We start from the raw sequence: 115343 nt of genomic DNA, 5'->3' as shown, positions 1-115343 counted from the left end.
GAAATGCCCTACGGCGTTCGAGCAACCGGCTTTCACGCAGCAAGCCACCGGTGCCCTTGCGGAACCCCGGGAAGAAAAAGAACTTCTGCACAGTCTTGTACTTCACCGATGGCAAGCCATGGCAGCCGACCACCCAATCCTCGGCACTCAGGTAATCGAGGTTCATCCACAGTGGCGTTTGTTCCCGATCAGCCATGGCGTCCATGTAGGCACTCGGCAGTTGACAGGCGAACGCGGCGATCACTACATCAACAGCTTCGGCAGGCTGCCAGTCCGCGGGCCACTGCCGGACTTCAACACCCTGTTGCCATTGCTGCGATGCGTGAGGATCGATTTCCGGGCAGAGGCGCTCGAAAGCGCGCAGATCATCGACCCACAAACGCACCGCCAGCGAATGCTCGGCAACCAGTTGTCGGGCCAGACGCCAGGTCACGCCAATGTCGCCAAAGTTGTCGACCACGGTGCAAAAAATATCCCAGCGGGTTTTCGTTTCAGACATTCCAGGCTCCCGTTGGCAAAGGCACCGATTGTCCGCATAAATTACTCCGTGCAGAAGAGCCGACGACGATTAATCTTCGTGCGACAATCGCCAAACGCCCGCGACCCACCGCCAGGAGGCAGCCATGCCCTATCGCCCTACTCCGCGTCGCTCTATGTCCATCCAGCTCAATGCCCTGCAACTGACCGGCAGCATCGCCCTCGGTCTGTGGCTGGGGTTCCTCGCGATCGCGCTGACCTGCTGGCTCGCTTCACGCTTTCTGTTCAACGAACAAATGGCTCCCGTGGCCCAGGCGATCGAGCAACTGGCCAAACCGCCTGTGGTGGCGCAACCGGTGCCGGATATCCCGCCACAGAGTCCTCTCTTCGAACAGTACGAAGAAAACCTGCGCAAGAACGAGCAGGCGCAACGACTCGATCAGGCGCGTAGCAGCAACCGCAATCTGTCGAACCCCAAATGCCAGTTCTGGCTGCAACAGGACCAGACGGCACCAAGCGAAAAAAGTCGCGCCAACGTCCAGCAATTCTGCGATTGATCATGAATAAACAAAGCGTCCACCAACTGATTCTCGACAAGCTGCGGATTGATCTCGATATTGCCGAGCGCGCTGCGCAAACCGCCTACGAGACCGCGACCCACGAAGAAAACATCGCCGAGAACAAGTACGACACATTGGGTCTGGAGGCATCTTATCTGGCCGCCGGGCAGGCCAAACGTGTCGAAGAGATTCGTCAGTCACTGGCGCTTTGCCAGAACCTGCTGCTGCGTCCTTACGACGAACAGCGTGGCATCGAAGTCGGCGCGCTGCTTGGCCTGGAAGACGAGAAGGGTCGCGAGCAGTGGCTGTTTCTGGCCCCAGATGCGGCAGGGCTGAAGGTCGATCTGGTGGGGCAGTTGATTACCGTCATCACCCCGCGCTCACCGCTGGGCAAAAGCCTGCTGGGCAAGTTCGAAGGTGATGAGGTGGAGATTCTGGTGGCGGGCACTCGGCAACAGTTTGCTGTCAGCGAGGTCGTCTAATCAGGCTTAGTGGACCGGCAGTTCGACGCCGTCGAACAGTTCTTCCAGTTCCTGCTTGTTGTGGCACTGGATGGCCTTGGCCATGACTTCGCGGGTCAGGTGCGGGGCGAACTTCTCGATGAAGTCGCACATGAAGCCACGCAGGAAGGTGCCGCGACGGAAACCGATCTTGGTGATGCTGGATTCGAACAACTCGCTGGCATCGAGTACCACCAGGTCGCTGTCGAGTTTGGTGTCGACCGCCATTTTCGCCACGATGCCCACGCCCAGCCCCAGGCGAACATAGGTCTTGATCACGTCGGCGTCGGCCGCGGTGAACACCACTTTCGGCGTCAGGCCGCGATGACTGAAGGCTTCGTCGAGTTTCGAACGGCCGGTGAAACCGAAAACGTAAGTCACGATCGGGTATTCGGCCAAGGCTTCGAGGGTCAGCTTCGACAGCTTGGTCAGCGGGTGCCCCTGAGGCACGACCACGCAACGGTTCCAGCGATAGCACGGCATCATCACCAGATCGCCGAACAGTTCCAGCGCTTCGGTGGCAATGGCGAAATCCACGGTGCCGTCAGCGGCCATTTCGGCGATCTGCATCGGCGAACCCTGGTGCATGTGCAGGGCAACGTCCGGATATTGCTTGATGAAATTGCTGATCACCGGTGGCAACGCGTAACGCGCCTGGGTGTGGGTGGTGGCGATCGACAGGGTGCCTTTCTTCTCGTTGGAGAATTCCTGGGCGATCTGCTTGATGCTTTCAACCTTGCGCAGGATTTCGCCAGCGGTGGTGATAATGCGCTCGCCGGCCGGGGTGACGCGGGTCAGGTGCTTGCCGCTGCGGGCGAAGACCTCGACACCCAACTCGTCTTCCAACAGACGGATCTGCTTGCTGATGCCTGGCTGCGACGTATAGAGGCTTTGGGCTGTAGCGGAAACGTTGAGGTCGTGGTGCGCCACTTCCCAGATGTAGCGCAGTTGTTGAAGCTTCATATGAATCCCTCAAAGCAGATAGACGCCACGGGCATCAGCGACGGTATATATAACTATATTAATGGTTTGAAGAATAAATCTAGAACTTTTTATCAGATTGCCACTATTCGTGCTCTAGCGATCCCCTTGGCGACGACGTTGCACCAGCGGCACCAGGTAAACCGGCACCTTGGACAGCTGCAACACCCGCGCGGCGGTCCGGCCCAACGGTGTTTCCGCCCCGGCGCCATGGCTGTGGCTACCTAGGATCAGCAAATCCACAGAGAGTTTCTGCGCCTGGTCGAGAATCACCTGCGACGGATCGCCCTGCAGCACCCGCACCGCCTGAATCCGCTTCAGGTCCTGCGCACCCTCCTCACCCAGTTCCTCGCGAAAACTGTCGAGCACCCGCTGCTCGATATTGGCGATCACCGTGTTCAGACCCTGACTATGAAATTCGTTCAGCGCCTGCTCGTCCAGATAGCTCTGTAGCACCGATTCGGCAAACAATCCCATGGGTTCAACCGCATGCACCACGTACAGGTCGGCATTGAATGTCCGGGCCAGTTCCAGGGCGTGCTGCATCACCACGGGTGCGTACAGGCCGAGGTCAGTCGCATACAGCATCGAGTGAATCATATGACCTCCTTGTGCCGACATGACGGAGATTTGATTCAGCTTAGCAGTGCCTTGGCGAGTACGACGGCCCGCGTAACGCGTTGAACCGTGGGCTTAAACCTTTAGCTCGTTGCTTATGCCATGGGGCACATGGCCGGTGGCGACCACTTCACGGGCCAACTCGCAATGACCGGCCTGATCATCGAAAAACACGTCGGCGGCGAACGCTTCGAGAAACGCCGATTTGGTCAGGCCGCCGAGAAACAGCGACTCATCCAGACGAATGTCCCATTCGCGCAAAGTGCGGATTACCCGTTCGTGGGCCGGCGCCGAACGCGCCGTCACCAGCGCAGTGCGGATCGGACAGGCGTCATCGGGGAACTCGCGCTGCAACAGATTGAGCGCGGCGAGGAAGCCCTTGAACGGTCCGCCGCGCAATGGCTCGCGCGCCGCTTCCCGCTCACTGGCCTGGAACGCTTCCAGACCACCGGCCTGATAGACGCGCTCCGATTCGTCGGAAAAAAGCACGGCATCACCGTCGAAGGCAATGCGCAATTCATCGCTGGCGGCGCGGCTGGCGCCACCCGAGAGAATGGTCGCGGCAGCAAACCCGGCGTCGAGTGCACTGCGCACGTCTTCGGCATGGGTCGACAGAAACAGGTCGCAACCGAAGGCCTTGAGGTACGGATAAGGACTGCGCCCACCGACAAACGCCGCACGGGAAATCGCCAGCCCATAGTGATGGATCGAGTTGAACACGCGCAGCCCGGTGTCGGCACTGTTGCGCGACACCAGGACCACTTCGACCCGGGCGCGGCCGAGGCTGGCATTGAGGTTGAGGAGTTTCTGCACCAACGGAAAGGCATCGCCGGGCTCAAGGATTTCGTCCTCGTGTTCGATCTGATATTGCCGGTAGGCTTCGACGCCGCTCGACAGGTAGACCTTGTGGCTTTCGCTCAAGTCGAACAGTGCGCGCGAAGAAATCGCCAGCACCAGCTTGTCATCGATGGTCTTTGCCATGCCCTTCCCCCTCAGGTAAATCGACCTGGCGGTTGCGTCGATCGATAAAACTCAAACTGCGATACAAGGCCTCGATGCGCGGCATCTCACAGCCTGCCGCTTTGGCAGCCGCCAGTGGACGAGCGTAAATGGCCGCCAGTTCCAGCGGACGCTTGTGCAGGAAGTCGTGGTACATGCTCGGCCAGTAATCGGGCATTTTCTCGGTCATCATGAACAGGTGCTCGGCATAACCCGTTGGCACGTCGTGGCCGCAAGCGATTGCGCCCTGCACCACTTCGGCCATCAGCGCCTTGACCATTTCCCGGCTATCCGTATCGGCCATCAACGGCGTGGTGCCCGCCCCAAGCAACACCGACAGACCGTTATAGGGAATATTCCAGACCAGTTTTTGCCAGCGCGCCTGATGCAGGTTCGCCATGCCTTGTGAGTCGATGCCCGCGGCACGGAACAGCCCAACGCCCTCCTCGACAATCGCTGCACGCGTTGCTTCGTCGGTGGCAGGACCGCTGTGGTAGCCGACATGCACCGCGCCGAGTGCCTGATGGGTAATCACGCCAGGCCCTTCACGATGCACGCAGATATAGCAGAGCCCGCCCAGAACATGCAGCGAATCGGGAAGCAACTCGCGCAGGCTGTCTTCGACATCCAGCCCATTTTGCAACAACAGCACGTTGGCATTCGGCGCAGCGGCCTGAAGAATGGCGGGAGCCAGGTCCGCATTGCTGGTGGTTTTCGCCCCGACCAGCAGCCAGTCGCACGGCGGCATGTCCTCGGCCGTTGAATAGGCCTGAACCGGATTCAAGGTCATGGCGCCAAAGGGCGCACTGTCTACATGCAGCCCGCGTTCAGCGACGGCGGAAAATTCACTGCGCAACAGAAAGTGCACATCGAAACCGGCACGCGCCAGCATCACGCCGTAGAAACCACCGATCGCACCGGTCCCGATAATACCGATAGTCGGTTTGGCAACTGCCCCCATCATGGCAACTCCTCTGCTGTTCGACTCAACGCCTGACGGACCGCCCGATTGAGTTCGGTGGCCGTCAGGCGCGAATGCAATGCCCCGAAGAACTCGCCGTCGCGCACCACAAACAGCGCCGGCAAATGAAAGACCTGATACCGCTCGACCACCCCGCCGTTGTTTCCGGCATCGATCCAGCACAATCGATCGACGTCCAGACCGAGTGCCGGCAACTGCTCATGGGCAAAACGGCAACTGGAGCAACCCACGCTGGTGAAAATCACCAGCGATACACCGCTCATCGTCAGCAGCCGTTGGTCGGCGTCGAAATCGGTCAGTTCCAATTCGACCACTATACTGCGGGAAAGAATGTCAGATGGCCGACACAGGGAGTCCGTGTTCATGGGACGTTTTATTCCTCATCCTGACGATGTGCCCGTCGAATTAACGTTGCTGACACCTGAGTGTATTTCACGGCAACAGCTGCACACTACCAGCCTCGGGGGCATGGCTTGCAACTATCACCGCGCCTGGCGCCACGGCACGGCGCTCGAAGTGCGCATGCCGACCTTGAATCCGGGTTTACGCATCCTGGGCTATGTCGCGTGGTGTCTGCGACGCAAGCATGGCTATCTGGTGGGCATCGCGTTCGTCGATGAGCAGACGCTGTTCAGCGCCCGGATGGGCGAGCAGGTTTGCCAGATCGAACGCTACTGCCGCCAACACGATGCGCACAACGACCTGCAGGAGATTCAGGCCCTGGCCCTTGAATGGGTCCAGGAACATGCCGACGAGTTCTCCCAAGACACGGTCCACAGGCAATTTGCGCAGTCAATGCTGGATTAAAGCGCTGCCTGCCCATTGTCGAGCCACGGTGTAACGCGCTAAGGTTCGGCTCCCCGACGCGCTTAATTTGCTGTGCTCCGCCGCGCGGGTTCGCTGGCGGCCGGCACCCGTGACCTGACGAGTAAACGATGGCTGATTTACCGATCAACGACCTAAACGTCGCCTCCAACGAGACGCTGATCACTCCCGACCAGCTCAAGCGCGATATCCCGCTGAGCGACGCTGCCCTGCGCACCGTCACCAAGGGCCGCGAAGTCATTCGCAACATTCTTGATGGCACCGACCACCGCCTGTTCGTGGTGATCGGGCCGTGCTCGATCCACGACATCAAGGCCGCGCACGAATACGCCGAGCGCCTGAAGGTTCTCGCCGCGGAAGTGTCCGATACCTTGTATCTGGTCATGCGCGTGTACTTCGAGAAGCCGCGCACCACGGTCGGCTGGAAAGGCTTGATCAACGACCCGTACCTGGACGACTCGTTCAAGATCCAGGACGGTCTGCACATCGGTCGTCAGTTGCTGCTGGACCTGGCCGAAATGGGCCTGCCCACCGCCACCGAAGCCCTCGACCCGATCTCCCCGCAATATCTGCAGGACCTGATCAGCTGGTCGGCCATCGGCGCGCGCACCACCGAATCCCAGACTCACCGTGAAATGGCGTCCGGCCTGTCCTCGGCGGTCGGCTTCAAGAACGGCACCGACGGCGGCCTGACCGTCGCGATCAACGCCCTGCAATCGGTTTCCAGCCCGCACCGCTTCCTCGGCATCAACCAGGAAGGTGGCGTGTCGATCGTCACCACCAAGGGCAATGCGTACGGTCACGTCGTGCTGCGCGGTGGCAACGGCAAACCGAACTACGATTCGGTCAGCGTTGCCCTGTGCGAGCAGGCGCTGAACAAAGCCAAGATCAAGCCCAACATCATGGTCGATTGCAGCCACGCCAACTCCAACAAGGATCCGGCCCTGCAACCGCTGGTGATGGAGAACGTCGCCAACCAGATCCTCGAAGGCAACCAGTCGATCATCGGCCTGATGGTTGAAAGTCACCTGAACTGGGGCTGCCAGGCGATCCCGAAAGACCTCGCCGACCTGCAATACGGCGTGTCGATCACCGATGCCTGCATCGACTGGACTGCCACTGAGAACACCTTGCGCAGCATGCATGCCAAGCTCAAGGAAGTGCTGCCGAAACGCGCTCGCACCTGATCGCGCTTTTCGCCAGACAAAAAAAACGCCGGGCTAAACCCGGCGTTTTTTTATGCGTTCGTTTTATTGCAGGTCACTGGCTCAGCTTGGCGGCGTGCCGCTGGTGACGCTCCATGTAGCGCTCGACGTAGGAGCACGATGGAATGACGGTGTAACCCATTTCCTCGGCGTACTGCAGCGCCTGCTCGGTCAGTGCCGCCGCAATGCCACGACCACGCAGTGCGTTGGGTACAAACGTGCGATAGATATCCAGGGTCTGTTTTCCCAGATCCATATACGTCAGGTAGGCACGATGACCGTCCACATTGGTCTCGAACTGATGACCAGCCTGGTCATGGTGGATGGACAACGCCTCGCTCATCACTACTCCTCGCGGGTCTTGGATTCCGACCCCTACCTTACCGATGTTTTTCCGGCGAAGGAACATCTACGCCACCCCGTGCCTGAATCGACACCGAGAAGAGCTGCACCAATCTCGCGCAACCGAGCACGTACAAATAGTAGGCACCATTGGCAAAAATGCTCAAGGTACGCTCGTCATCACGCAGGTTGGCGGGTGCTGCTCCGGGGCACGCAGGAACGGCGTCGACCGAAGATTCCCCGAGGTCGATAGCCTGAACATTGCCGGATGTTGAGACTTAAGACGAGCGCTCTATCTTAAAGTCACCAGAACATGGAGAAAGATATGAGAGGCATCGCGCAAAATCCGAACAAAAGTGTAGACGAATCCATCTAGGCGGACTTAGCCAAGGCTGGAAAAAAGAGCTTCTAGCGTGGGGAACTTTTCCTTGGCGGCTCGCTCAGATCGGGCCTTGTAGCTGGATATTTTTTAAACAACGCAGTTAAAAGTTGCTCGAAAAAGAATCAACGCCTACAATTTTTTTTGCTTCTTGCTTTACGTCAGTTTACTTACGACAAGTAATGGGTAGTATGTACGCCGGCTAATTCCTCACTCTGAGGAGATAGCTAATTAATGGAAAGTCCTTGAAGGGGAACACGATGAACAACGTTCTGAAATTCTCTGCTCTGGCTCTGGCCGCAGTTCTGGCTACCGGTTGCAGCAGCGCATCGAAAGAAACCGAAGCACGTCTGACCGCTACTGAAGACGCAGCTGCTCGCTCCCAGGCTCGTGCAGACGAAGCTTACCGTAAAGCTGATGAAGCTCTGGCTGCTGCTCAAAAAGCACAACAGACTGCTGACGAAGCTAACGAGCGTGCTCTGCGCATGCTGGACAAAGCTAGCCGCAAGTAATAATCCTTCGGGATTGTTATCAAGCCGACCCATTTTTTGGGTCGGCTTTTTTATTGCCTGGGGTTTTGTCCTGGCCATAAAAAACCCGCCGAAGCGGTCAGCTTCGGCGGGTTCTTTTCAAGCATTACTGCAGCGGATCGATCGGTGCACTCGTGACCATCGACGTCGAAGTATTCGGCACGGCGATTTCCACCGGCAAACCATCTTCGGCAGCGACAACGTCACGCACCACATCCCAGTTCATGCGCAGGTTGTTAGTGATGTCTTCACGCTTGAGCATCGCATTGATCACGGCGGTGTGCTTGTCGACCACCGACGGGTTGCCGTTATCGTCCAGCGGCGTATGCGCCTCCAGATAGACCTTGCCGCCACTCACGCCGAACTTGTACGGGTCGTTGATGATCCGCACCGACGTACCGACCGGCACCATGCTCGCCATTTCCAGCACGTTGTTGTTGAACATCCGGAAGCAGCCGTGGCTGGTACGCATGCCGATGCCGAACTTCTTGTTCGAGCCGTGGATCAGGTAGCCAGGCGTGCCCAGATTGAATTTGAACGGCCCCAGCGGGTTATCCGGGCCGGCCGGCACCACATTCGGCAACGGGTCACCGTCGGCGGCGTGCTCTGCCTTGATCGACGCTGGAGGGGTCCAGGTCGGGTTAGGCGTTTTTGCAGTGATGGTGGTGTGGGCGATTGGCGAGCCCCAACCCTCACGACCGATACCCAGCGGGAATGTGTAGACCACATTCTTGCCTTTCGGGTAGTAGTAGAGACGGTATTCAGCCAGGTTGATCACGATGCCTTCACGCGGGCCCGGCGGCAGGATGAAACGCGTCGGCAGAATGATTTCGGTACCGGCACCCGGCAACCAGGCGTCGATGCCAGGGTTGGCCGCGACCATCTCCGTATAGCCCAGGTCGTAGGCAGTACCAAGGTCAGCGAAGGTATCTTCGTACTTGGCCTTGATGACTTGCACCTGGCCGACGATGTCTTCACCGGGCGGTGGCAGGGGCAGCTCCAATGCTGCGGCGGGACCTGCTACACAGAGGGCGGCAAGTGTCAGGCAGCGGGTGACGGCAGGAAAGCGCGGCAACATCCGGAAAATCCTTCGCATGATCAACAGAGGGTATAGGCGCGGGATTGTACACCGCCGCCTGGAATTTCGGGGAGTTGGCCGATAGCTTGCTATCTTTGGCCCTTAAAGCTCGAAACGCAGTTCCGGCCAGATCGGCGATGTGCCGCGTTTTTGCGACTCGAGAATGGCCCGGCACAGGGAGCACAGGCGCTGGTCCTGGAACACCCGGCGATCGACGCTCGACCAGCGAGGCTGTGCCGGCAACAGGCTGCCGCACAAGGTCCGGTCGGCCGAGCCACCCAGTTCCAGCTGACGCGTCACCAGATGCACCCGCACTTCCTGGCAGGCGAACAGATCCAGCTGTTCGTCAGGCTCGATCAGTTGATAGGCAAATAGTGACCAGGCGGGACGCGGCATCGGGGGCTCCAAATCGGGGGCGCCACCTTAGCCGAAAGCCCGCGCCTAGAAAAGAGTCATAACAGCGGTTTTAAGGTAGGCCAGACATTATCCAGCAACTTGTCCTGAGCCCCGGCCGCCGGGTGTATGCCATCGGCCTGCATCAAGTCCGGATGACCGCCCACGCCTTCGAGAAAAAACGGCACCAGCGGGATTTTCCTGTCGCTCGCCAGATTGCTGTAAACGTCAGCGAAGGCCTTGGTGTATCGCACGCCATAATTAGGCGGTAACTGCATGCCGAGTAGCAGCACCTTGGCGCCACTGGCCTGAGCGTTGTCGATCATCGAAGCAAGATTTTGTTGCAATTGCGTTGGCAGCAGTCCGCGCAGTCCATCGTTGCCACCCAACTCAAGGATGACCAGCTCCGGCTTATGCTCTGCAAGCAGCGCCGGCAGCCGCGCCTGGCCTCCGGCACTGGTGTCGCCGCTGATGGACGCATTGACCACCTTATCGTCGAAACCTTCGTGCTTGAGCCGTTGTTCAAGCAACGACACCCACCCCAAGCGGGTATCCAGGCCGAAACCGGCGCTGATACTATCGCCAACGATCAGGACTGTACCCGCCGCTGCGTTCTGGGCCATGCACATCAAGGCCAGGCCAGCACTCAAAAACCACACACGCATCGGATTCTCCATGGGCGCAAGCATTCTCACCGCGAAGAACCTCAGCAAAGTGGTCCCCAGCGCGGAAGGTGAACTGACTATCCTGCACGAACTCAGCCTGGAACTGAACAAGGGCGACAGCCTGGCCATCGTCGGCGCTTCCGGTTCCGGCAAATCCACCCTCCTCGGCCTGCTGGCCGGCCTCGACCTGCCGAGCAGCGGCGAAGTCACCCTCGCCGGGCAAGGCCTGAGCAACCTCGATGAAGACCAGCGCGCGCGCATTCGTGCCGAGCATGTGGGTTTCGTCTTTCAGTCTTTTCAGCTGCTCGACAGTCTCAACGCCCTTGAAAACGTCATGCTGCCGCTGGAACTCGATGGCCGCAAAGATGCCCGAGGACGCGCCACCGAGTTGCTTCAACGGGTCGGCCTGGGCCAACGCCTGACTCATTCGCCACGCCAACTCTCCGGCGGCGAACAGCAGCGTGTGGCGATTGCCCGCGCGTTTGCCGCCGAGCCCGACGTGCTGTTCGCCGACGAACCCACCGGCAACCTCGATAGCCACACCGGCGAGCGCATCAGTGACCTGCTGTTCGAACTCAACAAGGAACGCGGCACGACTTTGGTGCTGGTGACCCACGATGAACGCCTGGCACATCGCTGCCGGCGCCTGATCCGCCTTGAAGCCGGCCTGCTGGTCGCCCCTCTGGAGCCTTGATGGCACGCCTGCCGCTGTTGCGCCTGTTCAGCCTCGCCATCCGCCAACTGCTGCGCGACGCCCGCGCCGGTGAGTTGCGCGTGTTGTTTTTCGCCTTGTTGGTCGCCGTGGCCGCGAGTACCGCCATTGGCTACTTCGGCGCCCGCCTGAACGGCGCCATGATGCTGCGCGCCACCGAGTTTCTCGGCGCCGACCTGCTGCTCGAAGGCAGTTCACCGGCACGACCCGAACAGATCAAAAGTGGCACCGAGCTGGGACTCGAACACGCGCAAGTGGTGGAGTTCTCCAGTGTCATCGCCACGGACAACGGCATCCAGCTGTCCAGCATCAAGGCGGCCGATAGTGTCTACCCGTTGCGCGGCGAACTGAAAAGCGCCCCAGCCCCATTCGCCACGGAAGTGCCCGGAGGCGGACCGAAACCCGGTGAAGCCTGGGTCGAAGCACGCTTGCTGACGGCGCTGAATCTGAAGATCGGCGACAACATCGATGTCGGCATGAAAACCCTGACACTGGCGCGGGTGCTGACCTACGAACCCGACCGTGCCGGCAACTTCTACAGCCTCACGCCCCGGGTGCTGATCAACCTCGACGACCTCGCGGCGACCGGCGTGGTGCAACCCGGCAGCCGCGTCAGTTACCGCGAGCTATGGCGCGGCAAGGCCGAGGCGCTGGAAACCTATCGCCAACTGATCAAACCCGGTCTGGCCGCCAACCAGCGCATCCAGGACGCCCGCGACGGCAACCGGCAGATTGGCGGCGCGCTGGGCAAGGCCGAGCGTTACTTGAACATGGCCAGTCTGGTCGCGGTGTTACTGGCCGGTGTCGCGGTGGCGCTGTCGGCGACGCGTTTCGCCACTCGCCGCTTCGATGCCAGTGCGCTGTTGCGTTGCCTGGGTCTGTCGCGCCGGGAAACCATGGTGCTGTTCAGTTTGCAGCTGACCGTGCTCGGCCTGCTCGCCAGCCTCAGCGGCGCGGTCATCGGCTGGTTGGCGCAGCTTGGGCTGTTTGCCTTGCTTCACGATTTGCTGCCGACCGATGTGCCACCGGGCGGACTGTTTCCAGCCATCGCCGGGATCGGCACCGGGCTGGTGGCATTGGCCGGCTTTGCCTTGCCACCACTGGCAGCGCTGGGTCGGGTTCCGCCGTTGCGCGTTTTACGCCGGGACATGCTGCCTATCCCTTCCAGTACATGGATGGTCTACGGCGCAGCGTTGGGCGCCCTCGGGCTGATCATGTGGCGCCTGAGCCTGGACCTGCTGCTGACCTTCGCCCTGCTCGGCGGCGGCGTGATCGCGGCGCTGGTGCTCGGCGGTTTGCTCTTGCTGCTGCTGAAAAGCCTGCGGCGCATGCTCGCCCGCGCCTCCCTGCCGTGGCGCCTGGGGTTGGGTCAACTGCTGCGCCATCCATTGGCCGCCGCGGGACAGTCCCTGGCGTTCGGTCTGATCCTGTTGTCGATGGCATTGATCGCCTTGCTTCGCGGTGAGTTGCTGGACACCTGGCAGAACCAGTTACCGAAGAACGCGCCGAACTATTTCGCGCTGAACATCCTTCCGGCGGACAAACAGGCCTTTGCAGATCGCCTGATGGAACTGTCGGCGCAATCAGCTCCGCTGTACCCGGTGGTGCCGGGACGGTTGATCAGCATCAACGGCGAACCGGTGCAGCAAATCGTCAGCAAAGAGTCGGCGGGTGATCGGGCGATCCAGCGCGATTTGAGCCTGACCTGGGCAGCGGACCTGCCAGCGGGCAACAAGATCACAGAGGGCAACTGGTGGCCGGAGCAGCCACCGGATGAAATCCCCGGTGTGTCGGTGGAAGGCAAAGTCGCTGAAAGCCTGAAGCTCAAGCTCGGCGACCATATGGTGTTTACCGTCGGCGGGGTCAATCGCGAGGCGAAAGTCTCCAGTCTGCGGGAGATCAACTGGGACAACTTTCAGCCGAATTTCTTCATGATTTTCCAGCCCGGCACGCTGAAGGATCTGCCGGCGACTTACCTCACCAGCTTCTATCTGGCGGCGGGTCATGATCAGCAGATCGTCGATCTGTCCCGGTCGTTTCCGGCGGTGACAATTCTGCAAGTCGAGGCCTTGCTGGAGCAGCTGCGCAGCATCCTCGCCCAGGTCACACTGGCAGTGGAGTACGTGTTGTTGTTTGTGTTGGCGGCGGGAATGGCGGTGCTGTTCTCCGGCCTGCAAGCGACGCTCGATGAACGCATCCGCCAGGGTGCGCTGCTGCGGGCGTTGGGAGCGGAACGGCAATTGCTGGTCAAGGCGCGGCGGATCGAGTTCGGCCTGCTGGGCGCGGTCAGTGGATTGTTGGCGGCACTGGGCTCGGAATTGGTGAGCCTGGTGCTTTACCGCTACGCCTTTGACCTGCCCTGGCATCCGCATCCGTGGCTGTTGGTGCTGCCACTGATCGGCGCGGTGCTGATCGGCGGTGCGGGTGTGTTCGGCACCCGTCGAGCCTTGAACGCCAGCCCGCTGACAGTGTTGCGCGAGGGTTGATAGACTCAACCCTTCTCAATCCCAAGAAGTCGCCATGAGCCGTTATCGCCCTCCCCGCACCGCCGGCACCGCGTTGATCACCCCCGAAGGTGAAGCGCGGATGCGCGCCGAATTTCACGAGCTCTGGCATGTGCGCCGACCGCAAGTGACGCAGTCGGTCAGCGAGGCGGCGGCCCAGGGTGATCGCTCGGAAAACGCCGAGTACACCTACGGCAAAAAGATGCTGCGCGAAATCGACAGTCGCGTGCGTTTTCTCACCAAACGCCTGGAAGCCCTCAAGGTGGTCAGCGAAAAACCCAGCGACCCGAACAAAGTGTATTTCGGCGCCTGGGTCACCATCGAGGATGAGGACGGCAAAGAGTCGCGCTATCGCATCGTCGGGCCGGATGAACTGGATTTGAAACAGGGCCTGATCAGCATCGATTCGCCGCTGGCGCGCGCCTTGATCGGCAAGGCTCTGGACGCCGAAGTTCGGGTCCAGACGCCAACCGGCGAACAATGTGTGTATATCGTGGCGATCGACTACCCCTAGGCCTTAACGGCGGGTGATCAGCCCTTGTCGGGCAACGCGGGTCAGTTGCTTGATCATTTCCGGGGCATCTTCGAAGCTGGGCGATTGAATCACCGCCAGGTCGAAACTGTCGCTGGCAAAGCGCGCCAGGGACTCACCGTCTTCGACAAACTGGATCAGGAACGCTGCCGGCCCACCGGTACGACGTGGCCAGCCATCGAGGTAGCGCAGGAGCGTCGGCTGGTGTTTACCGCCAAGCAGGATTTTGGGATTGCGCTGGGTGAGATGTGCCGTGATCGGCGCGGGGCGTACAACGGGGCTTAGTGCATTCATCGTGTCGTGTCTCTGCCTCAAAAGTCTGCATGGCAGGTGAGAGGCAACACCGAACCAGCGCTTTAGCGGTATTTCAAAGCCTGTTTCCAAGCTTCTATCGGCAACTGGATGAGTCACCTGGCGCCCCGCAAGTAGCTGTTTAAATCGGCGCATGAGCAGCATCCTAGAGAAGCTGACCGGACAGTGTCAAGAATGACGCGCAACAAAAAAGGCCCGCGTAATGCGGGCCTTTTCGTTGAGCCAGAGCGGTCAGCCAGCGATGGCGCGGTCGGCCGACAGCTTGCCGGCGCCTTCGATCAGTACCGCGATGCTGCCACCCAGCAGAGCCAGGGCGAACTCATAACCGTTGTTGGCCATGAACAAACCGTTGCTGATATGCACCGAGAAGATCGCCACCAGCGACAGGAAGGTCAGGCCCAATGCCGCCGGACGAACCAGCAAGCCAATGATCAATGCCAGGCCGGCGAAGAATTCGGTGCCGCCCGCCAGCGTCGCCATCAGGTAGCCCGGCGCCAGGCCGATGCTTTCCATGTACTGCGCGGTGCCAGCCAGACCATAGCCACCGAACGCCCCGAATAGTTTCTGCGAACCGTGGGCAGCGAAAATGACACCGACGAAAACTCGCAGAACGGTCAGGCCGTAGCCAGCGCGGGTAAACAGAACCTTGTTGATCAGTGAGCTCATGCTGTGTCATCCATTGTGAGAGTGTGTTGGGATTGGTCGCCATATTAATCAGTAAACATAATATTTAAAGCGCAAAAAACCGCTATAACACATCTGTTTATTCGATCACTTCCGCAGAGCAACCTTTTGCCCCTGGGGCTCCAACGACTCTCGCTCCCGATCGAACGCCAAATAGTACTTGTTCACGCTATTAACATAGCTGACAGGTCCCATTCCCACCTGCTCCATGGCAATGCGCTCGACCTGAAAAAACCACTGATTGGGATTCAAGCCCCGCCGCCGTGCCTCGGCACGCATTCCTTGAACCCGCTCCGGCCCAATGTTGTAGGCCGCCAGCACGAACGCCATGCGCTCGCGCTCGTTGAGTTTCGGACTGGCGAAGAATTTGCGGCGAATCATCGCCAGGTACTTGGCCCCGGCCTGCACGTTCGCATCCAGCTCCTGAATGTTGTTGACCCCTACTCGCTGCGCCGCTGACGGGGTGATCTGCATCAGGCCGGTCGGCCCGCCATTACCTCGGGCGGTGGATTGCAGCCCGGACTCCTTGAACGCCAGCGCTGCCAGGTTCAGCCAGTCCATGCCTTGGGCATCGGCGTGTTTCTGCAGAACCGGCCGAAGCTTTTCCAGACGCTGTCGATCGGCTTTTGCCAATGGATAGTGCACTTGATAGAGACGCCGATAGATCCGCAGGAACGCGACGTCCTGATCCGACGGTTTTTTATAGGTGGTAAGAAAGCGGTCGATACTGGCGCGTAACATCGATGCATCGCGACGCACGAACCAGAATTCCTCGCCCGGCTCACTGATCAGCACCTGTCGATCGATACGCAACTTGGGCAGGATCTTGCCCCAGCGCTCGGCGATCGGTTGCTCGACGATGGTCAGGTGGAAAATCCCGCCCTGGACCATCTCCAACACGTCCTCGACCGCCAGGCTTGGGTCGACCCACTCCACCGTCACGGGCGGCAGTTTGTGCAGGGCAAGTTTTTGATTGATCTGGCTGACGGCATCCCCGGCGGCGCTGCCGGTGGGTAGCGCCAGGGTTTTTCCCGACAGCTGTTCGAGGCGGGTATAACGACGCTCGCCTTTGATGCCCACCAGGACCAACGGAATGTCGCTGGCAATCGGTTCACTGGTGCTGACGGCATAGCCCGCTCGCAGATCCAGCAATTCTCCTGGCGCCACCAGATCACCCTCGCCGCGTTGCAACGCGCCGAGCAATTGATCCTTGGCTTTGGGAATGATCTTGAGGGAAATTTCCTGACCGTCACGGGCGTGGCCGTTGAGGTATTGCTCGAAGGCGCGCAAGCGGTGGTACTCGACACCGATGGCCTGGCCCTGGACTTCGCCAGAACTGTTACGGCTCTGGTTGACCAACACCCGCAGCACGCGGCTGCTGCGAATTTCCGTCAGGTCGCGCACCTTGCTCGCCGGCACGGCTTGCAGCGGCCCGGGCAGACGCGCGACCGCCGACATCGGCAGCAGCAGCGAACAACACAGCAGTAGCAAAACCGAGGGACGAATCATCCACTCTCCGGAAAGAATTCGGGTCGATCACATGATTGCGTTCATGAAATCAATCGACAGAAACAGAGCGCTTGAAGCGCCTGCAAAGTGCGAAAGACTGGCACAGTGATGGCACATTAACCACCCTGCCCTGCCCCGCGGCCTCAAGAGACAGCCATAACTCGTTGTAGTTCTTGGCTTTTCTTATAAATCTACAGCTCTGATATGCTTTCCGGCCTTTGGTCCGAGGTAGCACCATGCAACTCATCGATATCGGCGTCAACCTGACCAACCCCAGTTTTGCCGACAAGCACCAGGCGATACTCGACCGTGCCTACGCCGCCGGGGTCTGCCAATTAGTGCTCACCGGCACCCATGTCGAGAGCAGCGAACAGGCGCTGGAGTTGTGCCAGCAACTGGATGAAAGCGCTCAACGGCTGTTCTCCACCGCCGGCATTCACCCCCACGCGGCCAGCGACTGGAACGCCGACAGCGCACGACGTCTGCGCAGTTTGCTCAAGGAGCCGAACGTGGTGGCCGTGGGTGAATGCGGGCTGGATTTCAATCGCGATTTCTCGCCGCGCCCGCAGCAGGAAAAAGTCCTCGAAGAACATTTGGCACTGGCGGTCGAGTTGCAAATGCCGGTGTTCCTGCATGAGCGCGATGCCAGTCAGCGCTTGCTGGACATCCTTCGCGACTACCGAGACCAGTTGCCCGCAGCGGTGGTGCACTGTTTCACCGGTGAACAGAAAGCACTGTTCAGTTACCTCGACATGGATTTGCACATCGGCATTACTGGCTGGATCTGCGACGAGCGCCGGGGCACCCATTTGCATCCGCTGGTCAAGGAAATCAAACGCGGCCGCCTGATGCTGGAAAGCGATGCGCCGTACTTGCTGCCGCGCAGCCTGCGGCCCAAGCCGAAGAATGGTCGTAATGAGCCGGCGTTTTTGACCGAAGTATTGCGCGAAGTGGCGCTGCATCGCGGGGAGAGCGAGGAAGATCTGGCGGCGCACACCACCGCGTGTGCACGGGCGTTTTATGGGTTGCCCATAATTCCTCAGTAACCATGAATCCCTGTGGGAGCGGGCTTGCCCGCGATGGCGTAGTGTCAGCCAACATCGTCAGCGCCTGATACATCGCTATCGCGGGCAAGCCCGCTCCCACAGGTTGATGGGTTGCCTGTTGATCCATATCAAGATTTGGCTTTCTGGATAGCGGCAAGATGCTGGCACCTTGCCAATGCTGTTTCCGCTATCAGAGAAGACCTCCATGGGTGCCTGGCTTAGCAATATCTCGCTTAAGTACAAATTCTGGGCGGTGAATGCCGTCGCCTTCGTGACCACACTGCTTTTGGTGCTGTTCGCCGTACAGCTCGAACAACAGGCCCGCAGCCATGCCGCCCAGCTATCCGCCCAGGCCCAGGCTAAATTGCTCAGCGCCTGGCCTGCCGGGCAGCCGCTGCCCCAAGTCGATAACGTGCTGACATTCAGTCGCGGGCACGCACCGTCGCTGAATGGGCAGTCGATCCTGGAACTCAGCGATGCAAAGGGCTGGGTCGATATCAATCCAATGCCGTTATTCGGTGACAACCTGCTGCTCGGCGCCGAGGTGTTCACTCGCGCGGACGGCCAGCAGGTCGCGGTCATTGCCCATGGCCCAAGCCTCAGCCAAGTGTTCGGCGAACGTTTTACCCATTACGCGGTGGCAGTGTTCATTCTGATGCTGGCGATGCTTGGCGCTTCACAATTGCTGATCCGCTTCCTGCTCAGTCAGCTCAACACCTTGAAAGACGTGATGCTCCACGTCGAGCGAAGCGGCGACCTGTCAGCCCGGGTGCCGCTGACATGCAGCGATGAGGTCGGGCAGATGGCGAACGCCTTCAACGCCATGCAGGCCGGTTATCAGCGCGTGGTCAACACCGTCGCCAGCACCGCCCGGCAGCTGGATGATGGTGCCGCACGGCTGGCATCGAGCATGAATGAAGTGCGCCACGGCATGCTCGGCCAACAGAGCGAAACCGATCAGGCCGCCACCGCGATCAACGAAATGACCGCCACCGTCCATCACATCGCCCAGCACGCTGGCGCCACCCGCGACCTCTCGCAATCCGCCGACACTCTGGCCGGCAGCGGGCAGGCAGTGGTGATGCGGGTGCAGAAGTCGATTGCCGGTTTGTCCACCGGGGTGCAGCAGACGGCCGAGATGATTCAGCGTCTGGCCGAAGACAGCCAGAAGATCAACGGCGTGGTCAGTGTGATTCACAGCATTGCCGAACAGACCAATCTGTTGGCGCTGAACGCCGCGATTGAAGCGGCCCGGGCCGGTGAAATGGGGCGCGGCTTTGCCGTGGTCGCCGATGAAGTGCGTAACCTGGCCAAGCGCGTACAGACGTCCACTGACGAAATCACCGTGATGGTCGCCGCATTGCAGGCCGGTACGCGGGACGCCGTGGATTTCATGCAGGAGAGTTCATTTAAGGCCGACGACTGCGTGCAGCAGGCGCAAGAGGCTGGCGTGGCGCTCACGGAAATCACCGGCGCGGTGGCGCAGATGCGTGAAAGCAACACGCAGATTGCGGTGGCGGCCGAGCAGCAGAGCCAAGTGGCGGAAGAGATGAACCGGGCGGTGGTGAGCATTCGTGATGTGACCGAAAACACCGTGCGGCAGACCGTGAGTTCGGCGACGACCAGTAATGAATTGGCGGCATTGGCTGGCGAGTTGAGCAAGGCCATCGGGCAATTGAAGCTTTAGCGTCAAAAGATCGCAGCCTGCGGCAGCTACAGGGATCGCGTTGCTGCCGTGCGATCTTTTCTGCCCATCAGATCTATTGCGCTGATAGCCAACCTTGATTCGCCGCCCGCCTCGGCCGGGCCTATTCTTCAATCAATGTGTTCAACATGGATCGAGGATTAGCATCATGGGTAAACGTCACCCCAACCTTCCCGCCTGGCAATGGCGTGCCTACCCGAACAATCACCAACACCCGACCAATCTGGTGTTGCACCTGATTGCCGTGCCGCTGTTCATCGTCGCGTTTCTGTTGATTGTTACCGGCGTGTTCGGCCTGAAGTTCGCCAGTATCGCTATCGGTGTGATCGGCGTGCTGGCCGCGTTGGGCTTGCAACGTCATGGCCACAGCCTGGAGGTGCAGGCCTCGGAGCCGTTCACCGATCGTAAAGATGCGGTGTCACGCCTGTTGGTCGAACAGTTCCTGACTTTTCCACGGTTCTTTCTCAGCGGTGGCTGGTGGCGCGCCTGGCGTGAGCGCCACCGTCGTCACTGATCAGGCGAACACCGTCACCGTCTGCCGACTCATGGCAATCAAGCGACCTTGCGCATCCCACAACTTCGCCGCCGCATGGCCATAGCCGTCGGCGGCGTGCTCGGTTTCGACGAGGTATTTGCACCAGTCCAGCGTGCTCAGTTCGAGCAACGGCTGGACGAATTCGATGGTCCAGGTCAGCGTGCTGCCCATCGCCGGTTTCTTCAGAAACGGCATCAGCGCCGGCGGCCAGGCGTCTACCAGCGCCAGGATGTGCGACTCGCTGAGCGCTTCTTCCTTCACATCACCGCGCAAACGTACCCAGCCGCCCATCTGCCGTGATGTGTTGCCGGTGAACGGCAGACCACCGACGCTCCAGCGCATCGCCAGATGCCGCATGAATTCCGGCGTCACACCCTTGATGTACGGCAATTCCTGGCAGTCGTCCCAGTGCTTCATTTCGGGGGCTGGCTCAGCCGACACGGCCACTTCCGAAGGACGCGAGGCGCCGAAGCTGCCCTGGATCAACGTCACCACCTGGCCCTTCTGCATCGCCCGACCCAGCACCTGGCTGACAGCCTTGCCTTCGCGCAACACATCGACTTCAAAACTGACCGGTACTTCTGGCTCGACCGGCCCCACGAATGTGACCGCCAGCGAACGCACCAGACGATCCGCCGGCACCTTCGCGCGCATGGCTTCGTACTGCAAGGCGGCCACCAGGCCACCGAAACTGGCGCGCCCCTGCGCCCATCCGGCCGGGATAGACAATTCCAAGGGCTGGCGGCGGACGGCGTCGAGCAGATCGGAAAAGCGCATGAAAACCTCAAGGGCAGAAATATGAATGAAAGGATCTTAACCAGCCCGCGAGGTTGGCACAGTGATTATTCCGGCCAAATTGACTGACAGATGAGCCGTGTAGGAGCTGCCGATGGCTGCGGCGAAGATCAAAAGATCGCAGCCTTCGGCAGCTCCTACAGGGATCGCGGTGGGTTCAGGACTTGAAGCAAGCCTTGATGAGTTTGTCGAGGACACGGTCGGCGCGTTGTTCGGCTTCGGCCATGGTGGTTTTCCAGGCGGCGATGCAGGGCTGCAGATCCGCTTCGTGTTCGGCGATGGCCAGCCATTGCCAGCAGTCGTGCCAATCGCCCAAGGCGCCTTGCGCCGCTTTGAGCCTTGGCAGCGCCGGTTTCGGCAGGCGATCGAGCTCGGGGTAGGCCTCGATGCCATAGCGCACACGCTTGATCAGCAAGCGCAAACGATGACGGTCGTGGGCCGGGTCGTGCAGGGCTTCATCAAGTTTCTTCCATTGCTTGCCCAGGCGCTTTTCGATTTGCTTGCGCAGCCCCTTGAGCAGTCCCTGACGCTGGGCGGCCCGCAGGAACCGCGGGAACGCGTCGCAGATCAACAACAATTGCGCAAGCTCGGTGCTCGCCGCCACCGCCGGATAAGCTTCGGCCATCTGCGCCATGCGCCGCTGTGCCGCTTCGGGTTGATCGTGCTCGAGCAAGTACGCCGCCAGCACTTCGCGATCGCGCAACGGCGTGGTCAGATCACCGACATGAGACGCCGCCGCTTCCAGCTGTTCAACACCGGGCAAGCCGCGCAATGGCCGCAGCAGGCTGCGCATGCGGCGAACCGTAGTGCGCAGGTCGTGCAACGCTTCAGGGTCGGTACGGGCGTTCAAACGCGCCTGACAGGCCAACAGACGAACTTCCAGGCCCAGGACGTGAGCTACCAAGCGGTCGATCATGGCGTTTACTCCGTAAACAACACTTCCAACCCTGTAGGAGCTGGCTTGCCAGCGATAGCGATCTCAGGGTCGCGGGATATTCGAGGGCCAATCGCCGGCAGGCCGGCGCCTACAGTTCAGTTAGCGCCCTGCGCGAGACTCACGAATATAGAAACGTGCCTTCTCGGCTTTCTTGGTGCAGCCTTCGAATCCTTCAAACTGCTGCTGGGTCTTGGCCGCGGTCAGCAGCGACAGGGCCTTGGAGTAGCTGACGGTCCCGGCAAAACCTTCCGCCTTGGCCAGGTCCAGTTCATGCCACGCGGCGTCCAGGTTGCTGCCGCAACTGTCACGGTAAGCGGTTTTACCGGCACAACCGGCAAGTGCCAGGGCAATCAATGGCACACAGATCCAGGCTTTCATCACTCACACCTCAAAGATAGGTCAAACATTCGTGCAGGTAGGACGGTCTGGCACGGGAAAAGTGCCGTCCATCGCCAGCGCAACTATAGCGCCCGCGAGAATATTCTTCTGCCACCATGGAGTATCGAAAAAACGACGCAACCCAATCGCCGAACGACCTTAACGATTGAAGCACGCCCCTCGATGGGTGCATTGTTGAACCATTCAAACGAGGGCGATTCATGAAGAAGCGTGTCGCACTGGTGCTGGGCTCAGGTGGAGCCCGTGGTTATGCCCATATTGGAGTGATTGAGGAGATCGAACGGCGCGGCTACGACATTGCCTGCATCGCCGGTTGCTCGATGGGTGCAGTGGTCGGCGGGATCTATGCCGCCGGCAAACTCAACGATTATCGCGACTGGATCGAGAGCCTGGATTATCTCGACGTGTTGCGCCTGGTGGACGTCAGTTTTCGCCTCGGGGCGATTCGCGGGGAAAAAGTCTTCGGGCAGATCCGCAAGATTGTCGGCGAAATCAATATCGAAGACCTGCGCATTCCCTACACGGCGGTGGCCACCGACCTGACCAACCAGCAGGAAATCTGGTTCCAGGAAGGTTGCCTGCATCAGGCAATGCGCGCCTCGGCGGCAATTCCCAGCCTGTTTACCCCGGTGATGCAGGGCAATCGAATGCTGGTGGACGGTGGCATTCTCAACCCGCTGCCGATCGTGCCGGTGGTGTCGAGCCATTGCGATTTGATCATCGCGGTCAACCTCAACTCCACCAACCAGCGTCACTACCAGTTACCGGTGATCCAGCGCCCCGCCGCGTTCAAGAGTCGTTTCAACAGCCTGATCAACTCCCTCGGCTCGAAAATGCCATTCCGGCGCACTCAGGCCGAGCAGTTGCTGCGGCTGGAACAGGAAGCGTTGTTGGCAGACGCGGCCGAGATCAACCCCTGGATCGAATCCGCCGAACCCGAAGCGCAACAACCGGCAGCCGCTCCTGAACGCGAGGGCGCGCCGAAGTCAGCCACCGGTTCGTTCATTATCGATAACGTCGGGCCGGCGTCATTACTGGACTTGATCAACCAGAGTTTCGAGGTGATGCAGACCTCGTTGGCGCAGTACAAGATTGCCGGGTATCCGCCAGATATTCTGATCAACGTGCCGAAGCGGGTGTGCCGGTTTTTCGAGTTTTACAAGGCGCCGGAATTGATCGCGCTGGGACGGGAAATTGCGCGGGATACGCTGGATCGGTACGAGAGCGAGCGGGATTCCTGAGATTCTCGGGTGCAAGAGAGGGCCTCATCGCTGGCAAGCCAGCTCCCACAGATTTTGAGGTGAGCCCAACATTTGTGCACACCTCAGATCCTGTGGGAGCTGGCTTGCCAGCGATGGCGTCCGCCCGGACAACACAAACCTAAAGCCCGGCCTCGCTCAACAACCGATACCCAACCCCCGCCTCGGTCACGATAAACCGCGGCGCGGTCGGGTCATCCGCCAGTTTCTGCCGCAAATGCCCGACCACAATTCGCAGGTAATGACTGTCCTCGGTGTGGGTCGGCCCCCAAATATCCTTGAGTAATTGTTGCTGGGTGATGACACGCCCCGGATGCCGCGCCAGTTGCGCCAGCACCGCGTATTCCTTGCGGGTCAACGCGACTTCGGTGCCATCGAGCAACACCCGGCGATAGGCCAGGTCCACCGTCAGCGGGCCGAAAGTCAGCGCCGCTTGTTGTGCCTCACCCACCGGCGCCTGGCGCAACAACGCACGAATCCGCGCCAGGAATTCCTGAATGCCGAACGGCTTGGTCACGTAGTCGTTTGCGCCGCCGTCCAGGGCTTCGACCTTCTGCCCTTCCGAGGCCCGAACCGAAAGTACCAGCACCGGCACCGTCGACCACTCGCGAAACTCGCTGAGCACTTGTTGGCCGTCCATGTCCGGCAAACCGAGGTCGAGTACCAGCAGATCCGGCTTGTTCAGCGCGGCCTGGGCCAGCCCTTCGGTGCCGGTGCCAGCCTCCAGCACTTTGTAGCCTTGGGAAACGAGGCTGATGCGCAGGAATTTGCGGATTTGCGGTTCATCGTCGATGACCAAAATGGTCGCGGTCTGGCTCATGGTTTCCGGTCGCAACTGGGAGAGCTCCAAAGGGTATCAGGCTTCACTTTCAACGCTCAATTCTGGTACGCAAATGGTCCGCAGGAGCTGGCTTGCTGGCGATGGATGCGCCGCGTATATCCAGACCCTACGCGTCATCGTTAACGGCCATCGCCAGCAAGCCGGCTCCTACATGGGATGTATGGAGAACCTTAATTTTCAAAGGCCGGCTGTTCCTGCAAGGGTAGGTGCAAGGTGATACAGGTGCCGCGCCCCTCGATGCCGTCAGCGACGCTGATCCGCCCGCCATGGGCGCCGACCATGCCCTGACAGATCGCCAGCCCCAGGCCGGTACCCTGCCCGCCACGATCACCACGGGCGGCGGTGTAGAACATGTCGAAAATCTTTGCCCGCTCCGCTTCCGGAATCCCCGGCCCTTCGTCACTCACCGAGAAAAACAACTCTTTGTCATCGGCGCCAGCACGCAATTGCAGGCGCCCGTGAGATGGCGAGAAACGTGCGGCGTTTTCCACGACGTTGATCAATGCCTGTTCGATCAGCGCAGCATGGACGAACAGCAGCGGCAACTCCGTCGGCACTTCGGTGCTGACCTGCAACGATGACAACACCGCGCGCAAGCGATTGAGCGTACTGCCGACGATGTCGGCGGGCGACACCCAGTCCCGCGACAGCTTCAATGCGCCGTGCCCCAGGCGGGTCATGTCCAGCAGGTTTTGAATGTAGCGGTCGAGGCGCTCGGCTTCATCGCGGGTGCCTTCGAGCAGTTCGCGGCGGTCCTCCAGCGGGATTGCCTCACCGAGGGCCAGCAGGCTGTCGATGCTGCCACGCATGGAGGTCAGCGGCGTGCGCAAATCGTGGGACACCGAGGCCAGCAAGGCACTGCGAAGTTGCTCGGTTTCGCCGTGCAGCCGTGCTGCTTCCAAGTCGTCCGCCAGTTGCGCCCGGGCCAGTGCCTGGGCCAGTGGTTGACTCAACGCGGTCAACAAACGGCGACGCTGGCCGCTCAAGGTTTGACCTTCTTTCGCGCACACGCCGAGCAACGCCAGCGGTCCGTCTTCCACTGACAACGGCCACCACCACCAACGGCCGAACGGCAGCGTACCGGTGCCGGCGCCTGCCGGTTGATCATGTTGCCAGGCCCAATCGGCCGCAGCGCGTTCGGCTTCGGTGAATTCCAGCGGGCCACCGGTTTCGACTTTCCAGCCACCAGGACCATCGCGATTGAGCAGGCACAGTTGCAGGTCACTCCAGCCATCGAGGTGTTGTGCAGCGGCGCTGACCACTGCCTGACGGTCAGTGGCGGCGGTGAGTTTGCGCGACAGGTCGAGCAGTTCGGTGGTTTCTTCCTGGGTGTCGCGCAAGGCCTGCAATTGCCGGCGCTGGCGTGCCGCGAGGTTGCCGGTGAGTGCCGCCATCAGCAAGAAGAACAGCAAGGTCAGCACGTCTTCTTCGCGCTGGATGCTGAACGAAAAATTCGGCGGGATGAACAAAAAATCGTAGGTCAGGAACGACAGCGCGGCACAGGCCAGTGCAGGGCCGAGACTGCTACGCACCGCCACCAGCAACACGGCGGCGAGGAACACCAGCGAGATGTTCGGCAGTGGCAAAACACTCGCCACTGCCCAGGCCAAAGCACTGGCCAAAATCGTTGCCACGACTGCAAGCGCGTAGTCGAACCAGACCAGCGCATGCGTCTGACGTTGGCGTGGTTGATGTTTTTCTTCGTCACTGTCGAGGACGTTGATTTCCAGCCCGCGCGCATCGCGAAGCAAGCGCGACGCCAAGCCGCCACCAAACAAACGTCGACGCAACCGCTGCCGCGACTGGCCGACCAGCACCAGGCTGGCGCGGCGTTCGGCGGCGTGCTGGATCAAGGTTTTCGCTACTTCTCCAGCGCGGAGCAACACCACTTCGCCGCCGAGGCGTTCGGCCAGTTGCTGAGCGCTTTGCAGGCGCAGGCGCGATTGCTCGTCGCGCACGCTGCCGTTGTCCACATGCACCAGGCTCCACGGCAGGTGCCGACGCTGGGCGACGCGGCTGGCGTGACGCACCAGGCGCTCGGCCTGGGCATCGCCATCGACACCCACCAGCAAGCGACCACGTACCGCTGGCGCGGCCTGACCGAGCTGTCGATAACCCTGAGCCAAGTCGTTATCGACCTGGGCCGCTGCGGCTTGCATCGCCAGTTCGCGCAGTGCAGTGAGGTTGGTCTGGGTGAAAAACGCATCGATCGCCGCCCGCGCCTGCTCCGGCACATAGACCTTGCCGTCGCGCAGACGCTCCAGCAGTTCGCGCGGTGGCAGGTCAATCAGCAGCAGTTCGTAGGCTTCCTGCAGCACCCAGTCCGGCAGGGTTTCGCGCACTTGCACGCCGGTGATACCGCGCACCTGGTCGTTGAGGCTTTCCAGGTGCTGGACGTTGACGGTGGTGAACACGTCGATGCCGGCGGCGAGCAGTTCCTGAATGTCTTGCCAGCGTTTGGCGTGGCGACTGCCGGGGGCGTTGCTGTGGGCCAGTTCGTCTACCAGCACCAGTTTCGGTTTGGCGGCGAGCAGGCCGTCGAGATCCATTTCTTCGAGCATCACGCCACGGTATTCCGAGCGCACCAACGGCTGCTGCGGCAAGCCGCCGAGCAGGGCTTCGGTTTCGGCGCGGCCGTGGGTCTCGACGACACCTGCGATGACTTTCACACCCTGGCGCAACTGGCTGTGGGCGGCTTGCAGCATGGCGTAGGTCTTGCCGACACCGGGGGCGGCACCGAGGAAAACCTTGAGCCGGCCTCGGCCATCGCGGGGCAGGTCTGCTAACAGCGCGTCGGCGCGGCCGGAATTGCTCATGCTTGAAGCTCGCTTATTCAGATGTTGATGTGGTGATTGTTCTATCGCCATCGCGGGCAAGCCCGCTCCCACAAGAGGCTGTGGTGGATGAAAATTTTATGACCACCATAGATCACTGTGGGAGCGGGCTTGCCCGCGATTGGCGGTGCCACGGATTTACAATTTTTCCAGTGCCAGATTCAACTCAAGCACATTCACCACCGGTGGCCCCACCAGCGGCTGCTCGATGTGCGCATCCAACAGATTCTGGAGTGTCGCCACCGGCACATTACGCGCCGCCGCGACACGCGCCAGTTGATAGGCAATCGCCGCCGGTGGCAAGTGTGGATCGAGGCCGCTGCCGGAGGTGGTGATCAGTGCCAATGGCACGGGGCCCTGAGCGGGCACCAGCAGTTTGTTGGCATCGTCGATCACCCGAGTCGCCAGCGCCGGGTTACTCGGCGACAAGTTACTCGCGCTGCTCGACACCGTGGCAAAGGCACCGGCCGATGGCCGTGGGTGGAACCAGGCGTCACCGACGAAATCCTGGGCAATCAGCGACGACCCGCGGACCTTGCCAGCGGCATCGTGGACCAGGCTGCCGTTGGCTTGATCGGGGAACGCAACCTGGGCCACGCCGGTGACCACCAACGGGTAAGCGACGCCGGTGATCAGGGTCATCAAGACCAACAGGCTCAAGGCCGGACGTATCATTGTGGACATTTCAAAATCCTCGAATTCGGTAAAAAACAACACATCACCTGTGGCGAGGGAGCTTGCTCCCGCTGGGCTGCGAAGCAGTCGCCTATCGATGCGGTGTGCCTGAACAAACCAGGTGCCTGGATGGGGCTGCTTCGCAGCCCAGCGGGAGCAAGCTCCCTCGCCACAAATGCCCCACCGCAGCGACCTATCGCTAAACCAAATGCAACGCCGTCAACAGCATGTCGATCGCCTTGATGCCCACGAACGGCACCAGAATCCCGCCCAAGCCGTAGATCAGCAGATTGCGTCGCAACAACGCCGCCGCACTCGCCGCTTGCACTCGCACGCCACGCAGCGCCAATGGAATCAGCACCACGATGATCAAGGCGTTGAACACGATGGCCGAGAGAATCGCGCTCTGCGGACTGCTCAGGTGCATGACGTTCAATACGCCCAGTTGCGGATAAATCGCGGCGAACAGTGCCGGCAGGATCGCGAAGTACTTGGCGATGTCGTTGGCGATGGAGAACGTGGTCAGTGCACCACGGGTCACCAGCAACTCCTTGCCAATCTGCACCACGTCCAGCAACTTGGTCGGGTCGCTGTCGAGGTCGACCATGTTCGCCGCCTCGCGAGCGGCTTGAGTGCCGTCGTTCATCGCCATGCCGACGTCAGCCTGAGCCAGGGCCGGGGCGTCGTTGGCACCGTCGCCGCACATGGCGACCAGGCGTCCGTCGTTTTGCTCGTGACGAATGCGCGCCAGTTTTTTCTCTGGCGTAGCTTCGGCCAGCACGTCGTCGACGCCCGCCTCGGCGGCAATCGCCGCGGCGGTCAGCGGGTTGTCGCCGGTGACCATGACCGTACGAATCCCAAGCTTGCGCAACTCGGCGAAACGCTCGCGGATACCGGGTTTGACCACGTCTTTGAGGTGGATCGCACCGAGCAATTTTCCGTCCGCACAGACCAGCAACGGAGTGCCGCCGCTCTGGGCGATCTTGTCGATTTCACGGGACAGGGCCGGGGCCAGATCAGCACGTTTCAGGCCGACGAAAGCCAGCAACGAATCCACCGCGCCTTTGCGGTAGACGCGACCTTGATAGTCGACACCGGACAGGCGGGTTTCAGCGCTGAACGGTACAGCTGTCAGCAACTCGGTGGACGGCTCAGGCTGCGGATGAAGGCCACGCAGGTACTCGACAATGGACTTGCCTTCGGCGGTGTCGTCGGCCAGGGAAGCGAACAACGCGCCTTCGGCCAGTTCCTTGGCAGTCACGCCCGGCGCGGCATACACCGCCGTGCAACGACGGTTACCGAAGGTGATGGTGCCGGTCTTGTCCAGCAGCAGGACGTGCACGTCCCCTGCCGCTTCCACGGCGCGACCGGATTTGGCGATCACATTCAGGCGCACCAGGCGATCCATCCCGGCGATACCGATCGCCGACAACAAGCCACCGATGGTGGTCGGAATCAGCGTGACCAATAACGCCACCAGGAACACCAGCGGCAGGCTGCCGTTGGCGAAGTGGGCGAACGGTTGCAGGGTGACAACCACCAGCAGGAAGATCAAAGTCAGGCCAATCAGCAGAATGTCGAGCGCCACTTCGTTCGGGGTTTTCTGGCGCTTGGCACCTTCGACCAGGGCGATCATGCGGTCCAGGGTCGACTCGCCGGGATCGGCGGTGATCTTCACCAGCAGCCAGTCGGACACCAGTCGGGTGTTGCCGGTGACGGCCGAACGATCGCCGCCGGACTCACGGATCACCGGCGCGGATTCACCGGTGATCGCCGCTTCGTTGACCGCGGCGATACCTTCGATCACCTCGCCGTCGCCGGGGATCATCTCCCCTGCTTCGACGCGCACCACATCGCCCTTGCGCAGGCTGGTGGCCGGTACGACTTGAAAGGCACCGTTGCCGGTTTTGCGGCGGGCGCTCAAACCTTCGCTGCCGGCCTTGAGGCTGTCGGCACGGGCCTTGCCGCGACCTTCGGCCAAGGCTTCGGCGAAGTTGGCGAACAGCACGGTGAACCACAGCCACAGGGCGATTTGCGCAGCGACGAAGGTTGGCACCGCCGTATCGGGAATGAAGCACAGCACGGTGGTCAGGATCGCGGTCAGTTCGACCACCAGCATCACTGGCGCTCGCTGCAACTGCCGTGGGTCGAGCTTGACGAAGGCTTGTACCAGCGCCGGACGCCAGAGGGCCGAGATCGCGGTTTTCGGTTGTTCCGGCGCCTTGACGACGGCGGCTTTAGTTGCGGGCATATTCATCATCAGCTCCTTAGAAGCCCAAACTCAGATGTTCAGCAATCGGACCCAGCGCCAGCGTCGGCAGGAAGGTCAAACCACCCACCAGCAAAATGGTCACGGTCAGCAGGGTCACGAACAGCGGGCCGTGGGTCGGGAAGCTGTTCTGGCTGATCGGTGCGGTTTTCTTCATTGCCAGGCTGCCGGCGAGGGCCAGTACCGGGAGGATGTAGCCGAAGCGCCCGATCAACATGCCCAGGCCCAGCATCAGGTTGTGGAACGGCGTATTGGCGCCGAATCCACCGAACGCGGAACCGTTGTTGGCACTGGCCGAGGTGTAGGCGTAGAGCAATTGACTGAAACCGTGAGCGCCGGGGTTGCTCACTGAGGCGACCGGACCTGGCAGGCTTGCGGCTATCGCGCCGAGCACCAGTACACCCACCGGCATCACGAGCAAGGTCACCACCAGCAATTGCACTTCCCGGGCCTGCAGCTTCTTGCCGAGGTATTCCGGGGTGCGGCCGATCATCAGTCCGGCGAGGAACACCGCGATCAACACGTTGAGCAACATCCCGTAGAGCCCCGCACCGACGCCGCCGAAGATCACTTCGCCGACCATCATGTTGACCAGCGCGACCATGCCGCTCAGGGGGTTGAGGCTGTCGTGCATGCCGTTGACCGAACCGTTGGACGCCGCCGTGGTGGTCACCGACCACAGCACCGTGGCCGTGGTGCCGAAGCGTGCTTCCTTGCCTTCCAGCGGCGCGGTTTGTTCGACAGCGGCGTTATTCAAGGTCGGGTTAGGTTGGTATTCAGCCCACAGCGAGGTCGCACCGCCGATCAGGAAAAGCGCCAGCATGCAGGCGATGATCGCGCGGCTTTGACGCAGGTCCTTGACGTAGTGGCCGAAGGTGAACACCAGCGCCACCGGGATCAGGATGATCGAAGCGACTTCGAACAGGTTGCTCCAGGCGGTCGGGTTCTCGAACGGATGCGCCGAGTTGACACCGAAGAAGCCACCGCCGTTGGTGCCCAGTTGTTTGATCGCAATCTGGCTGGCGGCCGGGCCGAGCGGGATCACCTGATCGACGCCTTGCAGGGTCACGGCATTTACGTATTGCGCGAAGGTTTGCGGCACGCCCTGCCAGACCAGATACAACGCCAGCAACAGGCACAGCGGTAGCAGGCCGTAGAGAGTGGCGCGGGTCATGTCGACCCAGAAGTTGCCCAGAGACTGGCTGGACTTGCGGCCGATACCACGGCACAAGGCAACCAGCACAGCGAGGCCGGTTGCGGCGCTGACGAAGTTCTGTACGGTGAGGCCGACCATCTGACTCAGGTAGCTGAGAGTCGCTTCACCACTGTAGGACTGCCAGTTAGTGTTGGTCATGAAGCTGACGGCGGTGTTGAACGCTTGCGTCCACTCCTGGCCCGGCAGGTTTTGCGGGTTCAGCGGCAAGTAATCCTGAAACAGCAGGATCGCAAACAACAACAAAAAACCCGCGAGGTTAAAGGCGAGCAAAGCCAGGGTGTATTTCTGCCAGCTCTGTTCAGCCTGTGGATCAACGCCGGCCACCCGATAACAGCCACGCTCCATCGGACCGAGGATCGGCGTCAGCCAGGTGCGCTGCCCTTCCATGACCTTGTAGTAGAAGCGCCCGAGGAACGGCGCCGGGACCAATACCAGCGCAAAAAACGCGAGGATCAGCCAATAGTCATAACTGTGCATAGCCGCTCCTTAGTTCCGGTCCGCGCGCAACAGCGCAACCAACAGATAAATGAACAGCCCCACTGCCAGCAGCAGTGACACTCCATCCAGAACGCTCATGGAAGTTCTCCGTGTTACGGCGTATTGCCGCGTGTGGAGGCATTGTCGACAGGGAGGCTGTAAAGGAGCGAGATCGAGGGGTGCGGCGGGGAATAAAGAAAGCGTAAAGAGTGGGTTTATGGCTTTGTTACAGTGATGTCTGGTCCGCCGCCATCGCGGGCAAGCCCGCTCCCACAGGTTTTTGCCGTGCCTGGGCAAACGCATTCCACTGTGGGAGCGGGCTTGCCCGCGATGGCGGCATATCAGACAACCCTGCCCCCAACTGGCGCACAAAAAATGCACATCCAGCGCCGAACATCCCCGAAACGACACTCTTTCGTGCTTTACGACCGCCATCACAACACTGGCACGCCCACTGCAAACGCCCTCCCCCGAGCTGTCCAAACCGTTCAGGGAGCAAACGCATGAACACACAACTCAAACCCACGCTGGGCACGCTGCACCTATGGGGCATTGCGGTCGGGCTGGTGATTTCCGGGGAGTACTTCGGCTGGAGTTACGGCTGGGGCGTGGCCGGGACATTGGGCTTTCTGGTGACCTCGTTCATGGTCGCCACCATGTACACCTGCTTCATCTTCAGTTTCACCGAACTGACGACCGCGATTCCCCATGCCGGCGGCCCCTTTGCCTACAGCCGCCGCGCCTTTGGCGAGAAAGGCGGATTGATCGCCGGGCTGGCAACACTGATCGAATTCGTCTTCGCCCCGCCGGCCATCGCCCTGGCCATTGGCGCCTACCTCAACGTGCAATTCCCGGCCCTTGATCCCAAACACGCGGCGGTGGGCGCGTACATCGTGTTCATGGGCTTAAACATCCTCGGGGTGAAACTCGCGGCGACGTTCGAACTGGTGGTCTGCGTGCTGGCGGTGGCTGAATTGCTGGTATTCATGGGCGTGGTCGCGCCTGCGTTCAGTTTCAGTAATTTCGCGCTCAATGGCTGGGCCGGCTCAGACGTGTTCGGCGCACCGGCAATTGCCGGGATGTTCGCGGCGATCCCTTTCGCCATCTGGTTCTTCCTTGCGATCGAAGGTGCCGCCATGGCCGCCGAAGAAGCCAAGGATCCGAAACGCACGATTCCCAAAGCCTACATCAGCGGCATCCTGACTTTGGTGCTGCTGGCGATGGGCGTGATGTTCTTTGCCGGTGGCGTCGGCGACTGGCGCACCCTGTCGAACATCAACGATCCGCTGCCGCAGGCGATGAAAACCGTGGTCGGCGAAAGCTCCGGCTGGTTGCATATGTTGGTGTGGATCGGCCTGTTCGGGCTGGTGGCGAGTTTCCACGGGATCATTCTTGGTTATTCGCGACAATTCTTCGCCCTCGCCCGCGCCGGTTACCTGCCGGCGTCCCTGGCCAAACTGTCGCGCTTCCAGACCCCGCACCGGGCGATCATTGCCGGTGGCGTGATCGGCATCGCTGCGATTTACAGCGATGGTCTGATCAACCTCGGCGGCATGACGCTGACCGCAGCGATGATCACCATGGCGGTGTTCGGCGCCATCGTCATGTACATCATGAGCATGCTCAGCCTGTTCAAGCTGCGTAAAACCGAACCCAACCTGGAACGCACCTTCCGCGCGCCGTGCTACCCACTGGTGCCGTTCATTGCTCTGGTGCTGGCGGTGGTGTGCCTGGTGGCCATGGCCTGGTTCAACATGCTGATCGGGCTGATCTTCCTCGGCTTCATGGCGGCGGGTTTCGTGTATTTCATGCTCACCGCGCAGTTGCGTGCCGATGCGCCGGCGGATGCGATGCTGACCGGGCTTTAAATTTACCCACTGTAGGAGCTGCCGCAGGCTGCGATCTTTTGATCTTGATTAATCAAAGTCAAAAGATCGCAGCCTGCGGCAGCTCCTACAAGGTTGTACGGTGTTGATGGCGGATCGGGCATAGAATGGAACCACTGCGAAAATTAATCGCTCGAAGTGGTATGCACGATCGATTGGCGAAATCCGCCAATCGGCCTGCCCTTAAGGAGAGCCCTATGCCCTGGTATGCCTGGTTGATTTTGATCGTTGCGATCGGCTCCATCGTTGGCGGTTTGATGATGCTGCGCGACACTGCCACCAAGGTTGATCTGACCGAAGAGCAACGTCGCCGCGTGGCTGAACGCAATGCGGAAGCGGATGCCAAGGATGCGCAGGACCGCTGACACGAACCCCTGTCATCCATAGCGAATGACAGGGGTTTTTCACTTCTACTTTTCCCAATCCGCCTTGGCAATGTGCAAGCCATGCAGCCCCTTGTAGGCCGCTCGCTCAGGCTGGCTCCAACCTTCCAGCAACGAATCGTCCAATCGATAAATCTCCACCCCCAACGGCCGACACACGCTCAACGGATCCTGCGCATCCGGCCCCCACATCGCCAGTGACAAGTCGCCCCCCGGGCAGGTCGACAGCGCGCACAGCAGATCAATCTCGGCAAAAAATTCCAGGTAGTCACCCTTCTGCGCCGGACAGGCTTTCATGAAGTACATGTCGTCGTGGTTCAGGCCCGTGCACTGGAAAATATTCAGCACGTCGTGCACGTCAAACTCGGTCAGGCCGTGGGGCAGCACGGCGCGTGTCAGATTGGAATGGCAGTGATGATGGAAATCTTCACCGGTGAGCATTTTGTTCACATAAGGATCGCAACGCGTGCCGAGCAGGTCGTGCAGGCGACCACCATGTTCGTCGATGCCGTAACCGGCCAGGCTGTCATCGGTGATGGTCACCAAGGGCCGTAAAAACGGCAGGTTCGACCAGAGCCGGTCATGGGTGCTGACGTGCGCGCCCTGTAGCTGGCGAGTCCGCGCGGCCCACAAGCGTTCGCGTGGATCATTGGCGTTCCAGACGTTGAAGTCACCCACCTGCGGCCCCACCGGCGTGGTCACGCGGAACACATGCCCGGCCGGCACCTTCCAGGCACGGCCCGTACGAATCGGTACTTCGAAAGACTCGATCAACGTGCGACCGTCCTTCGCATCGCGCACCCGCTCGTAGAACGCCTTGTCGACCTGCAAGGCCGAGCCTTTGCTGACTTGATAGGCCGCCGGATAGTCTTTGTACATGGCACAAATCCTTGATCAGTGGTGGGAAAGTAGGGGTTGGCATCCGCTGCAATGCTCCTCGCCTCAGGATTGCTCAACAATCGTCAGCAATCGAGTAATCACTATTCATGCCAGTCTTTACGAGCGTTTCATTCAAGTTCGACGCATCTGCATGCTTTTTAGAAGTAGAAGTACAGTCACCATCCAATTTCCATTGGTTAATATGGCGGCATTGATGTGGAGATTTCAGATGCGTTACTCGCAGGACCATAAAGCCCAGACCCACCAACGCATCATCAAGGAGGCTTCAGAGCGCTTTCGCCGGGACGGCATCGGCGCGACGGGCCTGCAACCTTTGATGAAAGCGCTGGGTTTGACTCACGGTGGTTTTTACTCGCACTTCAAGTCCAAGGATGAACTGGTGGAAAAGGCCTTGCAGGCCGCAGGCGATCAAGTCGCTGGAGTTTGCGCCGAGCTGTTCGCCCAGGATCGCCCGCTGGAAGCATTCATCAATGCCTATTTATCTGAATGGCACCAGACCTCGCCCCATGCAGGATGCCCGCTGCTGACCATGTCATCGGAACTCGGCATGCGCGGGCAACCGAGTCCGACTTCCGACGTGGTGCTCAACGCGCGGCTTCAACAAATACAAGCCGCGCTGGATGGTGAAAACACCGTGGACCGCAGCATAGTCATCATGTCGACTCTGGTGGGGGCACTGCTGCTTTCACGCAGCGTCGAGAATCCCGAGTTGGCCGAGCAGATTCTCGACGTTACGCGCACTCACCTGAACCAGTCCCAGGATTAGCCGTTCCAGCGTTTGAACAACACGCTGGCATTGACACCACCAAACCCGAAGCCGTTGGACAGTGCGTACTCGATAGCCATTGGTCGAGCCTGGCCATGAACGATGTCCACGCCTTGGGCGGCGGGGTCCGGGTTATCGAAGTTCAGGGTTGCCGGCACGATCTGATCCCTGATTGCCAACAACGTGAAGATCGCCTCGATGCCGCCGGCCGCGCCGAGCAGATGCCCGGTTGCCGATTTGGTCGATGTCACCGCAATCTTGTTATCCGCTCCAAACAGCGACTTGATCGCCGCCAACTCCCCAAGGTCACCCACCGGGGTTGAGGTTGCATGCGCATTCAGATGCTGAACCTGTTCCGGTGAAATCCCGGCCTGAGCCAACGCCAGCGACATGGCCCGGCGGGCACCGCTGCCATCCTCCGGACCTGCGGTGAGGTGATAAGCGTCGGCGCTGGTGCCGTATCCGACCAATTCCGCCAGCGGCTGCGCGCCACGAGCCAAGGCATGTTCAAGTGATTCGATCACCAGCAGACCCGAACCCTCGCCCATGACAAAGCCATCACGATCACGGTCGAACGGCCGCGAGGCACGCTCCGGTGTTTCGTTGAAAGCGCTCGACAACGCGCGAGCGGCAGCAAACCCGGCGAGGCTGACGCGATCGATCGCCGCTTCCGCGCCGCCACAAACCGCGATGTCTGCTTCGCCGGAACGAATCAGTCGCGCCGCATCGCCAATCGCCTGAACCCCGGCCGCGCAGGCTGTCACCGGCGCACCCAACGGGCCTTTGAAACCGTGCTGGATCGACACATGCCCCGCTGCCAGGTTGACCAGAAACGATGGAATGGTGAACGGCGACAAACGCCGCGGGCCACGGCTGTCGGTGGTGCGCACCGCGTCGGCAATCGCACCGAAACCACCGACGCCAGACCCGATAATGGTGGCCGTGCGCTCCTGGTCACCGGCGTTTTGTGCCTGCCAACCGGCTTGCTCCAGCGCCTGACGCGCCGCTTCCATGGCGAACAGAATAAAGCGATCCATCTTCTTCTGCTCTTTGGGTGGCGTCGCCCGATCCGGATCAAACCCGGCCTCCGGGTCGTCATTTATTGTCGGAACAGCGCCGCCGACCTTGGCCGGTAGATCAGCTACCACTTCGTCCGGCAAATTTCGCAACCCGGAACGTCCCGCCAACAGACGCGACCAGACAGCCTCGACCCCGCTACCCAGCGGAGACACCAGCCCCATACCCGTTACAACCACTCGACGATCACTCATACCGCAACTTCCTCATGCCGATGTCTGGCGTTTTATTTGTAACGCGCGGCGGCTTTGCTTTTGGAAAGGTTTGGCGCCAGGACATGACGCGCGGCCACGAAGGCGTCCCAGTCGGCGGCATCCGGCAACGAAGGAATGGTGATCAACTCACCCTGGTCCAACCCTGACAGCGCGGCGTCGACCATCTCCCCCGCTTCCATGACCATGTCGGCCGGAATCTGTGAAGCGTCGATACCAGAACGTTCCCAGATTTCCGTGCGGGTTACGCCTGGCAACACGGCCTGGATTTTGACTCCGGTGCCGTCGAGTTCGGCGTTCAAGGATTGGGTCAGGCTCAATACGTACGCCTTGCTGGCACTGTAGGTCGCGTTGAAGCGCTCAGGAAACAACGCCACCACCGATGCAATGTTGATGATCGTTCCACGTCCTGCCTTGGCAAAACTGGCTGCGGCTGCTGCGGCCAGTCGCGTGACCGCCGTGACGTTCAACTGAATCATTTGATCAAGCTGATCGGTATCGGCATTGCCCAACAAACCGTCCGCCGCCACACCGGCATTGTTCAGCAGCAGGCTGATGCTTGAGTCACTGCGCAGACGCTGCTCGATTTTGAGCACGTCATCCTTTTGCGTTAGATCCGCCTTCAGCACTTCGACCTGAACACCATGCTCGGCGCTGAGCTTGCTCGCCGCCTCCTCCAGCCGTTGCTGATCACGGGCAACCAACAACAGATCAAAACCCCGCGCCGCCAAACGCTGCGCGTAAATCGCCCCGATACCGGAAGAAGCGCCGGTGACGAGGGCCGTACCTTGGGACTGGACAGAATTCATGGCTGAGCTCCTGGGAGATTCGTGAGGAATGGACCGGCCTCTGATTCTCGGGCCGAGTCGACGGAAACGAATTAATTATAGGCATAATTTAATCGACATATGATAGCCATAATTTTTCAAGTGCCGACGGAAGGCATCACCTCGCAGCGTTCGCCAGAATGCAAAAAGGCCGGTCAATGACCGGCCCCTTGGCGTTGAACAATCAGCTTAGTTCACTTCCAGCTTCTCGCGATTGCGATCCAGGATCGCCTTGCCAATCCCCTTCACCTCCAGCAGCTCATCCACCGATGCGAACGGTCCATTGGTTTCACGATACGCAACAATCGCCTTGGCTTTCGCTTCGCCAATACCCGAGAGCTCTTTTTGCAGCGTTGAAGCATCGGCACCATTGAGATCGACTTTGCCCGATGGCGCATTTGCCGAAGCCTGCGCTGCCGCAGGAGCATGGTTCGACTCCGGCGTCACTGAAGGGGCCGAAACGGCGGCAATTGAGACGCTAGTGAGCAGGGCAAAAACCAGGGAGTTGAAAAAGCCAGTACGCATAAATGACGCTCCATGACATCGATTGAGAAAGCAGCTTTTCCGAAGCTGCCTCCCAAACTTAGGCGATGAATGGAGCCTGTCAAAAATGTGTCCGTTACAGGATGTGAAACAATCAGGGTTCGAGGCGGCGCTGCTGGTAGATCCAGTCAACGATGTCGCCGTCGGGGGTGTAGCCGCTGACGGTATCGCGCAGTAATTGACGCACGCGCGTGTAATCGTCCTGCTCGACGGCCATCAGCAAATCCGTCAAACGTCCCTTGAGCACATCCCATGGAAGGTGATCTTCGCTGGCGCTCATGATCATCGGATGTTCAGTGGCTGATACGTTGTCGCCGATCAACAGCTCTTCATAAAGCTTCTCGCCGGGTCGCAGCCCGGTGAACTCAATGGAGATGTCGCCTTGCGGGTTCTTCTCCGAGCGAATGCTCAACCCGGAGAGATGGATCATCTTCTCCGCCAGTTCGACGATCTTCACCGGTTCGCCCATGTCGAGCACGAACACATCACCACCCTGCCCCATGGAACCCGCCTGGATTACCAATTGCGCGGCTTCAGGAATGGTCATGAAATAACGGGTGATTTTGGGGTGAGTAACCGTCAATGGCCCACCAGACTTGATCTGGCTGTGAAACAGCGGAATCACCGAACCGGAGGAACCCAGCACGTTGCCGAAGCGAACCATGGTGAATCGAGTCTTGTTGACCCGGGACACATTGGCTTTGTCGCCGAACAAGACCGGGGCGATTTCCTTGCTCAATGCCTGAAGCGTTAATTCGGCGAGGCGTTTGGTGCTGCCCATCACATTGGTGGGGCGAACCGCTTTGTCGGTGGAGATCAGCACAAAATTGGAGACCCCGGACTGCAGCGCTGCCTGCGCGGTGTTGAGCGTACCGATTACGTTGTTCAACACCCCTTCTGCGATGTTGTGCTCGACCATGGGCACGTGTTTATACGCGGCGGCGTGATAGACGGTGTCTACGCCCCAGGTTTTCATGACATCCAACAGCTTGTGCGGGTGACGGACGGAGCCAAGTATCGGCAGCAACTGCACAGGAATCGACTCTCGACAAATGCGCTGTTCAAGCTCTGAGAGAATGCTGTAGAGGTTGAATTCACTGTGATCGAACAGCAAAAGCGTGGTCGGGCCAAGCGCAAAAATCTGCCGGCAGAGTTCCGAACCGATTGACCCACCCGCCCCCGTCACCATGACGGTCTTGCCTTTAATGCAACGTTCGAGCAAGTCCGGTTGTGCGGGCACTGAATCCCGTCCCAGCAAGTCCGCGATGTCCACTTCCTGAATGTCTTCGACCTTCACCCGTCCGCTGGCCAGGTCGGTGAAGTTAGGAACGCTGCGGATGTGGAGCGGGTAATGCTCCAGGAACGTCAGGATTTCACGCCGTCGTGCGCGAGTGGATGACGGCAGGGCCAGAAGAATTTCCTTTGCACCTGATTCATCGATCATCTGTTGGATGTGCTTGGGTTTGTAAACTTGCAGGCCGGCAATCGAACGATCCGCAATACTCGGATCATCATCGATGAACGCCACAGGCCGCATGACCCGCCCCATGCGCAACGCCGCGACCAGTTGATTGCCAGCCACGCCCGCGCCGTAGATCGCGACCTTGGTGAGGCCGTCATCGCGACTGGTAAAAGGCACATGGTGAGCACCGGCGAACCAATCCCCCATAAAGTACTGGCGCATACACAGACGCAACCCGCCAATAATGACAAGACTGAGCCACCAGTAGTTGAAGACGATGGAGCGCGGGACTACGGTTTCGTGATTGCTGTACCAATAGACCACGAGCGCAAGAATCAGAGAGGAAAGACTGACCGCTTTGATAATCGCAATCAGCGCGTCATTACCGAAATAACGCATGACCGCACGGTACATGCCAAACCTGATGAAAAGGGGAATGGCAACGACGGGAGCGCTGACAAACAGCCATAAGTGGACTTTGAAGGGGTTGTACATATCATCGATCCCCAGACGGACGATGAACGCCAACCACAGAGCAACCCAGACCAGAACGATATCTGTGGCAACCTGTATCAGCCGCTTGCGACGTCGGGGTAGCCCAACAAGTAGAGCTCTGATCTTGTCCATGAACCGTTCATTCACCTCCGCTTTCTCCCTTACCCGCCGTATCAATGTAGTGGAACCTTATAAGCGCATCTCATCCACTTTAAAACCTGAATGACAGAGCTGTTATTCGGTTTTTTCCGCAGGCTCTTCAAGCTCTCCCGCGTGAAACTTGATTGCCAGCGCAACTAATGGAGCATAGGCCAGAATCAATCCCAGAATTGAATTCATGCCCATTCGAGTGACACCCAAAGCTATAGGCAACAACCAAAGCAAATTGATCGCGCCCACCGCCATTGTGACGTTTAAGTGGCTGCCAAACCGACGAGAGGCGAATTGGTAAGCGTGACTTCGGTGCGCTTGATAGACCTTGTCGCCCCGCAGCAAACGGCGAAACAGCGTGAACGTCGCATCAACGATAAAAACCCCAAGTAAAATCAACCATCCCCACAGGAAGTCTCCCGAAACCCACGCCGCTTGCAGTGAGAGTCCCCCAAGCACAACTCCCAGGAAACCACTACCGGCATCCCCCATGAATATCTTCGCCGGGGGGAAGTTCCAGAAAAGGAAACCAGCCACGGAAACGGCCAACAACAACGGAGCCCAAATCAAGTCCACCGCTCCGCTTAACCAAGACAGCAGGCAAGCCCCGAGACAAACGCAAATAGCCTCGACACTGGCAATCCCATCGATACCGTCCATGAAGTTGTAAAGGTTGAGCAGCCATACCAGATAAAAGGCCGCTAACACATGGCCGATCCATCCCAGATCGAAAGTACCTCCCGCAACTTCAACGACGGGCAAGCCACCGAGCCAGAACAACAACCATATCGATGCAACGAAATGCCCCAGCAAACGCCAACGGGCAGCGATGTGTCCGTGATCATCCATGAATCCGATAACGGCAATCAGGGCTCCGGCGCCAGCAATGGCCAGAAACGCCTGGAACGTCATCAACCCCGCAAACAAGAGCATGAACAGTGCCAGGGTAAATGCGAGAACAATTGCCACTCCTCCCCCCCGCGGGGTGGGAACCGAGTGAGAGCTGCGGGCATTGGGAACATCCATAAGGCTGCGCGACAGAGCGTACCGACGTAGAACCCAGGTAAGGGAAAAAGACACAACAACGATGACAGGGATAAACCAGCCATAACTCATGATTTGCGCGAATCCAGAAAATGTTGCGCCGTCAGGCCCAAGGCTTTATCGCGAGAGACCGGAGGTTCCCAGCCCAATAATTGGTAGTTTTTGCTGATATCAACCTGCAAGGATCCGAGAATCCGGTCTGCGAGGTCTTGCTGACCAAGCAATGAAGCCGCGCCACTCATGAGCTCCGCCGGTATCGGTAACAATCTGGCCGGTTTACCCAAGGCATGTGCCAACTTTCGCAGTAACTGCGTGGTCGATACGTCTTCGCCATCACTGGCCAGGAATACTTGATTGGCAGCTGCGGGATGCTCGGCGCAAAGCACGATCAAATCCACCAGATTGTCTATGGCCACCAGGCTGCGCAAGTTGTGAACCGCTCCAAAGGGCAACGGGACACCTCGGTAGAGCCAGCGCATCATGCTAAGAAAGTTGGCCTTGACGCCAGGTCCGTACACCAACACTGGGCGGATGATCACGACTTCCATCCCGGTGGACGCAGCAAGCAGCTTCAAGCCTTGCTCTGCTTCAAGCTTGGAAATGCCATAAGGGTCAAGCGGCGCTGGCTCATCATCTGCACGGTACACAACGCCAGGCTCGGTCACTTCACCATTTACCTTGATGGAACTGATGAAGATAAAACGCTTCACCCCGCTCTTCGCAGCCTGACGCGCGAGGTTCAAGGTGGCCTCGACATTGACTTCGCGGAACGCCGCCAACGGATCGAGCGCCACTTCATTCATGACGTGAACACGAGCCGCCGCATGGACAACCACATCGACATCAGTCAGGGCTTCCTGCCAATCGTTACTTCCGTCGAGCGGTTTTATTGGAAGCGAGCGTACACCAGCAGGCAATTGGGCGGGCAGGGTCCGCAGCGGTGCAACAACAGAACAATCGGGAAGCCGTGACAAATGATTGATCAAGGCCCGGCCCAGAAATCCGCTTCCGCCGGTAACCAGAAATGTTTTAGATCGCATGGGAGACCCCTGGAATACGGAAGAACAGCAGTACCTGGACAATGTGCCGCAACCATTTAAAGCAGGGATAGATAAATCTCGGCATAGGACTTCGCCATCGAATCAGAAGAAAACACCGATTCGAAACGCCGTTGCGCCGCCTCACCCATCGACGCTGCGACTTCTGGCTGATTCCATAGATGGGTCATTGCCGCGGCCAGTGCGACAGAGTCACGGGGAGGAACGACCAACCCGGTCTCCCCTGCGATGTTGATGTAAGTGGTGCCAGAGCCTATCTCACAAGAAATCATTGGTTTGCCGTACATCGCCGCCTCAAGTAACGAAATGCCGAAAGACTCCGATCTCAGGTGCGAAGGAAAAACAAACGCAAAGCACAGTTCTAGAAGAGCAGACTTGTCATCATCAGATAACCCACCTAGGAAATGCACATTGGTAAGGCCTAGTTGATTGGCCTGTGCTTTGAGCTCTGCCTCAAGATGCCCTCCCCCCAAAATGACGACAGGCAGCCGAGTCGACCTGGCAGATTCGAGCAAGTAGTCGAGCCCCTTGTAATAACGCAAAGCTCCGACAAATAGAAAGAACCGTTCGCCCAGACGGGAACGCCAAAAGTCGAGCTTTTCAGGCGAAGGTATCGGGTAAGTTTCGCGATCCAACCCGTAAGGTACAACGCGAACCTTGTCTCTGAATCGGGTCAATACCGGGCTGCTTTGAGCGTAATTTGGCGAAGAGGCGACAATGCAGTCAACACTGGACAAGAAGCGATTCATCAGCGGCTGATAAAGTTTCAGAAGTGTCTTTTGCTTGACGATATCCGAGTGATAGCTAACCACTGTTGGTTTTTTCATTCGGCTTAAAAAATGCACCAGATCCATGTACGGCCATGGAAAGTGGTAGTGAACAATGTCCGCTTTCTTCGCCAACTCGGCAAAATCCTTGAATGCCGATAACGAGAAACCCGTGGAGGCAACATGCAAGTCGAGTTTGGAACGGTGAGTCAAATGGCTTCCCACCTTTTCGTTCCGCGCCGAACCACGCTCACTGAGATAGAGCACTTCAGATTCAAACCCGTGCCTTACTCCCCCCTCGGCGATCTGAAAAATGACTTGCTCAATGCCGCCCATTGTCTCCGGGTAGTATGTCTTGAAGAAGTGCAGAACCTTGATCATCGTCCCTCTACCACCGTCTTATAGACCTGAAGAGTTTCACTTGCACACCGCTCCCAGGAAAATCTGGCGGCATGCAGCAAACCCTGCTCGACGGCACTGGCGCGCCACGCCTCATCTTCCAACCCGCGCTGAATGAGTTCAGTCAATGTCTCCGTATCCTGGGCTTCACACATCAAGGCGGCGTCCCCAGCAACCTCCGGAAGCGAAGAGTTGTTTGAGCACACCACGGGAACCCCTGAGCTCATTGCTTCAAGAACCGGTAAACCAAAACCTTCATAGAGCGATGGAAATGTAAAAAGCCGAGCACCGGCAAATAATAGGGGAAGATCTTCGCTGGGGACGAATCCCAGGTAATAAGCCCAGCCTTCGCGCTTAGCACTGTCAAGACGCTGGTGGATACTCTCGCTTCTCCAGCCATGATAGCCAGTCAGTACCAATGGCCAGCGCTTGCGTAATTCAATCGGCAGCCGGGAATAGGCGTCCAGCAAGGTCTCGATATTCTTGCGTGGTTCAATTGTCCCGACAAACAGACTATAACCACCTACTTCGAGACCATGACGCGAAAGTGCACCTCTGAGTTCGTCTGCACCACGAGGATGAAACTCCGCAGAACTGGCCAACGGTACGGTATGAATTCGATCTATTGGCCAACCGAAATACTCGGCCAATTCCTTACGAGTGAACTCAGAGTCGGTGATTAGCGCTTCTGCTCTTACCAGAGTGGCTTTCAGCTCTTTCTGCAAATAGCGCACAAGTTGCGGCGCATGGCAGTGAGACCAGGTAAAGGGCGACAGATCGTGGAAAGTAGCAACACTGCGGCCGGCAAACGGCGGCAGATAATAATTAGGGCTGTGGTAAAGAAAATCACCATGGCCTTTTAACGCATGCTTCCTGAGTAACGGCATCAGCAGCCGATAGGCTTCAACCGCCAGGAAATTTTTCTGCACGGCCCGCTTCAGGCCATAGCCGTTACCCGACGCTTCGGCAGCCGTAGGTAACGCGGGTAAAAATCGCCGACCGGCAAAAAACTGCAGGTCGGTGATTTCCGGGTTCTGCTGCAGTCGCAGTGCCAATTCGTAGGTGTAGCGACCAATACCGGTCAGCGGGAAGCGGACCGGTTCAACAGAAAGAATTAACTTCATCTATTCAACCGTCAGCATCCAGCTCAGGGTTTCGCCCAGGGACGGTGTAGTCCAGCCTGGTACCAGCGACCGCAACTTCGCGTTGTCCCCGCACAAGGTTTTCACCTCATTGGCTCGCACGAAGGCCGGGTTCACTTCGACCTCGATGTCATGCCCGGTGAACCCTTGGCATATTTCAATGACTTCACGAAGCGAATGGGTGTTACCGGAGCTGACATTGATAGTCTGTCCCAGTGGCTTCGCCTCAATAAGGCCTCGATAAGCTCTCACTAATGCGCGAACATCGCTGAAATCACGCCAGACATCGAGATTACCCAACTCTATCTTTGGCGCCCGACGACGAAAATGAGAAACAATTTTCGGCAACAGGAAGTTCTCGGCCTGACCGACACCTGTGTAGTTGAAAGGACGAGTAATGACGATAGGCAGGCGCTCGTGCCAAAGGTTGGCCATGTACTCCATGGCCAACTTGCTAACGGCATAATCGTTGGCCGGCGCCGGAGTTGTGGTCTCCGACAGAAGGCCACCCGAAGCGTTGCCATAGATATTGGCGCTGCTGGCAATGAGCACGCAGTCCAGCGATTTCCCACTGGCTTCAACAGCCTCCAGCAGATTACGCGTCCCTATCAAATTGACCTGATAAAACGCGTCCGCTGCGCCATGCCCGACAAACGCCAACGCCGCGAGATGCACAACAACATCCGGCTGAATCTTTGCCAGCAACGTCTGCAAACCCGGGCCATCCGTCAGGTCCACCTGATGATAATTGCGATCATCGGAAGGCTGACTGCCCAATCCGATAACCTCGTAGCCGTTAGCCCGAAGTTCATCCGCCATGTATCGACCGGTGAAACCTTGAATACCTGTAATCAGCGCACGCTTGCCAGCAATAGACATCAGAACGAAAACCCTTGTTTATTTCGACGCAGATCCGCTTCGACCATCATGCGGCACAATTCTTCCAGAGAAGTCTTCGGCTCCCAACCCAAAACTTCCTTGGCCTTGGCCGGGTTGCCAATCAGCAACTCAACTTCTGTCGGGCGGTAGAATTTCGGGTTGATGGTGATCAGAACCTTACCGGTAGCAACATCAGTACCCTGTTCGGATTCAGCAGTGCCCGACCAGGAAATAGTAATGTCAACAGCCTTGAACGCCATGGAGACGAAGTCACGAACGGTCTCGGTACGGTTAGTCGCCAACACGAAAGTATCCGGTTCATCGGCCTGCAGCATGCGCCACATCCCTTCGACGTACTCTTTGGCGAAACCCCAGTCGCGCTTGGCATCGAGATTGCCCAGTTCCATCTTGTCCAACAGACCCAGCTTGATCTTGGCCACGGAGTCGGTGATTTTGCGGGTCACGAACTCACGGCCACGCAGTGGAGACTCGTGGTTGAACAAGATACCGCTGGTAGCAAAAATGCCGTACGACTCACGGTAGTTGATGGTCATCCAGTGAGCGTAGAGCTTGGCGACACCATAAGGGCTGCGCGGATAGAAAGGCGTGCTTTCGATCTGCGGGATAGCCTGCACCTTACCGAACATCTCAGAAGTGGATGCCTGGTAGAAACGAACCTTCGGATTAACGATCCGAATCGCTTCAAGCAGGTTAACCGCGCCGAGGCCGGTGATTTCTGCAGTAGTGATCGGCTGCTCGAACGAAACACCCACGAAGCTCTGCGCTGCGAGGTTGTAGACCTCGGTGGCTTCGGTGGTTTGCAGCAGGCGGATGCTGGCCGACAGGTCGGTCAGATCGTATTCGACCAAATGCAGATTAGGATTGGACTGGATGCCCAACTCTTCGATGCGCCAGAAATTGACAGAACTGGTACGACGGTAGGTCCCGTAAACGGTGTACCCCTTCTCCAGCAGCAGTTCCGCCAGGTAGGCGCCGTCTTGACCAGTGATGCCGGTAACAATTGCTTTCATGCGAATCCCTAAACTCCATTTTGCGCCATGGTTGGCTTGCTCACGAAAATAAGATGCACGGCTAGCGCCGCAGCGACCATTCTGGTTCGCAATGATACCCAAATTGCCTGTCCTGAAGGAACTTTAAAAAGGGAAAGAACCCCGAACCTCCTGTCGCCTTGAGCACCATGGCCCACCCGTAAAAAACAGCTGCCTTATAGATGTGCAAAAACCAAGAAGAATACACTGGCAGCGAATATCTCTACGACGCTAGATAGTTGCGAATTGTTTAGACCTGCCGCGCCACGGGCGGAGCAGACCGCTCGCGCAACCAACGCACGCGCCCCTGCAACAATTGATGCACACATCTCGCAGCTAGGTTATCATCCAACGCCTTGAAGGCATGAGGCTAAACCCTCTGGCGGCGCCACTTCATCCCGACACGGACGTGAGCTTTACAGCATGATGATGGATTTCATGAGAATAATTTGGTGACTGTTGATGTGGCGGCAGTATTGAACTTCCCTGTTACAAGTGCCTGCCAACACGCAGCCTTGCGCGCAGAGCCGCAGTGGTCACGACTATCGCCAGAAGCACTTTCTGATGCACCGTGGATTTTTCTGAGCCCGCCGTCCGCTCACGCACTGCCTTTCACCTTGATTCAACGCCCGCCAAGTTAAATTTCCATTTGTTCATAGCCGTCGAATCTTCGATTCTGGAGCAAACTGACGGCTGCATTGCAGTCCGTACAGAATTTTCAAATCCGGTAACCAATATGGCTTCAGTAAAACTTCATAACGGGAAAACATTCAGCTCCGAGACAGGCACATCACTGCTCGACAGTGCCAGGACTGAAGGCATCACTCTCGAATACAGTTGCAGGACTGGACGGTGTGGTGTTTGCAAAACCCAAGTTCTCTCCGGTGAAACTGAAGCGTTCAAGGGCGAGACGTCTCTTACACCCGACGAGAGCGCTGCAGGATGGATCTTGACGTGCTGCCGCCACGCCGTCACCGATGTGGAAATCGACGCCGAAGACCTTGGAGCACTTGGAAACATTGTCGTGAAGACGCTTCCCTGCAGAATCGACACGATCAGCAGACTCTCTGACAACGTCGTGGAAGTCATCCTTAGAATCCCGCCCAATAGCAATTTCACTTATTTGCCAGGTCAGTACCTTGACATCATCGGTGAAGCCGGGCTGCGCCGAAGCTATTCCATTGCCAATGCCCAGCGCGCTGACGGAAAACTGGAATTACAGATCCGGGAAGTCGAGCAAGGCATGATGTCTCAGTATTGGTTCGCCAATGCGAAGCACAATGATCTCTTGCGACTTGAAGGCCCGCTAGGCACTTTCAGCCTGCGCGAAAAGGACGTCAGGAATATCGTTTTCCTGGCCACCGGTACTGGTATTGCGCCAGTCAAGGCCATGCTTGAGCAAATGCTTGGCAACCCCTCGCTGACCGCTGGGAAGAAGATCTTCATCTATTGGGGCGGCCGTACGATCAGCGACATCTATTGGAACCCGCAACTCCAGGAACTGGACGCCACCTTCATACCGGTACTGTCGCGAGCGGACTCTCAGTGGACAGGACGTACTGGCTATGTACAATCAGCGCTAATCAACGACGCCATCGATCTCACACAATCGGTTGTCTATGCCTGCGGCTCGGAAGACATGATTCATTCCGCTCGGGATGCACTGACGACTTCGGGCCTGCCCGTCAAAAACTTTTATTCAGATGCATTTGTAAGCTCAAACTGATAAGGAGCAATCATGAAAGCGGTCATTTTGGCAGGCGGCTTGGGTACACGCCTGAGCGAAGAAACCAGTGTACGTCCAAAGCCCATGGTCGAAGTTGGTGGAAAACCAATCCTCTGGCACATCATGAAGATGTATTCCTCGCACGGCATCAATGATTTCATTATCTGCTGCGGATACAAAGGCTATCTGATCAAAGAATACTTCGCCAATTACTTCCTGCACTCGTCGGATGTAACTTTCAACATGCGTGAAAACACCATGAAAGTACACGACAAACGTGCCGAAGACTGGAATGTCACGCTGGTCGACACCGGTGACTCCTCGATGACCGGCGGTCGCTTGCGCCGCGTGGCAGACTACGTTCGAGATGAAGAAGCTTTCTGCTTCACCTACGGCGATGGCGTCGGCGATGTGGACATTAGCGCCACCATTGCCTTCCACAAACAGCATGGCAAGGCCGCAACACTCACCGCCACCTATCCACCAGGCCGCTTTGGCGCGCTGGACATCAAACAAGGCCAGGTTCTCAACTTCAAGGAAAAGCCTAAAGGCGACGGCGCCATGATCAATGGCGGCTTTTTTGTATTGTCCCCGCAAGTCCTCGAATACCTGGTCGACGACAGCACTGTCTGGGAGCAAGAGCCTTTGATGGGGCTTGCAGCGGATGGCCAGCTGATGGCCCACGAGCACCCAGGCTTCTGGCAGCCAATGGATACCCTGCACGATAAAAACCTGCTGGAAAAACTTTGGCAAAATGGCAAGGCACCTTGGAAATCCTGGGAATAATATGAAAGCTACCGTCACTCCTGCCTTCTGGAAGGGAAAGAAGGTTTTCCTTACAGGTCATACCGGATTCAAGGGCAGCTGGTTGTCCCTGTGGCTACAAGACATGGGTGCGCACGTCAAAGGTTTCGCGCTGGCCCCGCCTACGACTCCGTCGCTTTTTGAACAAGCGCGCGTTGAGCAAGGCATGGCGGCATCGCAGATTGGCGATATTCGCGACCTGCAAGCCATTACAGAAAGCATGACGGCTTTTGATCCGGATATTCTGATCCACATGGCCGCCCAACCTTTGGTCAGGCTGTCCTACCGGGAACCGGTCGAGACCTATGCCACCAATGTCATGGGCACTGTTCATGTGCTGGAGGCAGCACGCAAATGCCCAAGCCTTCGAGCAATCGTCAATGTCACAACTGACAAGTGCTACGAAAACCAGGAATGGGAGTGGGGCTATCGTGAAAACGAACCCATGGGCGGTCACGACCCTTACAGCAACAGCAAAGGCTGCGTAGAGCTGGTCACCTCCGCCTACCGTAATTCATTCTTCAAAGCTGATGACGCGCCGGCCTTGGCCTCGGCACGTGCCGGCAACGTGATCGGTGGCGGTGACTGGGCAGAAGATCGCCTCATCCCCGACATTCTGCGTGCAGTCGAAAAAGGTCAACCCGTGACCGTTCGCAACCCGAAAGCGACGCGCCCGTGGCAACATGCCCTCGAGCCGCTTAGTGGCTACCTTGTCCTGGCCCAGCACCTATGGGAGCATGGCCACGTATTCGCGCAAGGCTGGAACTTCGGTCCCCGGGATGAAGATGCACGTCCTGTCGAATGGATACTCGACCACATGGTGGGTGCGTGGGGTGCCGGTGCGAGCTGGCAACTTGACAGCGACCCTCAGCCCCATGAGGCGCGCTATTTGAAGTTGGATATTTCCAAGGCCCGGTCCCAATTGAAGTGGGAGCCTACATGGAACTTGGAAGCCACACTTACCCGCATCGTCACTTGGCATCGCGCCTGGTTGCGAGGCGAGGATATGCATGCCCATTGTGTGAACGAAATCAACAGTTTCATGGCAGCCATGGCCGCTGACGCCTAACCAATTAAAAGCTTTAAGCAGGAAATACTATGACCCCCGATATGCTCCGTCAGGAAATCAGCCAGCTCGTTGAGCGTTACGCCCAGACTGCCTTGGCTGCCAAACCTTTTGTTGGGGGCGAAACCGTCATCCCTCCCTCCGGCAAGGTGATTGGCGCACGCGAACTGCAACTGATGGTCGAAGCTTCCCTTGATGGCTGGCTGACTACCGGTCGCTTCAATGCTGAATTCGAAAAGAAATTGGCCGAATTTCTCGGTGTCAATTACCTCATTACCGTCAACTCCGGCTCCTCGGCCAACCTGGTTGCGTTCAGCACGTTGACCTCACCCAAGCTGGGTGACCGCGCCATCAAGAAAGGCGACGAGGTCATTGGCGTGGCTGCGGGCTTCCCGACCACTGTGAACCCGATCGTACAGTTTGGGGCGATTCCGGTATTCGTCGACGTCGACATGGCGACCCACAACATCGACCCCGAGCTGATCGAAGCGGCGATCACCCCCAAGACCAAGGCGATCATGCTCGCGCACACCCTTGGTAACCCGTTCAACTTGGCCAAAGTCAAAGCCCTGTGCGAAAAGTACAATCTCTGGCTGGTCGAAGATTGCTGCGATGCACTCGGTGCGACCTATGACGGCAAGATGGTGGGTACCTTTGGCGACATCGCTACCCTGAGTTTCTACCCGGCCCACCACATCACCATGGGTGAAGGTGGCGCGGTATTCACCAATAACGCTCAGCTCAAACTGATTGCCGAATCTTTCCGTGACTGGGGTCGCGACTGCTATTGCGCACCCGGTTGCGATGACACCTGCGGTAACCGTTTCGGCCAGCAGTTCGGTAGCCTGCCACAAGGTTACGATCACAAGTACGTGTACGCCCACCTGGGCTACAACCTGAAGATCACCGACATGCAAGCGGCTTGCGGACTGGCACAGCTCGACCGTGCAGCCGAGTTCATTGCTACTCGCAAGCGCAACTTCAAGCTGCTGAAGGAACGTCTGGCGAGCTTGAGCGATTTCCTTGAAATCGCCGAACCGACTCCTAATAGCGAACCGTCCTGGTTTGGCTTCCCGGTCACCCTGAAGGAAAGCGCCGGGGTCAAGCGTGTCGACCTGCTCAAGTTCCTGGATCAGAACAAGATCGGTACCCGCTTGTTGTTTGCCGGTAACCTGACCCGCCAGCCGTACTTCCATGACGTCGAATACCGCGTCGTGGGCGAACTGACCAATACTGACCGAACCATGAACCAGACCTTCTGGCTGGGTGTTCAGCCCTCCCTTGGTCAGGAACATTTCGACTACGTCGGTGAAAAACTGGAAGAGTTCTTCGGGATCGGTTTCTAACATATGAAAGCTTCAGATGCAGTAGCAAAAGTACTTGCAGACAATAACGTCCTGTATGGTTTTGAGCTCATCGGTGGAATGATTACCCATCTGGTGGACAGCATTAATTTGCTAGGAAAAACCAAGTTGGTATCGATGCACCATGAGCAAGGCGCTGCCTTTGCTGCATCTGCTGTCGCACGTGCGACCGATCACAGGATCATGGGCGTGGCACTGGGTACAAGTGGACCCGGTGCCACCAACCTGATCACCGGAATTGCAGACTGCTGGCTGGACAGTCACCCGTGCCTGTTCCTGACCGGCCAGGTCAATACCCACGAACTTAAAGGCGACAGGCCCATACGTCAGCAGGGCTTCCAGGAGCTCGACAGCGTTGCCTTGGTGAGTAGCATCACCAAGTACGCTCATCTGGTCACCCATGTCGACGATCTGATCCCGTCACTTCTCAAGGCGATCACCATCGCCCGTGAAGGACGTCCAGGGCCCGTGCTCCTGGACATCCCTATGGACATCCAGCGCGCCGAGATCGATGAAGCGGCCCTGGACGCCCTGCTGGACACTTGGGCCCGTAATTCGGCGCCGTCCCCCGAAAAAAGCGACGCCTTCAGCCACGTCTGGACATTGCTGGAAAAGGCCGAACGCCCGGTATTCCTGATTGGCGGCGGCGCCGTCAACATCCCCGAGTTTACGCAATGGCTCAGTCTGGTCGATCAACTGGGTATCCCCCACGTCGCCAGCCTGAAAGGTGCGGAAAAGCTGAAGGCGGGCGAGAACTACCTGGGGATGCTGGGTGCCTATGGCACGCGTGCGGCGAATTACGCCGTACAGCATTCTGACCTGCTGGTGGTATTTGGCAGCCGTATGGACGTACGGCAGACCGGCGCCAAGCCGGAAACTTTTGCCCAGAATGCGCAAATCGTACAGTTTGATCTGGATCCGGCTCAGCTGGAGAACCGGGTCAAGGCTCAGCAGTCGTTCAATATCGGGCTGGATACGGTGTTTAACGGCTTCATCGAATGCGCACACAAGCTCCAACCGGCCCCCGCTGCCTGGCGTACACGTCTGCGGCAGGCCTTTGAGCAATCGTTCGTCGATGAATATGCAGGATGGGGCATCAGCCCGTTCGAGTTGTTCAAGTCGCTGAACGAGCTTACTGCAGACCGCGCGCTCGACTACGTGGCCGACGTGGGCAACAATCAAATGTGGGCAGCGCATACACTACGCCTCGGCGCTGGCCAATCCATGCACCATTCCGGTGGCTTGGGCACTATGGGTTTCGCCATTCCCGCTGCTGTCGGTGTGTGCTATGCCGGTGACAAACCAGTCATCGTCATCACCGGTGACGGTGGCGCGCAGCTCAACATCCAGGAACTCGACATCATTGCGCGGGATCAGTTGCCGATCCTGACGATTGTGATGAACAACCACTCACTCGGGATGGTTCGCGGCTTCCAGGAGATGTACTTTGAGGGCCGAAACTCCTCAACCTTCTGGAATGGATACACCCCGCAGTTCCAGGCCATTGGCGCAGCCTATGGCATCCACTCGCAAAGTGTTGTCGATATGCGCCAATTCAAGGCGGCAGTGACCGAGTTTCTCGCTCACAGCAAACCGATGCTGATCGAAGTGCTGATGCCTGATGCCCGGGAGTGCCGCCCTCGGCTGGAGTTTGGCCGCCCAATCCATGAGCAGTCGCCGCTTCTGGACCTTGATGCATGAAGATCGCAATACTTGGGGCAACCAGTCATATCGCCAAAGACCTCGTTGCGAGCCTCGCCAAGCAGGCCACTTATCAGTGCGACCTGTTTATGCGGGCTACAGCTCAACTCGATCCCGAAATTCGGGCTATTGCTGAGCAGAGTTCGTTCGCGCTACTCGACTACGCCAGATTCGATGACTCCCGTCATTTCGACGCAATCATCAATTTCGTAGGTGTTGGCGATCCGGCTCGTGCCATCCAGATGGGCAAGGATATCTTTACCGTCACCGAACAGTACGACAATCTCGCCCTGTCCTATCTACAACGGCATCCCGAGTGCAAGTACATCTACCTGAGCAGCGGCGCTGCATATGGTGCTAACTTCGAGGCGCCTGTGTCCGAAACCTCGAAGGCCGTGTTTGCAGCCAATGCACTCCAGCCCCAAGACTGGTACGGCGTAGCAAAATTTCAGACGGAGTGCCGCCATCGAGCACTACCTGCATTCGCTATCGTGGATGTCAGGGTGTTCAGCTATTTCAGCCATCGCCAGGCGCTTGACGCCCGCTTCTTCCTGAGCGACATCCTGCGCGCCTTGAAATCCGGCACGGTACTCGAAGTAGCTCCCGATGACATGGTCAGGGACTACCTCGCGCCTGCAGATTTCCTGCAACTGATAGACAGGATTCTGCAGTCGTCGCCTTGCAACGATGTGGTTGACTGCTACTCCTTGGCACCCATCGGCAAGTTCGACTTGCTTGAGGCTCTACGTGACCAGTTCGGTCTGCAATACACCGTCGTGGGTGACCAGGCAAAAGTCAACGCCACAGGCCCCAAGGCCAATTACTACTCACGCAATCGCAAGGCAGAAAGCCTGTTCGGCTATGTTCCCGGCGATTCTTCGTTGAGCGGCCTGCTGAGCGAGATCAGGCAGCACCTGAATGCCTGACAATAAAAAGGCGTCCCCGATGCTCCGAGATCTTTTCAAGGTGAAGTTGTTCAGATTCCTATTGGTAGGCTTGATGAATGCGGTGTTCGGCTATGGCTGTTTTGCCGCATTCCTTTACCTCGGCCTGCATTACAGCGCAGCGTTGTTCCTCGCCACAGTGCTGGGTATTGCCTTCAACTTCAAAAGTACCGGCGCCCTGGTTTTCGGCTCCAAAAACAACAAACTTATTTTCAGGTTCATCGCCGGCTACGGCCTTGTCTATTGCGCCAATGTCGCAGGCATCGCGGGGCTCAAACTTTTTGGTTTGGACCCCTATCTGGCCGGTATCGCCCTGATCCTGCCCATGGCCTTGCTCTCATTTTTTATTAATAACAGGTTCGTTTTCAACTATGCGTAAGCTCATCAGCATTGTGACACCCTGCTACAACGAAGAAGCCAATATTGATGAGCTCTATCAGCGCATCATTGGAGTCATGTCACGGCTTGACTATGATTACGAGCATATTTTTATCGACAACTGCTCTACAGACGGCAGTATCGCAAAGTTGCGTGAACTCGCTGCACAGGACAAACGGGTAAAACTCATCCTGAACGCCCGCAACTTCGGGCATATCCGCTCGCCTTACCACGCCCTGCTTCAAGCCAAGGGCGATGCGTGCGTACTCATTGCTTCTGACCTGCAAGACCCGCCGGAAATGATCGAAGAGTTCGTACACAAGTGGGAACAGGGCTTCAAGACGGTATTGGCCGTGAAGCCTGAAAGCGAAGAGTCTCGCATGATGTTCCTGTTGCGCCGCAGCTACTATCGGTTCATCACTCGAATCTCGGAGGTTCCGCTGGTCCAGAACGCCACCGGTGCGGGCCTGTTCGATCGCGTTGTGCTGGACATCCTGAAGAAAATCGATGATCCCTACCCGTACTTCAGGGGCCTGCTCTGCGAAATCGGCTTCCCCATCGCCACAGTGCCGTTCAAGCAACCACGACGCCAGCGAGGGATCACCAAGAACAATTTCTACACGCTGTATGACATCGCCATGCTTGGCATCACCAATCACTCCAAGGTGCCATTGCGCCTGATGGTGATGGGGGGTGGGCTACTGGCAGGACTCAGTCTGCTGACCGCATTCGGGTTTCTTGTGGCCAAACTGGTGTTCTGGAACTCGTTCCAAGTGGGCATCGCCCCAATGCTGATTTCTTTGTTCTTCTTCAGTTCGGTACAGATATTGTTTTTGGGCATGCTTGGGGAATACCTGGGGTCGGTGCACACCCAAATGCGCAACATGCCGTTGGTGGTTGAGTCTGAACGCGTAAATTTCGATTGATTTTATGGATGATTGGCAATCGTGACATCAAATAGTGCACCACTTGAAAAAGCTATATTAAGTTCGGAGTTACCACTGAGATCGTTGCAAGCAGTACTCCTGGAAAACTGGAAGCTAGCTCTTTCCGGCGCGGTCATATCCTTCTTTCTCGCCAGTATATTACTTACTGGCTGGCCAGGAGGGCTATGGCCCGACGTTTCCTACCCGTACTCATATCAAGGTGATAGCCTGTTCCACGCCTGGATGGCCAAAAGCGTTTCAGAAGGCTGGCTCTTTAATAACGCTAGAAGCGGATACCCATTTGGTTCAAACTTTATTGACTTTCCAGGCGCCGACGCCGGCAGCCACTTAATCATCAAAGTACTTTCTCTGCTTTCCGGCAGTAGCTTTGCTGCAACAAATCTATTTTTCTTGTTTAGCTTCCCAACCGCTTTTCTATCTGCTTTCTGCGTAATCCGGATCTTTGGCGTCTCGCGAGCCCTTTCATTTGTGGCCGCCTTACTTTTCACATTCATGCCGTTCCACTTTCAGCGCATTTCACACCTCTTCTATACTTGGTATTTCGTCGCCCCTATATTTTTCTATCTGGCATTTTCTGTTTTTCGTTCATCAAGCAACCAAGCTTTAAATACCCAAAATAGAAGACCTTGGGTCAAGTACGCACTTTTTATTCTCGCACTGCTTGCGATTTCCTCTTTCGGCGTGTACTACACGCTATTTGGCGTGATTCTAATTTTATTGGCAGGCACACTCAACCTCATCAAAACCAGAAAGCTTCTTGGGCTCAAGCGCGCGCTATTTATAGCAACCATCCTCGCCAGTGGTGTATTACTAAATATAAGCCCAAATTTAATGGGTAAACATGAGCAGGGCGAAAACTCGGAAGTAGCAAAACGCTCACCCGTAGAATCAGAAATTTACGCTCTCAAATTAATGCAACTCATACTCCCGAGAGCTGACCATCGAATATCCTCCATTGGGCAATATACTCAATCTTATAACGCTGGCTCTCCGCTGATAAACGAAAACACTACGTCAACCTTGGGCGTTGTGGGGTCTCTTGGGTTGCTGGCGTGTTTTCTTTACGTCCTGATTTCTCTTTCCGGAACTAAAACAGATCACCGTTTAACCTTTTTGGCTGCATCTACACTTGTTTTGTTTTTGTTTGCCACTACTGGCGGCCTGGGTGCACTCTTCGCTTTTACAATTTCACCCTCGATAAGAGGATGGAACAGGGCTAGTATTTTCATTGCTTTTGGCTGTGTTCTTGCCTTCTTTTTGGCGCTTCAATTATTTTTAGAGAAATTTTCTTCTAAGATTCGCACCCACTCATTACTTGCGGCGGCAATTATACTTATCGTTGGTATGTATGACCAAACGGCATCTCCATGCAAAGAGTGTAGAACGCCGCAAAAATTGGCATATGACAACGATAGGAACTTCGTAGCCGATATTGAGCGCTCGTTACCTGAAGGTGCTGCCATTTACCAGTTACCTTATATGCCATTTCCGGAAACACCACCCTTAAATCGGCTAGCTGATTACCAATTGGCCACCGGCTTTGTTCATTCAAAAAACCTTCATTGGAGCTATGGTGGAATGAAGGGCCGGGATGGCGACATGTATTATCGCTCCCTTGCAAATGAGCCGATGGAAAAGCAATTAGAGGTCGTAAAGCGCCTGGGCTTCAATGGCATTTATATTGATCGTCGCGGTTACTCGGACAATGCAAATGCACTGATAACAACCCTAACTACGCTGCTTGGCGCTCCTCCACTTCTAAACAGCTCGAATGGTGAACTCGTATTCTTCAGAATATCCTCGACTGAAGATACCAACTTGGTTGGCCTGAGCGCTAAGCAAATAATGGAGAAATCGGGCTACTATGCAGACCATCTGGGTCCGCGGTACTCAGCCAACTTACAAGAAGGCATAGTTTTTACCCGGCCAGGTTGGCCAGCGTTTATTCAAAATGCTTCTGGCTTCTCATCGCCAGAGCCATGGGGGCGCTGGTCTGAAGGTAATGCCCGCCTGGTTTTTACCTCGCCCCTACCTCAAAAGTTCACGCTGATTTTGACTGCACAAGCCTTCGGTCCTAATGCTGATAAACCTGCCAAAGTATTAATTGGCACTCAAGAGTACGAAATTAATCTTGGGGGCGCTGCGTCAGAGGTTCGCGTACAAGTGGATCTAATGCGCCAAACGACTGATACAATTTCATTCATACCATCAAAGCCAATATCCCCTAGGGCACTTGGTATCAATAGCGACAATCGTAAACTTGGAATTGGTTTCGTTTCGCTTCGATTGGAGCTATAGAGACTCACCACAGTGCTCAAACCAAGAGATTCAACTCAACATATCGAATAGTTGGGACTCGTCACAAAAAAATGCCCTGGCCAAAAACCAGGGCATTTTTTATTTTAAAACCCGTACTGAGATACTCAAAGGCGAACGCGTGAAGTTCGAAAATACTGGGTTCAGTTCTTTGCAACAAACCGAACCCAGCCGCCGCCTTTAACTCTTCATCGCTCTCCTGCACTTTTCTTAGCTTGGATTAGCTCGTCGAGTTCAAAGAATATTCACGCGCACTGTGAGGCCGCCTTGTTTATCTTTGGTTGGGAACATTGTGGAGCAAGCAAAGCACGTTTGAGTTGTTCGGCACTCTGTTTCCACGTGAGCCATGGCATGTTTACTGAAGCAATGGTTGAGCCATCACGATAGTCCTGTAACCACCGAGTAATTGCATCGGCCAAGCTCTGAGCACTGTCGCCCTCGAAGAACGCCGCATGCTCGCCGGCGACCTCTCTGAACACCGGCAGAGCGCGCGCCAGAATCGGCAGCTTATGTTGCGCGGCCTCAATCAGCGGCAACCCGAAGCCTTCACCTTGCGAAGCGGCCAGCAAGCAAGACGTGGCTGCATAGACTTTTTCCAGGTACTCATCGCTGATACCTTCAAGCCAGAACAGATGCTTGTTTAATTGCGGGTGGTTGCGCAAGCTCGCGCACAACGCATCAACCATCCAGCCTTGTTTGCCCACAATGACCAAGTTGACCTGCTCACCTTGGGCCCAAAGCAAATCGAAGGCCTGAAGCGTTTGGGCATGCCCTTTGCGAGGCTCAATGGTGCCCACCGACAAGAAACTCGGTACGCTGCGCAGGCATTCAAGCACCTGATCGGCGCCTTCCGCCAAGCCGTTGGACGGCATCGAAGCGGCCAAATCAGCGCCTAGGTGGAACCAACTCGTCTGCAAGGGAGAGGGAGACAAACGCGGTGCGCCATGGGCGGCAACCCAGCGCTGCAGGTCTGCAGCCACCGATGCGGAGATACATAGCGCTGCATCGGCCTTGGAAATCTCGTACAGCCAATTGGCATGACCTTCCTTGGTGCCTGCAGGAAAGTGCTCCTCGAACAGGATCGGGATCAGGTCATAGATTACAAAAGAAGTCCTCACCCCACGCTCGCGCATACGGGAGAAGACCCCGCACTTGCCCGCCTCGACAATAAACGAACCGCAGAAGTCCAAGCCGAGGAACTGATCGCCAGGTTGCATATCCACAGGCTCATCAAGTAACCAACCGGTCGGGCAGCTCATCAACGAGAGCATGAAGTTGCGCGCATAGCGCCAATGCCAAACACCCCCGCTATCGCTCAGATAAACCGGCTCAAACAGATAACCAGTAGGCGGCGATTCAATCAGAGCCAGCAGCAACGCCCTGACCACACGCTGAATACCGGTGCGCAAATCAACCCGGATCATGGCAGAGACGTCAACATATATGCGACGTAAGCCAGCGGCTGGTGCCTGGTTGAGTGCAATAGCCTTCGCCACCGCAACTATATCCAAGCGATCGCTAAAATCAGTGACTACATGCCCCACCGCCGACGTTAACGCCTGGTAACGGCTGTGATCGAGATAATGAGCTTCAATACTTTCGAAATAGCGCTGGGCGCAAGATGCAGGCGCATGGTCGCTGTGTACGTATGTGGAAGCCAGTCTCCCTAAGCTAGCGCGTACCGCAGGCTCGCTGCGGAGCCGTTCCAGGGCTTGAGTCAATTGCGCGTCGCTGAAATCGTCTTCCAGCTTGATCAACACGTCATCCGGCAGATCAGCCATGGCGCCATTGGCATTGATGACCGTGGCCAGACCGTAATTGAGGCAATCAAGCACAGCCGCTGAAGTCTCGCCGCGCGACAGTTCACGCAACTGCACACCAACGTCTGCAGCGGCCAGGTACAGTTCATAGGTTTGAGCGTCAGTCCAACCTACAATGCTCACGCTAGAAGATTGTCGACGTTTCTTTAGGTGGCGTTCGATGTCTTCGCCATAGGCTGACGCCTCGTTCTGGCCAACGAAGAACAACTTGCAGCTGCGGTCCTGGCGAAGCAACGCGGAGTCTTCCCACGCGGCCAATAACCGGTGATTGAGCTTGGTTTTACCCATAAAGCCAAAGCTACACACCACGAAGTCATCGCTGCTCAAGCCCAGGGCTGCACGGGCGCGCTCGCGGTCCAGGTTCACGGCTGGCACACGCAGGAGCGGGATCGTCGAGCAACGCGCTCTCTCACCGTACCATTGGCGCGCCAACGACTCGGAGTAAGTCGAATGCACGATCACTCCCAGCGCCTGATTAAAGATCCCCAGGCTACCCGGGTACTTGGACAAGGTGCTATGCACCCCGTCCTGATGGAAATCAGCCACCGCCTTGTAACCATGCCCCTGATACAGCTCTTTGATCCATAGATCGGATTTTATCCCGTGAACCTGGCAATACCACTGAACATCGCTCAGATAGAAGTCGTGCAAGACGACAACCCCGGCAATCTCATCGAGCAACTTAAACATATAGGCGTGCATCGGGTTATTACCGAAGTGGTAAAGAACCCGTTGGTAGCGCGTGGCGTTCTGGCGGAACCATTCCACCGAACGTACCTGACAGTTGGCCTGGACCCAGGGATCATCAACCTGAAGGTGATCGGTCACCACATCGATGTCGTAAAAGCGACTCAACTCGGGCAACAACTCTGCGCTGTATCCGGCGATGCCACTTTTTTGCGGTGGTAGCGGCGACACATAAGCCAACTTCTGGCGCAAACCAGTGGTGCTGACATGCCCCTGTTGCAAGGAGCCTCGCGCCAATAACGCCAAGACAGCGCTGGCGTCCTTCCGCAATGACGCTTCGTCGAAACCGAGCACCGGGCTAGCCGACAGAGCATTGATCTGGGCGACAGGTAAGCCCAGCGCCTGGCTGACGTATTGAGGATCCAGCGGCGGTGTCACCATTACCCGTTCCGCGCGCCGGATCTGCTGAACCTGCCGAGCCCAATACAAGCCCTCAGCCATCACCTCGCCTGTATGGGACTTACCCAAAGACTCCAACACGACGACAGTGCGTATGGACTGCTCCAAGACGCCAACCGTTAAAATCAACTCATTATCAGCACTGTCAAACACATAGGGTAGCAACAGCAAGTCAGGCTTGAGATCGGCCAGAAACGCTTCGCGGATCAACTCAGCGGCTTTCGACCGGCCGTCGTTATCCGGATGATGCCGACTCACCGGGCCTGGTGCCGACCACACATGAATGTTTTCAGACGGCAGAACCCCATGAAACTTCGCACGAATCGCTTCGATGGTCCCATCAATCAGTCCACTGAGGGCCAAGATGACCTCATGTTCACCCGACTGAAGAGCTAACGCGCATGCCAATTTGGTGATATAGCATGATGAATCGTGCCGAGAGAGACGGGCTTGAGCGCCCTGCATATCTACTACAATACGCATCAGCGCAGATCCTTCTGTTCAATAGTCTTTTTCAGATCGTAATACACTTGGCGAGCACCCACCGACAGGCCTTCCAGGTGCTGCGGTACTTCACTGTTCGGCATTTCTTCGCGAGGGACAGATGCGTTGACCAATAGCCCGCGGTTATAGGCGAAACGCTTGAGGGTTTCATACAAACGGGGGAAACGTTTGAGAGTGTTATTGATACGCCGACGCAAAGCCGGATGCCCGAGGGTATGGCGCAGCCCCGAGAGCACGATTCGACGAACCCCGTTCTTGACCAACCGGGTAAATCCACTGATCACCCGGCGCACTGCTCTTGCGAACCAGCGCAACGGCGCAGTAAGGCGCCAGGACGTGCTGCTCATCATCGCCTGCACGCGACTGTTATCAGCGCAACTTTGTAGCCAGATTTCGTGAGCCTTGGTCAGTGCCTCATCGCGCTGCTGACGGGTCTGCTGCAACTCCGCATCCAGTTCGGCATGCTGGCGCTGTAACTCGGCTTCCAGTTCAACAATCCGGTGCGGCATCCTGGCTTCCAGTTCGGCACTCTGACGCTGCAACTCGGCTGCCTGCTCGACATTCTGGCGCTGCGATACGGCTTCCAGTTCGACACTCTGGCGCTGCAACTCAAGTGCTCGCTCGACACTCTGGCGCTGCAATTCGGCTGACAGTTCGACACTCTGACGCTGCAACTCAGCCGACAATTCAACACTCTGGCGCTGTAACTCGGCTGACACGTCGGCAACCTGATTCTGTATTTCCTGCATACGCTCAATTTGCTGCAGGCTAGTGTCTTCGAACGTTGCCCGGAAGCGACGCTCCATGTGTTGCTCATAACGCTCTGCCAAGGCCTCCAGACTCAAACCGTAGTTACGGGCAAAGTAAGGATCGAAAGCCGCCAACTGTTCGGCACCCGCGGCCTTCTGCGCAATAATCGCGTAATCCGGGCTCACCCCGCTCAACACTTCCATTAAGGTCAATTGCGGTACGTCATGCAGTTCAGGTGATTCCTGGAGACGGACCAATTTGGAGCGCGCGAACCCCGTGTACTCGGTTAAAAAGCTGAGTAACAAATGGGGAATGGGTTTTTCGTGCGTCGGGTCGAGGTAGAAATAATTAGTGCCGACCGCCAGGTTTTCCGGATTCGGCGTTTCCATGATCAACAGCCCCGCCGGCTTGAGCACTCGCAGCGCCTCACGGACTAATTGCTGCAAACTGGCAAACGGTATGTGTTCAATCAAATGGAACGCCGACACTACCACTTGACTCTCGTCGTCCAGCGCAGCCAGTGCAGCCAATGCGTCGCCATGTTCGGCAGGCAAGTCGAGTGCCTGGCATGCTTGCAACATGCCATCGTCGAAATCTATACCACGGGCCAGAAAGCCATGCGACTGGGTTAACTCCAGCCACTCGCCACGGCCACAACCCAAATCAAGCACCGGACACTGCGGGTACAAAGATTTGAGGGGATTGATAAAGGGCAGGTAGATCTCTTGACGCTCCCTGATCAAGTCGCGGCTACCACGATGGATATCTTCAAACGCCCGGTAAAAATTCGTACTCATCTGTTATTTTCCACTGTTGGCGGTAACCAGGCCAGGCCGACAAATTCCGTTTTAGCGACATTGACCACATTGAATACCAGTGCCAAGTCCTGCCACTCGAAGTTACAGGCAATATGATTCTCGGCGGTATGAAGCGCAACCGCCACCGAATACGAGCCCACTCCCAAATTGGCCTCAAAGCCGAAGCTGTATTGCATTGCTTGACCCGCCGCCAGACTTTCCAGCTTGCAGCCCAAGTGGTAAGTGTTAGTGCCAAAGATCGTCTGACCCAAACGATCTTTGAGCATGTAACCCGTTACTAACTCGGGAATATCGCTGTTGATCTGTACATCGATTTTCAAGCTGACACGTTCACCAACTTGTACGTACTCGATCGGCTCACCCAGGCTATTGTGCAGGCTTACCGAACGTATGCTTGCCTCGCCGGAGCCGGAGCGGGTTTGCACGCTGCCATCTTCGCGCTGGACAACTGTAACAGTGGAGTTTTCCTTGGCCGCGATAATAGCGTTGTAGTAATCCATTACCTCTTCCGGTGCGCCATCCTTGAGCACCGTACCGCGCTCGAGGAGGATTGCCCGACTGCATAACGACTGGATCGAACCTCGATCGTGGGACACGATCAACAACGTCGTGCCCTGACGCTGAAACTCGCGAATACGCTCAAAGCTTTTGTGCTGGAAGTAACTGTCACCCACTGCCAAGGCTTCATCGACGATCAGGATGTCCGGACGAAACGCTGTCGCCACGGCAAATGCCACGCGCATCTGCATACCGCTCGAGTAAGTGCGCACAGCTTGGTCGAAGTATTCGCCAATCTCGGCAAAGGCTTCTATTTCAGGCATGGCCTGACGGATCTGCTCAGTGCCAAAGCCCATCAAACCGGCGGCGTGATACACATTCTGGCGACCGGTCAAATCAGGTGTAAACCCCATGCCCAACTCGAGAATGGCAGCGATACGGCCGTTAACCTGAACGCTACCCTCCGTGGGTTGCAAGGTTCCTGTAATCATCTTCAGCAGCGTAGATTTTCCCGCACCGTTTTGGCCAACGATACCGATGGCTTCTCCCGGCCCTATGGAAAAGTTGATGTGCTTGAGCACCCAATGCTCTTCAGTGGGTTTGGTAGGAAGCCCAAACCAACGGCCAATGCGCTGAAACTCAGAGGCGTAGACGCGATAAGCCTTGCCCAGGTTACTTACGTTCAGCAGGCTCATAACACGTCCACCATTTCCGGTGCGGCGCGACGGAACATAAAAAGCCCCAATAGCATCAAGCCCAAGGCAATAACGGCGGTTACTGCAACTTGCTGGATATCGGGGGTTTTGGCGTAGACCAAAATGTCATGGTAAGCGCTGACGATAGGGAACATGGGATTCATGTCCATGTAGTTTCTGAAATCTTCAGGAATAATATTGACCGGGTAAACCACAGGGGTGAACCAGAACCAGACTTGCAGCAGGATGGGTACTACTTGACCTACATCTCGAACGAAGACGTTCAGAACGCCGAGAATCAAGCCGATGCCCACAGCCAGAGCAGTGACGATAACCGTCAACGGGATGAGCCATAGCATTTGAAGGTGCGGCCATTGACCTAACAGCGCAAACACCACCAACAGCGCAACAAACAGCAACAGGTAATTGAGCAGGCTCGATCCCACGACAATAACAGGCAGGGTAATACGCGGAAAGCGCATCTTTTTCATGAGGTTGCCTTGGTCGATGAACAAGGACAGGCAACGCCCGATGATCTCCGAAAACAGGCTCCATGCCAGCATGCCTGCCATCAGGTAGAGGGCGTAAGCGTACTTGTTATCAATCCCGGGCAGCTTTGCTGCCAACACATTGGAGAGCACCAGTGCATAAATGGCGACTTGAGCCAGTGGATTGATGATCATCCACAAGCCACCTAAACGACTACGAGCGAAACGGGCAGAAAATTCATTATGGATTGATGAAAAAACGAAGCCCCGATAATCCCAAAGGCTTTTGAACAACTCCAACATTCCTGACTCCTGTTGAAAGTGAAGCCAAGTTACTTCACTCCTTGCATTAGACTTAAGATCACCAATTCCATGGCGAATTTCTTTGAGGTTCTGTAGCGCCTCCGTTGAAGCAGGCGGGAACTTCACCGGAGGCCGGATCGAGAAGCAGTTTCCGGGCCCCACCTTATCCCTGGATCAAACCGGCTATTTCCGCTACATGGCGCACAACCAGCTCTTCATCGGCACGACTCTCCACATTCAACCGTAGCAATGGTTCCGTATTGGAACCCCGCAGGCTGAAGCGCCAATCGCCAAACTCAAGGCTGATCCCGTCTGTTTCATCGATGACCGGGTTGCGCGGCAGATAGTGTTCACGCACCTTGCTTAAGGTCTCGTTCACATCTGCCACACGATAGTTAATTTCGCCACTGCAAGGAAACGCCTGGATTCGTTTCGCGACCAACTGGGCAAGCGTTTCTCCCGTTTCGCAAATCAACGCCGCTACCAACAACCACGGAATCATGCCGCTGTCGCAATAGGCAAAATCCCTGAAGTAGTGGTGAGCGCTCATCTCCCCACCATACACAGCGTCTTCCTCGCGCATGCGCTCCTTGATGAACGCGTGCCCGGTTTTGCTCTGAACGGCAATACCACCCGCCTGCTCGACCTGTTCGATGGTGTTCCAAGTGAGACGCGGGTCGTGGATGATCTTGCTGCCCGGGTGTTGTTTGAGCAGCATTTCGGCCAGCAGGCCAACTAAGTAATAGCCTTCGATGAACCGACCGTCGGCATCGAAGAAGAAGCATCGATCGAAGTCACCATCCCAGGCCAGCCCCATATCGCACTGATTGGCCAGTAGCGCCTGACGAGTCAGTTCGCGATTCTCGGGCAGCAGCGGATTGGGTACGCCGTTCGGAAAGTGACCATCAGGCAATTCGTTGATGAAAACCCACTGCAGTGGCAACCGCGCAGCAAGCGCTTGCAGCACGGGGCCGGCAGCACCGTTTCCCGGGTCAGCGAGGATCTTGAGGGGTTTCAAGGCGCTGACGTCGACGTAGGTGAGCAAATGGTCGATGTAAGCAGTCTTGTCGAACGCTTGGCGAACCGTGCCTTTTTCTGCCGCGACGGTGCCCAGATCACCCTGATCGACACGCAGACGGATGGCGTCGAGGCCAGTGTCGCCACTGATCGGGCGAGATTGCGCCTTGACCAGTTTCATGCCGTTGTAACCTTTGGGGTTGTGACTGGCGGTAATCATCACGCCGCCGTCGACCTTGTAGTGACTGGTGGCGAAGTAGACCTCCTCAGTGCCGCAAAGTCCGATGTCGATCACGTCGGCCCCCGCCTCAGTGATGCCGCGCATCAGCGCTGCCGCCAGGGGTGGGCTTTCGAGCCTCATATCCTGGCCAACCACGAAGGTTTTCCCTTGCAATTCGGCCACGAGTGCTCGCCCTATGCGATAGGCGATATCTTCGTTGAGTTGAGCGGGAACTTGGCCACGAATGTCATAGGCCTTGAAGCATTGCGTCACGATAGGAGGATACATACTGCTCACTAACTGAAAAGTCCGAAGCCGCCCGGAGGCGGCAACGGCAAGAATGGTTCGCCAAGGCTGGATGCCGCCGGCGCGCAGACCCGTAAGACGGGGAGCTCGTTCGGGCTCAGTATCGTTACTTATCGACGCGCCCGTAATTGTCTTCGAAACGCACGATGTCATCCTCACCCAGATAGTCACCGCTCTGCACTTCGATCAGCACCAGATCGATAACACCCGGATTCATCAAACGGTGCTGGTGACCAGCGCGAATAAATGTCGACTCGTTGGTATTCAACATCAGCTCCCTCTGATCGTTGACGACCACCGCCATCCCGCTGACAACGATCCAGTGTTCGCTTCTGTGGTGATGCATTTGCAAGGACAGAGAGGCCTTCGGTTTCACCACAATGCGCTTGATCTTGAAGCGCTCACCATTTTCCAGTGTTGTGTAGGTGCCCCAAGGGCGATGCACCGTTCGGTGGAGCAAATGAACTGTATGACTGCAGGCCTTGAGCTGATTGACGATATGTTTTACGTCTTGAGCGTGATCTTTGTGAGCAATCATCACCGCATCCGGGGTGTCGATCACCAGCAAGTCTTCGACTCCCACCAAGGCAGTGAGTCGGCCCTCGCTGTTTACGTAGTTGTTGCGTGACGCATGGGACAGCACTTCACCTTCAAAGCGGTTGCCGTTCTCGTCAGGCTCGGTCAGCTCACTAACGGCATTCCAGGAACCGATGTCGCTCCAGCCGATGTCACAGGGAACCGTCGCTACTTTGGCGGAACGTTCCATCAACGCGTAATCGATGGAAATGTCTGGTACCTCAGCGAATGCATCAGCATCGAGTGCAAGGCAACGGTACTTGGCAGAAGAAGTTAGACGCGACTTTTCAATCGTACGGCTGACGGCTTCTACTACGTCCGGTGCATGTTGACGAAGCTCTTCGAGGACAGTGCCCACCCGGAAACAGAACATTCCGGAGTTCCAGTAGTAGTTGCCTGCGCTAACGTACGATTGAGCAGTATCAAGATTGGGCTTTTCGACAAAGCGCGCTACTTTCAGACCGCCCTTCAGTGGAGCAGATTTTTGCGCTTCAATGTAGCCAAAACCAGTTTCAGGATATGTAGGCTGGATCCCGAAGGTTACCAGCCAGCCGTCGGCGGCAAGTGTCATGGCACTGGATACGGCGTCTGCAAAGGCTTTTTCGTCTTTGATCAGATGGTCTGCGGCCAGAACCAGCATCTGGGCGTCGGGGCCATGCGTGGACTCCAGCTGAAGCGCGGCGGCAGCCACGGCCGCCGCGGTGTTGCGGCCAAAAGGCTCAAGAATGAAGCCTTGAGCGTGCTTCGCTGCATTGACCGCACTGTACTCGTCTTCTGTCTTGAACAGGAGTTCCCGATTGGTCACTGTGAGAACTTCGACAACGCCTTCCAGGCGGGACGCCCGAAGGAATGTTTTCTGGATTAGATTCTGGCCGTCTGGTAGCTCCATGAACGGCTTTGGATGGGCTTCTCGAGAAACAGGCCACAACCGGCTGCCCACTCCGCCAGACAAAATTACGGGAATCAGTTCCATGCTCTAAATCCTTAATCCCCCTTCTGGCAAATACATCCAGGAAGTGGGGCTGAGTTATTTTTCCGGTCATTCCTGCATCATCTTGATGCAAATTCTTCTTGAAGCTGCGCGCATGATGACGGCTCAGCTTCGATCCAGGCCTTCTAGCTTGATGCCTGACATCGCTCTAATTAGCCTGCTTCAGAATTCATCCGACGCCCTGCCTTTAACACTGTGTATTGGAGGCAATCTAGACAATGCTGTCTCCTTTGGAAAGGAAAAGCGGATCATTGGAGGTTTGAAATGCAATGCGGAGCAGGATCAGATAATTCTACCGACCATTCTACCGCTAGCACCGGTAATAGATAACGGGGGCGGAAGGCCGCAGATAAAAAAAAACGTTAAAAAACAAACAAGTGTTTAATTAAACGCCATCAAAATAACATCAACCATCCGCAGCGATCAATTCTCAGCGGCCAGGTGCATCCAAAAGCTTCTTCAAGTACTGCCCATACCCAGTCTTTCCAAGTCTTTCTGCCTGAGCGGACAACTGAGCTGTAGAAATCCACCCGCTGTTGTAAGCGATCTCTTCAAGGCACGCGACTTTAAATCCCTGACGTTTCTCGATGGTGTGTACGAAATGGCTAGCCTCAAGCAGCGACTCGTGAGTACCAGTGTCCAACCAAGCGAAGCCACGACCAAGGATTTCGACGCTCAGCTCATTCCCTTCAAGATAGGCGCGGTTAATATCTGTAATTTCCAGCTCGCCGCGCGCGGACGGTTTGATGCCCTTGGCGATCTCTACAACCTTATTGTCGTAGAAGTAAAGGCCGGTCACCACGTAGTTGGATTTGGGTTTCTGCGGTTTCTCTTCAATACTCAGCGCCCGACCGGCAGCATCGAATTCCACCACGCCGAAGCGCTCAGGGTCAGAAACGTGATATCCGAAAACTGTAGCTCCCTGCTTTTGAATGCTGGCGGAACGCAGGTTTTCCGAAAAACTTTGACCATAAAAAATGTTGTCGCCCAGGATCAGACAGCAAGGATCGTCGCCGATGAACTCTTCACCAATGATGAATGCTTGCGCGAGACCATCAGGGCTAGGCTGCTCGGCATAAGTCAGCTTAATACCGTACAAGCTGCCGTCTCCAAGCAGCTTGCGAAAACACGGTAAATCTTCGGGAGTGGAAATGATCAGGATCTCTCGCATCCCCGCAAGCATCAGCACCGACAATGGATAAAAGATCATCGGCTTGTCGTATATCGGTAGCATCTGCTTGGATACGCCAAGGGTCAACGGATGCAGTCGGGTGCCTGAACCACCGGCGAGAATGATGCCTTTACGATTTTTTGTGGTCATTTATTCAGGACTTCCCTAAGCATTCGAGTTACGCCACTTTGCCAATCCGGCAAGTGTAGATAAAAATTTTCGCATAGCTTGCGAGTATTCAAACGAGAGTTCAAAGGACGGCGCGCGGGCGTGGGATACGCTGATGTTTCGATCGGGTTGATCGCCGTTACAGCAAGGGACTCGCCATGAGCCCGGGCGAATTCGATCACATGGGTAGCGTAGCCATGCCAAGACACCTCGCCACTGGCAGCCAGGTTATAAATTCCTGACAACTCGGTGCGCCTCATGACTTGCGCAATAGCGAGCGCTGTCACATCAGCGATCAAGTCCGCCCCGGTCGGCGCGCCGATCTGATCAGCGATTACGCTCAGCGTTTCTCGTTCCTTGGCTAAACGCAGCATGGTCTTGGCGAAATTGTTACCGCGCGCTGCGTAAACCCAGCTCGTGCGGAAGATCAAATGCTTGCAGCCCGACGCGATAATTGCCTGCTCGCCCAAGAGCTTACTGGCGCCGTAGTGATTCACCGGAGCGACTGCATCTGCCTCTTGCCATGGCGTTGATCCCTGGCCACTGAAGACATAGTCGGTCGAATAGTGAATCAGCCAGGCATCCAACGAAGCAGCTTCCTCGGCCATTACTCGAGTTGCCTGACCATTCACACGATCGGCCAGTTCAGGCTCGGACTCCGCCTTATCGACGGAGGTATAGGCCGCAGCATTGACGATTACGTCAGGTGCGACTTGACGGATAGTTGCGCGCAGCGCTTCTAAATCAGTCAGATCGCCGCATAAGCCATTAGCTGAATTCCGATCCAGGGCAATCAACTCACCCAGTGGAGCCAAAGAGCGCTGAAGCTCCCACCCCACCTGTCCATTTTTTCCAAGCAGGAGGATTTTCATGCCTTGCCCGAGCGATCCGCGTAGTTCTTGTCGATCCATTGCTGGTAGCTGCCACTCTTCACGTGAGCCACCCATTCAGTATTGTTGAGGTACCATTCAACAGTCTTGCGGATACCGGTTTCAAAGGTTTCTTCCGGCACCCAACCCAGCTCACTCTGGATTTTTCTCGCATCAATCGCGTAGCGCTGATCATGGCCTGGCCGGTCTTGAACGTATGTAATCAAGCTGGAGTGGGGTCGGTGAGGTGAGCCCGGTCGCAGTTCATCAAGTAACGCACACAGGGTATGCACTACTTCAATGTTTTGCTTTTCGTTATGACCGCCGATGTTGTACGTCTCGCCGATAACACCCTTTGTCACCACCTTGTATAACGCACGAGCGTGATCTTCGACATAGAGCCAATCACGAACCTGATTTCCCTTGCCATATACCGGTAGTGATTTGCCTTCCAGCGCATTGAGAATAATCAGTGGAATCAACTTCTCTGGGAAATGGCATGGCCCATAATTGTTCGAGCAGTTGGTGACCAGGGTCGGCAACCCGTAAGTACGAGTCCAAGCACGGACCAGGTGATCTGAGCTGGCTTTACTTGCCGAGTACGGTGAGCTCGGCTGATACGGCGTTGTCTCGGTGAAGAGATCTTCGGGCCCCTCGAGGTCTCCGTAAACTTCGTCAGTCGAAATATGATGGAAGCGGAAGTTGGATTTACGCGCATCGTCCATCGCAGCCCAGTAATGGCGCGCAGCCTCCAGCAAGGTATAGGTACCGATGATGTTGGTCTGGATGAATTCAGATGGCCCGGAGATCGAGCGATCAACATGAGACTCTGCGGCCAGATGCATGATCGCGTCCGGTTGATGCTCACTCAGAACACGGTCTATCTGGTTGCGGTCGCAGATATCCACACGCTCGAATACATAGCGCGAGCTCCGGCTAACTTCGGCCAGTGACTCGAGATTTCCCGCATAAGTAAGCTTATCGACGTTAACGACAGAATCATCAGTGCTGGAGATGATATGACGAATGACTGCCGAGCCAATGAATCCCGCACCACCGGTTACCAGAATTTTCACGCGAATTCATACCCTTGAGGTGCTGACAGGGCCGCCAACCGAGCACTGCCTAATCCATGAATACAATAGTCTGCCAGACTGATCCGTCTCGATGTGGGAATTTGCCACTATCGAACGACGGCCGCAGTTTACAGCTAAATGAACGTTTTACTAATGGATAGAGAAAGCCGATGGCGCAAATTTGATATTCGTCTCGTACCCGACACCTCAGACGAGACGCTTGCGTGAAACCCTGGACGAGCGCCCCAGAAACCAGCCAAGTATCGGCCCGATCACCATACCGATCAATAGCGCGAGAACCATCACCAGAGAGACTGGCAATTGCGGCCCGGCCCAACCGAGAAACAACAGAGAAACCGATTGTTGATTTTCGAGAACGAACGCGAGAATCGCCAGTACCAGTACAAGCACGAAGACCCCAAGAAGCACTCGCTTGAGATTACGCATGAGCTACACCTTGATGATCGGCGATAGTCAAAGCCCTTCCTCCTCATCCTCGTTCACACGATCACGCAATTCTTTACCCGGCTTAAAGTGCGGTACGAACTTACCGTCGAGGCTGACGGACTGGCCGGTTTTTGGATTGCGACCTACGCGCGGCGCGCGGTAGTGCAAGGAGAAGCTGCCGAACCCACGAATCTCGATGCGATCACCGGTGGCCAGGCATTGGGACATTTGTTCGAGCATGGTCTTGATGGCCAGCTCCACATCCTTGGATGAGAGCAGCCCTTGATGGGTGACAATTCGTTCGATCAACTCCGACTTCGTCATATTTTTCCCTTCTTTTTCAAGCAGCTAGATCAGCGCTTCAAAGGTTTTAGCACGCCCGGATGATTTTGAACAGTCCGAGTTTTGACATCCTTCCACCCGTTAGGAAATGCCCTGTTCCAGGGCGCAGGAAGACATTCGCCAACACTCATCTCTTACCTACAAATAACCACCATCGTGCGCGTCAGATAGCCTGCCGGATTGAAACCAAAGGGAAATTCATCCTCATCTTTGGCATCATCAGACCTTGCTACGACCTTGTACCCGGACGCCTTACATTCCTTGGCTGCTCGCTTCTGGCACTTCTCCCACCCAGAGCCAATTCCTGAACAATCGATTTCAATACCACTGACACCACGCACCGCATGGGTCTTGGCATTAGTGCCACAACCCGCCAATGTCAGTATTGCTAAAGCGACAATGAGCTTGTTCATTCACCTCCTTATGCCAGGCACCCTGCCCAACCACCACTCACTTCAGATCTAAGACTAGCTACAAATAAACGATTGATCCGATTAAAGAAAGAGACAGCCTGGCGAAGCCTTTGGTTTCATCGGACAAGCACTGACGCTCGAACCACGCCTCCATCCCACTAAATTCCAGGCACAAAAAAGGGCGACCGAAGTCGCCCTTTTTCTATGGTCCGACAGAACTTAGTTCTGTTTTTCCATTTGTGCACGCAACAGGTCGCCCAGAGTGGTAGGACCAGCAGCGATGTCAGCAGCAGGCTTGTCTTTCAAGCTCTGGATTGCTTCTTTCTCTTCAGCATCGTCTTTCGACTTGATGGAGAGCTGGATTACACGGCTCTTGCGGTCAACGCTGATGATCTTGGCTTCTACTTCCTGGCCTTCTTTCAGAACGTTGCGCGCGTCTTCAACGCGGTCACGGCTGATTTCGGAGGCTTTCAGAGTCGCTTCGATATCGTCGGCCAGAGTGATGATGGCGCCTTTAGCGTCAACTTCTTTCACGATGCCTTTAACGATTGCGCCTTTGTCGTTCTCTTGAACGTACTCGGAGAACGGATCGCTTTCCAGTTGCTTGATACCCAGGGAGATGCGCTCGCGCTCTGGGTCAACCGACAGGATAACGGTGTCCAGCTCGTCGCCCTTCTTGAAGCGGCGTACGGCTTCTTCGCCCACTTCGTTCCAGGAGATGTCGGACAGGTGAACCAGACCGTCGATGCCGCCGTCCAGACCAATGAAGATACCGAAATCGGTGATCGACTTGATGGTGCCGGAGATTTTATCGCCCTTGTTGAACTGGCCAGAGAAATCTTCCCATGGGTTAGATTTGCACTGCTTGATGCCGAGGGAGATACGACGACGCTCTTCGTCGATGTCCAGAACCATAACTTCCACTTCGTCGCCGACTTGTACGACTTTCGAAGGGTGGATGTTCTTGTTGGTCCAGTCCATTTCGGAAACGTGTACCAGACCTTCAACGCCTTCTTCCAGCTCAGCGAAGCAGCCGTAGTCGGTCAGGTTGGTTACACGTGCGGTAACGCGAGTGCTTTCTGGGTAACGGGCTTTGATAGCAACCCATGGATCTTCGCCCAGTTGCTTCAGGCCCAGGGAAACACGATTGCGCTCGCGATCGTACTTCAGAACCTTGACATCGATCTCGTCGCCAACGTTGACGATTTCGGAAGGATGCTTGATACGCTTCCAGGCCATGTCGGTAATGTGCAGCAGGCCATCGACGCCACCCAGATCGACGAATGCGCCGTAATCGGTGAGGTTCTTGACGATACCTTTGACTTGTTGGCCTTCCTGCAGGGATTCCAGCAGAGCTTCGCGCTCGGCGGAGTTCTCGGCTTCCAGGACGCTACGACGGGAAACGACAACGTTGTTGCGCTTCTGGTCCAGCTTGATGACCTTGAATTCCAGCTCTTTGCCTTCCAGGTGCGTGGTGTCGCGCACTGGACGGACGTCAACCAGAGAACCTGGCAGGAACGCACGGATGCCGTTAACGTCGACAGTGAAGCCGCCTTTAACCTTACCGTTGATAACGCCCTTGACCACTTCTTCGGCTGCGAAGGCAGCTTCCAGAACAATCCAGCATTCAGCGCGCTTGGCTTTTTCACGGGACAGCTTGGTTTCGCCAAAGCCGTCTTCTACCGAGTCCAGAGCAACGTGAACTTCGTCACCGACATTGATAGTCAGATCGCCAGCGTCGTTGTAGAACTGCTCAAGCGGGATGAGTGCTTCAGACTTCAGGCCAGCGTGAACGGTTACCCAGCGAGCTTGGTAATCGATATCAACGATAACACCGGTGATGATGGAGCCTGCCTGAAGATTCAGGGTTTTTAGGCTTTCTTCAAAGAGTTCCGCAAAGCTTTCGCTCATTTTAATTCCTGTTGATGAGGGCGAAGAATACGCCCATCTCCACACCCCAGACGGTGTGGGTTAGTTTCATTTAGAAGAAGCACCCCAGGACTATGACTGGTCCCCTGCGGCCTTCTTGGTCACCCGGCGATATCGCGAATGGCGATCTCGCTCATGATGCGTTCCAACACCTGGTCGATGGACAATTCCGTGGAATCCAGCTGAATGGCGTCAGCCGCCGGCTTGAGCGGGGCTACCGCTCGCTGGGTGTCACGCTCATCGCGTGCACGTATCTCATCTAGCAGACTCGACAGACTAACACCATCGACTTTGCCCTTCAACTGCAAGTATCGACGGCGCGCACGCTCCTCGGCACTGGCAGTGAGGAAAATCTTCAGCGGCGCATCCGGAAAAACCACCGTACCCATGTCACGACCATCGGCTACCAGGCCCGGCGCTTCCTGGAACGCACGCTGGCGTTGCAGCAGCGCCTCGCGCACGGCGGGCAATGCAGCCACTTGGGAAGCGCCGGAGCCGACGCTTTCCGTACGGATGACATCGCTGACTTCGTCACCTTCCAGAATGATGCGTTGCAGCTGACCTTCGGTCGCCGCAATGAATTGCACATCCAGATGAGCGGCAAGTTTTTTCAGCAGCTCTTCATTGGTCAGGTCGACGCCATGGTTATGCGCAGCGAAAGCCAGCAAACGGTACAGCGCACCGGAATCCAGCAGATTCCAGCCAAGGCGCTTGGCCAGAATTCCGGCGACGGTGCCCTTACCGGAGCCGCTTGGCCCATCAATGGTGATGACCGGTGCAATGTTTTTCACGACTGAGCCTCTTGGGCGACGCGGATGCCGACCTGCGCGCACAGCGCGAGGAAGTTGGGGAACGACGTCGCGACGTTGGCGCAATCATGGATGCGGATCGGCGCAGTGGCGCGCAGCGAGGCAACACTGAAGGCCATGGAGATCCGGTGATCGCCGTGGCCGTGCACTTCGCCGCCACCGATCTGGCCGCCATCAATAATGATGCCGTCCGGTGTCGGTTCGCATTTGACGCCCAGCGCCAGCAAGCCATCAGCCATGACCTGAATACGGTCCGACTCTTTTACCCGCAGCTCTTCTGCGCCGCGCAGCACGGTACGCCCTTCGGCGCAGGCAGCGGCGACGAACAGCACCGGGAACTCGTCGATGGCCAGTGGAACCAGCTCCTCGGGAATCTCGATACCTTTGAGTTTAGCTGCACGTACGCGCAGGTCCGCTACCGGCTCGCCGCCCACTTCACGCTGGTTTTCCAGAGTGATGTCGGCACCCATCAGGCGCAGGATGTCGATCACGCCAGTACGGGTCGGGTTGATGCCGACGTGTTCAAGCACCAGCTCGGAGCCTTCAGCGATCGAAGCCGCCACCAGGAAGAACGCCGACGACGAGATATCGCCCGGTACTTCAATGTGGGTCGCGGTCAGCTTGCTGCCGGACTCGACGGATGCAGTTGCGCCATTGACGGTAACCGGGTAGCCGAAGCCGCGCAGCATGCGTTCGGTGTGGTCACGGGTCGGCGCAGGTTCGGTGACGGTGGTCTTGCCTTCGGCATACAGACCCGCCAGCAACAGGCAGGATTTAACCTGGGCACTGGCCATCGGCATGGTGTAAGTCAGGCCTTTGAGCTTGTTGCCACCGCGGATGACCATCGGTGGACGGCCTTCGGCGGCGGTTTCGATCACGGCGCCCATTTCACGCAGTGGATTGGCCACGCGATTCATCGGGCGCTTGGACAGCGAAGCGTCACCGGTCAGGGTGCTGTCGAAGTTCTGCGCAGCCAGCAGGCCGGACAGCAGACGCATCGAAGTACCGGAGTTGCCCAGATAGATCGGACCCGGCGCAGGCTTCAGACCATGCAGGCCGACGCCGTGAATGGTCACGCGACCATGGTGCGGACCTTCGATCACAACGCCCATGTCACGAAAGGCTTGCAAGGTCGCCAGGGCATCTTCGCCCTCGAGGAAACCTTCCACTTCGGTAACGCCTTCAGCCAGGGAGCCGAGCATGATCGAACGGTGGGAAATCGATTTGTCACCTGGTACGCGAATCCGACCGGACAGGCGGCCACCAGGTTGAGCCAGGAAAATCAGATCGTTGGAATTCATAGCGTCCACATAGGCCCGACGGGCCAGGATTTTACTGAAATGCTCGCGGGCAACCCGGGCGCGAGTGAAAACGCCCAACAATTGGTGCCCATCCCCTGCATCGACCGCGTCGCGCAAGGCGTCGAGGTCGCTGCGAAATGTATCGAGTGTGCGCAGGACAGCTTCGCGGTTGGCGAGGAAGATGTCGTGCCACATGACCGGGTCGCTTCCAGCGATTCTTGTGAAATCGCGGAAACCGCCCGCAGCGTAACGGAAGATCTCAAGATTTTCATTGCGCTTGGCCAACGAGTCGACCAAACCGAATGCCAGCAAGTGCGGCAGATGGCTCGTCGCCGCCAGCACTTCGTCGTGACGTTCGACCTGCATGTGCTCGACATCGGCGCCCAATTCACACCACAACCGGTCGACCACTGCCAAGGCTGCCGGATCGGTTTGATCCAGTGGCGTCAAAATCACTTTATGGCGACGGAACAGTTCGGCATTGGAGGCTTCCACCCCGCTCTGCTCGGAACCGGCAATCGGGTGACCCGGCACGAAACGTGGCGGCATGCCGCCAAACGCTTCGGTGGCCGCGCGCACCACGTTGCCCTTGGCGCTGCCGACGTCGGTCAAAATCGCCTGCCCAAGATCCATGCCGGCCAATCGACCCAGCATTTTTTCCATGGCAAGGATCGGGATAGCGAGCTGAATCACGTCGGCACCCTGGCAAGCTGCCGCCAGGTCTTCTTCGCAGCGATCCACTACACCCAATTCAACTGCCAGTTTGCGCGACTGCGGATCGAGATCAACGCCGACCACTTCGCGGCACAAGCCACTTTCACGCAAACCCTTGGCGAACGAACCACCGATCAACCCCAGACCAACCACCACCAGGCGCCCGATCATAGGTTCAGCAGATTGCAGTGCAGTGACATCAACCACGAGCCAGAACCTTGGTCAGCGCCTCAAGGAAGCGACTGTTTTCCGCGGGCAAACCGATGGTGATACGCAGATGGTTCGGCATGCCGTAGTTGGCCACCGGACGCACGATCACGCCTTCGCGCAGCAAGCCCTGGAACACCGGAGCCGCAACCTGACCGAGATCGACGCAGATAAAGTTGCCTTTGGAAGGAATCCAGATCAGCCCCAGCTCGCGGAAACCCGCTTCCAGTTGCTGCATGCCCGCCTCGTTCAGGCGACGGCTTTCCGCCAGGTAATCGGCGTCTTGCAACGCAGCGCAAGCAGCGGCCAAGGCCAGGCTGTTGACGTTGAACGGTTGACGCACGCGGTTCAGCACATCAGCGACTACTGCGGTGGACAAGCCGTAACCGACCCGCAACGCCGCCAAGCCATAGGCCTTGGAGAACGTGCGCGATACCAGCAGGTTCGGATAAGCCGCGAGGAAATCCAGACCATCCGGCAGGTCGCTGCCTTCGGCGTATTCGATGTAGGCCTCGTCCAGCACGACCAGCACGTGTTCCGGCACGTCCTGGAGGAATTCGTCCAGCGCCTCGGTATCGAACCAGGTCCCGGTCGGGTTGTTCGGGTTGGCGATGAACACCACGCGGGTGTCGGCATCGATCGCCGCCAGCATGGCTGGCAGGTCGTGACCCCAGTTCTTCGCCGGAATCACTTTTGCCGTGGCGCCAACGGCCTGGGTCACGATCGGATAGACCGCAAACGCATGCTCACTGAACACCGCATTCAAGCCTGGAGCCAGGTACGCGCGGGCAACCAGCTCCAGAATGTCGTTGGAGCCATTGCCCAGCGTCACCTGATTCAGCTCGACGCGGCATTGCTCAGCCAACAGGGACTTGAGCGCAAAGCCGTTGCCGTCCGGATAACGGGTCAGCTCGGCCAATGCATCGCGGATGGCTGCCAGCGCCTTGGGGCTGGCGCCCAGCGGGTTTTCGTTGCTCGCCAGCTTGACGATGCTGGCCGGATCGAGATTCAGCTCACGCGCCAGTTCGTCCACGGGTTTGCCCGGAACATAAGGCGAAAGTTGTTGCACGCCCGGCTGTGCCAGGGCGAGGAAATTGCCACTCATTTGCTACCGCCCCTTAGAGAACTGCTTTCGGGTAGGAACCCAGCACTTTGAGTGCTACTGCTTCCTGACTGATCTTTTCCAGCACACCTTTTACCAGCGGATCGCGGTGGTGGCCGACAAAGTCGATGAAGAACACGTAGGTCCATTTGCCGCTGCGCGACGGACGGGTCTCGATGCGCGTCAGATCGATGCCGTTATCATGGAACGGCACCAGCAACTCGTGAAGTGCACCGGGCTTGTTGCTCATGGAGACAATGATCGAAGTCTTGTCGTCGCCGGTCGGCGGTACTTCCTGGTTGCCGATCATGAGGAAGCGCGTGGAGTTGTCCGGGCGATCCTCGATCTTCTCGGCCAGTCGGGTCAGGCCATACAGGCCGGCCGCCATGTCGCCGGCAATCGCCGCCGAGTTCCACTCGCCTTTTACCCGCTTGGCCGCTTCGGCGTTGCTGGAAACCGCCACGCGCTCGACGTTCGGGTAATGGGCGTCCAGCCACTTGCGGCACTGGGCCAGGGACTGGGCGTGGGAATAGATGCGGCTGATGCTGTCGGTCTTGGTGTTTTCACCGACCAACAGGTGATGGTGGATACGCAGCTCGACTTCACCGCAGATCACCATGTCGTGTTCGAGGAAGCTGTCGAGGGTGTGGTTGACCGCGCCTTCGGTGGAGTTCTCCACCGGAACCACGCCAAAGTTCACTGCACCCGCCGCCACTTCACGGAACACTTCATCGATCGCCGCCATCGGCTTGCTGATCACGGCGTGGCCGAAGTGCTTCATGGCCGCCGCTTGCGTGAACGTACCCTCAGGACCGAGGTACGCCACTTTCAGCGGCTGCTCAAGGGCGAGGCACGAGGACATGATTTCACGAAACAGCCGCGCCATCTCTTCGTTGCCCAGCGGCCCCTGATTGCGCTCCATGACACGCTTGAGCACCTGAGCTTCACGCTCAGGACGATAGAACACCGGCACTTCGCCTTCGGCCAGCGAAGCCATCTTTACTCGCGCGACTTCCTGGGCGCAACGCGCACGCTCACTGATCAGCTCAAGGACTTTAGTGTCCAGAGCATCAATGCGAACGCGCAGTGCCTTGAGTTCTTGCTCAGACATTAGCCGTGTTCCTTCTCGAACTCTGCCATGTACGAGATCAGTGCGTTGACCGCAACGATGTCGACGGCGTTATAGATGGAGGCGCGCATGCCGCCCACGGAACGGTGACCCTTGAGGTTCAGCAGGCCGCGCTCGTCGGCGCCCGCCAGGAACGGCTTGTCCAGACGATCGTCAGCGAGACGGAACGGCACGTTCATCCACGAGCGGTCCGACTTGTTGATCGGGTTGCTGTAGAGGCCGCTGGCGTCGATGAAATCGTACAGTGTGCGCTGCTTCACTTCATTGAGCTTGCCAATGGCTTCGACACCGCCCTGCTCTTTCAGCCACTCGAACACCAGGCCGGACAGGTACCAGGCCAGGGTTGGCGGCGTGTTGTACATCGAGCCGTTATCGGCCGCGACTTTGTAGTTGAGCATGGTCGGGCACAGGGAACGGGCGTGACCCAGAAGGTCTTCGCGGACGATGTTGACCACGATGCCGCTCGGGCCGATGTTCTTCTGGGCGCCGGCGTAAATCATGCCGAAACGCGAGACATCCACTGGGCGCGAGAGAATGTCCGAGGACATGTCAGCCACCAGCGGCACATCACCGGTTTCCGGGATCCACTGGAATTCCAGGCCGCCGATGGTTTCGTTCGGCGCGTAGTGAACGTAGGCCGCGTCTTTCGACAGCTTCCATTCGTTCTGGCCGGGAATGGCGAAATAGTCGTAAGGCTTGGCGGTGGCGGCAACGTTGACGTGGCCGTAGCGCGAAGCTTCTTCGATGGCTTTCTGCGACCAGATACCGGTGTCGATATAGTCGGCCGAGCCGTTTTCGGGCAACAGGTTCAGAGGAATCTGAGCAAATTGCTGGCTCGCGCCACCTTGCAGAAACAGCACTTTATAGTTCGAGGGGATATTCAGCAGATCACGCAGATCCTGCTCTGCCTTGGTGGCGATGGACACGAACTCATCACTGCGATGGCTCATTTCCATGACCGAAAGGCCCTTGCCGTGCCAATCAAGCAGTTCGCCCTGGGCGCGTTTCAGGACAGCTTCAGGAAGCGCCGCAGGACCGGCACAGAAGTTATAGGCTCTCTTGCTCACATCCAATCTCGCTCTGATTTGGTGGTATCACAATAAATCTTTGAATCCGTGAAACTGAAACTCATGAATCGCTCGACCTGTAGGAGCTGTCGAGCTCCAGCGAGGCTGCGATCTTTTGATCTTCACCCGAAGAAGCAAGATCAAAAGATCGCAGCCTTCGGCAGCTCCTACACAAACAATTCATGCGGGACAAACAACAAGGGGGCGAATTTTCATCCGCCCCCTGTTTGTCCGCTTACTCTTGTGGCTCTTCGTCAGCGGCGGCGTCGAGTTGCTGATCGTCAACGACGTCGTCGATCACGACCTCACCGTCGAACTCTACACTCTCTTCACCTTCAAGCTCTTCGCCCTCGACTTCCGAAGGCTCCTGAACCCGCTCAAGGCCGACCAGGGTTTCATCCTTGGCCAGTTTGATCAGGGTCACGCCCTGGGTGTTACGACCCAGGCTGGAGACTTCGTCGACACGAGTACGCACCAGGGTGCCCTGGTCGGAAATCAACATGATTTCCTCACCATCAAGCACCTGGACCGCGCCGACCAGACGGCCGTTACGCTCGTTGCTGACCATGGCGATAACGCCCTGACCGCCCCGCTTGTACTCAGGGAACTCGGTGATCGCCGTACGCTTGCCGTAGCCACGCTCGGAAGCAGTGAGGATCTCGCTGCCTTCTTCCGGGATCAGCATGGAAATCAGCTTCTGGCCTTCCGGCAGACGCATGCCGCGCACACCGCGAGCGGTACGGCCCATGGCGCGAACGTCGGATTCCTTGAAGCGCGTCACTTTGCCGCCGTCGGAGAACAGCATGACTTCACGCTCGCCATCGGTGATGGCCGCGCTGATCAATACGTCGCCTTCGTCCAGCTCCAGCGCGATCAAACCGACGCTGCGTTGACGGCTGAAGGATTCCAGCGGGGTCTTCTTCACGGTGCCTTTGGCAGTCGCCATGAAGATGAAGTGACCTTCGGTGTATTCCTCGACCGGCAGCATGGTGGTGATGTATTCATCACTGTCCAGCGGCAGCAGGTTGACCAGCGGACGACCACGGGCAGCGCGGGACGCTTCCGGGATTTCGTAGGTTTTCAGCCAGTACACCTTGCCCTTGCTGGAGAACAGCAGCAGCGTGGTGTGACTGTTGGCAACCAGCAGGTGAGCGATGTAGTCCTCATCCTTGACGCCGGTCGCCGACTTGCCTTTACCGCCACGACGCTGGGCCTGGTACGCAGCCAGAGGCTGGGTCTTGGCGTAGCCACCGTGGGAAATGGTCACGACGCGCTCTTCTTCCGGGATCATGTCACCCAGGGTCAGGTCGAGACGGGCATCGAGAATCTCGGTGCGACGCACATCGCCGTATTCGGCGCGGATCACTTCCAGCTCTTCGCGGATCACTTCCATCAGGCGCGTGGCGCTGTTGAGGATGCGGATCAGCTCGCCGATCTGGTTGAGGATCTCTTGATACTCGGCCAGCAGTTTTTCGTGTTCCAGACCGGTCAGGCGGTGCAGACGCAGTTCCAGAATGGCTTGCGCCTGCTCTGGCGACAGGAAGTACTTGCCTTCGCGCAGACCGTATTGCGGATCGAGGTTTTCCGGACGGCACGAATCGGCGCCGGCACGCTCGACCATTGCCACCACGGCGGAGGATTCCCAAGGCGTGCTGACCAGCGCTTCCTTGGCTTCCGACGGGGTTGGCGAGGCCTTGATCAGGGCGATGACCGGGTCGATGTTCGACAGGGCTACCGCTTGACCTTCAAGGATGTGACCACGCTCGCGCGCCTTGCGCAGTTCGAACACGGTACGGCGGGTAACGACTTCGCGGCGGTGACGGACGAAGGCTTCCAGCAGGTCCTTGAGGTTCAGGATCCGTGGACGGCCGTCGATCAGCGCGACGATGTTGATACCGAACACCGCTTGCAGCTGGGTCTGGGCGTAGAGGTTGTTGAGGATCACCTCAGGCACTTCGCCACGACGCAGCTCGATCACGACGCGCATACCGTCCTTGTCGGACTCATCGCGCAGTTCGGTGATGCCTTCGAGCTTCTTCTCTTTAACCAGCTCGGCGATCTTCTCGATCAGACGCGCCTTGTTCAGCTGGTAAGGGAGTTCGGTGATGACGATCTGCTGACGGCCACCGACCTTGTCGATGTCTTCGATCATCGAGCGGGCGCGCATGTAAATGCGCCCGCGACCGGTGCGGTAGGCTTCGATGATGCCGGCGCGACCGTTGATGATCGCGGCGGTCGGGAAGTCCGGACCAGGAATGTATTGCATCAGCTCGTCGACGGTCAGCTCGGGGTTGTCGATGAGCGCCAGGCAACCGTCGATGACTTCACCGAGGTTGTGCGGCGGAATGTTGGTTGCCATGCCCACGGCGATACCGCTGGAGCCGTTGACCAACAGGTTGGGAATACGGGTCGGCATAACCGCCGGGATCATTTCGGTGCCGTCGTAGTTCGGCACCCAGTCCACGGTTTCTTTATGCAGGTCAGCCAGCAGCTCGTGCGCCAGCTTGGTCATGCGCACTTCGGTGTATCGCATGGCCGCGGCGTTGTCGCCGTCCACCGAACCGAAGTTGCCCTGGCCATCTACCAGCAGGTAGCGCAGGGAGAATGGCTGCGCCATCCGAACGATGGTGTCGTACACCGCGGTATCACCGTGCGGGTGATACTTACCGATCACGTCACCGACAACACGGGCAGATTTCTTGTACGGCTTGTTGAAGTCGTTGCCCAGCTCGCTCATCGCGAACAGCACGCGCCGGTGCACGGGCTTCAAGCCATCGCGCGCATCCGGCAGTGCCCGCCCGACAATTACGCTCATCGCGTAGTCGAGGTAGGACTGCTTCAGCTCGTCTTCGATATTGACCGGGAGGATTTCTTTGGCCAGTTCGCCCATGAGAAGCCTGATTCCTTTTTCTGGTGAAACTTCGTCACATCCATATGGGACGAACGAAGCTCGCCGCTGCAGGCTGAGTGCCATGCACCGACTTACGACAAATCAACGAGTTATGCCATGGATCTGCGCAGTAAAGGTCGCCCCTTGGGGCAACCTTGGAAACCGCCGGATGTTATCACAAGAGCCGCCACGCACCTATCCCCCAGATGCGCATGGAGCATAGTTAGTTGACCGGTGACAGGCTTGACGGGGATCTGAGAGGCTCAGAGCCTGATTGATTGAAGAATTTCAGACTGAATTGGGCTTATTCATCGCTTTGTAGGACCTCATCGCGGGCAAGCCCGCTCCCACAGGGTCCTGCTGCGCTAACAAAACTTGTGGGAGCGGGCATGCCCGCGATGGCAATTCGGCAGAAACCGAAAATCAATGCAGGCGCTTACGGCACATCAATTGCGCCATTTTTGCGGTATCCGGGCGTTCGACGATGCCTTTTTCGGTGACGATCGCATCGATCAAGTCGGCCGGGGTTACGTCGAACACCGGGTTGAACGCTTCGACATCCGCCCCGACCCGCTTGCCACCCACTTCCAGCAACTCGCGACCATCACGCTCTTCAATCGGAATGTCGTCGCCACTGGCCAGGTTCATGTCGATGGTCGAACTCGGCGCCACCACCATGAAACGCACGCCGTGATGCATGGCGTTGACCGCCAGTTGATAGGTGCCGATCTTGTTGGCCACATCGCCATTGGCAGTGATCCGGTCTGCGCCGACGATGACCCAGGTCGGCCCTTTGGTCTTCATGATATGCGCCGCGGCAGAATCGACGTTAAGGGTGACGGGAATGCCTTCGTTGGCCAGCTCCCACGCAGTCAGGCGCGAGCCCTGCAGCCACGGGCGGGTTTCGTCGACATAAACACGCTCGACCATGCCTTCGATGAATGCGCCACGAATCACCCCCAGCGCCGTGCCAAACCCACCAGTGGCCAGTGCGCCAGTGTTGCAGTGGGTTAGGATCGCCTGGGCGTTGCCCTGGTGCTTGCGGATCAGATCCACACCCAGTTGTGCCATGGTCAGGTTGGCTTCGCGATCACTTTCATGTATGGCGATGGCCTCGGCTTCCAGCGCTGCCAGCGGATCGGCATTTTCTTTCAGTCGATCGAGCCGGTCGTGCATGCGACCCAGCGCCCAGAACAGATTGACTGCAGTGGGACGGGAATCGGCAAGCAGCATGAAATCCTCTTCCAGCGCCGCGTACCAGTCACCACCTTCGGCCAGACGGGCTCGGGCCGCCAGCACGATGCCATAGGCCGCACTGATCCCGATCGCCGGCGCACCGCGCACTACCATCGAGCGAATGGCCTCGGCCACGCCAGCCGCGCTGGTGTAGGCGATCCAGGTTTCCTCGAACGGCAAAATACGCTGATCCAGCAGGTACAGGGCGCCATCACGCCAATCGATGGCCTTCACTTTCTCCGCAGCCAACAGTCGATCGCGCATCCCACACCCCGCACTCATGAACAAAAGCCGCCGATTATAGCGATCCCCCCGCGAAGACGCTCGGGTATACTTCGCCATCCTTTACAAAAGCACTGGAACCCACCCTCGATGCCGAACACTGCCGCTGCGCTCGACCTGTTATTGCTGCCAACCTGGCTGGTACCCGTCGAACCCGCTGGCGTTGTCCTCAAGGATCATGCCCTGGGCATCCGCGACGGGCGCATCGCATTCATCGGCCCACGTGCCGCCGCCCTGAAGCTTAACGCAACCGAAGTCCGTGAACTGCCGGACATGCTGCTCAGCCCTGGCCTGATCAACGCCCATGGGCATGCGGCGATGACGCTGTTCCGTGGCCTGGCCGATGACTTGCCGCTGATGACCTGGCTGGAAAACCACATCTGGCCAGCCGAAGCAAAGTGGGTCGATGAAGTTTTCGTCCGCGACGGCACCGATCTGGCCATTGCCGAACAGATCAAAGGTGGCATCACCTGCTTCTCTGACATGTATTTCTTCCCGAAGGTTGCCAGCGAGCGCGTACACAACAGCGGTATTCGCGCGCAGATCGCGATCCCGATCCTCGATTTCCCGATTCCGGGTGCCGCCACGGCGGACGAAGCCATTCGTCAGGGCGTGGAATTGTTTGGCGATCTCAAGCACCACGAACGCATCAAAGTCACCTTCGGTCCCCACGCACCCTATACCGTGGGCGATGAAAACCTGGAAAAAATCCGGGTGATCGCCGAAGAACTGGACGCGTCGATCCACATGCACGTGCACGAAACCGCCTTTGAAGTGCAGCAGTCGGTCGAACAACGCGGCGAGCGCCCGTTGGCCCGACTCGCGCGTCTCGGCATGCTGGGGCCGCGTTTCCAGGCCGTTCATATGACCCAGATCAGCGAGGAAGACCTGGCGCTGCTGGTAGAAAGCAACACCAATGTGATTCATTGCCCGGAGTCGAACCTGAAGCTGGCCAGTGGTTTCTGCCCGGTGGAGCGCCTGTGGCAGGCCGGCGTGAATGTCGCCGTCGGCACCGATGGCGCCGCCAGCAATAATGACCTGGACCTGCTCGGCGAAACTCGCACCGCCGCCCTGCTAGCCAAAGCGGTTGCGGGCTCGGCCACCGCGCTGGATGCCCATCGCGCCCTGCGCATGGCCACCCTCAATGGCGCCCGTGCGTTCGGAATCGAAGCAGAGGTTGGCTCGCTGGAAGTCGGCAAAGCGGCCGACATCGTGGCATTCGATCTCTCCGGCCTGGCTCAGCAACCGGTCTACGACCCGGTTTCGCAGCTTATCTACGCCACCGGTCGAGACTGCGTAAAACACCTCTGGGTCGCCGGTAAACAATTGCTCGACGATCGGCGCCTGACGCGCCTGGATGAAGAACAACTGGTCACCACCGCCAAGGCCTGGGGCCAACGCATCAGCGGCCGCACTGAATAGTGAGTCCCCCGGACTCACCGCCGGGGCAACAGGATTTTTCAAGTTTTAGAGGACTGAACATGAGCAACGTCGACTACGCCGAAATCGCCAAATTCGAAGCCCTGGCCCATCGTTGGTGGGACCGCGAAAGCGAGTTCAAACCGCTGCACGACATCAACCCGCTGCGGGTCAACTGGATTGACGAACGGGTCAACCTGGCCGGCAAGAAAGTCCTCGACGTCGGTTGCGGCGGCGGCATTCTCAGCGAAGCCATGGCCCAACGCGGCGCGACCGTAACCGGCATCGACATGGGCGAAGCGCCGCTGGCGGTCGCGCAGTTGCATCAGCTGGAATCCGGAGTCAACGTCGAATACCGGCAGATCACCGCCGAAGCCCTGGCCGAAGAAATGCCCGAGCAGTTCGACGTGGTCACCTGCCTTGAAATGCTCGAACACGTACCGGACCCGTCCTCGGTAATCCGCGCCTGCTTCAAAATGGTCAAGCCGGGCGGCCAGGTGTTCTTCTCCACCATCAACCGCAATCCGAAGGCGTACCTGTTCGCCATCGTCGGCGCCGAATACATCATGAAGTTGTTGCCGCGCGGCACTCACGACTTCAAGAAATTCATCCGTCCTTCCGAACTCGGTGCCTGGAGCCGCATGGCCGGCCTGACCGTCAAGGACATCATCGGCCTGACCTACAACCCGCTGACCAAGCATTACAAACTGGCGGCCGATGTGGACGTCAACTACATGATCCAGACCCTGCGCGAGGAGTAAGCCGATGCGTATCAGAGCAGTTCTTTTCGACATGGACGGCACCCTGCTCGACACCGCGCCGGACTTCATTGCGATCTGTCAGGCGATGCGTGCCGAGCGCGGCTTGCCGCCGATCAACGACAAACACATTCGCGACGAGATCTCCGGCGGCGCCAAGGCGATGGTCGCGGCGACCTTCTCCATGGACCCGGAATCGCCGGGGTTCGAGGAACTGCGCCTGGAGTTCCTGGAGCGCTACCTCGTCGGCTGTGCGGTGCACAGCAAGCTGTTCGACGGCATGGCTGAGTTGCTCGCCGACATCGAGAAGGCCAACCTGATCTGGGGCGTGGTCACCAACAAACCGCTGCGCTTCGCCGAGCCGATCATGCAGCAGCTGGGACTGGCCGAGCGTTCGGCGCTGCTGATCTGCCCGGATCACGTGAAGAACAGCAAACCGGACCCGGAGCCTTTGATTCTCGCCTGCAAGATGCTCGACCTCGACCCGGCCAGCGTGCTGTTCGTGGGCGATGACTTGCGCGATATCGAATCGGGTCGCGATGCCGGGACCAAGACTGCGGCGGTGACTTTCGGCTACATCCACCCGGATGACAACCCGCGGCACTGGGGTGCGGATGTGGTGGTCGATCATCCGCTGGAGTTGCGCAAGGTGCTCGATAGCGCGCTCTGCAGCTGCTGATCACGACGGCGCTTTTGTGGCGAGGGAGCTTGCTCCCGCTGGGCTGCGAAGCGGCCCCTCTCTGACAGGCATACCGCATTTGCAGGTTTCACGATTGCTTCGCAATCGAGCGGGAGCAAGCTCCCTCGCCACAAGTGCGATGCCTGACTACTGAATTGTTGTGAGGTTTTTATGTTTGATTATTCCGCACGCCCCGATCTGCTCAAGGACCGGGTCATCCTGGTCACCGGTGCCGGCCGTGGCATCGGTGCTGCCGCCGCAAAAACCTACGCCGCCCACGGTGCCACCGTGCTGTTACTGAGTAAGACCGAAGCCAACCTGACCCAGGTCTACGACGAAATCGAAGCCGCCGGCCACCCGCAACCGGCCGTGATCCCGTTCAACCTCGAAACCGCCCTGCCCCATCAATATGATGAGCTGGCGGCGATGATCGAAACCGAATTCGGCCATCTCGACGGCTTGCTGCACAACGCCTCGATCATCGGTCCGCGCACACCGATCGAGCAGTTGTCTGGCGAAAACTTCATGCGCGTGATGCAAGTCAACGTCAACGCCATGTTCATGCTCACCAGCACCCTGTTGCCACTGCTCAAGTTGTCCCAGGACGCCTCGGTTGTATTCACGTCGAGTAGCGTGGGCCGCAAGGGTCGTGCGTATTGGGGCGCGTATGGCGTCTCCAAATTCGCCACCGAAGGCCTGATGCAAACCCTGGCCGACGAAGTCGAGACCGTGGCACCGGTGCGCTCCAACAGCATCAACCCGGGGGCGACTCGCACCAGCATGCGCGCCCAGGCGTATCCGGGTGAAAACCCGCTGAACAACCCGACGCCAGAGGAAATCATGCCGGTCTACCTGTATCTGATGGGCCCGGACAGCACCGGTATTAACGGGCAGGCGTTCAACGCGCAATAATACCGTGCGTCGCTTATGTGCCGCGCCGACGTCCCGTCGCGGCGCATAAGGCGCCCAAGGTTCTCAGCCAGATAACGTCGCAAGAATTCGCCCGCCACTTCCAGAAGTCGCCAACCTACTGATTTAAAACAATTTTATTTAAATTGAATCGTTTGGCATGACTTTCGCTCTACATGCATTCAGAACATGCAGGGCGAAAGCAGCGGCGACAGGAATGAACTGGGCAGTTACAAAACTTGTACAAAGCAGATTAAACTTGTACGAAATGTCCTACGGGACTGACGGATCAGTACGACGCGCTGCCCAAAGCCGCTCTCACCCAGCTTGTAAGACAGCTTACTGCTCAAGGGCGCACGCCATATGAAATCACCTCCCCAGACCAACGCAATTGATTTCGATAGCGCCAAATTGCAACGCCTGGGCTTTGGTCAGCAGCAACCCACTCTGGAAAGGCCGATCAGTCTCGCGCAATTGCGCCAGCAACTCAGCATGCAACTGCAAACCAGCCTCGAGCCACAACGCATACTCGGTTTGTTCTACCGCGAAGTTCAACGACTTGTTCCCCTCGACGCCTTGAGTTACCAGCACAAGAGCAGCGACTTACGCCTGGAATTCGGCCACCGCGGTCACCACTCGATCAGCTACAGCCTCAGCCATGAAGGCGAACATCTGGGCGAATTGGTGTTCCGCCGCAACCAACCTTTCAGCGAGCAAGAACAGGGCTACCTCGAATCACTGCTGGCCTCGCTGCTGTACCCGATGCGCAACACCCTGCTCTACCGCGTCGCCACCCAAAGCGCATTGCGCGACCCGCTGACCGACACCGGCAACCGCATCGCCATGGACCAGACGCTGACGCGGGAAATCGAACTGTCACGGCGTCATCTGCAACCCTTGTCGCTGCTGATGCTGGACATCGATCATTTCAAGCAGATCAACGACACCCACGGACACAGTGCCGGCGACGACGTTCTCAAGGCTGTTGCCGCCTCGATCAAAAACCAGTTGCGTAATGTGGATATGGTGTTTCGCTTTGGTGGCGAAGAGTTTTTGATCCTGCTGTCCAACACCAGCCGGGAAGCAGCGGCCCTCGTCGGTGAGCGACTGCGGAATGCGGCGCAAACCGAGGAATATGTTGCGGATGGTCGCTCGATCGAGCTGACCGTGAGCCTGGGCTGTTCAACGCTTCTGCCAGGCGAGTCTGCTGAGAGTTTGTTGCGACGGGCCGACAATGCGTTGTATGTCGCCAAGCGCGAGGGGCGAAACCGGTTGGCGATGGCCGGCTGAATATCTGGCGATGCCGCATAACCAATGTGTGCGAGCCTGCTCGCGATAGCGATTCATCATTCAACGTTGATGTTGTCTGACGCTCCGCTTTCGCGAGCAAGCTCGCTCCCACAGTTTTATTGCGTGTAACTCAGATTAACCTTCAGCCAGTGCCAACCGCTCGCGGGCTACCGGCGTTCTGTCCGCGTGTTCCAGCTGCATGCAGCGCTCCAGGAACAGGAACATGTAGTCATAGCTTTTGCACACCGCCGAACGCAACTCGTCCTGCAAAGACTTGCTCGGATTCATCCCCGCCAGGGTGCAGATGATTTCCAGCGCTTCCCATGGATGGGCGTCGTCGTACTGGGCGTGCATCTTCAGCCACTTCATCGCGCGTTTGCGATCCTCTTCCGGGAACGCTGCGGCATATACGCCACTGGAGCAAACCAGCGCCGACCATTCTCCGGTCGCACCTTCGATGGCGTAGTTGGTGGCAGCAATGGCCACGATCAGCGAATCCGCCGAACTGGTGTGCCAGCACCAATGGCTCAAGGCGTGAAGCTCAGGGGCTACCTGTTGCGCTTGCAGATCTTCCAGGGTGACGCCATGAGCTCGGCTCCAGTTCACCCAGTAATCGGCGTGGTTCAATTCGACACGAATGTTGCGCATCAGCCAGCGACGCGCCATGTCTTCGCCAGGGTGCCGGGCAAAACGGGTCTTGGTCAGGTTTTGTGCCATGTATAACGCGAACTGTTCGACTACCGGCCAGCCACCGATGAGGTAGTGGCGCATAGTCTTTGCACTGAGCTTGTTGTCACGCATGCGCTGATACAGTTCGTGTTCGACAACCCGGCGCTTACTCTCGCTGCAATCCTGGATCAGGCGCTGGGCCCATGCGGGATAACTTGCGGCTTCCATGAGTGGTCCGGTTCGGTTGAATGTGTCGATCACTGTCGGGCTCCTTTTGATTGTGATTGTTTTGGATCAGCGAGAGATTTCAACGGAAAGTGCCAGGCGCCTTGAACAACAAAGGTTGAGGCCTGGCAGGACGACTTTGCAAACTATCGCAGGTAAACAGTTGCGGGCGTTCAATAACATACCCTTGAGCGTAATCCACCCCGATCTCCAGCAATGCCTGCTCGATCTGGGGCGTCTCGACAAACTCGGCAATCGTACGCTTACCCATGACATGACCGATGTGATTAATCACCTCGACCATGGCGCGGTTAATCGGGTCGTCCAGCATATCCTTTACGAAACTCCCGTCGATCTTCAGGAAGTCTACAGGCAAATGTTTCAGGTAAGCGAATGAGGACATACCGGCGCAAAAGTCGTCCAGTGAAAAGTGACAACCTAAGCCTTTGAGCTCATTGATAAATCTAATTGCGCTGCCCAGATTGGAAATTGCACTGGTTTCAGTGATTTCAAAACAAATCATTTCAGCCGGGATTGAATAAGTAACGAATTGTTCACGCAAGAAGTCAAGAAACGCCTCATCGCCAATGGTCGTGCCTGACAGATTAATCGCACACATGGCCAGCGGGCCCTTGTGCCTCTCTGCGCGGCATTGGGCAATAATCTTGAAAACATTCTGCACGACCCAACGATCAAGCGAGGTCATCAGGCCATAACGTTCGGCGGCCGGAATAAAGCTGTCGGGCAAGATCATTCGGCCGGCTTCGTCATGCAGGCGCAACAGGATTTCGATATGCCCGCTGCCCGGATCGGTATGACCCAGCGGCGCGATCTCCTGGGCGTACAGACAGAAGCGGTCCTCTTCCAGCGCCATGTGCAAGCGTTGCACCCAGGCCATTTCACCGAAGCGCAGGGACAGTTCCGAATCGTCAGGGTGGTAGACCTGCACCCGGTTGCGACCTTTTTCCTTGGCCATGTAGCAAGCCATGTCAGCAGCGCGCAACGAGGCTTCGAGGGTGGTCGGATTATGGGCGACATGCACCAGCCCGATGCTGACGGTGGTCACGAAAGGACGCCCTTTCCAGACAAAATGCAGGTTCTGCACGGTTTGGCGCAGGCTCTCGGCAATTTTCTCCGCGGAATCAACGGTGCAGTTTTCCAGCAGGATGCCGAATTCGTCGCCACCGAGCCGGGCCAGCGTATCGCTCTCACGCAAACCGGATTGCAACAGCGCGCAAATATGCCGCAGCAACTCGTCACCCGCCGCATGGCCGCAGGTATCGTTGACCAGTTTGAACTGATCAAGATCGAGGAACATCAAGGCATGACGCCCCGACTGCCGCGTCAGGGTATGCAGCGCCTGCTCCAGGCGATATTCGAACTCGCGGCGATTGGCGAGCCCGGTCAAGGCGTCGTGAGTTGCTTGCCAGGACAGATTGGCAATGTATTGCCGCTCCTGAGTCATGTCGTGCAACACCAGCACGGTGCCGCTGACTTTGCCGGCATTGCGGATCGGCGCGCCGACCAGCGTCACCGATACGGTGCTGCCGTCCAGACGCTGAATCAGTTTCGAATGTTCGCTGCCACCGCTGAGCTGGCCACTCAGAATGCGCTCGATCAAGGTAAAACCGTCGGACTGCGCGTTCTCATCCAGCAGATTGAACAACGCTGCCAGCGGCAATCCCGTCGCCTGCTCGGCCTTCCAGTGGGTCAATGCTTCAGCGGCCGGATTCATGTAGGCGATGGCGCCTTCGACATCCGTGGTGATTACCCCATCGCCAATCGATTGCAAAGTGATCTGTGCCCGGTCTTTCTCCAACTGCAAGGCGTCAGCAAAGGCATGGCGTTGTTTGAGCAGTTTATGGGTGCGCATCAGGGCTAATGCGATCAAGCCCAAGGCGGTGGCGATGTTCGTCACCAGCAGCAGGCGAAGAATGACCCGCGAGCCTTCGCCCAAGGCATCACTAAAGGCTTTCGCCGCCGGTGTCACCTCATCGTTGATCGCAAAGATCTGCGACTTCCAGCGCCGGATATCCAAGTCGGAAGCCGGGGTGGCGGTGATGTGCTGATGCATGTCCTGCGCAACGTCATCAAGCTTGACCAGATACGCGTCACCCACTGTCCAGAGATCGATGGCCTTTTCGAGGTAACTGAAATGGCGGAAATTGAGGTACAGCCAGATCAGGCTGGAAACGTCATCCGGGTGGTTGCCGCCCTTGAGAATCGCCAGTCGTGCCGCCTCGATGTTCGGCGGCTGATGATCCAGCGCCACGCGCAACTCGTGACCGCCCTGAGGCACGGCGATGGCCGTCTGGTACTTCTGAAAAATGGCTTCGTCGCGGTTATCCGCGTAGAGATTGAGGTAATAGATGGCGTCTTTCTGGCCCTTGGACCAGAGGCTTTCGCCGGCGACATAGCCGCGAACCGCCGACAGTACGTAGAGGCTGACTCCGCCCAACAGGGCCTGAAACACCACAACGGCAATGAATGGCCAGACGATGCCCAATAGCCGAGGCGTTCCGAGTGTCCGCGTTTGATTCATGAGGTCCCTTGCATTAGCACTACTTGATCGTCTTCCGGACGAAATCGCTACAGCTAGACTAGGAGGCGTTCGCATTCCCGGCAAGTGTCAAGCCGGCGCTATTCAGGCACAGCATACTGGAGGTGAACGAGAAACAAACGCTTACAGAGATCAGTGCTGTTGTAAATGCCCATACAACTTGGCGTACAAACCACCCTCGGCAATCAACTGCTGATGGTCGCCATCCTCGGCAATTTGCCCACCATCGAACACCAGCACCCGATCGGCCTGCTTCACGGCAGAAAGTCGGTGGGCAATGATCAACGTGGTGCGGTTGCTCAGGAACCGCGCCATTGCCTGATGCAGGTTGTATTCGGTGGCGGCGTCGAGCGCTGAAGTGGCCTCATCGAGAATCACCACCTTCGGTTCGGCCAAAACCATCCGTGCAATCGCCAGGCGTTGCCGCTGCCCGCCGGACAAGCGCACGCCGGAACGTCCGACGACACTGTCCAGGCCGTTGGGCAACTCGCGAATGGTGGCGTGCAGCTGGGCGATTTCCAGTGCTTGCCAGCAAGCCTCGTCGCTGCGTTCGCGGCCCATGGTCAGGTTGGCACGCACGGTGTCGTTGAACAGCGCCGGATGCTGCAGGACCACGGCGACGTTTTCCCGCACGGTCTCCAGACCGATCTCTTGTTGGGTCGAACCACCAAAGCGAATGGTCCCGGCCAGTGGCGTGTACAGGCCCAGTAGCAATTGCACCAGCGTGCTCTTGCCGCCACCGCTGGCACCGACGATCGCAACTTTTTCACCGGGGGCGATGGACAGATCCATCTGGTTCAACACCAGTTCATCGCCGTAGCCGAAACTCAGGCCCTGAACCTCGATACCCACGGTCTCGCGGCCAGTGAACGGGTCGACACCCTTCGGATATTCCGGCTCATCGGCGCGGGACAACAACTCGTTGATTCGCGACAGCGCACCGCCGGCGGCGTAGTACGCGTACTGCAAGTTCAGCAGTTGCTCCACCGGACCGATCATGAACCACAGGTAGCTGAACACCGCGAGCATCTGGCCGATGGACAGGTCGGAAAACAGCACGGTGAGCATGGCGGCGGCACGGAAAATATCGATGCCGAACTGGAACAGCAAACCACTGGCCCGGTTCGAGGCGTCGGTTTTCCACTGCGAACTTACTGCGTAATCGCGTACTTCCCTGGCGCGCAGACCCAAACGGCCGAGGAAAAAGCCCTGGCGGTTACCGGCGCGAACTTCCTGGATGGCATCGAGGGTTTCGGTCAACGCCTGGGTGAAGCGCGAGGTGCTGTCGTTCTCGAGTTTCTTCAGGTGTTTGACCCGCTTGCCCAACTGCACCGTGGCGTAGATCACCAGTGGGTTGAACAGCAGAATCAGCAGCGCCAGCTTCCAGTGCATCCACATCAGAATGCCCGCCGTGCCGACCAGCGTCAGCATGGCCACGAGGAAACGGCTGAGGGTTTCGCCGACGAATTTGTCCAGGGTGTCGAGGTCGGTTACCAGGTGAGTGGTTACCGTGCCGCTGCCCAGACTTTCGTACTCCCCCAGCGAAATGCGCTTGAGCCGTTCGATCAGGCGCATGCGAATGCGGTATACGATGTCCTTGGCCAGCGCCGCAAACAATCGCGCCTGCACCACGTTGAACAGTAAGGCAGCACAGCGCAGGGCCAGGGTCACCAGCAGCATCAGGCCGATGTATCCCGCTGCTTTCTGCCAGACATCCGGCAGTGCGTGGTTCATGATTTTCAGGGCGACGTCGCCATGGCCCAGCAGCACTTCGTCCACCAGCAACGGCAACAGCAAAGGAATCGGGACGCTGCACAGGGTGGCCAGCACGGCCACGCCGTTGGCGATCCACAGGGATTTCTTGTGATGAAGGGCCAGACGACGGATTTCTGCCCAGCTTAATCGGTCGACACGCTTGGCAACGGGGGTGTCGTCAGGCAGATCATGCACAGGCAGCGCGCTCCAGCCAGCGGCCGAGCAGCGGTGACAGCACACTGAGCGGTTGATAGCCATTGGTCAGCAGCGCCAATTGACCATTTCGCTCAGCCAGCAAGGTAGGGAAACCGGCAATACCCAGGTCCTGAACCCAAGTGAAATCGGCAGCTGTCGCCGCGTGAGTATCGGCGCGGTCAAACGCGGCGGCGAACTCGATGCGCGGCAGGCCTGCGCGCTCCGCCAACTCCACCAACACGCTGGCATGGGTCACGTCGCGCCCTTCGGCATAAAACGCATGCTGGATCAGCCCGAGCAGTTTCCACGCACAATCCGGCGCCAGGCCGCGTGCCGTCACCAGCGCGCGGCAGGCGGGTTCGGTGTCGTAGACAAATCCATCAGGCAAGGCACCTTCGCGTTTGAACGGTTGGCCCGTGGCCTCGTTGACCGCTTGCCAGTGCTCAAGGATGTAGCGCCGGGTGGTCGGTTCAAGCGCCGAGCCACTGCCGGTGCGCAAACCGCCCACCACCAGATGTACGTCCACGCCCGCGGCCGCTGCCTGCTCGACCAATGCGTTTGCAACCGGGGCAAAGCCCCAGCACCAGGAGCACATCGGATCCATCACATAGAGCAGGCGGCGCGCAGACATGGTTCAGGCCTCGGAGGATGCTTGCTTGTAGTTGTAGCCGATCGGGTGCGGCATGTTGCGAGCCTTGGCCAGTTCGATCTGCTTTTGCCGATCGATGGCACTGCGACGGGTTTTCTCGCTCAGTTTGTCCCAGCAATGCGGGCAACTGATACCGGCCACGTAATGTTCGGATGCACGGTCTTCGATGCTGACCGGCGTACGGCAGGCATGACATTGATCGTAGTCACCTTCGCTCAGGTCATGGCGCACCGTCACGCGGTTATCGAACACGAAGCAGTCGCCCTGCCACTTGGTTTCTTCCTGCGGCACCTCTTCGAGGTACTTCAGAATGCCGCCCTTGAGGTGGTAGACCTCACCGTAGCCTTCGCTGAGCATGAAGCTCGAAGCCTTTTCGCAACGAATGCCGCCGGTGCAGAACATCGCGACCTTCTTGTGCACGGCCGGGTCGAAGTTGGCTTTGATGTAGTCGGGAAATTCGCGAAAACTGGTGGTTTTCGGATCGATCGCGCCTTCGAAGGTACCGATCGACACTTCGTAGTCGTTGCGGGTGTCGATCAACAGCACTTCCGGATCGCTGATCAGTGCGTTCCAGTCCTGCGGATCCACGTAGGTGCCGACCTTTTTGTTCGGGTCCACGCCTTCAACGCCAAGGGTGACGATTTCTTTCTTGAGTTTGACTTTGGTGCGGTAGAACGGCTGCTCGTCGCAGTACGACTCTTTGTGATCGATGTCGTCCATGCGTGGGTCGTTCTTCAGCCAGGCCATCAGCCCGTCGATGCCTTCGCGGCTGCCGGACACGGTGCCGTTGATGCCTTCTTCGGCGATCAGCAGGGTGCCTTTGATGCCGTTGTCGACCATGGCCTTGAGCAGTGGCTCGCGCAGGTCAACGTAATCTTCCAGGGTGACGAACTTATACAGTGCCGCCACGACAATCTGTTGTGTCATGGGTAAATCTCCAGGTGGCTACCCTCGTAAGGGGTGAACCGGATGCGAAAAAAAACGCGCCGGGTGAGCGGCGCGTTGCGTAGTCTAACAAAAATAAAGCCAACCCTGTAGGAGCCGGCTTGCCGGCTCCTACAGGTGGTGATCTTAGTGCTTGCTGCCACCGGCACAAGTCGGCGAAGCCGGAGCCGCGTCGATCTGTGCCCATTCCTCTGGCGTGTAGGTGTGCAGCGCCAACGCATGGAACTCGCCCATCAGCTCGCCGAGTGTGCCGTAGACTTTCTGGTGGCGCTTGACCCGGTTCAGGCCTTCGAACTGCTCACTGACAACCACAGCCTTGTAGTGGGTCTGCAACCCGCGACTGTGCATGTGGCTTTCATCCAGCACCTGAAGATGCTGGGGCTGAAGCAGGCCCAGGGTCGATTCGATGCGTTGTTGCATGGTCATACTGAACTCCGCTTAAGGCTTTTTCTTGGCTGGAGCGGCGGCGCCTTTCGGGTCCAGCTCGGCAGTCATGTCAGCCAGCAGTTTGTTGACCACAGGTACCGCGCTTTCCAGTTTGGCTTGCGTCATCTGGGCCGATTGCTGGGTCAGCTGTGGCATTTTTTCCAGGACTTTCTTGCCCAGTGGCGACTGGTAGAAAGCAACCAGGTCCTTGAGCTCGGACTCAGTGAAGTTGGTGGTGTAGAGCTTGACCATGTCCGGTTTCAGCTTGTTCCAGCCAATGGCCTGGTCCAGGGCGGCGTTAGCCTTGGCCTGGTAGGTTTCCAGTACGGCTTTTTTCGATTCCGGGGCTTTGGTTTGCTGGAAGCGCTGAGCGAACATCTGCTGCACTTGCATGTACACCGGAGTGCCCAATTTGTCAGCATGCGCCAGGGTCAGGAAAGCCTCGGCACTGGCGTTGTGGCTGGCGGTATCGGCAAAAACCTGGCCGCTGGCGCAAACCAGTGCAACCGCGGTACAGATGGCGCGAAGACGAGTCATCGAGTTTCCTTTTCTAGCAGGCGAGGTAAAACCCCAAGGACGTCCATTCTGCGCCTAAAAAAGTGTGTCGCTCAACCCCAAGCCTTGTCGCGCCTGATTTAGAGGGGTTGAATGAGCAGAATCGAGACTGATGGAACCACGGCCGGCGATCACGGCCTAAACTGCGCAATCAGACCAACAGGAGTGTGCACGATGAGCCGTATCGAAACCGACAGCCTTGGCCAGGTTGAAGTCCCGGATGAAGCCTACTGGGGCGCTCAGACGCAACGCTCGCTGATTAATTTCGCCATCGGCAACGAACGCATGCCACTGGCAGTGCTGCACAGCCTCGCGCTGATCAAGAAAGCCGCGGCACGGGTCAACGATCGTAACGGCGACCTGCCCGCCGACATTGCCCGGTTGATCGAGCAAGCGGCTGACGAAGTCCTCGACGGCCAGCATGACGATCAGTTTCCACTGGTGGTCTGGCAAACCGGCAGCGGCACCCAGAGCAACATGAACGTCAACGAAGTGATCGCCGGGCGCGCCAACGAACTGGCCGGCAACCCGCGCGGCGGCAAGTCCCCGGTGCATCCCAACGATCACGTCAATCGCTCCCAGAGTTCCAACGACTGCTTCCCCACCGCCATGCACATCGCCACCGTGCAGGCCGTACAGCAGCATTTGCTGCCGGCGATCAGCGAATTGTCTGGCGGATTGGCCGAGCTTGCGGCGCGGCACATGAAACTGGTCAAGACCGGGCGCACGCACATGATGGACGCGACGCCGATTACTTTCGGCCAGGAAGTTTCGGCGTTTATAGCGCAACTGGATTACGCCGAACGGGCGATCCGCAGCGCATTGCCGGCGGTCTGTGAACTGGCCCAGGGTGGCACGGCGGTCGGGACAGGGCTCAATTCGCCCCACGGTTTCGGTGAGGCCATCGCCGCCGAGCTGGCCGCTCTTTCCGGTTTGCCGTTCATCACCGCCCCCAACAAATTCGCTGCCCTCGCCGGCCATGAGCCGCTGACCACGCTATCTGGTGCGCTGAAAACCCTGGCCGTGACGCTGATGAAAATCGCCAACGACTTGCGCCTGTTGGGTTCCGGCCCCCGTGCCGGTTTCGCCGAGGTCAAACTGCCAGCCAACGAACCGGGCAGTTCGATCATGCCGGGCAAGGTCAATCCGACCCAGTGTGAAGCACTGTCGATGCTGGCCTGTCAGGTGTTGGGCAACGACGTCGCCATCGGTTTCGCCGCGAGCCAGGGTCACCTGCAACTGAACGTGTTCAAACCGGTGATCATCCATAACCTGCTGCAATCGATCCGCCTGCTGGCCGATGGCTGCAGCAACTTCCAGCAGCATTGCATCGCTGGCCTGGAGCCGGATGCAGGAAAAATGGCTGAGCACCTGGAACAAGGCTTGATGCTGGTAACGGCACTGAACCCGCACATTGGCTATGACAAATCGGCGGAGATTGCCAAGAAAGCCTATGCCGAAGGGCTGACCTTGCGCGAAGCGGCACTGCAATTGGGGTATCTGACCGATGCAGAGTTTGATGAGTGGGTAAGGCCGGAGAATATGCTGGAGGCTGGGGCCAAGGGCTGATTTTTGCAGTAAAGCGAAAAGATCGCAGCCTGCGGCAGCTCCTATAGAGGGTACGCATTCCCTGTAGGAGCCGCCGCAGGCTGCGATCTTTTGATCTTCAGGCCATGCGCATCCGCCGAGCCCTGAGCCCGGCTATCAACGAAGGCCCCAACGCCACCAATGCCGATCCCAACACCACTAGCACCGCCCCGCCATACCCCAGACCATTGATCGTCTCGGCCTGCACATACTCCGGCCACCACCAGGCCGCCAGTGCCACCGCACCAAACGTCACCAACGGCGTGATCGCCAATGTCGCACTCACCCGCGACGCTTCCCAATGGGCCAACGCCTCGGCAAACGCGCCATACGCGATCAGGGTGTTCATGCAGCACGCCAGCAGCAGCCAGCCTTGCAGCGGATTCAATTGCAGCGCTTCCAGCGGATGCACCCATGGCGTCAGCAACAAACCGCAGAACAGGTAGATCACCATCATCACCTGCAACGAATTCCACACCGTCAGCAACTGCTTTTGCCCCAGCGCATAAAAGGTCCACACCGTGGATGCCAACAACACCAACAGCACGCCAGCGGTGTAATCGCTGAGCGAGGTCAGCAGTTCACTCAAACGCTGATTGAAAAACAGCGCGAAACCGACCAGCAGCACCAACAGACCAATGCCCTGCCCCAGGCTGAAGCGTTCCTTGAACACAAAGACACTGGCGATCAGCAACATGATCGGCCCCATCTGCACCACCAGTTGTGCGGTGCCAGGGCTGAGCAGGTTCAGGCCCATCAGATACAGCACGTAATTGCCCACCAGTCCGAGCACCGCCATCAGCACCAGCCAGCCTCCGCGCGGGCCGAGCACTTTGCGACTGGGCAGGCGTTTGGTCGCCGCCAGGTAAATGAACAGACAGCCACCGGAGACCATCAGGCGAAACCAGGTCACCGTGACCGGGTCCATCACCAGCAACACTTGTTTGAGTTTGATCGGCAGGATTCCCCACAACAACGCGGTCAACAAGGCCAGCAACAGACCGTAAACCCAGCGACCCGACGAAACGTGCATGTGAACCCCAAAGCCAACTTTCAAGAACCGTCATTCTAGGCGCACCCCCTTGAAGCACACAGGGACAGTTGGCGGCAGGACGCGAATGAAACTGTGCAGGTCGCACCATTAATTTGGCGAGTTGCCGTCGATCGGATGGCCAGGCACGGCAAGTGGTTCATGCTTAAGCTGATTGGATCCATAAACATGAACATCCATCAGGAGATCGCCATGTACGGCATGCGCGCCCAGGACAGCGGCCCCGCCACCCATTTTCGCAGTGACCGGTTATGCCGTGTGAATGGAATGCTGTATTTCATCACTCGGGAAAACACCCATGAGGGGCCGTTCGAGAGTCGGGATGAGGCGTTGCGGGAGATTCAGGCGTATATCGAGCGGGTGCAGGTTTTGCAGATGAGCCGGTAAACCGGGGCGCCTGCATCGCGGGCAAGCCCGCTCCTACAGGTTTTGTGGCGTTCGCAATCATTGTGATCACCACCAATCACTGTGGGAGCGGGCTTGCCCGCGATAGCAATCTAACAGTCACTAAAAATACTCAAAGTATTTAGCGAACCGCCTCAAACAACCCGGTAGCCCCCATCCCGCCACCCACGCACATGGTCACGATGCCGTAACGCAAATTGCGTCGCTGCAACTCACGCACGAGATGCCCGACCTGACGCGAACCGGTCATGCCGAACGGGTGGCCGATGGAAATCGAACCGCCATTGACGTTGTACTTGTCGTTATCGATTTGCAGACGATTACGCGCATACAGGCACTGCGAGGCGAAGGCTTCGTTGAGTTCCCACAAATCGATATCGGCAATCTGCAAGCCCTTGGCCTTGAGTAACTTCGGCACCGAGAACACCGGGCCGATGCCCATTTCGTCCGGCTCACAACCGGCCACGGTGAAACCCCGGAAAAAGGCTATCGGCTTGAGCCCCAGTTCCAGCGCTTTTTCCAGGCTCATCACCAGCGTCATCGAGGCGCCGTCAGACAGCTGCGAAGAATTGCCCGCCGTCACCGAGCCGTCTTCAGCAAACACCGGTTTCAACCCGGCAAGACTTTCCAGCGTAGTGTCCGGGCGGTTGCAGTCGTCACGATCGACCACGCCGTCGAGAATCTGCACCTGGCCGGTGGCCTTGTCTTCAACGCGATACTTCACCGCCATCGGCACGATTTCATCGTCGAACAGCCCGGCGGTCTGCGCCTGGGCAGTGCGCTGCTGACTTTGCAGGGCGTACAGATCCTGTTCTTCGCGGCTGACGTTGTAACGGCGAGCGACGATTTCGGCGGTCTGGCCCATCGGGAAGTAGATGCCCGGCACCTGCTCCTTGAGCAGCGGGTTGATCAGGTTGTCGGTGTTGACGCTCTTCATGGTCAGGCTGATCGACTCGACGCCACCGGCGACGATGATGTCGCTGCAGCCCGAGGCGATCTGGTTGGCGGCGATGGCAATCGCCTGCAAGCCCGACGAGCAGAACCGGTTGAGGGTCATGCCCGCGGTGCCGGTGCCCAGTCGAGAGAGCACCGCGACGTTGCGCCCGATGTTGTAGCCCTGCGCGCCTTCGTTGGAGCCGGCACCGACGATGCAATCCTCGACGCTGGCCGGGTCAATGCCCGAGCGCTCCAGCAATGCGTTGACGCAGTGAGCCGCCATGTCGTCCGGACGGGTCATGTTGAATTTGCCGCGAAAGGATTTGGCCAGGCCGGTCCGTACGCTGTCGACGATCACCACTTCACGCATGGCATACCTCATTGTTGTTGTCGGTTGAGAGTGGATCGAGCATATGCCCACCCCGTCACCGACCGCGACAATCATTCATCCCGCGTATGCGCAGCCATCGGCTCACTTCTTGTGTTTGCGCGCCTGTTTGTCGGACTTTTCGAACGCCTCTTCAATGGCCAGATTGATGGTGCGCAACACTTTCACCCGCGCCCAGCGTTTGTCATTGGCTTCCACCAGCGTCCACGGCGAAATCTCGGTGCTGGTGCGGTCAACCATGTCGCCGACGGCGGCGCGATAGGCATCCCATTTATCGCGATTGCGCCAGTCGTCTTCGGTGATTTTGAAGCGCTTGAACGGAATGTTTTCGCGCGCCTGGAATCGCTCCAGTTGCGTCTGCTTGTCGATGGACAGCCAGAACTTGACCACGATCACCCCGGCGTCGGCGACCTGTTCTTCGAAGTCGTTGATTTCACTGTAGGCCCGCAACCAATCCGCCGGGCTGCAAAAGCCCTCGATTCGCTCCACCAGCACCCGGCCATACCAGGATCGGTCGAACACGGTGAATTTGCCGCGCGCCGGAAGATGCCGCCAGAAACGCCAGAGATACGGCTGCGCACGCTCCTCTTCTGTCGGTGCGGCAATCGGCACGATGTTGTATTGCCGTGGGTCCAGTGCCGCAGCGACCCGGCGGATCGCCCCACCCTTGCCCGCCGCGTCGTTGCCTTCGAACACCGCGACCAGCGCGTGGCGGCGCATGCGTTTGTCGCGCAGCAGCCCGGAAAGCCGTGCCTGTTCGGTGATCAGTTGTTCTTCGTAATCGTCCTTGGTCAGACGCAAGTTCAGGTCGAGGCTGTCGAGCAGGTTGACCTGATCGACACTGGGAAAAACCGGCGCAGCGCTGACTTTTTCCGGATGAATTTGCGGTCGTTTCAGTGCGGCCTGCAGGCCTTCAAGCAAAATCTTGCCCACCACCAGGCTGCGATAACGCGGGTCCATCCCGGCGATCACGTGCCACGGTGCGTAGTCGCGGCTGGTGCGACGCAAAACCCGTTCGCCAAACTTTACAAAACGGTCGTAAGTTTCAGACTGCTGCCAGTCCAGAGGGCTGATGCGCCAGCTGTGCAACGGGTCGTCAGCCAACGCCTTGAGGCGCGCCTTCATTTGTTTCTTGGACAAGTGAAACCAGAATTTGAAGATCAGCGCGCCTTCATCGCAGAGCATCTTTTCCAGGCGCTCGGCCGAATTGATGCTTTGATCCAGACGCGGGTCCTTGATCACGCCATGAACCCGCGCCTGGAGCATCTGGCTGTACCAGTTGCCGAAGAAAACGCCCATGCGCCCCTTGGCCGGGAGCATCCGCCAATAGCGCCAGGCGGGTGGTCGCGCCAGCTCTTCGTCGGTTTGCTGATCGAAGGTGCGGACCTCGATCAAGCGCGGGTCCATCCATTCGTTGAGCAACTTGACCGTCTCGCCCTTGCCGGCGCCTTCGATACCGTTGATCAAAATGATCACCGGAAAACGCTTTTGCTGCTGAAGTTCGAACTGCGCTTCGAGCAAGGCTTCACGCAGGGCCGGCACTTCGGCGTCGTAGGTTTCTTTGTCGATGGTGTGATCGATTTCGGCAGATTCGAACATGAATGACTCCCTTCCAGATGTGAGCAAGACTAGCGGATTGACCTCTGCATCGTTGGAGAAATCCAATTTTTAAAGCCGCCGAGAAACTCGTGGCGAGGGAGCTTGCTCCCGCAGGACAGCGCAGCCGTCCCCAAAAAACGTTGCGGCTGCTTCGCACCCGAGCGGGAGCAAGCACCCTCGCCACAAAGGCGGATCAGGCACCGCCCCCGTGATCGGCTAGAATGGCCGCCTTGCCGTTGCCGAGCCTGCCATGAAACCTGTAATGCCCCACGCCCAGCTCGACTGGGACGACCAGGGTCGACCGCATTCGCGCGTGTTCGACGATGTGTATTTCTCCGATAAATCGGGGCTGGACGAAACCCGCTACGTATTCATTGAGCAGAACCGTTTGGCCGAACGCTTCGCCGCACTGCCACAGGGCGGACGTCTGGTCATCGGCGAAACAGGCTTCGGCACGGGGCTGAACTTTCTGTGCGCCTGGCAGGTGTTCGAGCAACATGCAGCAGCCGGCGCGCGGATGCATTTTGTCAGTGTCGAAAAATACCCATTGAGCCCCGCCGACCTGCAGCGTGCCCTGGCGCTGTGGCCGGAACTCAAAGCGTTTGCCGATCAGTTACTGGCGCAATACGTGGCCATTCACCAAGGTTTCCAACGCCTGACACTGGCCGACGGCCGGGTCACCCTGACGCTGCTGATCGGTGATGCACTGGAGCAGTTGCCGCAACTCGATGCACAAATCGATGCCTGGTTTCTCGACGGATTTGCCCCGGCGAAAAATCCGGACATGTGGACGGCTGAACTGTTTGCCGAGTTGGTGCGATTGGCCGCACCCGGCTCGACCATCAGCACCTTTACCAGCACCGGTTGGGTTCGGCGCCTGCTGAACGCCGCCGGTTTCAAGATGAAACGCACGCCGGGCATCGGCCATAAATGGGAAATCCTGCGCGGCGAATTCCTAGGCTGGCCGTCAGACGTTCCGGTCCCCGCTCCCGACAAACCCTGGTTCGCCCGACCTGCGCCGCTGACCGGTGAACGCCGCGCCCTGGTGATCGGTGCCGGTCTCGCCGGTTGCGCCAGCGCCGCCAGCCTCGCTGCGCGGGGCTGGCAGGTGAGCGTGCTGGAGCGACACTCGGCCATCGCCCAGGAAGCCTCGGGCAATCCTCAGGGCGTGCTTTATCTCAAATTATCAGCCCACGGCACGGCGCTATCGCAAATGATCGTCAGCGGCTTCGGCTACACCCGACGCCAACTCGAACACTTGCAACGGGGCATCGACTGGGACGATTGCGGCGTGCTGCAATTGGCGTTCAATGCCAAGGAAGCCGAACGTCAGATGCAATTGGCGGCGGCGTTTCCCGAGGACTTGCTGCACCTGCTGGATCAACCCCAGGCACAAGCCCGGGCCGGAATCGGACTGACCCACGGCGGCCTGTATTTCCCGGAAGGTGGCTGGGTCCATCCACCGGCGTTGTGCCAATGGCAGGCTGCGCACCCACAGATCCAAGTGCTCGCGCACCACGATGTGCTCGAACTGCGCAAGGCCGATGGCCAGTGGCAAGCCTGGGACGGCGAACGCTTGCTCGCCAGCGCACCGGTGGTGGTGCTGGCCGGCGCCGCCGAGATCCAGCGCTTTTCCGAAAGTGCCGAGCTACCGCTCAAGCGCATACGCGGGCAAATCACTCGTCTGACACAAACAGCGCAAAGCCAGGCGCTGAACACGGTGGTTTGCGCCGAAGGTTATGTCGCCCCCGCGCGCCTGGGCGAACACACCTTGGGGGCCAGCTTCGATTTCAAGAGCGACGACCTGACCCCGACCACGGCCGAACACTTGGGCAATCTGGCCATGCTTGAGGAGATTTCCCACGACCTGGTCATACGCCTGCAGGCGAATGAACTTGAACCGGAACACCTTGAAGGACGCGCAGCCTTTCGTTGCACCAGCCCCGACTACCTGCCCATCGTCGGGCCCTTGGCTGACCATCAAGCCTTCGCCCAGGCCTATGCCGCACTGAGCAAGGACGCCCGACAGGTGCCGGACGTCGAATGCCCCTGGCTTGACGGTTTGTACGTCAACAGTGGCCACGGCTCACGCGGCCTGATCACGGCGCCGCTGTCCGGAGAACTGCTGGCGGCCTGGCTGGATAACGAGCCCCTGCCCCTGCCCAGAAGCGTCGCCGAAGCCTGTCATCCCAACCGGTTTGCCTTGCGGCGCTTGATCCGGGGTAAGTAGCCCCGGTCACTCAATCGCCCGGAACAGCACAGAGCCCCAAATCAACCAGTCTCAAGGCATCGTTGGTCAAGCGTTCCAGAACCGCATTTTCGGCGTCCTCTTTGGCAACCTTGATCACATTGAGTTGAGTGAGGTAACTACCGGTGGTGAGACTGTCGGCCTTATCGAATACCGCCTCGATCTTTGCCGAGAATGTTTCGTCGACTGAAACGAATTGACGTGGGTGATTGCGCTTCAGGTAATCGGTCCAAAAAGGCTGCTTTACCAAGAACTTCAGGAGTTCGGGTGACAGTTCTGCGGATGTCACTCGAGTTTGCGCCGTGTCCAGAGCTGTTCGAGTAACACCACTGAGAGACGCATAGCGCATGTGCCGTGGCTGACCCGGCAACTCGAAATGCTCCGCCAGACCGGTTCGATAGGCCAGGCTTACTTCCAGGGGGTCGACCGTCGGGTTGTCCTTGATATGTTCCTGGGCAATACGGTCCAGTTGATCCAGGCGAAACAGGCCACGGGCCAATTTCAGCAGCGGCGCCGCCGTCGATTGCTTGCCGCCAGCAGGATTGATCACCCTGTCGATCTCCACCGCCACTTCCAGATGGCTGAAATTCAATGCCGCCGAATCCGTGCAGTTGATCGGGTTGGCCGCCAGTTCCAGTACGTGTTCTCGCAGCGCTGAATTGCCCTCGGCCGCTTCCAATACCCGCCAGACACGAAGGGTCATGTCCTCCTGCACGTGTTCGGAATCGGCGGTATGAATCAGTTCCGACAGCAACCGAAACAGCCCATCGGTCTGCGGATCGTCCTTGAGTGCGGTCCAGATCGCGTTTCGCTTGTTAAATGTCTCGCCAGCAATTTCCGGCAACCAAAGCGACCGTGCAGCCTGTTCGTTCAGGCGTGTGATGTCGTCCTCAAGGTAGCCCATGCCGGTACCCACGCTGTCGCGATACTCCTTGAGCCGGGTGAGGCTCGTATCCGACAGAGAGTTGTGTCGCAAATTGATCGTCTCGCTGAAACGGCGCGGACTGCTGAACAGCCAGTCTGGCAAGTCCTTGATGTCATTGTCGCGCAGGTCCACACGATCCAGATTGGGCAGACGCGACAGCCCTTTGGGCAACTCCGTGGCGCGGGTTTCGCGCACGGAGAGGAAACGCAGATCGAACATTTTGCTCACGTCCGGTGTAGCACCGAGCGGGTTATAGCCCAGGTTCAAGGTTTCGAGTGTGCGCAGGTTGGAGAGCTTTAGCAGTGTCTGTTCCGTCAGTTTTATCTGGTTTTTCTCCAGACTGAGTTGCTTGAGACCGGGCATCAACGACAAAACCTCCGGCAGCAATGTGAGCTTGTTGTTGTCGAGCTGAATGGACTCAACCTTCTTGAACGCTTTAATGAAATAGGCGACGTCGTTACCCAACGCCATGTTCTTCAGCGATAGACGGCTTACATGGTCGAAGGAGATTTCGGCTGGCAGGATCGGCAGTTTTCCAATCCGCATGCCGTCCAGCTTCAGGCTCGAAGTCCCATCGTTGAGCACGCTGTACAAACGTCGCCAGCTGTCCTCGATGATCTCCGCCACTTGGCTGCGGCTACGCAGGTATTCGCCGCGCTCGCCGCCCACATCCTTCCAGTCAGCTTCATCGATACTCCACGTCTCAAGCAGCGTGCGTAACTGCGTCAGCTGTTGCTGAAGCTGTTTGACCGCATTCGCCCGGGCCAAATGATCACTGCCCAATTCATCGAGAAATGTGCCGGCAGTTATCTCGGAGAACAGCGGATAGAGTTTCCTGACCTTGCGCACCAATCGCTTCGAGTGATTGGTGGCAGCGACAGGGGAATCGCCTAGAGTACAACCCGTCTCTGTGGGTGCAGGTTCTATCGTACCGGTGGACAGGAATTGCCTAGCCTCCGTCCGCTCCTCGATGACTTTCTCCAGCAAACGAGCACGCAGACGCCCACCATCGCCGGTTTCCGTGAAGCCGAAAGCAAGACGCTGCGGTGACGGTATCGCCGTGATGATTGCATCAAAGAGACCGTTCGGCCCCGTTGAAGCGGACCCTAGAGATTTGCCGTCGCTGCCGAATGGCCTGTAGCTTTTCCCCGACTTGACGACAATGCACTTGAGCGCCGTATCGCTGGTGTCGCTGCCAACGCTTTCCAGAAGCTTGCCTTTGGGTGTGTTCTCCCGCAGCTCCAGTCGAATGTTGTGGTCCCAGTCCGTCAAGCGACTGAGAAACTGAATGCCAAGTTTTTCACTGTCGGCCCCGGCAATCGCCGGCAAGTAAAACCCGGCGAGCGCCCGGTCCAGACGTACCTCAGCCGATGCCGCGCGAATGTTCTGCGCCAATTCCATGGGTACTCGCCCGGTCGCTCTCAGGTGCAAGCGTTCGACACTCGACGCCCCATCAATCAACTCTCGGGCCACACGTGCGGGAATCTCCGGAAATACGCTGCGCACTTTATGCACATCACCCACCAAACTGCGGTCATGGATTTCGTATAGATGATCAAACAATGGCTTGGGGTCTGTCTTGATCGCCGCTCCCAGTTTCTTTGCCAGCAATTGGCTTTGCGCCGTCTTTTCGCTTTTCACGCCCAGCAACGCATCGACTTCGTGCGAGTACAACCCGGCCACAACCGTATCCAGCAACTGACCCTTGGCCAACTGGTCGAGGGTCATGTCAACACTCAGAACGTCGTCCTCCACGTCGGCGTTTTTCGGGTACGACGCGGTGATCTCAAGTTGTTCATTGAGCACTTTGATATAACGATCAGTCGGCCACCCGGCCAGCCTTGGCAACGTGTGAAGTTGTTCCTCCACATAGCGATTGCCCGTCGTTTCGCCACGTTCCATGGCCGAGATGAATTGACGCAACTGATGCTCCAGCCTGAAGCGCTCGACCGAATCTTTCAGGCGGGCGGGCAAGCGCAGGTTTTCTTCACTCAAACGATGTAACTGGCTGAGCGAAGTACCGGTTGCCTTGCGGATTTTCTCCAGACGACTGTCGTCGATTGCGGTCAGATGCGAGTTGATTCGCTTGAGAGCATAAGCGCCATGGGCCCACTCCTCCGTGCGCTCGAAGGGCTGTCGCCAGCCCCCCTCGCCATTGTGTTCAAGGGGCGGTTCGTAGGCACCGAAACGCGTGGGGTGCTTGATGTGCCAGGTTTTTGCGGCCGAATCGAAACCGACTGAAAAGACGCGGCCGTCGATCTGGATGTAAGTCTGATCATTGATCCGATAGAGCCCCTTGGCATCGGCAACGTTTTCTTCATCGAACGTAAACGATTGCTCATAGGGCGCAAGTTCTGACTTCCACAGACGAAGCCCACCGCCGGGCTTGAGAATGGGCAGGAACTGACCGAAAAATTCCGGATGGGAGCTGACGACCTTGGTCGCGAGTTTGCTCACCAGCTTTTGTCCTGCCGCAAAGGCCCCCATCAGCGCGATGTTTTCCCCGACAGTGAGCAGGTGCGCGAGCGCTTCGTCCTTGTCCCCCTGAGTCCAATCCTCCACGCCGTCATAAACTTCGGCCAGTAATTGCCCGAGTGCCACGCCCATCATCAGTTGCCCCACCACCGGAACGAAAAGCCCCGCAACCGTACCAAGGGTCAAACCGAGGTCGAGATACTTGAGCAAGCGCTTTTGACGGGCGTCTTCATCAACATCGGTAGTGGGCACGGCCAGTTTCCTGGCGTCGACCTGCAACTTGCCCACTTGGCTCTGAAGCATGAAATCGAAAAGTGATGTGGTGATTGGCAGTTGCTTGATAAACCCCAGGCTACGGGTCTCATCGAACGTGGCAAAAAAATCCGCTTTGTCGTCTTCATCGATGCTGTGGGCGAAGTAGTCCTTGTAACTGCCGACGCTGAGCTTGAGGGTCAGGTATTGCTTGAAGTCAGCAAACTTCGAGTATTCGTAAAGAGGCCGATGGGGTTCACCCGGCATGTAAACCAGACACCACTCGTCGGGGTATTCCTCGACAGAGCGCACGGAAAACACCACCACGCCCCACACGCAGCAGTTGTGTATTTCAATGCCCTGCATGATCAGCGTTTTGGCGCCGTGAACCAGGGTTGACGCCTGTAGAGTGTGGCCGGTCTCGGGCCCGAACATGGTCAGCAGGGCCTTGTAGATCGCCTCGTCGATATGACCTTTCATCAACGCCATGTGGGTGTCCATCAACATCAACAGGCGTTTGAGCTGCTTGATGTCAGGCACTTGGGCACCGGTGGCGACCACTTTGCCATCCCGGCTGGTCAGGCCGAAAACGTCCTGGAAATGCTCCTGATAGCGTTTCCCCAGATCCAGCTCGCGGCAAAACGTGGCAAAGGCTTGCGGCGTTAGCTCGGCGACGCCGGCCGGCGCACTGGTCACCCGCACAACGCTGCCCGCGGGAAAACCATCGGTCGCCGCTTCATCCTCGGTGAAGTTCTGCATGGCCGCTTCCAGCAAGCTGTGAGTAGCCGCAGGCACTGCATGGGTCGCACCCGATGACGGCGGCGTATCGCTGCAGCCGCAATCAGCGCCGGGCAACTCCAGGTGGTCGTTTTCGACATCGAAACGGGCTGGCCATTTGGCACCGAGGGCCAAGGTCAGCGCCTCGATGCAAAACACTTTCAGCGGCTGCAACTTGCGCAGGTTCGTATCGACTTTCGCCTGACAGAGTTGAAATTCACGAAGGGTTTTATCCAGCGCCCCGATCATTTCGGGTTTGGCTTGGGCCAGCCATGTTGGCAAGGTTTTTTCAAGCACCTGGGCGGTGTCCAGATCGCCCGTGGCGTCGAGCAACGCGGCCAGCTTCTCTTCCTGAGTCAACGGCACAACGGTCTCGGGTGTGGTCTCGGTGGTAGCCATCAGCAATCTCCTTATTGCAGATTCGAGCAGTCACCTTAACCAGTTGGCGCTTGGGAAAATAACGCGAATTCCTGCACGGATTCATGGGGAACACAGCAGAAATCTGCATGTTTGAGATAACTATCTACCGCACTCAATTGAGCACGTTCTGCTATTGGGCTGCGCCATAGCCGTTCGCGCTTATAACTGATCGTTCTAAAACTCCCACTACCGAGGCGGGTCAGTTTCTGAGTACCCGCCATTTTGGCGCGGAATCGATTGACCCTCCCCAACGGAAAAACCGGTAAGGAATTTATGTGCGGATTAGCTGGCGTATTCCAAAGGCGCTAGACAAGGGGTTTCAGCGTCTTCTGAGGCCCCGGAGAGTCCCTCAAGGGAACATTGATTGGTACAAAAATTGGTACGAGCTCCATCCCTTCCCACGGCGTCCTGCCGAACGAACATCATCACTCAAAGCAATCGCTCGTCGACTCACCCTCGCAGAAATAACACGCCTCGATTACTGTATATCCGAACAGTATACGCAAGGCGCAACCGTGGACCCGTACGAAATCGAAGACACCAGCGACTGGCTGGGCAATCCGACCCAGTTTGAAACCGTCAAGCATTACGCAAGTATGCTCGAGGAAGACGTCCAAAATCTGAAACGCCAGCTGAGGGCGGCTAAAGAAACCATTTCCACTCTCGTCGAAATGAACGACCAACTGTCTGCCGAGCTCGAACGGAAACGTATCTGGATGGCGAACCTCGAAGCCGAGACCACCGATCAGCTATCGCAAATCCAAAGCTTGACGAGAATCCTCGATCAAAAAGAAGTGGTCATTCGCGAGTTACAGGCGAGAAGGCGGAAAGGATCACCCGCCGATTATGAAAGCCTTGAGCGCGACCTGGCATCCCTCGTAGAACTTCCAAAATGAACCGAGAACTAGAAAAACTGCTAACCAGCGCAGCACGCCACCAATCTTCTCGCTGTGCTTACCAAATTCGTCACCGAATGCTGCTTGGCAGATATATGCCACGCCCGCTCCGACTCCCGTGAACATGACCCCCATAACGAAATGCTCAAGTGACGAAGCCAAAAGCCCCTTAACCGCTGCCCCGCTGAATCGCGACCAAGCGGTTCCAAGGAACGCAAGAAATGCGACAGCAGCACCACCATTTATTATTAAGGCACTCTTTATAGCGAGGTGCGAAGTCGCGATAGTCGCCCGCAACATCTCCATCTGACTTTCATGATTACGCTGATTGTCATTTTGCCAATCCACCAAGCTGGACTTGAATTGCTCAATGCGTGCCTGTTCGCGATCAACACCTTCTGGTGTTTGATGTGACTCTGTCTCAATCATGCCTACCAGATTAGAAAGGCTTTCGAGTGAAACTTCTGATAGTCCTTTCTTTTTTGCCGAATCAATTTCCCAGCGGAGAATCGATATAACGTCCGATGTCAGCATTGAGCAATTCTCTCTAAAGGGGTGGCGAGAGTGTGTCGATCCACAAGATTTTAGGCAAGGCCACTCCACCAAGCATGTCGCTGGTCATGCCAGTACCTCCAGCGCGCGCTTGTAAATAGCCAGTCGATCAGCCTGCCCATTCAAGCCACCATTCACCTTGCGAGTGATCGCCTCGAACCTTTCCGCGTCCGCCAGTTCATTCAGGCCATTGCTCGACCAGAACCATGCAGCTGACAGCGCGGCATAACCCGGCTGCTCCAGTAATTCTGGCTTGCTGAGCAGATCAACGCTCAGCGCCGAGCCGCACGCCTGATAGTTGACCCAGCCCGTGACCTGAATCAGCCCCCTGCCCCGGTACCGCCAACCGTCGCCCGTCACGGCAGGCCCATTGCCCAGGCGCGAAGCGTAGACGATGTTTGCGATCTGCTCGGGCTTGCGCGCGACACTGGTAGCTGTCATCAGGTTGAACCGCTTCGGCCAAGTGCGGATCAGTCCCTCGGCGCTGTAGTTCAAGTTTTCGACCAGCGTGCGCAACTGGCCGGACTCGTGCCCGATCTGCGCCAGGAACGCGGCGACACGCAGCCGACCTTCGATGTTGAACCGCGTCATCGCGTCATTCAGTGCGGACACAAAGACGCCGGCAACTGGGCCGGCGTTCGGGAGGATCTGCAGCAATTGCTGCTGGGTGATCGGCATCACTTTTCTCCAGGCAAAAAAATCCCGCTCGATGGCGGGTGCTTTGTATTGCTTGCGCGTTAGGTCAGTTCGGTGACCAGCGACTCTGGGTCGGCCGTAATGACCGGAACCGCTGGCTCAGTCGGCCATACCGGAGCGGCATACCAAGTCGGCTGAGCCGTCACTTTGCCCAATGCGAACTTGTAGGTTTTCCAAGCTTTGAGATTGATCAGCAGAGCGGCCTGCTCAGCCTCATCTTCTTCAGTCGCCTCTCCCGCATCGATGCCGTAGCCGAGCGTGTCGATCCGATCCTGAATGCGAGCGATCTGTGTCAGTGACTTGGCATTCCTCGCGGATAACTCGGCCTTCGCGACGGCGAGTTGTGCGGCCTGCGCAGCAGCGTCCTTCATTGCCTTCGTGATGAGTTGTGACCAGTCGATATTCATTCAACGACCTCCGGAGCCGTAGTTGTTGAAGGTTCCGGCAGGGGAGCGGGAAAAACTACCGGTCCATTCGGGACGTTTTCAAGCGGAACAGGAAATGCCTGCTCTGGGCTGTAGTTAACTGGAAGCGGCAGGATCAGCGTCAGTTCAAGTTCTCCACCGACGTTGTCGACCTGGCCGGCAAACCACGGGGAGTTGATCGCGCTGGTCGGAAGCGAATCGCCATCGGCCATTTTAGAGAAGTCGAACGCCTCGCCATTGATGATGAGAGTGGCGCCAGCGCGAGATACTTCCAGCGTGTCATCGCGACGCTGTGGGGAAAGTTTAATATTCATTTAGAACCATCTTCCTTTGGCAATATAGGTATATGAGTAAGTCTGCACATAGTTCCAATATTGGATAAGTGAGAATGCTCCAGGTGTGGATGGGCTGGCACGACAATAACCTTGGAATACGTTGGATACGTTAACTCCTGAAATATTTACCAAGACAACGTACGCCGCATTAATGAATGCAGCAGGAAAACCAATAGTCGCAGAATATGCCTGCGAGGTAGTGGATTGATCTATCCCACCTATCGTGCTCCCGCGACATTCCATTGAGCCATCGGCGTACTTTATGTATGTGCCGTTGGCGTTTGTTCCAGTTTCGATGATGGCACCAGTGGGAACGCCGCCGGACTGCGATACTGTCCCGACGATGTTTCCTTCGTGGTAAATCGCACGAGCAACCGCACCATAAGACCAGCCCCCGAGTTTTAATCGGTTATCCGTGTCCAATCCAAAGTGCAGGCCGTAGGTTCCCTCGCGAAGAAATGACATGACCGCAGAAGCAGCGTTGTTTGAAGCATTGGACAGGGTGAGCGGTGTATCCCTGTCGTGACCACTTGAGCTGATCGTGGCGATGCTTGGAGTTGTGGCGGAAGCTAAGGTTGTCCCGTCTGCCGTGTTAATGATCCCTTTACCTACGAACGGAGCGGCGCCCACAGTAGTTGCAGCTGTACCACCCTTGTTTACGGGCAATACGTCGTAGTTGCCGGTTGTGCCCAGCGCAGCCAGCTTGGCGCCATACTGATTCACCAGTGCTCGCAGGGCATCGGCCGAGTCTTTGACGTAACCCTGCATCGGCGCCAATGCGTAGACGCCGGCGGCGTTGGTTGCGCCCTGATAGTCTGGCGAGATCGACAAGGCCGTGTCGCTGGCGATGTTGGTCACCTCATACCAGCCACCGTCCGGCCCGCGGAATGCATCGCCGACCCGAGCATTGGCAATAAAAGCAGTGCCCGCACCAAGCACGGCATTGGAATTTTGGGTGACAGAGACCGTCCCGGCTTTATACCAAGGCATGGTGCTTC

The 115343-nt window shown here is 57.7% G+C and carries 102 protein-coding genes (1 of these 102 running past the window's edge); 33 read left to right on the top strand and 69 right to left on the bottom strand.

The window, feature by feature from the left end; all coding sequences use genetic code 11:
- On the bottom strand, positions 1–499 hold the 5' end (the start) of the coding sequence (earP, locus tag KGB21_RS15295) for an elongation factor P maturation arginine rhamnosyltransferase EarP (RefSeq protein ID WP_223505574.1). The gene continues 644 nt to the left of window position 1, outside the view; the window shows 499 of its 1143 coding nt (coding positions 1–499); the start codon lies at positions 497–499; the stop codon falls past the left edge of the window.
- A 124-nt stretch (positions 500–623) separates the two neighbouring features.
- On the opposite strand from earP, the gene KGB21_RS15290 reads away from it, so the two are divergent.
- Both KGB21_RS15290 and KGB21_RS15285 read left to right on the top strand, forming a co-directional pair.
- On the top strand, positions 624–1034 hold the full coding sequence (locus KGB21_RS15290; RefSeq protein ID WP_034150162.1) for a hypothetical protein: 411 nt from the start codon (positions 624–626) through the stop codon (positions 1032–1034).
- 2 nt (positions 1035–1036) lie between these two features.
- Entirely contained in the window at positions 1037–1519 is a 483-nt protein-coding gene (locus KGB21_RS15285) for a transcription elongation factor GreAB (RefSeq protein WP_223505573.1), read from the top strand.
- 6 nt (positions 1520–1525) lie between these two features.
- Here the strand turns inward: KGB21_RS15285 and cysB are convergent, their stop codons facing one another.
- The 5 genes from cysB to KGB21_RS15260 form a co-directional block, all read right to left on the bottom strand.
- On the bottom strand, positions 1526–2500 hold the full coding sequence (gene cysB, locus KGB21_RS15280; protein ID WP_007899921.1) for an HTH-type transcriptional regulator CysB: 975 nt from the start codon (positions 2498–2500) through the stop codon (positions 1526–1528).
- A 114-nt stretch (positions 2501–2614) separates the two neighbouring features.
- Positions 2615–3118, bottom strand: coding sequence for a universal stress protein (locus KGB21_RS15275; protein ID WP_034150164.1), 504 nt, complete (start codon positions 3116–3118; stop codon positions 2615–2617).
- Positions 3119–3211: 93 nt separating this feature from the next.
- Entirely contained in the window at positions 3212–4117 is a 906-nt protein-coding gene (locus KGB21_RS15270) for a 5'-nucleotidase (protein ID WP_034150165.1), read from the bottom strand.
- A complete protein-coding gene (locus tag KGB21_RS15265; RefSeq protein WP_052321281.1) occupies positions 4098–5099 on the bottom strand; it encodes a putative 2-dehydropantoate 2-reductase in 1002 nt (333 codons plus the stop codon). The genes KGB21_RS15270 and KGB21_RS15265 overlap by 20 nt, the downstream gene beginning before the upstream one ends.
- Positions 5096–5482, bottom strand: coding sequence for a thioredoxin family protein (locus KGB21_RS15260; protein WP_223505572.1), 387 nt, complete (start codon positions 5480–5482; stop codon positions 5096–5098). Before KGB21_RS15260 ends, KGB21_RS15265 begins: the two co-directional genes overlap by 4 nt.
- On the opposite strand from KGB21_RS15260, the gene KGB21_RS15255 reads away from it, so the two are divergent.
- Entirely contained in the window at positions 5481–5924 is a 444-nt protein-coding gene (locus KGB21_RS15255) for a PilZ domain-containing protein (RefSeq protein WP_223505571.1), read from the top strand. The genes KGB21_RS15260 and KGB21_RS15255 overlap by 2 nt on opposite strands.
- 128 nt (positions 5925–6052) lie before the next feature.
- Complete coding sequence (locus tag KGB21_RS15250; protein WP_223505570.1) at positions 6053–7129, top strand: 3-deoxy-7-phosphoheptulonate synthase; 1077 nt, start codon at positions 6053–6055, stop codon at positions 7127–7129.
- 73 nt (positions 7130–7202) lie between these two features.
- Here KGB21_RS15250 and KGB21_RS15245 read toward each other — a convergent pair whose 3' ends face one another.
- Complete coding sequence (locus KGB21_RS15245) at positions 7203–7490, bottom strand: GNAT family N-acetyltransferase (RefSeq protein WP_020800382.1); 288 nt, start codon at positions 7488–7490, stop codon at positions 7203–7205.
- Between the two features lie 638 nt (positions 7491–8128).
- Here KGB21_RS15245 and oprI point away from each other — a divergent pair.
- Positions 8129–8380, top strand: coding sequence for an outer membrane lipoprotei OprI (oprI, locus tag KGB21_RS15240; protein WP_003199355.1), 252 nt, complete (start codon positions 8129–8131; stop codon positions 8378–8380).
- A 124-nt stretch (positions 8381–8504) separates the two neighbouring features.
- Here the strand turns inward: oprI and KGB21_RS15235 are convergent, their stop codons facing one another.
- The 3 genes from KGB21_RS15235 to KGB21_RS15225 all read right to left on the bottom strand — a co-directional run bounded on the left by KGB21_RS15235 (position 8505) and on the right by KGB21_RS15225 (position 10534).
- Positions 8505–9476, bottom strand: a complete 972-nt coding sequence (locus KGB21_RS15235; RefSeq protein ID WP_034150169.1) for a L,D-transpeptidase family protein — start codon at positions 9474–9476, stop codon at positions 8505–8507.
- A 102-nt stretch (positions 9477–9578) separates the two neighbouring features.
- Entirely contained in the window at positions 9579–9872 is a 294-nt protein-coding gene (locus tag KGB21_RS15230) for a hypothetical protein (RefSeq protein ID WP_003226812.1), read from the bottom strand.
- Between the two features lie 56 nt (positions 9873–9928).
- Entirely contained in the window at positions 9929–10534 is a 606-nt protein-coding gene (locus tag KGB21_RS15225) for an arylesterase (RefSeq protein WP_034150170.1), read from the bottom strand.
- 10 nt (positions 10535–10544) lie between these two features.
- Here KGB21_RS15225 and KGB21_RS15220 point away from each other — a divergent pair, with 10 nt between their 5' ends.
- Genes KGB21_RS15220 through greB form a run of 3 tightly spaced genes read left to right on the top strand, consistent with a single transcriptional unit; the run spans position 10545 to position 14264 of the window.
- Entirely contained in the window at positions 10545–11228 is a 684-nt protein-coding gene (locus KGB21_RS15220; protein ID WP_034150171.1) for an ABC transporter ATP-binding protein, read from the top strand.
- On the top strand, positions 11228–13732 hold the full coding sequence (locus tag KGB21_RS15215) for an ABC transporter permease (protein WP_223505569.1): 2505 nt from the start codon (positions 11228–11230) through the stop codon (positions 13730–13732). Before KGB21_RS15220 ends, KGB21_RS15215 begins: the two co-directional genes overlap by 1 nt.
- A 34-nt stretch (positions 13733–13766) precedes the next feature.
- On the top strand, positions 13767–14264 hold the full coding sequence (gene greB, locus KGB21_RS15210; RefSeq protein WP_034150173.1) for a transcription elongation factor GreB: 498 nt from the start codon (positions 13767–13769) through the stop codon (positions 14262–14264).
- 3 nt (positions 14265–14267) lie between these two features.
- On the opposite strand, the gene KGB21_RS15205 is transcribed toward greB, so the two are convergent.
- The 3 genes from KGB21_RS15205 to KGB21_RS15195 all read right to left on the bottom strand — a co-directional run bounded on the left by KGB21_RS15205 (position 14268) and on the right by KGB21_RS15195 (position 16787).
- A complete protein-coding gene (locus tag KGB21_RS15205; RefSeq protein ID WP_034150174.1) occupies positions 14268–14576 on the bottom strand; it encodes a hypothetical protein in 309 nt (102 codons plus the stop codon).
- A gap of 249 nt (positions 14577–14825) precedes the next feature.
- Entirely contained in the window at positions 14826–15260 is a 435-nt protein-coding gene (locus tag KGB21_RS15200) for a DoxX family protein (RefSeq protein WP_223505568.1), read from the bottom strand.
- A 105-nt stretch (positions 15261–15365) separates the two neighbouring features.
- A complete protein-coding gene (locus KGB21_RS15195; protein ID WP_223505567.1) occupies positions 15366–16787 on the bottom strand; it encodes a transglycosylase SLT domain-containing protein in 1422 nt (473 codons plus the stop codon).
- A 236-nt stretch (positions 16788–17023) separates the two neighbouring features.
- On the opposite strand from KGB21_RS15195, the gene KGB21_RS15190 reads away from it, so the two are divergent.
- The 3 genes from KGB21_RS15190 (at position 17024) to KGB21_RS15180 (ending at position 20052) form a co-directional block, all read left to right on the top strand.
- On the top strand, positions 17024–17833 hold the full coding sequence (locus KGB21_RS15190; RefSeq protein WP_034150176.1) for a TatD family hydrolase: 810 nt from the start codon (positions 17024–17026) through the stop codon (positions 17831–17833).
- Positions 17834–18038: 205 nt separating this feature from the next.
- Positions 18039–19520 carry a methyl-accepting chemotaxis protein gene (locus tag KGB21_RS15185; protein WP_223505566.1) on the top strand — a complete coding sequence of 494 codons (1482 nt, stop codon included), beginning with the start codon at positions 18039–18041 and terminating at the stop codon, positions 19518–19520.
- Positions 19521–19686: 166 nt separating this feature from the next.
- A complete protein-coding gene (locus tag KGB21_RS15180) occupies positions 19687–20052 on the top strand; it encodes a terminase (protein ID WP_034150178.1) in 366 nt (121 codons plus the stop codon).
- Here the strand turns inward: KGB21_RS15180 and KGB21_RS15175 are convergent, their stop codons facing one another.
- The 3 genes from KGB21_RS15175 to KGB21_RS15165 all read right to left on the bottom strand — a co-directional run bounded on the left by KGB21_RS15175 (position 20053) and on the right by KGB21_RS15165 (position 22183).
- Positions 20053–20850 carry an acyl-CoA thioesterase gene (locus KGB21_RS15175; RefSeq protein ID WP_223505565.1) on the bottom strand — a complete coding sequence of 266 codons (798 nt, stop codon included), beginning with the start codon at positions 20848–20850 and terminating at the stop codon, positions 20053–20055.
- 175 nt (positions 20851–21025) lie between these two features.
- Complete coding sequence (locus KGB21_RS15170) at positions 21026–21784, bottom strand: CHAD domain-containing protein (protein WP_223505564.1); 759 nt, start codon at positions 21782–21784, stop codon at positions 21026–21028.
- A gap of 120 nt (positions 21785–21904) precedes the next feature.
- Complete coding sequence (locus KGB21_RS15165; protein WP_034150181.1) at positions 21905–22183, bottom strand: hypothetical protein; 279 nt, start codon at positions 22181–22183, stop codon at positions 21905–21907.
- Between the two features lie 221 nt (positions 22184–22404).
- On the opposite strand from KGB21_RS15165, the gene KGB21_RS15160 reads away from it, so the two are divergent.
- The gene (locus tag KGB21_RS15160) at positions 22405–23445 is read left to right on the top strand and encodes a patatin-like phospholipase family protein (protein ID WP_034150182.1); all 1041 of its coding nucleotides are present in this window, start codon (positions 22405–22407) and stop codon (positions 23443–23445) included.
- Between the two features lie 139 nt (positions 23446–23584).
- Here KGB21_RS15160 and KGB21_RS15155 read toward each other — a convergent pair whose 3' ends face one another.
- The 6 genes from KGB21_RS15155 to kdpF form a co-directional block, all read right to left on the bottom strand.
- A complete protein-coding gene (locus KGB21_RS15155; protein ID WP_223505563.1) occupies positions 23585–24283 on the bottom strand; it encodes a response regulator in 699 nt (232 codons plus the stop codon).
- A 191-nt stretch (positions 24284–24474) separates the two neighbouring features.
- Positions 24475–27120, bottom strand: a complete 2646-nt coding sequence (locus KGB21_RS15150) for a sensor histidine kinase (RefSeq protein ID WP_034151092.1) — start codon at positions 27118–27120, stop codon at positions 24475–24477.
- A 156-nt stretch (positions 27121–27276) separates the two neighbouring features.
- Positions 27277–27822, bottom strand: a complete 546-nt coding sequence (gene kdpC / locus KGB21_RS15145) for a potassium-transporting ATPase subunit KdpC (protein WP_223505562.1) — start codon at positions 27820–27822, stop codon at positions 27277–27279.
- A 190-nt stretch (positions 27823–28012) separates the two neighbouring features.
- A complete protein-coding gene (gene kdpB, locus KGB21_RS15140) occupies positions 28013–30070 on the bottom strand; it encodes a potassium-transporting ATPase subunit KdpB (RefSeq protein WP_223505561.1) in 2058 nt (685 codons plus the stop codon).
- A gap of 10 nt (positions 30071–30080) precedes the next feature.
- Positions 30081–31775 (bottom strand): potassium-transporting ATPase subunit KdpA, encoded by a 1695-nt coding sequence (kdpA, locus tag KGB21_RS15135; protein ID WP_223505560.1) that lies wholly within the window; start codon positions 31773–31775, stop codon positions 30081–30083.
- A gap of 9 nt (positions 31776–31784) precedes the next feature.
- The gene (gene kdpF, locus KGB21_RS15130) at positions 31785–31874 is read right to left on the bottom strand and encodes a K(+)-transporting ATPase subunit F (RefSeq protein WP_007899818.1); all 90 of its coding nucleotides are present in this window, start codon (positions 31872–31874) and stop codon (positions 31785–31787) included.
- 404 nt (positions 31875–32278) lie between these two features.
- On the opposite strand from kdpF, the gene eat reads away from it, so the two are divergent.
- The gene (gene eat, locus KGB21_RS15125; RefSeq protein ID WP_034151089.1) at positions 32279–33643 is read left to right on the top strand and encodes an ethanolamine permease; all 1365 of its coding nucleotides are present in this window, start codon (positions 32279–32281) and stop codon (positions 33641–33643) included.
- A gap of 215 nt (positions 33644–33858) precedes the next feature.
- A complete protein-coding gene (locus tag KGB21_RS15120) occupies positions 33859–34026 on the top strand; it encodes a DUF2897 family protein (RefSeq protein ID WP_080758146.1) in 168 nt (55 codons plus the stop codon).
- A gap of 45 nt (positions 34027–34071) precedes the next feature.
- Here KGB21_RS15120 and KGB21_RS15115 read toward each other — a convergent pair whose 3' ends face one another.
- The gene (locus tag KGB21_RS15115) at positions 34072–34923 is read right to left on the bottom strand and encodes an urea carboxylase-associated family protein (protein ID WP_223505559.1); all 852 of its coding nucleotides are present in this window, start codon (positions 34921–34923) and stop codon (positions 34072–34074) included.
- A 229-nt stretch (positions 34924–35152) separates the two neighbouring features.
- Between KGB21_RS15115 and KGB21_RS15110 the strand changes: the two genes are divergently transcribed.
- Positions 35153–35710, top strand: coding sequence for a TetR/AcrR family transcriptional regulator (locus KGB21_RS15110; protein WP_223505558.1), 558 nt, complete (start codon positions 35153–35155; stop codon positions 35708–35710).
- Here KGB21_RS15110 and fabF read toward each other — a convergent pair.
- The 10 genes from fabF to gmd form a co-directional block, all read right to left on the bottom strand.
- Positions 35707–36981: a beta-ketoacyl-ACP synthase II gene (gene fabF, locus KGB21_RS15105; RefSeq protein ID WP_034151086.1), complete on the bottom strand. Its 1275-nt coding sequence runs from the start codon at positions 36979–36981 to the stop codon at positions 35707–35709. The genes KGB21_RS15110 and fabF overlap by 4 nt on opposite strands.
- 32 nt (positions 36982–37013) lie before the next feature.
- The gene (locus KGB21_RS15100; protein WP_223505557.1) at positions 37014–37808 is read right to left on the bottom strand and encodes an SDR family NAD(P)-dependent oxidoreductase; all 795 of its coding nucleotides are present in this window, start codon (positions 37806–37808) and stop codon (positions 37014–37016) included.
- 207 nt (positions 37809–38015) lie between these two features.
- Positions 38016–38351: a ComEA family DNA-binding protein gene (locus KGB21_RS15095; protein WP_034151084.1), complete on the bottom strand. Its 336-nt coding sequence runs from the start codon at positions 38349–38351 to the stop codon at positions 38016–38018.
- A 112-nt stretch (positions 38352–38463) separates the two neighbouring features.
- Positions 38464–40458: a polysaccharide biosynthesis protein gene (locus tag KGB21_RS15090; protein WP_223505556.1), complete on the bottom strand. Its 1995-nt coding sequence runs from the start codon at positions 40456–40458 to the stop codon at positions 38464–38466.
- A gap of 102 nt (positions 40459–40560) precedes the next feature.
- Positions 40561–41592: an MraY family glycosyltransferase gene (locus KGB21_RS15085; RefSeq protein ID WP_034151082.1), complete on the bottom strand. Its 1032-nt coding sequence runs from the start codon at positions 41590–41592 to the stop codon at positions 40561–40563.
- Positions 41589–42560, bottom strand: coding sequence for a UDP-glucose 4-epimerase family protein (locus KGB21_RS15080; RefSeq protein ID WP_223505555.1), 972 nt, complete (start codon positions 42558–42560; stop codon positions 41589–41591). The genes KGB21_RS15085 and KGB21_RS15080 overlap by 4 nt, the downstream gene beginning before the upstream one ends.
- Positions 42561–42616: 56 nt before the next feature.
- Positions 42617–43726 carry a glycosyltransferase family 4 protein gene (locus KGB21_RS15075; RefSeq protein WP_263386223.1) on the bottom strand — a complete coding sequence of 370 codons (1110 nt, stop codon included), beginning with the start codon at positions 43724–43726 and terminating at the stop codon, positions 42617–42619.
- Complete coding sequence (locus KGB21_RS15070) at positions 43723–44868, bottom strand: glycosyltransferase family 4 protein (RefSeq protein ID WP_223505554.1); 1146 nt, start codon at positions 44866–44868, stop codon at positions 43723–43725. Before KGB21_RS15070 ends, KGB21_RS15075 begins: the two co-directional genes overlap by 4 nt.
- Complete coding sequence (locus tag KGB21_RS15065) at positions 44869–45765, bottom strand: GDP-mannose 4,6-dehydratase (RefSeq protein ID WP_223505553.1); 897 nt, start codon at positions 45763–45765, stop codon at positions 44869–44871.
- Positions 45765–46796, bottom strand: a complete 1032-nt coding sequence (gene gmd, locus KGB21_RS15060) for a GDP-mannose 4,6-dehydratase (RefSeq protein WP_223505552.1) — start codon at positions 46794–46796, stop codon at positions 45765–45767. Before gmd ends, KGB21_RS15065 begins: the two co-directional genes overlap by 1 nt.
- Before the next feature lie 589 nt (positions 46797–47385).
- Here gmd and KGB21_RS15055 point away from each other — a divergent pair.
- The 9 genes from KGB21_RS15055 (at position 47386) to KGB21_RS15015 (ending at position 58042) form a co-directional block, all read left to right on the top strand.
- On the top strand, positions 47386–48540 hold the full coding sequence (locus tag KGB21_RS15055) for a 2Fe-2S iron-sulfur cluster-binding protein (protein ID WP_223505551.1): 1155 nt from the start codon (positions 47386–47388) through the stop codon (positions 48538–48540).
- 12 nt (positions 48541–48552) lie between these two features.
- Positions 48553–49326 (top strand): glucose-1-phosphate cytidylyltransferase, encoded by a 774-nt coding sequence (gene rfbF / locus KGB21_RS15050; protein WP_223505550.1) that lies wholly within the window; start codon positions 48553–48555, stop codon positions 49324–49326.
- A gap of 1 nt (position 49327) precedes the next feature.
- A complete protein-coding gene (rfbG, locus tag KGB21_RS15045; RefSeq protein WP_223505549.1) occupies positions 49328–50413 on the top strand; it encodes a CDP-glucose 4,6-dehydratase in 1086 nt (361 codons plus the stop codon).
- Between the two features lie 29 nt (positions 50414–50442).
- Positions 50443–51756: a lipopolysaccharide biosynthesis protein RfbH gene (gene rfbH, locus KGB21_RS15040; protein WP_223505548.1), complete on the top strand. Its 1314-nt coding sequence runs from the start codon at positions 50443–50445 to the stop codon at positions 51754–51756.
- A gap of 3 nt (positions 51757–51759) precedes the next feature.
- On the top strand, positions 51760–53475 hold the full coding sequence (locus KGB21_RS15035; RefSeq protein WP_223505547.1) for a thiamine pyrophosphate-binding protein: 1716 nt from the start codon (positions 51760–51762) through the stop codon (positions 53473–53475).
- Positions 53472–54401 (top strand): NAD-dependent epimerase/dehydratase family protein, encoded by a 930-nt coding sequence (locus KGB21_RS15030; RefSeq protein ID WP_223505546.1) that lies wholly within the window; start codon positions 53472–53474, stop codon positions 54399–54401. Before KGB21_RS15035 ends, KGB21_RS15030 begins: the two co-directional genes overlap by 4 nt.
- Positions 54394–54798, top strand: coding sequence for a GtrA family protein (locus tag KGB21_RS15025; RefSeq protein ID WP_223505545.1), 405 nt, complete (start codon positions 54394–54396; stop codon positions 54796–54798). Before KGB21_RS15030 ends, KGB21_RS15025 begins: the two co-directional genes overlap by 8 nt.
- Positions 54791–55723, top strand: a complete 933-nt coding sequence (locus tag KGB21_RS15020; RefSeq protein ID WP_223505544.1) for a glycosyltransferase family 2 protein — start codon at positions 54791–54793, stop codon at positions 55721–55723. Before KGB21_RS15025 ends, KGB21_RS15020 begins: the two co-directional genes overlap by 8 nt.
- Positions 55724–55807: 84 nt before the next feature.
- A complete protein-coding gene (locus KGB21_RS15015; protein WP_223505543.1) occupies positions 55808–58042 on the top strand; it encodes a DUF7024 domain-containing protein in 2235 nt (744 codons plus the stop codon).
- A gap of 263 nt (positions 58043–58305) precedes the next feature.
- Here KGB21_RS15015 and KGB21_RS15010 read toward each other — a convergent pair whose 3' ends face one another.
- From KGB21_RS15010 to mtnA, 20 genes are all read right to left on the bottom strand, one after another.
- On the bottom strand, positions 58306–61509 hold the full coding sequence (locus KGB21_RS15010) for a glycosyltransferase (RefSeq protein ID WP_223505542.1): 3204 nt from the start codon (positions 61507–61509) through the stop codon (positions 58306–58308).
- A complete protein-coding gene (locus KGB21_RS15005) occupies positions 61509–63077 on the bottom strand; it encodes a class I SAM-dependent methyltransferase (RefSeq protein WP_223505541.1) in 1569 nt (522 codons plus the stop codon). The genes KGB21_RS15010 and KGB21_RS15005 overlap by 1 nt, the downstream gene beginning before the upstream one ends.
- Positions 63074–64291: an ABC transporter ATP-binding protein gene (locus tag KGB21_RS15000; protein ID WP_223505540.1), complete on the bottom strand. Its 1218-nt coding sequence runs from the start codon at positions 64289–64291 to the stop codon at positions 63074–63076. The genes KGB21_RS15005 and KGB21_RS15000 overlap by 4 nt, the downstream gene beginning before the upstream one ends.
- A complete protein-coding gene (locus KGB21_RS14995) occupies positions 64288–65082 on the bottom strand; it encodes an ABC transporter permease (RefSeq protein ID WP_223505539.1) in 795 nt (264 codons plus the stop codon). The genes KGB21_RS15000 and KGB21_RS14995 overlap by 4 nt, the downstream gene beginning before the upstream one ends.
- Positions 65083–65245: 163 nt before the next feature.
- A complete protein-coding gene (locus tag KGB21_RS14990) occupies positions 65246–66607 on the bottom strand; it encodes a phosphomannomutase (protein ID WP_263386227.1) in 1362 nt (453 codons plus the stop codon).
- Between the two features lie 124 nt (positions 66608–66731).
- The gene (locus KGB21_RS14985) at positions 66732–68174 is read right to left on the bottom strand and encodes a mannose-1-phosphate guanylyltransferase/mannose-6-phosphate isomerase (RefSeq protein WP_223505538.1); all 1443 of its coding nucleotides are present in this window, start codon (positions 68172–68174) and stop codon (positions 66732–66734) included.
- A gap of 448 nt (positions 68175–68622) precedes the next feature.
- On the bottom strand, positions 68623–69513 hold the full coding sequence (gene rfbA / locus KGB21_RS14980) for a glucose-1-phosphate thymidylyltransferase RfbA (protein WP_223505537.1): 891 nt from the start codon (positions 69511–69513) through the stop codon (positions 68623–68625).
- Positions 69510–70403, bottom strand: coding sequence for a dTDP-4-dehydrorhamnose reductase (gene rfbD, locus KGB21_RS14975; RefSeq protein ID WP_223505536.1), 894 nt, complete (start codon positions 70401–70403; stop codon positions 69510–69512). The genes rfbA and rfbD overlap by 4 nt, the downstream gene beginning before the upstream one ends.
- Positions 70400–71476: a dTDP-glucose 4,6-dehydratase gene (gene rfbB / locus KGB21_RS14970; RefSeq protein ID WP_223505535.1), complete on the bottom strand. Its 1077-nt coding sequence runs from the start codon at positions 71474–71476 to the stop codon at positions 70400–70402. Before rfbB ends, rfbD begins: the two co-directional genes overlap by 4 nt.
- Before the next feature lie 207 nt (positions 71477–71683).
- Positions 71684–71923, bottom strand: coding sequence for a LapA family protein (locus KGB21_RS14965; RefSeq protein WP_223505534.1), 240 nt, complete (start codon positions 71921–71923; stop codon positions 71684–71686).
- A gap of 27 nt (positions 71924–71950) precedes the next feature.
- On the bottom strand, positions 71951–72247 hold the full coding sequence (ihfB, locus tag KGB21_RS14960) for an integration host factor subunit beta (protein WP_003369729.1): 297 nt from the start codon (positions 72245–72247) through the stop codon (positions 71951–71953).
- A 152-nt stretch (positions 72248–72399) separates the two neighbouring features.
- Positions 72400–72678 carry a hypothetical protein gene (locus tag KGB21_RS14955; protein WP_223505533.1) on the bottom strand — a complete coding sequence of 93 codons (279 nt, stop codon included), beginning with the start codon at positions 72676–72678 and terminating at the stop codon, positions 72400–72402.
- 219 nt (positions 72679–72897) lie between these two features.
- Entirely contained in the window at positions 72898–74589 is a 1692-nt protein-coding gene (gene rpsA, locus KGB21_RS14950) for a 30S ribosomal protein S1 (protein ID WP_034151020.1), read from the bottom strand.
- 119 nt (positions 74590–74708) lie between these two features.
- A complete protein-coding gene (gene cmk / locus KGB21_RS14945; RefSeq protein ID WP_034151021.1) occupies positions 74709–75398 on the bottom strand; it encodes a (d)CMP kinase in 690 nt (229 codons plus the stop codon).
- A complete protein-coding gene (locus KGB21_RS14940; protein ID WP_263386225.1) occupies positions 75395–77602 on the bottom strand; it encodes a bifunctional prephenate dehydrogenase/3-phosphoshikimate 1-carboxyvinyltransferase in 2208 nt (735 codons plus the stop codon). The genes cmk and KGB21_RS14940 overlap by 4 nt, the downstream gene beginning before the upstream one ends.
- Before the next feature lie 28 nt (positions 77603–77630).
- Positions 77631–78743 carry a histidinol-phosphate transaminase gene (gene hisC, locus KGB21_RS14935; RefSeq protein WP_223505531.1) on the bottom strand — a complete coding sequence of 371 codons (1113 nt, stop codon included), beginning with the start codon at positions 78741–78743 and terminating at the stop codon, positions 77631–77633.
- 13 nt (positions 78744–78756) lie between these two features.
- Entirely contained in the window at positions 78757–79851 is a 1095-nt protein-coding gene (gene pheA / locus KGB21_RS14930) for a prephenate dehydratase (protein ID WP_027620100.1), read from the bottom strand.
- Positions 79851–80936, bottom strand: a complete 1086-nt coding sequence (serC, locus tag KGB21_RS14925) for a 3-phosphoserine/phosphohydroxythreonine transaminase (RefSeq protein WP_034151023.1) — start codon at positions 80934–80936, stop codon at positions 79851–79853. Before serC ends, pheA begins: the two co-directional genes overlap by 1 nt.
- A gap of 235 nt (positions 80937–81171) precedes the next feature.
- Positions 81172–83826, bottom strand: coding sequence for a DNA gyrase subunit A (gene gyrA, locus KGB21_RS14920; RefSeq protein WP_223505530.1), 2655 nt, complete (start codon positions 83824–83826; stop codon positions 81172–81174).
- 423 nt (positions 83827–84249) lie between these two features.
- Positions 84250–85326, bottom strand: coding sequence for an S-methyl-5-thioribose-1-phosphate isomerase (gene mtnA, locus KGB21_RS14915; RefSeq protein WP_223505529.1), 1077 nt, complete (start codon positions 85324–85326; stop codon positions 84250–84252).
- A 108-nt stretch (positions 85327–85434) separates the two neighbouring features.
- Between mtnA and KGB21_RS14910 the strand changes: the two genes are divergently transcribed.
- From KGB21_RS14910 to KGB21_RS14890, 5 genes are all read left to right on the top strand, one after another.
- A complete protein-coding gene (locus KGB21_RS14910; protein ID WP_223505528.1) occupies positions 85435–86766 on the top strand; it encodes a TRZ/ATZ family hydrolase in 1332 nt (443 codons plus the stop codon).
- A gap of 59 nt (positions 86767–86825) precedes the next feature.
- Positions 86826–87524, top strand: coding sequence for a bifunctional 2-polyprenyl-6-hydroxyphenol methylase/3-demethylubiquinol 3-O-methyltransferase UbiG (gene ubiG / locus KGB21_RS14905; RefSeq protein WP_223505527.1), 699 nt, complete (start codon positions 86826–86828; stop codon positions 87522–87524).
- A gap of 4 nt (positions 87525–87528) precedes the next feature.
- A complete protein-coding gene (mupP, locus tag KGB21_RS14900; protein ID WP_034151028.1) occupies positions 87529–88200 on the top strand; it encodes an N-acetylmuramic acid 6-phosphate phosphatase MupP in 672 nt (223 codons plus the stop codon).
- Positions 88201–88371: 171 nt separating this feature from the next.
- Positions 88372–89112, top strand: coding sequence for a YciK family oxidoreductase (locus KGB21_RS14895; protein ID WP_223505526.1), 741 nt, complete (start codon positions 88372–88374; stop codon positions 89110–89112).
- Positions 89113–89472: 360 nt separating this feature from the next.
- Complete coding sequence (locus tag KGB21_RS14890; protein WP_034151030.1) at positions 89473–90399, top strand: GGDEF domain-containing protein; 927 nt, start codon at positions 89473–89475, stop codon at positions 90397–90399.
- A 135-nt stretch (positions 90400–90534) separates the two neighbouring features.
- On the opposite strand, the gene KGB21_RS14885 is transcribed toward KGB21_RS14890, so the two are convergent.
- The 7 genes from KGB21_RS14885 to KGB21_RS14855 form a co-directional block, all read right to left on the bottom strand.
- Positions 90535–91296 carry an iron-containing redox enzyme family protein gene (locus KGB21_RS14885; RefSeq protein WP_263386221.1) on the bottom strand — a complete coding sequence of 254 codons (762 nt, stop codon included), beginning with the start codon at positions 91294–91296 and terminating at the stop codon, positions 90535–90537.
- A 79-nt stretch (positions 91297–91375) separates the two neighbouring features.
- On the bottom strand, positions 91376–93835 hold the full coding sequence (locus KGB21_RS14880; RefSeq protein WP_223505525.1) for an EAL domain-containing protein: 2460 nt from the start codon (positions 93833–93835) through the stop codon (positions 91376–91378).
- Between the two features lie 150 nt (positions 93836–93985).
- Positions 93986–95803: an ABC transporter ATP-binding protein gene (locus tag KGB21_RS14875; RefSeq protein WP_223505524.1), complete on the bottom strand. Its 1818-nt coding sequence runs from the start codon at positions 95801–95803 to the stop codon at positions 93986–93988.
- On the bottom strand, positions 95796–96398 hold the full coding sequence (locus tag KGB21_RS14870) for a DsbA family protein (RefSeq protein WP_223505592.1): 603 nt from the start codon (positions 96396–96398) through the stop codon (positions 95796–95798). Before KGB21_RS14870 ends, KGB21_RS14875 begins: the two co-directional genes overlap by 8 nt.
- 39 nt (positions 96399–96437) lie before the next feature.
- Positions 96438–97379, bottom strand: coding sequence for a rhodanese-related sulfurtransferase (locus tag KGB21_RS14865; RefSeq protein ID WP_223505523.1), 942 nt, complete (start codon positions 97377–97379; stop codon positions 96438–96440).
- A gap of 144 nt (positions 97380–97523) precedes the next feature.
- Positions 97524–97823, bottom strand: a complete 300-nt coding sequence (locus KGB21_RS14860; protein WP_034151036.1) for a BolA family protein — start codon at positions 97821–97823, stop codon at positions 97524–97526.
- A 12-nt stretch (positions 97824–97835) separates the two neighbouring features.
- The gene (locus tag KGB21_RS14855; RefSeq protein WP_034151037.1) at positions 97836–98360 is read right to left on the bottom strand and encodes a DUF2059 domain-containing protein; all 525 of its coding nucleotides are present in this window, start codon (positions 98358–98360) and stop codon (positions 97836–97838) included.
- A 192-nt stretch (positions 98361–98552) separates the two neighbouring features.
- On the opposite strand from KGB21_RS14855, the gene KGB21_RS14850 reads away from it, so the two are divergent.
- The gene (locus KGB21_RS14850) at positions 98553–99947 is read left to right on the top strand and encodes a class II fumarate hydratase (RefSeq protein WP_034151038.1); all 1395 of its coding nucleotides are present in this window, start codon (positions 98553–98555) and stop codon (positions 99945–99947) included.
- Positions 99948–100044: 97 nt separating this feature from the next.
- On the opposite strand, the gene KGB21_RS14845 is transcribed toward KGB21_RS14850, so the two are convergent.
- Positions 100045–100998, bottom strand: coding sequence for a DMT family transporter (locus KGB21_RS14845; RefSeq protein WP_223505522.1), 954 nt, complete (start codon positions 100996–100998; stop codon positions 100045–100047).
- 210 nt (positions 100999–101208) lie between these two features.
- Here KGB21_RS14845 and KGB21_RS14840 point away from each other — a divergent pair, with 210 nt between their 5' ends.
- Entirely contained in the window at positions 101209–101403 is a 195-nt protein-coding gene (locus KGB21_RS14840; RefSeq protein ID WP_223505591.1) for a DUF6316 family protein, read from the top strand.
- A 139-nt stretch (positions 101404–101542) separates the two neighbouring features.
- Here KGB21_RS14840 and KGB21_RS14835 read toward each other — a convergent pair whose 3' ends face one another.
- Together KGB21_RS14835 and pap are read right to left on the bottom strand one after the other, a co-directional pair.
- Positions 101543–102727: a thiolase family protein gene (locus KGB21_RS14835; protein ID WP_034151040.1), complete on the bottom strand. Its 1185-nt coding sequence runs from the start codon at positions 102725–102727 to the stop codon at positions 101543–101545.
- Positions 102728–102829: 102 nt separating this feature from the next.
- Positions 102830–104344, bottom strand: coding sequence for a polyphosphate:AMP phosphotransferase (gene pap, locus KGB21_RS14830; protein ID WP_223505521.1), 1515 nt, complete (start codon positions 104342–104344; stop codon positions 102830–102832).
- A 250-nt stretch (positions 104345–104594) separates the two neighbouring features.
- On the opposite strand from pap, the gene mnmC reads away from it, so the two are divergent.
- Positions 104595–106574: a bifunctional tRNA (5-methylaminomethyl-2-thiouridine)(34)-methyltransferase MnmD/FAD-dependent 5-carboxymethylaminomethyl-2-thiouridine(34) oxidoreductase MnmC gene (mnmC, locus tag KGB21_RS14825; RefSeq protein WP_223505520.1), complete on the top strand. Its 1980-nt coding sequence runs from the start codon at positions 104595–104597 to the stop codon at positions 106572–106574.
- 10 nt (positions 106575–106584) lie between these two features.
- Here the strand turns inward: mnmC and KGB21_RS14820 are convergent, their stop codons facing one another.
- On the bottom strand, positions 106585–111420 hold the full coding sequence (locus KGB21_RS14820; protein WP_223505519.1) for an NEL-type E3 ubiquitin ligase domain-containing protein: 4836 nt from the start codon (positions 111418–111420) through the stop codon (positions 106585–106587).
- Between the two features lie 536 nt (positions 111421–111956).
- Here KGB21_RS14820 and KGB21_RS14815 point away from each other — a divergent pair.
- Positions 111957–112337 (top strand): hypothetical protein, encoded by a 381-nt coding sequence (locus KGB21_RS14815; protein WP_223505518.1) that lies wholly within the window; start codon positions 111957–111959, stop codon positions 112335–112337.
- On the opposite strand, the gene KGB21_RS14810 is transcribed toward KGB21_RS14815, so the two are convergent.
- The 5 genes from KGB21_RS14810 to KGB21_RS29460 all read right to left on the bottom strand — a co-directional run bounded on the left by KGB21_RS14810 (position 112275) and on the right by KGB21_RS29460 (position 115335).
- Positions 112275–112871, bottom strand: a complete 597-nt coding sequence (locus KGB21_RS14810) for a hypothetical protein (RefSeq protein ID WP_223505517.1) — start codon at positions 112869–112871, stop codon at positions 112275–112277. The two genes, KGB21_RS14815 and KGB21_RS14810, sit on opposite strands and share 63 nt — an antisense overlap.
- 84 nt (positions 112872–112955) lie before the next feature.
- Positions 112956–113567, bottom strand: a complete 612-nt coding sequence (locus KGB21_RS14805) for a glycoside hydrolase family 19 protein (RefSeq protein WP_223505516.1) — start codon at positions 113565–113567, stop codon at positions 112956–112958.
- A 59-nt stretch (positions 113568–113626) separates the two neighbouring features.
- Positions 113627–113992: a phage tail protein gene (locus KGB21_RS14800; RefSeq protein ID WP_223505515.1), complete on the bottom strand. Its 366-nt coding sequence runs from the start codon at positions 113990–113992 to the stop codon at positions 113627–113629.
- Entirely contained in the window at positions 113989–114324 is a 336-nt protein-coding gene (locus KGB21_RS14795; RefSeq protein WP_223505514.1) for a hypothetical protein, read from the bottom strand. The genes KGB21_RS14800 and KGB21_RS14795 overlap by 4 nt, the downstream gene beginning before the upstream one ends.
- Positions 114325–115335 carry a phage tail protein gene (locus KGB21_RS29460; RefSeq protein WP_411741398.1) on the bottom strand — a complete coding sequence of 337 codons (1011 nt, stop codon included), beginning with the start codon at positions 115333–115335 and terminating at the stop codon, positions 114325–114327. It abuts the gene before it with no gap.
- Positions 115336–115343 lie beyond the last annotated feature (8 nt).

This window comes from Pseudomonas sp. GL-RE-29 (genome assembly GCF_019947275.1).
In the GTDB taxonomy this organism is placed as follows: Bacteria; Pseudomonadota; Gammaproteobacteria; order Pseudomonadales; family Pseudomonadaceae; genus Aquipseudomonas; species Aquipseudomonas fluorescens_A.
The sequence above is the reverse complement of the archived record's forward strand: the minus strand, read 5'-3'. Positions and strand labels throughout refer to the sequence as shown.

Bases quoted from the DNA above. Each gene is read 5' to 3' on its own strand.
- KGB21_RS14995 (WP_223505539.1), bottom strand. From the start codon at position 65,082: ATGTTGGAGTTGTTCAAAAGCCTTTGGGATTATCGGGGCTTCGTTTTT.
- KGB21_RS14940 (WP_263386225.1), bottom strand. From the start codon at position 77,602: ATGATCGGGCGCCTGGTGGTGGTTGGTCTGGGGTTGATCGGTGGTTCG.
- kdpC (WP_223505562.1), bottom strand. From the start codon at position 27,822: ATGTCCACAATGATACGTCCGGCCTTGAGCCTGTTGGTCTTGATGACC.
- kdpA (WP_223505560.1), bottom strand. From the start codon at position 31,775: ATGCACAGTTATGACTATTGGCTGATCCTCGCGTTTTTTGCGCTGGTA.
- KGB21_RS15000 (WP_223505540.1), bottom strand. From the start codon at position 64,291: ATGAGCCTGCTGAACGTAAGTAACCTGGGCAAGGCTTATCGCGTCTAC.
- KGB21_RS29460 (WP_411741398.1), bottom strand. From the start codon at position 115,335: ATGCCTTGGTATAAAGCCGGGACGGTCTCTGTCACCCAAAATTCCAAT.
- KGB21_RS15005 (WP_223505541.1), bottom strand. From the start codon at position 63,077: ATGAGTACGAATTTTTACCGGGCGTTTGAAGATATCCATCGTGGTAGC.
- KGB21_RS14840 (WP_223505591.1), top strand. From the start codon at position 101,209: ATGTACGGCATGCGCGCCCAGGACAGCGGCCCCGCCACCCATTTTCGC.
- pheA (WP_027620100.1), bottom strand. From the start codon at position 79,851: ATGTCTGAGCAAGAACTCAAGGCACTGCGCGTTCGCATTGATGCTCTG.
- KGB21_RS15170 (WP_223505564.1), bottom strand. From the start codon at position 21,784: ATGATCGACCGCTTGGTAGCTCACGTCCTGGGCCTGGAAGTTCGTCTG.
- KGB21_RS14955 (WP_223505533.1), bottom strand. From the start codon at position 72,678: ATGAACAAGCTCATTGTCGCTTTAGCAATACTGACATTGGCGGGTTGT.
- KGB21_RS15160 (WP_034150182.1), top strand. From the start codon at position 22,405: ATGAAGAAGCGTGTCGCACTGGTGCTGGGCTCAGGTGGAGCCCGTGGT.
- KGB21_RS15180 (WP_034150178.1), top strand. From the start codon at position 19,687: ATGGGTAAACGTCACCCCAACCTTCCCGCCTGGCAATGGCGTGCCTAC.
- KGB21_RS14890 (WP_034151030.1), top strand. From the start codon at position 89,473: ATGAAATCACCTCCCCAGACCAACGCAATTGATTTCGATAGCGCCAAA.
- KGB21_RS14835 (WP_034151040.1), bottom strand. From the start codon at position 102,727: ATGCGTGAAGTGGTGATCGTCGACAGCGTACGGACCGGCCTGGCCAAA.
- KGB21_RS15065 (WP_223505553.1), bottom strand. From the start codon at position 45,765: ATGTCTATTGCTGGCAAGCGTGCGCTGATTACAGGTATTCAAGGTTTC.
- KGB21_RS14810 (WP_223505517.1), bottom strand. From the start codon at position 112,871: ATGCTGACATCGGACGTTATATCGATTCTCCGCTGGGAAATTGATTCG.
- KGB21_RS15285 (WP_223505573.1), top strand. From the start codon at position 1,037: ATGAATAAACAAAGCGTCCACCAACTGATTCTCGACAAGCTGCGGATT.
- KGB21_RS15225 (WP_034150170.1), bottom strand. From the start codon at position 10,534: ATGCGTGTGTGGTTTTTGAGTGCTGGCCTGGCCTTGATGTGCATGGCC.
- KGB21_RS14985 (WP_223505538.1), bottom strand. From the start codon at position 68,174: ATGGAACTGATTCCCGTAATTTTGTCTGGCGGAGTGGGCAGCCGGTTG.
- KGB21_RS15265 (WP_052321281.1), bottom strand. From the start codon at position 5,099: ATGATGGGGGCAGTTGCCAAACCGACTATCGGTATTATCGGGACCGGT.
- KGB21_RS15020 (WP_223505544.1), top strand. From the start codon at position 54,791: ATGCGTAAGCTCATCAGCATTGTGACACCCTGCTACAACGAAGAAGCC.
- KGB21_RS15270 (WP_034150165.1), bottom strand. From the start codon at position 4,117: ATGGCAAAGACCATCGATGACAAGCTGGTGCTGGCGATTTCTTCGCGC.
- KGB21_RS14850 (WP_034151038.1), top strand. From the start codon at position 98,553: ATGAGCCGTATCGAAACCGACAGCCTTGGCCAGGTTGAAGTCCCGGAT.
- KGB21_RS15085 (WP_034151082.1), bottom strand. From the start codon at position 41,592: ATGAGTTATGGCTGGTTTATCCCTGTCATCGTTGTTGTGTCTTTTTCC.
- gyrA (WP_223505530.1), bottom strand. From the start codon at position 83,826: ATGGGCGAACTGGCCAAAGAAATCCTCCCGGTCAATATCGAAGACGAG.
- KGB21_RS15070 (WP_223505554.1), bottom strand. From the start codon at position 44,868: ATGAAGTTAATTCTTTCTGTTGAACCGGTCCGCTTCCCGCTGACCGGT.
- rpsA (WP_034151020.1), bottom strand. From the start codon at position 74,589: ATGAGCGAAAGCTTTGCGGAACTCTTTGAAGAAAGCCTAAAAACCCTG.
- KGB21_RS15080 (WP_223505555.1), bottom strand. From the start codon at position 42,560: ATGCGATCTAAAACATTTCTGGTTACCGGCGGAAGCGGATTTCTGGGC.
- KGB21_RS14845 (WP_223505522.1), bottom strand. From the start codon at position 100,998: ATGCACGTTTCGTCGGGTCGCTGGGTTTACGGTCTGTTGCTGGCCTTG.
- KGB21_RS15035 (WP_223505547.1), top strand. From the start codon at position 51,760: ATGAAAGCTTCAGATGCAGTAGCAAAAGTACTTGCAGACAATAACGTC.
- fabF (WP_034151086.1), bottom strand. From the start codon at position 36,981: ATGAGTGATCGTCGAGTGGTTGTAACGGGTATGGGGCTGGTGTCTCCG.
- KGB21_RS14820 (WP_223505519.1), bottom strand. From the start codon at position 111,420: ATGGCTACCACCGAGACCACACCCGAGACCGTTGTGCCGTTGACTCAG.
- KGB21_RS14865 (WP_223505523.1), bottom strand. From the start codon at position 97,379: ATGACACAACAGATTGTCGTGGCGGCACTGTATAAGTTCGTCACCCTG.
- KGB21_RS15235 (WP_034150169.1), bottom strand. From the start codon at position 9,476: ATGTTGCCGCGCTTTCCTGCCGTCACCCGCTGCCTGACACTTGCCGCC.
- KGB21_RS15250 (WP_223505570.1), top strand. From the start codon at position 6,053: ATGGCTGATTTACCGATCAACGACCTAAACGTCGCCTCCAACGAGACG.
- KGB21_RS15025 (WP_223505545.1), top strand. From the start codon at position 54,394: ATGCCTGACAATAAAAAGGCGTCCCCGATGCTCCGAGATCTTTTCAAG.
- KGB21_RS15200 (WP_223505568.1), bottom strand. From the start codon at position 15,260: ATGAGCTCACTGATCAACAAGGTTCTGTTTACCCGCGCTGGCTACGGC.
- mupP (WP_034151028.1), top strand. From the start codon at position 87,529: ATGCGTATCAGAGCAGTTCTTTTCGACATGGACGGCACCCTGCTCGAC.
- KGB21_RS14805 (WP_223505516.1), bottom strand. From the start codon at position 113,567: ATGCCGATCACCCAGCAGCAATTGCTGCAGATCCTCCCGAACGCCGGC.
- pap (WP_223505521.1), bottom strand. From the start codon at position 104,344: ATGTTCGAATCTGCCGAAATCGATCACACCATCGACAAAGAAACCTAC.
- KGB21_RS15185 (WP_223505566.1), top strand. From the start codon at position 18,039: ATGGGTGCCTGGCTTAGCAATATCTCGCTTAAGTACAAATTCTGGGCG.
- gmd (WP_223505552.1), bottom strand. From the start codon at position 46,796: ATGAAAGCAATTGTTACCGGCATCACTGGTCAAGACGGCGCCTACCTG.
- KGB21_RS15175 (WP_223505565.1), bottom strand. From the start codon at position 20,850: ATGCGCTTTTCCGATCTGCTCGACGCCGTCCGCCGCCAGCCCTTGGAA.
- KGB21_RS15030 (WP_223505546.1), top strand. From the start codon at position 53,472: ATGAAGATCGCAATACTTGGGGCAACCAGTCATATCGCCAAAGACCTC.
- mtnA (WP_223505529.1), bottom strand. From the start codon at position 85,326: ATGCGCGATCGACTGTTGGCTGCGGAGAAAGTGAAGGCCATCGATTGG.
- KGB21_RS14870 (WP_223505592.1), bottom strand. From the start codon at position 96,398: ATGTGCTCCTGGTGCTGGGGCTTTGCCCCGGTTGCAAACGCATTGGTC.
- KGB21_RS14800 (WP_223505515.1), bottom strand. From the start codon at position 113,992: ATGAATATCGACTGGTCACAACTCATCACGAAGGCAATGAAGGACGCT.
- KGB21_RS15275 (WP_034150164.1), bottom strand. From the start codon at position 3,118: ATGATTCACTCGATGCTGTATGCGACTGACCTCGGCCTGTACGCACCC.
- KGB21_RS15215 (WP_223505569.1), top strand. From the start codon at position 11,228: ATGGCACGCCTGCCGCTGTTGCGCCTGTTCAGCCTCGCCATCCGCCAA.
- KGB21_RS15220 (WP_034150171.1), top strand. From the start codon at position 10,545: ATGGGCGCAAGCATTCTCACCGCGAAGAACCTCAGCAAAGTGGTCCCC.
- KGB21_RS15195 (WP_223505567.1), bottom strand. From the start codon at position 16,787: ATGATTCGTCCCTCGGTTTTGCTACTGCTGTGTTGTTCGCTGCTGCTG.
- ubiG (WP_223505527.1), top strand. From the start codon at position 86,826: ATGAGCAACGTCGACTACGCCGAAATCGCCAAATTCGAAGCCCTGGCC.
- KGB21_RS15100 (WP_223505557.1), bottom strand. From the start codon at position 37,808: ATGAATTCTGTCCAGTCCCAAGGTACGGCCCTCGTCACCGGCGCTTCT.
- KGB21_RS15245 (WP_020800382.1), bottom strand. From the start codon at position 7,490: ATGAGCGAGGCGTTGTCCATCCACCATGACCAGGCTGGTCATCAGTTC.
- KGB21_RS14860 (WP_034151036.1), bottom strand. From the start codon at position 97,823: ATGACCATGCAACAACGCATCGAATCGACCCTGGGCCTGCTTCAGCCC.
- KGB21_RS15095 (WP_034151084.1), bottom strand. From the start codon at position 38,351: ATGCGTACTGGCTTTTTCAACTCCCTGGTTTTTGCCCTGCTCACTAGC.
- KGB21_RS14880 (WP_223505525.1), bottom strand. From the start codon at position 93,835: ATGAATCAAACGCGGACACTCGGAACGCCTCGGCTATTGGGCATCGTC.
- oprI (WP_003199355.1), top strand. From the start codon at position 8,129: ATGAACAACGTTCTGAAATTCTCTGCTCTGGCTCTGGCCGCAGTTCTG.
- eat (WP_034151089.1), top strand. From the start codon at position 32,279: ATGAACACACAACTCAAACCCACGCTGGGCACGCTGCACCTATGGGGC.
- cysB (WP_007899921.1), bottom strand. From the start codon at position 2,500: ATGAAGCTTCAACAACTGCGCTACATCTGGGAAGTGGCGCACCACGAC.
- rfbD (WP_223505536.1), bottom strand. From the start codon at position 70,403: ATGAAAATCCTCCTGCTTGGAAAAAATGGACAGGTGGGGTGGGAGCTT.
- KGB21_RS15150 (WP_034151092.1), bottom strand. From the start codon at position 27,120: ATGAGCAATTCCGGCCGCGCCGACGCGCTGTTAGCAGACCTGCCCCGC.
- KGB21_RS14965 (WP_223505534.1), bottom strand. From the start codon at position 71,923: ATGCGTAATCTCAAGCGAGTGCTTCTTGGGGTCTTCGTGCTTGTACTG.
- mnmC (WP_223505520.1), top strand. From the start codon at position 104,595: ATGAAACCTGTAATGCCCCACGCCCAGCTCGACTGGGACGACCAGGGT.
- KGB21_RS15290 (WP_034150162.1), top strand. From the start codon at position 624: ATGCCCTATCGCCCTACTCCGCGTCGCTCTATGTCCATCCAGCTCAAT.
- KGB21_RS14990 (WP_263386227.1), bottom strand. From the start codon at position 66,607: ATGTATCCTCCTATCGTGACGCAATGCTTCAAGGCCTATGACATTCGT.
- KGB21_RS14855 (WP_034151037.1), bottom strand. From the start codon at position 98,360: ATGACTCGTCTTCGCGCCATCTGTACCGCGGTTGCACTGGTTTGCGCC.
- rfbA (WP_223505537.1), bottom strand. From the start codon at position 69,513: ATGACCACAAAAAATCGTAAAGGCATCATTCTCGCCGGTGGTTCAGGC.
- KGB21_RS15115 (WP_223505559.1), bottom strand. From the start codon at position 34,923: ATGTACAAAGACTATCCGGCGGCCTATCAAGTCAGCAAAGGCTCGGCC.
- KGB21_RS15190 (WP_034150176.1), top strand. From the start codon at position 17,024: ATGCAACTCATCGATATCGGCGTCAACCTGACCAACCCCAGTTTTGCC.
- KGB21_RS15260 (WP_223505572.1), bottom strand. From the start codon at position 5,482: ATGAACACGGACTCCCTGTGTCGGCCATCTGACATTCTTTCCCGCAGT.
- kdpB (WP_223505561.1), bottom strand. From the start codon at position 30,070: ATGAATATGCCCGCAACTAAAGCCGCCGTCGTCAAGGCGCCGGAACAA.
- ihfB (WP_003369729.1), bottom strand. From the start codon at position 72,247: ATGACGAAGTCGGAGTTGATCGAACGAATTGTCACCCATCAAGGGCTG.
- KGB21_RS15255 (WP_223505571.1), top strand. From the start codon at position 5,481: ATGGGACGTTTTATTCCTCATCCTGACGATGTGCCCGTCGAATTAACG.
- KGB21_RS15110 (WP_223505558.1), top strand. From the start codon at position 35,153: ATGCGTTACTCGCAGGACCATAAAGCCCAGACCCACCAACGCATCATC.
- KGB21_RS15165 (WP_034150181.1), bottom strand. From the start codon at position 22,183: ATGAAAGCCTGGATCTGTGTGCCATTGATTGCCCTGGCACTTGCCGGT.
- KGB21_RS15090 (WP_223505556.1), bottom strand. From the start codon at position 40,458: ATGGACAAGATCAGAGCTCTACTTGTTGGGCTACCCCGACGTCGCAAG.
- KGB21_RS15075 (WP_263386223.1), bottom strand. From the start codon at position 43,726: ATGATCAAGGTTCTGCACTTCTTCAAGACATACTACCCGGAGACAATG.
- rfbH (WP_223505548.1), top strand. From the start codon at position 50,443: ATGACCCCCGATATGCTCCGTCAGGAAATCAGCCAGCTCGTTGAGCGT.
- KGB21_RS15230 (WP_003226812.1), bottom strand. From the start codon at position 9,872: ATGCCGCGTCCCGCCTGGTCACTATTTGCCTATCAACTGATCGAGCCT.
- rfbG (WP_223505549.1), top strand. From the start codon at position 49,328: ATGAAAGCTACCGTCACTCCTGCCTTCTGGAAGGGAAAGAAGGTTTTC.
- KGB21_RS14895 (WP_223505526.1), top strand. From the start codon at position 88,372: ATGTTTGATTATTCCGCACGCCCCGATCTGCTCAAGGACCGGGTCATC.
- KGB21_RS15205 (WP_034150174.1), bottom strand. From the start codon at position 14,576: ATGAATGCACTAAGCCCCGTTGTACGCCCCGCGCCGATCACGGCACAT.
- kdpF (WP_007899818.1), bottom strand. From the start codon at position 31,874: ATGAGCGTTCTGGATGGAGTGTCACTGCTGCTGGCAGTGGGGCTGTTC.
- KGB21_RS15120 (WP_080758146.1), top strand. From the start codon at position 33,859: ATGCCCTGGTATGCCTGGTTGATTTTGATCGTTGCGATCGGCTCCATC.
- rfbF (WP_223505550.1), top strand. From the start codon at position 48,553: ATGAAAGCGGTCATTTTGGCAGGCGGCTTGGGTACACGCCTGAGCGAA.
- KGB21_RS15010 (WP_223505542.1), bottom strand. From the start codon at position 61,509: ATGCGTATTGTAGTAGATATGCAGGGCGCTCAAGCCCGTCTCTCTCGG.
- KGB21_RS14795 (WP_223505514.1), bottom strand. From the start codon at position 114,324: ATGAATATTAAACTTTCCCCACAGCGTCGCGATGACACGCTGGAAGTA.
- KGB21_RS14910 (WP_223505528.1), top strand. From the start codon at position 85,435: ATGCCGAACACTGCCGCTGCGCTCGACCTGTTATTGCTGCCAACCTGG.
- KGB21_RS14885 (WP_263386221.1), bottom strand. From the start codon at position 91,296: ATGGAAGCCGCAAGTTATCCCGCATGGGCCCAGCGCCTGATCCAGGAT.
- hisC (WP_223505531.1), bottom strand. From the start codon at position 78,743: ATGAGTGGCAATTTCCTCGCCCTGGCACAGCCGGGCGTGCAACAACTT.
- greB (WP_034150173.1), top strand. From the start codon at position 13,767: ATGAGCCGTTATCGCCCTCCCCGCACCGCCGGCACCGCGTTGATCACC.
- KGB21_RS15155 (WP_223505563.1), bottom strand. From the start codon at position 24,283: ATGAGCCAGACCGCGACCATTTTGGTCATCGACGATGAACCGCAAATC.